105 protein-coding genes and 2 tRNA genes (2 of these 107 running past the window's edge) are annotated in these 112,078 nt (G+C 60.0%); 51 read left to right on the top strand and 56 right to left on the bottom strand.

From position 1 onward, the window contains the following. The 3 genes from ACM6J5_RS19460 to rpoS form a co-directional block, all read left to right on the top strand. Positions 1-304, top strand: the 3' end of a protein-coding gene (locus ACM6J5_RS19460) for a protein-L-isoaspartate(D-aspartate) O-methyltransferase (protein ID WP_172435346.1). The gene continues 332 nt to the left of window position 1, outside the view; only the last 304 of its 636 coding nucleotides appear in the window; its start codon lies off the left edge, out of view; the stop codon is at positions 302-304. A 212-nt stretch (positions 305-516) separates the two neighbouring features. Beyond that, complete coding sequence (locus tag ACM6J5_RS19465) at positions 517-1,374, top strand: peptidoglycan DD-metalloendopeptidase family protein (RefSeq protein WP_095943893.1); 858 nt, start codon at positions 517-519, stop codon at positions 1,372-1,374. Positions 1,375-1,479: 105 nt separating this feature from the next. Then, on the top strand, positions 1,480-2,487 hold the full coding sequence (gene rpoS / locus ACM6J5_RS19470) for an RNA polymerase sigma factor RpoS (protein ID WP_007990225.1): 1,008 nt from the start codon (positions 1,480-1,482) through the stop codon (positions 2,485-2,487). Between the two features lie 472 nt (positions 2,488-2,959). Here the strand turns inward: rpoS and fdxA are convergent, their stop codons facing one another. Together fdxA and mutS are read right to left on the bottom strand one after the other, a co-directional pair. Beyond that, complete coding sequence (gene fdxA / locus ACM6J5_RS19475; protein WP_095943894.1) at positions 2,960-3,283, bottom strand: ferredoxin FdxA; 324 nt, start codon at positions 3,281-3,283, stop codon at positions 2,960-2,962. A gap of 142 nt (positions 3,284-3,425) precedes the next feature. After that, entirely contained in the window at positions 3,426-6,005 is a 2,580-nt protein-coding gene (mutS, locus tag ACM6J5_RS19480; protein ID WP_414929175.1) for a DNA mismatch repair protein MutS, read from the bottom strand. A gap of 209 nt (positions 6,006-6,214) precedes the next feature. Between mutS and ACM6J5_RS19485 the strand changes: the two genes are divergently transcribed. The 5 genes from ACM6J5_RS19485 (at position 6,215) to recX (ending at position 9,701) form a co-directional block, all read left to right on the top strand. After that, positions 6,215-6,949: a helix-turn-helix transcriptional regulator gene (locus tag ACM6J5_RS19485; protein ID WP_095943938.1), complete on the top strand. Its 735-nt coding sequence runs from the start codon at positions 6,215-6,217 to the stop codon at positions 6,947-6,949. 173 nt (positions 6,950-7,122) lie between these two features. After that, positions 7,123-7,464: a phage holin family protein gene (locus ACM6J5_RS19490; RefSeq protein WP_095943896.1), complete on the top strand. Its 342-nt coding sequence runs from the start codon at positions 7,123-7,125 to the stop codon at positions 7,462-7,464. A 118-nt stretch (positions 7,465-7,582) separates the two neighbouring features. Beyond that, positions 7,583-8,083 (top strand): CinA family protein, encoded by a 501-nt coding sequence (locus ACM6J5_RS19495; protein WP_095943939.1) that lies wholly within the window; start codon positions 7,583-7,585, stop codon positions 8,081-8,083. Positions 8,084-8,166: 83 nt separating this feature from the next. Continuing rightward, a complete protein-coding gene (gene recA / locus ACM6J5_RS19500) occupies positions 8,167-9,225 on the top strand; it encodes a recombinase RecA (RefSeq protein ID WP_046041172.1) in 1,059 nt (352 codons plus the stop codon). An 8-nt stretch (positions 9,226-9,233) separates the two neighbouring features. After that, positions 9,234-9,701 carry a recombination regulator RecX gene (gene recX, locus ACM6J5_RS19505; RefSeq protein ID WP_414929176.1) on the top strand — a complete coding sequence of 156 codons (468 nt, stop codon included), beginning with the start codon at positions 9,234-9,236 and terminating at the stop codon, positions 9,699-9,701. 44 nt (positions 9,702-9,745) lie between these two features. On the opposite strand, the gene ACM6J5_RS19510 is transcribed toward recX, so the two are convergent. Beyond that, entirely contained in the window at positions 9,746-10,864 is a 1,119-nt protein-coding gene (locus tag ACM6J5_RS19510; protein WP_414929177.1) for a TIGR00730 family Rossman fold protein, read from the bottom strand. 479 nt (positions 10,865-11,343) lie between these two features. Between ACM6J5_RS19510 and ACM6J5_RS19515 the strand changes: the two genes are divergently transcribed. Beyond that, positions 11,344-11,538: a hypothetical protein gene (locus ACM6J5_RS19515; protein ID WP_057716151.1), complete on the top strand. Its 195-nt coding sequence runs from the start codon at positions 11,344-11,346 to the stop codon at positions 11,536-11,538. Here the strand turns inward: ACM6J5_RS19515 and ACM6J5_RS19520 are convergent, their stop codons facing one another. Further along, a complete protein-coding gene (locus tag ACM6J5_RS19520; protein ID WP_414929178.1) occupies positions 11,539-11,961 on the bottom strand; it encodes a PA3611 family quorum-sensing-regulated virulence factor in 423 nt (140 codons plus the stop codon). Between the two features lie 189 nt (positions 11,962-12,150). On the opposite strand from ACM6J5_RS19520, the gene ACM6J5_RS19525 reads away from it, so the two are divergent. The 3 genes from ACM6J5_RS19525 to ACM6J5_RS19535 all read left to right on the top strand — a co-directional run bounded on the left by ACM6J5_RS19525 (position 12,151) and on the right by ACM6J5_RS19535 (position 14,216). Further along, a complete protein-coding gene (locus ACM6J5_RS19525) occupies positions 12,151-12,909 on the top strand; it encodes a tRNA-uridine aminocarboxypropyltransferase (RefSeq protein ID WP_414929179.1) in 759 nt (252 codons plus the stop codon). A gap of 218 nt (positions 12,910-13,127) precedes the next feature. Then, positions 13,128-13,778 carry a response regulator transcription factor ErdR gene (gene erdR, locus ACM6J5_RS19530; RefSeq protein WP_095943901.1) on the top strand — a complete coding sequence of 217 codons (651 nt, stop codon included), beginning with the start codon at positions 13,128-13,130 and terminating at the stop codon, positions 13,776-13,778. 75 nt (positions 13,779-13,853) lie between these two features. After that, positions 13,854-14,216, top strand: a complete 363-nt coding sequence (locus ACM6J5_RS19535) for a diacylglycerol kinase (protein WP_007996906.1) — start codon at positions 13,854-13,856, stop codon at positions 14,214-14,216. Here ACM6J5_RS19535 and ACM6J5_RS19540 read toward each other — a convergent pair. After that, positions 14,213-15,139: a LysR family transcriptional regulator gene (locus ACM6J5_RS19540; RefSeq protein ID WP_046041182.1), complete on the bottom strand. Its 927-nt coding sequence runs from the start codon at positions 15,137-15,139 to the stop codon at positions 14,213-14,215. The two genes, ACM6J5_RS19535 and ACM6J5_RS19540, sit on opposite strands and share 4 nt — an antisense overlap. Before the next feature lie 148 nt (positions 15,140-15,287). Here ACM6J5_RS19540 and fpr point away from each other — a divergent pair, with 148 nt between their 5' ends. Further along, a complete protein-coding gene (gene fpr / locus ACM6J5_RS19545; RefSeq protein ID WP_008054100.1) occupies positions 15,288-16,067 on the top strand; it encodes a ferredoxin-NADP reductase in 780 nt (259 codons plus the stop codon). 183 nt (positions 16,068-16,250) lie between these two features. Here the strand turns inward: fpr and tsaA are convergent, their stop codons facing one another. The 6 genes from tsaA to rimO all read right to left on the bottom strand — a co-directional run bounded on the left by tsaA (position 16,251) and on the right by rimO (position 21,505). Further along, complete coding sequence (gene tsaA / locus ACM6J5_RS19550) at positions 16,251-16,949, bottom strand: tRNA (N6-threonylcarbamoyladenosine(37)-N6)-methyltransferase TrmO (RefSeq protein WP_414929180.1); 699 nt, start codon at positions 16,947-16,949, stop codon at positions 16,251-16,253. 187 nt (positions 16,950-17,136) lie between these two features. Continuing rightward, entirely contained in the window at positions 17,137-17,907 is a 771-nt protein-coding gene (locus tag ACM6J5_RS19555; protein ID WP_057716145.1) for an SDR family oxidoreductase, read from the bottom strand. A gap of 231 nt (positions 17,908-18,138) precedes the next feature. Beyond that, entirely contained in the window at positions 18,139-18,609 is a 471-nt protein-coding gene (locus ACM6J5_RS19560; RefSeq protein ID WP_046816549.1) for a DUF1456 family protein, read from the bottom strand. 75 nt (positions 18,610-18,684) lie between these two features. After that, entirely contained in the window at positions 18,685-19,395 is a 711-nt protein-coding gene (locus ACM6J5_RS19565) for an rRNA pseudouridine synthase (protein ID WP_150673130.1), read from the bottom strand. Positions 19,396-19,581: 186 nt separating this feature from the next. Continuing rightward, positions 19,582-20,055 carry a GNAT family N-acetyltransferase gene (locus tag ACM6J5_RS19570; RefSeq protein ID WP_095943906.1) on the bottom strand — a complete coding sequence of 158 codons (474 nt, stop codon included), beginning with the start codon at positions 20,053-20,055 and terminating at the stop codon, positions 19,582-19,584. 112 nt (positions 20,056-20,167) lie between these two features. Continuing rightward, positions 20,168-21,505, bottom strand: coding sequence for a 30S ribosomal protein S12 methylthiotransferase RimO (gene rimO, locus ACM6J5_RS19575; protein ID WP_008052161.1), 1,338 nt, complete (start codon positions 21,503-21,505; stop codon positions 20,168-20,170). Between the two features lie 293 nt (positions 21,506-21,798). Between rimO and ACM6J5_RS19580 the strand changes: the two genes are divergently transcribed. Continuing rightward, positions 21,799-23,700 carry a potassium transporter Kup gene (locus ACM6J5_RS19580; protein ID WP_095943907.1) on the top strand — a complete coding sequence of 634 codons (1,902 nt, stop codon included), beginning with the start codon at positions 21,799-21,801 and terminating at the stop codon, positions 23,698-23,700. Between the two features lie 176 nt (positions 23,701-23,876). Here ACM6J5_RS19580 and ACM6J5_RS19585 read toward each other — a convergent pair whose 3' ends face one another. From ACM6J5_RS19585 to ACM6J5_RS19600, 4 genes are all read right to left on the bottom strand, one after another. Continuing rightward, on the bottom strand, positions 23,877-25,172 hold the full coding sequence (locus ACM6J5_RS19585; RefSeq protein WP_414929181.1) for an AcvB/VirJ family lysyl-phosphatidylglycerol hydrolase: 1,296 nt from the start codon (positions 25,170-25,172) through the stop codon (positions 23,877-23,879). After that, a complete protein-coding gene (gene mprF / locus ACM6J5_RS19590; protein ID WP_414929182.1) occupies positions 25,172-27,814 on the bottom strand; it encodes a bifunctional lysylphosphatidylglycerol flippase/synthetase MprF in 2,643 nt (880 codons plus the stop codon). The genes ACM6J5_RS19585 and mprF overlap by 1 nt, the downstream gene beginning before the upstream one ends. A 279-nt stretch (positions 27,815-28,093) precedes the next feature. Beyond that, positions 28,094-28,170: transfer RNA gene (locus ACM6J5_RS19595), tRNA-Met, on the bottom strand. 232 nt (positions 28,171-28,402) lie between these two features. Beyond that, positions 28,403-28,479, bottom strand: a tRNA-Met gene (locus tag ACM6J5_RS19600). A gap of 300 nt (positions 28,480-28,779) precedes the next feature. On the opposite strand from ACM6J5_RS19600, the gene dinB reads away from it, so the two are divergent. Next, on the top strand, positions 28,780-29,841 hold the full coding sequence (gene dinB, locus ACM6J5_RS19605; protein ID WP_095943910.1) for a DNA polymerase IV: 1,062 nt from the start codon (positions 28,780-28,782) through the stop codon (positions 29,839-29,841). A 109-nt stretch (positions 29,842-29,950) separates the two neighbouring features. Here the strand turns inward: dinB and ACM6J5_RS19610 are convergent, their stop codons facing one another. The 4 genes from ACM6J5_RS19610 to ACM6J5_RS19625 form a co-directional block, all read right to left on the bottom strand. Beyond that, on the bottom strand, positions 29,951-30,904 hold the full coding sequence (locus ACM6J5_RS19610; RefSeq protein WP_414929183.1) for a hypothetical protein: 954 nt from the start codon (positions 30,902-30,904) through the stop codon (positions 29,951-29,953). 19 nt (positions 30,905-30,923) lie between these two features. Beyond that, on the bottom strand, positions 30,924-32,639 hold the full coding sequence (locus ACM6J5_RS19615) for a proline--tRNA ligase (protein ID WP_095943912.1): 1,716 nt from the start codon (positions 32,637-32,639) through the stop codon (positions 30,924-30,926). A gap of 143 nt (positions 32,640-32,782) precedes the next feature. Further along, positions 32,783-34,342, bottom strand: a complete 1,560-nt coding sequence (locus tag ACM6J5_RS19620; protein ID WP_095943913.1) for an AmpG family muropeptide MFS transporter — start codon at positions 34,340-34,342, stop codon at positions 32,783-32,785. 44 nt (positions 34,343-34,386) lie between these two features. Further along, complete coding sequence (locus ACM6J5_RS19625) at positions 34,387-34,740, bottom strand: MGMT family protein (RefSeq protein WP_095943940.1); 354 nt, start codon at positions 34,738-34,740, stop codon at positions 34,387-34,389. A 163-nt stretch (positions 34,741-34,903) separates the two neighbouring features. On the opposite strand from ACM6J5_RS19625, the gene ACM6J5_RS19630 reads away from it, so the two are divergent. Then, positions 34,904-35,911 (top strand): DUF481 domain-containing protein, encoded by a 1,008-nt coding sequence (locus ACM6J5_RS19630; RefSeq protein ID WP_095943914.1) that lies wholly within the window; start codon positions 34,904-34,906, stop codon positions 35,909-35,911. Between the two features lie 149 nt (positions 35,912-36,060). Here the strand turns inward: ACM6J5_RS19630 and ACM6J5_RS19635 are convergent, their stop codons facing one another. Then, positions 36,061-36,270 carry a cold-shock protein gene (locus tag ACM6J5_RS19635; RefSeq protein WP_002554837.1) on the bottom strand — a complete coding sequence of 70 codons (210 nt, stop codon included), beginning with the start codon at positions 36,268-36,270 and terminating at the stop codon, positions 36,061-36,063. A gap of 353 nt (positions 36,271-36,623) precedes the next feature. Between ACM6J5_RS19635 and dcd the strand changes: the two genes are divergently transcribed. Next, positions 36,624-37,190 (top strand): dCTP deaminase, encoded by a 567-nt coding sequence (gene dcd, locus ACM6J5_RS19640; protein ID WP_007940589.1) that lies wholly within the window; start codon positions 36,624-36,626, stop codon positions 37,188-37,190. Positions 37,191-37,297: 107 nt separating this feature from the next. After that, positions 37,298-37,507, top strand: a complete 210-nt coding sequence (locus ACM6J5_RS19645) for a hypothetical protein (protein WP_033047523.1) — start codon at positions 37,298-37,300, stop codon at positions 37,505-37,507. 128 nt (positions 37,508-37,635) lie between these two features. Here the strand turns inward: ACM6J5_RS19645 and ACM6J5_RS19650 are convergent, their stop codons facing one another. From ACM6J5_RS19650 to ACM6J5_RS19675, 6 genes are all read right to left on the bottom strand, one after another. After that, a complete protein-coding gene (locus tag ACM6J5_RS19650) occupies positions 37,636-38,400 on the bottom strand; it encodes an ABC transporter ATP-binding protein (RefSeq protein WP_095943915.1) in 765 nt (254 codons plus the stop codon). 13 nt (positions 38,401-38,413) lie between these two features. Next, positions 38,414-39,532 carry a succinylglutamate desuccinylase/aspartoacylase family protein gene (locus ACM6J5_RS19655; RefSeq protein ID WP_095943916.1) on the bottom strand — a complete coding sequence of 373 codons (1,119 nt, stop codon included), beginning with the start codon at positions 39,530-39,532 and terminating at the stop codon, positions 38,414-38,416. 27 nt (positions 39,533-39,559) lie between these two features. Further along, entirely contained in the window at positions 39,560-40,270 is a 711-nt protein-coding gene (locus ACM6J5_RS19660; RefSeq protein ID WP_046029299.1) for an ABC transporter permease, read from the bottom strand. Continuing rightward, the gene (locus ACM6J5_RS19665) at positions 40,267-40,995 is read right to left on the bottom strand and encodes an ABC transporter permease (protein WP_095943917.1); all 729 of its coding nucleotides are present in this window, start codon (positions 40,993-40,995) and stop codon (positions 40,267-40,269) included. The genes ACM6J5_RS19660 and ACM6J5_RS19665 overlap by 4 nt, the downstream gene beginning before the upstream one ends. 56 nt (positions 40,996-41,051) lie before the next feature. After that, a complete protein-coding gene (locus ACM6J5_RS19670; protein ID WP_056720873.1) occupies positions 41,052-41,834 on the bottom strand; it encodes a transporter substrate-binding domain-containing protein in 783 nt (260 codons plus the stop codon). Positions 41,835-42,176: 342 nt separating this feature from the next. After that, entirely contained in the window at positions 42,177-44,627 is a 2,451-nt protein-coding gene (locus ACM6J5_RS19675; protein ID WP_095943918.1) for a penicillin acylase family protein, read from the bottom strand. A gap of 194 nt (positions 44,628-44,821) precedes the next feature. Between ACM6J5_RS19675 and ACM6J5_RS19680 the strand changes: the two genes are divergently transcribed. Continuing rightward, on the top strand, positions 44,822-45,379 hold the full coding sequence (locus ACM6J5_RS19680; protein WP_095943919.1) for a cysteine hydrolase family protein: 558 nt from the start codon (positions 44,822-44,824) through the stop codon (positions 45,377-45,379). A gap of 98 nt (positions 45,380-45,477) precedes the next feature. Here the strand turns inward: ACM6J5_RS19680 and ACM6J5_RS19685 are convergent, their stop codons facing one another. The 4 genes from ACM6J5_RS19685 to ACM6J5_RS19700 form a co-directional block, all read right to left on the bottom strand. Beyond that, positions 45,478-45,684, bottom strand: a complete 207-nt coding sequence (locus tag ACM6J5_RS19685; protein WP_007955014.1) for an SEC-C metal-binding domain-containing protein — start codon at positions 45,682-45,684, stop codon at positions 45,478-45,480. Next, the gene (locus tag ACM6J5_RS19690) at positions 45,681-46,175 is read right to left on the bottom strand and encodes an LEA type 2 family protein (RefSeq protein ID WP_150673129.1); all 495 of its coding nucleotides are present in this window, start codon (positions 46,173-46,175) and stop codon (positions 45,681-45,683) included. Before ACM6J5_RS19690 ends, ACM6J5_RS19685 begins: the two co-directional genes overlap by 4 nt. Positions 46,176-46,262: 87 nt before the next feature. Continuing rightward, positions 46,263-46,739: a YchJ family protein gene (locus ACM6J5_RS19695; RefSeq protein ID WP_095943921.1), complete on the bottom strand. Its 477-nt coding sequence runs from the start codon at positions 46,737-46,739 to the stop codon at positions 46,263-46,265. A 4-nt stretch (positions 46,740-46,743) separates the two neighbouring features. Further along, the gene (locus ACM6J5_RS19700; protein WP_414929184.1) at positions 46,744-47,241 is read right to left on the bottom strand and encodes a DUF6231 family protein; all 498 of its coding nucleotides are present in this window, start codon (positions 47,239-47,241) and stop codon (positions 46,744-46,746) included. A gap of 189 nt (positions 47,242-47,430) precedes the next feature. Between ACM6J5_RS19700 and ACM6J5_RS19705 the strand changes: the two genes are divergently transcribed. The 4 genes from ACM6J5_RS19705 to ACM6J5_RS19720 all read left to right on the top strand — a co-directional run bounded on the left by ACM6J5_RS19705 (position 47,431) and on the right by ACM6J5_RS19720 (position 50,096). Beyond that, a complete protein-coding gene (locus ACM6J5_RS19705; protein ID WP_008052136.1) occupies positions 47,431-48,120 on the top strand; it encodes an OmpA family protein in 690 nt (229 codons plus the stop codon). A 90-nt stretch (positions 48,121-48,210) separates the two neighbouring features. After that, the gene (locus ACM6J5_RS19710) at positions 48,211-48,918 is read left to right on the top strand and encodes an OmpA family protein (protein ID WP_095943923.1); all 708 of its coding nucleotides are present in this window, start codon (positions 48,211-48,213) and stop codon (positions 48,916-48,918) included. Between the two features lie 148 nt (positions 48,919-49,066). Continuing rightward, entirely contained in the window at positions 49,067-49,345 is a 279-nt protein-coding gene (locus tag ACM6J5_RS19715) for a DUF1145 domain-containing protein (protein ID WP_414929185.1), read from the top strand. Then, positions 49,338-50,096 carry a collagen-like protein gene (locus tag ACM6J5_RS19720; RefSeq protein ID WP_414929186.1) on the top strand — a complete coding sequence of 253 codons (759 nt, stop codon included), beginning with the start codon at positions 49,338-49,340 and terminating at the stop codon, positions 50,094-50,096. Before ACM6J5_RS19715 ends, ACM6J5_RS19720 begins: the two co-directional genes overlap by 8 nt. Before the next feature lie 116 nt (positions 50,097-50,212). Here ACM6J5_RS19720 and ACM6J5_RS19725 read toward each other — a convergent pair whose 3' ends face one another. Then, positions 50,213-50,677 carry a CopD family protein gene (locus ACM6J5_RS19725; RefSeq protein WP_095943926.1) on the bottom strand — a complete coding sequence of 155 codons (465 nt, stop codon included), beginning with the start codon at positions 50,675-50,677 and terminating at the stop codon, positions 50,213-50,215. A 99-nt stretch (positions 50,678-50,776) separates the two neighbouring features. Here ACM6J5_RS19725 and dinG point away from each other — a divergent pair, with 99 nt between their 5' ends. The 5 genes from dinG to pdxH all read left to right on the top strand — a co-directional run bounded on the left by dinG (position 50,777) and on the right by pdxH (position 58,563). After that, positions 50,777-52,921 (top strand): ATP-dependent DNA helicase DinG, encoded by a 2,145-nt coding sequence (gene dinG, locus ACM6J5_RS19730; protein ID WP_095943927.1) that lies wholly within the window; start codon positions 50,777-50,779, stop codon positions 52,919-52,921. A gap of 96 nt (positions 52,922-53,017) precedes the next feature. Further along, positions 53,018-55,405 carry a beta-galactosidase gene (locus tag ACM6J5_RS19735; protein WP_414929187.1) on the top strand — a complete coding sequence of 796 codons (2,388 nt, stop codon included), beginning with the start codon at positions 53,018-53,020 and terminating at the stop codon, positions 55,403-55,405. Positions 55,406-55,624: 219 nt separating this feature from the next. Then, positions 55,625-56,770: a serine hydrolase domain-containing protein gene (locus ACM6J5_RS19740; RefSeq protein WP_095943929.1), complete on the top strand. Its 1,146-nt coding sequence runs from the start codon at positions 55,625-55,627 to the stop codon at positions 56,768-56,770. 113 nt (positions 56,771-56,883) lie between these two features. Further along, positions 56,884-57,891 (top strand): OmpA family protein, encoded by a 1,008-nt coding sequence (locus ACM6J5_RS19745; protein WP_095943930.1) that lies wholly within the window; start codon positions 56,884-56,886, stop codon positions 57,889-57,891. A 24-nt stretch (positions 57,892-57,915) separates the two neighbouring features. Next, complete coding sequence (gene pdxH / locus ACM6J5_RS19750; protein ID WP_095943931.1) at positions 57,916-58,563, top strand: pyridoxamine 5'-phosphate oxidase; 648 nt, start codon at positions 57,916-57,918, stop codon at positions 58,561-58,563. 5 nt (positions 58,564-58,568) lie between these two features. On the opposite strand, the gene ACM6J5_RS19755 is transcribed toward pdxH, so the two are convergent. Next, positions 58,569-58,805, bottom strand: a complete 237-nt coding sequence (locus tag ACM6J5_RS19755; RefSeq protein ID WP_056720840.1) for a hypothetical protein — start codon at positions 58,803-58,805, stop codon at positions 58,569-58,571. Positions 58,806-58,970: 165 nt separating this feature from the next. Between ACM6J5_RS19755 and ACM6J5_RS19760 the strand changes: the two genes are divergently transcribed. After that, complete coding sequence (locus ACM6J5_RS19760; RefSeq protein ID WP_007992400.1) at positions 58,971-59,435, top strand: glycine zipper 2TM domain-containing protein; 465 nt, start codon at positions 58,971-58,973, stop codon at positions 59,433-59,435. A gap of 101 nt (positions 59,436-59,536) precedes the next feature. On the opposite strand, the gene nhaA is transcribed toward ACM6J5_RS19760, so the two are convergent. Continuing rightward, the gene (nhaA, locus tag ACM6J5_RS19765; protein ID WP_095943932.1) at positions 59,537-60,724 is read right to left on the bottom strand and encodes a Na+/H+ antiporter NhaA; all 1,188 of its coding nucleotides are present in this window, start codon (positions 60,722-60,724) and stop codon (positions 59,537-59,539) included. A 247-nt stretch (positions 60,725-60,971) separates the two neighbouring features. On the opposite strand from nhaA, the gene ACM6J5_RS19770 reads away from it, so the two are divergent. After that, positions 60,972-62,069 carry a PLP-dependent cysteine synthase family protein gene (locus tag ACM6J5_RS19770; RefSeq protein WP_172435347.1) on the top strand — a complete coding sequence of 366 codons (1,098 nt, stop codon included), beginning with the start codon at positions 60,972-60,974 and terminating at the stop codon, positions 62,067-62,069. Positions 62,070-62,194: 125 nt separating this feature from the next. On the opposite strand, the gene ACM6J5_RS19775 is transcribed toward ACM6J5_RS19770, so the two are convergent. The 3 genes from ACM6J5_RS19775 to ACM6J5_RS19785 form a co-directional block, all read right to left on the bottom strand. Then, the gene (locus tag ACM6J5_RS19775; protein WP_095943934.1) at positions 62,195-63,808 is read right to left on the bottom strand and encodes an NAD(P)/FAD-dependent oxidoreductase; all 1,614 of its coding nucleotides are present in this window, start codon (positions 63,806-63,808) and stop codon (positions 62,195-62,197) included. A 95-nt stretch (positions 63,809-63,903) separates the two neighbouring features. Further along, positions 63,904-64,572: a COG3650 family protein gene (locus ACM6J5_RS19780; RefSeq protein ID WP_414929188.1), complete on the bottom strand. Its 669-nt coding sequence runs from the start codon at positions 64,570-64,572 to the stop codon at positions 63,904-63,906. Positions 64,573-64,682: 110 nt separating this feature from the next. Next, entirely contained in the window at positions 64,683-65,279 is a 597-nt protein-coding gene (locus tag ACM6J5_RS19785; RefSeq protein WP_095943936.1) for a short chain dehydrogenase, read from the bottom strand. A 106-nt stretch (positions 65,280-65,385) separates the two neighbouring features. On the opposite strand from ACM6J5_RS19785, the gene ACM6J5_RS19790 reads away from it, so the two are divergent. Further along, entirely contained in the window at positions 65,386-66,294 is a 909-nt protein-coding gene (locus tag ACM6J5_RS19790; protein ID WP_095943937.1) for a LysR family transcriptional regulator, read from the top strand. Between the two features lie 173 nt (positions 66,295-66,467). Here ACM6J5_RS19790 and ACM6J5_RS19795 read toward each other — a convergent pair whose 3' ends face one another. From ACM6J5_RS19795 to ACM6J5_RS19815, 5 genes are all read right to left on the bottom strand, one after another. After that, entirely contained in the window at positions 66,468-67,169 is a 702-nt protein-coding gene (locus tag ACM6J5_RS19795) for an ABC transporter ATP-binding protein (RefSeq protein WP_095945384.1), read from the bottom strand. Then, a complete protein-coding gene (gene livG / locus ACM6J5_RS19800; RefSeq protein WP_095945385.1) occupies positions 67,170-67,937 on the bottom strand; it encodes a high-affinity branched-chain amino acid ABC transporter ATP-binding protein LivG in 768 nt (255 codons plus the stop codon). Continuing rightward, on the bottom strand, positions 67,934-69,190 hold the full coding sequence (locus ACM6J5_RS19805; RefSeq protein ID WP_008052917.1) for a high-affinity branched-chain amino acid ABC transporter permease LivM: 1,257 nt from the start codon (positions 69,188-69,190) through the stop codon (positions 67,934-67,936). Before ACM6J5_RS19805 ends, livG begins: the two co-directional genes overlap by 4 nt. After that, entirely contained in the window at positions 69,187-70,110 is a 924-nt protein-coding gene (gene livH, locus ACM6J5_RS19810; RefSeq protein WP_008052916.1) for a high-affinity branched-chain amino acid ABC transporter permease LivH, read from the bottom strand. The genes ACM6J5_RS19805 and livH overlap by 4 nt, the downstream gene beginning before the upstream one ends. A 233-nt stretch (positions 70,111-70,343) precedes the next feature. Then, a complete protein-coding gene (locus tag ACM6J5_RS19815; RefSeq protein ID WP_095945386.1) occupies positions 70,344-71,471 on the bottom strand; it encodes a branched-chain amino acid ABC transporter substrate-binding protein in 1,128 nt (375 codons plus the stop codon). A 350-nt stretch (positions 71,472-71,821) separates the two neighbouring features. On the opposite strand from ACM6J5_RS19815, the gene ACM6J5_RS19820 reads away from it, so the two are divergent. Then, on the top strand, positions 71,822-72,127 hold the full coding sequence (locus ACM6J5_RS19820) for a DUF2288 domain-containing protein (protein WP_095945387.1): 306 nt from the start codon (positions 71,822-71,824) through the stop codon (positions 72,125-72,127). A gap of 275 nt (positions 72,128-72,402) precedes the next feature. On the opposite strand, the gene ACM6J5_RS19825 is transcribed toward ACM6J5_RS19820, so the two are convergent. After that, positions 72,403-74,601, bottom strand: a complete 2,199-nt coding sequence (locus tag ACM6J5_RS19825; protein ID WP_154861793.1) for a hypothetical protein — start codon at positions 74,599-74,601, stop codon at positions 72,403-72,405. Positions 74,602-74,797: 196 nt separating this feature from the next. Here ACM6J5_RS19825 and ACM6J5_RS19830 point away from each other — a divergent pair, with 196 nt between their 5' ends. Beyond that, on the top strand, positions 74,798-75,694 hold the full coding sequence (locus ACM6J5_RS19830; RefSeq protein ID WP_095945388.1) for an NAD(P)-dependent oxidoreductase: 897 nt from the start codon (positions 74,798-74,800) through the stop codon (positions 75,692-75,694). Here ACM6J5_RS19830 and ACM6J5_RS19835 read toward each other — a convergent pair. Further along, positions 75,651-77,867 (bottom strand): putative bifunctional diguanylate cyclase/phosphodiesterase, encoded by a 2,217-nt coding sequence (locus ACM6J5_RS19835; RefSeq protein ID WP_305887007.1) that lies wholly within the window; start codon positions 77,865-77,867, stop codon positions 75,651-75,653. The two genes, ACM6J5_RS19830 and ACM6J5_RS19835, sit on opposite strands and share 44 nt — an antisense overlap. Positions 77,868-78,014: 147 nt before the next feature. Beyond that, the gene (locus ACM6J5_RS19840; RefSeq protein WP_046043993.1) at positions 78,015-78,380 is read right to left on the bottom strand and encodes a YkgJ family cysteine cluster protein; all 366 of its coding nucleotides are present in this window, start codon (positions 78,378-78,380) and stop codon (positions 78,015-78,017) included. A gap of 268 nt (positions 78,381-78,648) precedes the next feature. On the opposite strand from ACM6J5_RS19840, the gene ACM6J5_RS19845 reads away from it, so the two are divergent. Continuing rightward, positions 78,649-79,998, top strand: a complete 1,350-nt coding sequence (locus tag ACM6J5_RS19845) for a spinster family MFS transporter (protein ID WP_095945391.1) — start codon at positions 78,649-78,651, stop codon at positions 79,996-79,998. A 168-nt stretch (positions 79,999-80,166) separates the two neighbouring features. On the opposite strand, the gene rapA is transcribed toward ACM6J5_RS19845, so the two are convergent. Beyond that, positions 80,167-83,013, bottom strand: a complete 2,847-nt coding sequence (gene rapA, locus ACM6J5_RS19850; RefSeq protein ID WP_095945392.1) for an RNA polymerase-associated protein RapA — start codon at positions 83,011-83,013, stop codon at positions 80,167-80,169. 216 nt (positions 83,014-83,229) lie between these two features. Here rapA and ACM6J5_RS19855 point away from each other — a divergent pair, with 216 nt between their 5' ends. The 3 genes from ACM6J5_RS19855 to ccoM all read left to right on the top strand — a co-directional run bounded on the left by ACM6J5_RS19855 (position 83,230) and on the right by ccoM (position 84,086). Beyond that, positions 83,230-83,571: an aspartate-semialdehyde dehydrogenase gene (locus ACM6J5_RS19855; RefSeq protein ID WP_095945393.1), complete on the top strand. Its 342-nt coding sequence runs from the start codon at positions 83,230-83,232 to the stop codon at positions 83,569-83,571. A gap of 99 nt (positions 83,572-83,670) precedes the next feature. Further along, positions 83,671-83,832: a hypothetical protein gene (locus ACM6J5_RS19860; protein WP_095945394.1), complete on the top strand. Its 162-nt coding sequence runs from the start codon at positions 83,671-83,673 to the stop codon at positions 83,830-83,832. Between the two features lie 143 nt (positions 83,833-83,975). Beyond that, positions 83,976-84,086, top strand: a complete 111-nt coding sequence (gene ccoM / locus ACM6J5_RS19865) for a cytochrome c oxidase subunit CcoM (RefSeq protein ID WP_007976669.1) — start codon at positions 83,976-83,978, stop codon at positions 84,084-84,086. 277 nt (positions 84,087-84,363) lie between these two features. Here ccoM and ACM6J5_RS19870 read toward each other — a convergent pair whose 3' ends face one another. Together ACM6J5_RS19870 and ACM6J5_RS19875 are read right to left on the bottom strand one after the other, a co-directional pair. Beyond that, on the bottom strand, positions 84,364-85,839 hold the full coding sequence (locus ACM6J5_RS19870; protein ID WP_095945395.1) for an inorganic phosphate transporter: 1,476 nt from the start codon (positions 85,837-85,839) through the stop codon (positions 84,364-84,366). 376 nt (positions 85,840-86,215) lie between these two features. Beyond that, a complete protein-coding gene (locus ACM6J5_RS19875) occupies positions 86,216-86,416 on the bottom strand; it encodes a hypothetical protein (protein WP_007986337.1) in 201 nt (66 codons plus the stop codon). Between the two features lie 692 nt (positions 86,417-87,108). Between ACM6J5_RS19875 and pcaR the strand changes: the two genes are divergently transcribed. The 11 genes from pcaR (at position 87,109) to pcaC (ending at position 97,952) form a co-directional block, all read left to right on the top strand. Continuing rightward, positions 87,109-87,951, top strand: coding sequence for a pca regulon transcriptional regulator PcaR (gene pcaR / locus ACM6J5_RS19880; protein ID WP_095945396.1), 843 nt, complete (start codon positions 87,109-87,111; stop codon positions 87,949-87,951). A gap of 123 nt (positions 87,952-88,074) precedes the next feature. Then, positions 88,075-89,421 carry an MFS transporter gene (locus ACM6J5_RS19885; RefSeq protein WP_095945397.1) on the top strand — a complete coding sequence of 449 codons (1,347 nt, stop codon included), beginning with the start codon at positions 88,075-88,077 and terminating at the stop codon, positions 89,419-89,421. 267 nt (positions 89,422-89,688) lie between these two features. After that, positions 89,689-90,546, top strand: a complete 858-nt coding sequence (locus ACM6J5_RS19890) for a CoA transferase subunit A (protein ID WP_008054173.1) — start codon at positions 89,689-89,691, stop codon at positions 90,544-90,546. Further along, on the top strand, positions 90,546-91,325 hold the full coding sequence (locus ACM6J5_RS19895) for a CoA-transferase subunit beta (protein ID WP_414929189.1): 780 nt from the start codon (positions 90,546-90,548) through the stop codon (positions 91,323-91,325). The genes ACM6J5_RS19890 and ACM6J5_RS19895 overlap by 1 nt, the downstream gene beginning before the upstream one ends. Beyond that, positions 91,322-92,527 (top strand): 3-oxoadipyl-CoA thiolase, encoded by a 1,206-nt coding sequence (gene pcaF / locus ACM6J5_RS19900; RefSeq protein ID WP_414929190.1) that lies wholly within the window; start codon positions 91,322-91,324, stop codon positions 92,525-92,527. Before ACM6J5_RS19895 ends, pcaF begins: the two co-directional genes overlap by 4 nt. Positions 92,528-92,564: 37 nt before the next feature. Next, a complete protein-coding gene (pcaH, locus tag ACM6J5_RS19905; RefSeq protein WP_414929191.1) occupies positions 92,565-93,269 on the top strand; it encodes a protocatechuate 3,4-dioxygenase subunit beta in 705 nt (234 codons plus the stop codon). A 1-nt stretch (position 93,270) separates the two neighbouring features. After that, positions 93,271-93,837 (top strand): protocatechuate 3,4-dioxygenase subunit alpha, encoded by a 567-nt coding sequence (gene pcaG / locus ACM6J5_RS19910; RefSeq protein ID WP_095945401.1) that lies wholly within the window; start codon positions 93,271-93,273, stop codon positions 93,835-93,837. A 193-nt stretch (positions 93,838-94,030) separates the two neighbouring features. Further along, positions 94,031-95,335 (top strand): MFS family transporter, encoded by a 1,305-nt coding sequence (locus ACM6J5_RS19915; protein WP_095945402.1) that lies wholly within the window; start codon positions 94,031-94,033, stop codon positions 95,333-95,335. Between the two features lie 45 nt (positions 95,336-95,380). Continuing rightward, positions 95,381-96,745 (top strand): 3-carboxy-cis,cis-muconate cycloisomerase, encoded by a 1,365-nt coding sequence (locus ACM6J5_RS19920; RefSeq protein ID WP_414929192.1) that lies wholly within the window; start codon positions 95,381-95,383, stop codon positions 96,743-96,745. A gap of 12 nt (positions 96,746-96,757) precedes the next feature. Then, positions 96,758-97,549 (top strand): 3-oxoadipate enol-lactonase, encoded by a 792-nt coding sequence (pcaD, locus tag ACM6J5_RS19925; RefSeq protein WP_414929193.1) that lies wholly within the window; start codon positions 96,758-96,760, stop codon positions 97,547-97,549. Positions 97,550-97,559: 10 nt separating this feature from the next. After that, entirely contained in the window at positions 97,560-97,952 is a 393-nt protein-coding gene (gene pcaC, locus ACM6J5_RS19930) for a 4-carboxymuconolactone decarboxylase (RefSeq protein ID WP_150673117.1), read from the top strand. Between the two features lie 120 nt (positions 97,953-98,072). On the opposite strand, the gene ACM6J5_RS19935 is transcribed toward pcaC, so the two are convergent. Next, positions 98,073-99,332, bottom strand: a complete 1,260-nt coding sequence (locus ACM6J5_RS19935; RefSeq protein WP_414929194.1) for an OprD family porin — start codon at positions 99,330-99,332, stop codon at positions 98,073-98,075. A gap of 416 nt (positions 99,333-99,748) precedes the next feature. Here ACM6J5_RS19935 and ACM6J5_RS19940 point away from each other — a divergent pair, with 416 nt between their 5' ends. Next, positions 99,749-100,240, top strand: a complete 492-nt coding sequence (locus ACM6J5_RS19940) for a hypothetical protein (protein WP_150673115.1) — start codon at positions 99,749-99,751, stop codon at positions 100,238-100,240. A gap of 122 nt (positions 100,241-100,362) precedes the next feature. On the opposite strand, the gene emhC is transcribed toward ACM6J5_RS19940, so the two are convergent. Genes emhC through ACM6J5_RS19955 form a run of 3 tightly spaced genes read right to left on the bottom strand, consistent with a single transcriptional unit; the run spans position 100,363 to position 106,145 of the window. Further along, the gene (emhC, locus tag ACM6J5_RS19945; RefSeq protein ID WP_095945407.1) at positions 100,363-101,823 is read right to left on the bottom strand and encodes an efflux RND transporter outer membrane subunit EmhC; all 1,461 of its coding nucleotides are present in this window, start codon (positions 101,821-101,823) and stop codon (positions 100,363-100,365) included. After that, positions 101,823-104,984, bottom strand: coding sequence for an efflux RND transporter permease subunit EmhB (gene emhB, locus ACM6J5_RS19950; protein ID WP_150673113.1), 3,162 nt, complete (start codon positions 104,982-104,984; stop codon positions 101,823-101,825). Before emhB ends, emhC begins: the two co-directional genes overlap by 1 nt. Positions 104,985-104,987: 3 nt before the next feature. Further along, a complete protein-coding gene (locus tag ACM6J5_RS19955) occupies positions 104,988-106,145 on the bottom strand; it encodes an efflux RND transporter periplasmic adaptor subunit (RefSeq protein WP_095945409.1) in 1,158 nt (385 codons plus the stop codon). Positions 106,146-106,410: 265 nt separating this feature from the next. Between ACM6J5_RS19955 and emhR the strand changes: the two genes are divergently transcribed. After that, positions 106,411-107,043 carry an efflux system transcriptional repressor EmhR gene (gene emhR / locus ACM6J5_RS19960; protein ID WP_095945410.1) on the top strand — a complete coding sequence of 211 codons (633 nt, stop codon included), beginning with the start codon at positions 106,411-106,413 and terminating at the stop codon, positions 107,041-107,043. Between the two features lie 349 nt (positions 107,044-107,392). On the opposite strand, the gene ACM6J5_RS19965 is transcribed toward emhR, so the two are convergent. Genes ACM6J5_RS19965 through ACM6J5_RS19975 form a run of 3 tightly spaced genes read right to left on the bottom strand, consistent with a single transcriptional unit; the run spans position 107,393 to position 109,971 of the window. Continuing rightward, a complete protein-coding gene (locus tag ACM6J5_RS19965) occupies positions 107,393-108,442 on the bottom strand; it encodes an alkene reductase (protein WP_414929195.1) in 1,050 nt (349 codons plus the stop codon). Between the two features lie 21 nt (positions 108,443-108,463). Continuing rightward, positions 108,464-109,633: an MFS transporter gene (locus ACM6J5_RS19970; RefSeq protein WP_414929196.1), complete on the bottom strand. Its 1,170-nt coding sequence runs from the start codon at positions 109,631-109,633 to the stop codon at positions 108,464-108,466. Between the two features lie 35 nt (positions 109,634-109,668). After that, positions 109,669-109,971, bottom strand: coding sequence for an ArsR/SmtB family transcription factor (locus tag ACM6J5_RS19975; RefSeq protein WP_095945413.1), 303 nt, complete (start codon positions 109,969-109,971; stop codon positions 109,669-109,671). Positions 109,972-110,141: 170 nt separating this feature from the next. Here ACM6J5_RS19975 and ACM6J5_RS19980 point away from each other — a divergent pair, with 170 nt between their 5' ends. Continuing rightward, a complete protein-coding gene (locus tag ACM6J5_RS19980; protein ID WP_150673109.1) occupies positions 110,142-110,720 on the top strand; it encodes an ACP phosphodiesterase in 579 nt (192 codons plus the stop codon). Between the two features lie 108 nt (positions 110,721-110,828). On the opposite strand, the gene ACM6J5_RS19985 is transcribed toward ACM6J5_RS19980, so the two are convergent. Together ACM6J5_RS19985 and olsB are read right to left on the bottom strand one after the other, a co-directional pair. Further along, positions 110,829-111,620, bottom strand: a complete 792-nt coding sequence (locus ACM6J5_RS19985; protein ID WP_150673108.1) for a lysophospholipid acyltransferase family protein — start codon at positions 111,618-111,620, stop codon at positions 110,829-110,831. After that, a protein-coding gene (gene olsB, locus ACM6J5_RS19990; protein WP_150673107.1) for an L-ornithine N(alpha)-acyltransferase crosses the window boundary here: on the bottom strand, positions 111,620-112,078 show its 3' portion. It continues 297 nt past the right edge of the window; the window shows 459 of its 756 coding nt (coding positions 298-756); its start codon lies beyond the right edge, outside the window; it ends in the stop codon at positions 111,620-111,622. Before olsB ends, ACM6J5_RS19985 begins: the two co-directional genes overlap by 1 nt.

The raw sequence follows: 112,078 nt of genomic DNA on the forward strand, positions 1-112,078 counted from the left end.
GCAGGATCGGGCAAAGGAGCGTCTGGTCGAACTGAACCTGCGCAACGTGGTGTTCCGCTGGGGCGATGGCTGGGAAGGCTGGCCGGCACTGGCGCCGTATAACGGGATTATCGTCACCGCAGTGGCGACCGACGTACCCCAGGCACTGCTTGACCAGTTGGCACCGGGAGGCCGAATGGTGATTCCGGTCGGGGCCGGCGAAGTCCAGCAATTGATGCTGATCATCCGCGAGGAGCAAGGTTTTTCCAGGCATGTCCTTGGGGCTGTGCGTTTCGTACCGTTGCTCAATGGGCCACTGGCCTGAGCATTTGTTTCGGGACGCTGAATTCTCTTCGATTGCCTTTGTCTTACAGCGGCATCGTTTGGTTGAACGGGATTCATCGTCAGGCAGCAAACGTGTGCGCGACACCGATTCGCCACATTAAAGGTAAAGCGTGCACACCCCGTTATACTTGCGACAGTTCATTGCCGGACTCCGGTATTTCACATTTTCAGCCACCACAGAGGGAGCGGCGGGTGAGTCTCACAGTCATTGCGCAGCGTATGAGTAAAACGAGCTTTCAGCGCCTGGTGACTGGCCTTGTCTTGAGCACCTTGCTGGTCGGTTGTTCCAGCAACAAGTCCAGCGATGTTCGCGTCGTGGACCGCAACAATGCCGCGGCTCAGCGTCCAGCCGTGACCACCGGGCAATACGTCGTTCGACCCAAGGACACCCTGTTCTCCATCGCCTTCCGTTACGGCTGGGACTACAAGGCCCTGGCGGCACGCAACAACATTCCTGCGCCTTACACCATTCGTCCGGGTCAGACGATTCGCTTTGATGGTCGTACCGATTCAACGTCGACGGCGGTGGTCAGTTCGTCCAGTTCAACGCCTTCGTCGTCGAGTAAAACCACGGTCATTCGTCGTTCGGCAAACGGTACGACCACCAGCACAACGACAGTTGTACCGTCCGTCGCGAGCAAGTCTGCACCCGCTCCATTGCCCCCTCCCGGGCCAGCCCCGACCGGCTGGGGATGGCCATCTAATGGCATTCTGATTGGGAAATTCTCTTCAAACGGTAGTTTGAATAAAGGAATTGATATCGCCGGAGATTTGGGACAGCCTGTTTTAGCTGCGTCTGATGGGACGGTGGTATACGCCGGGAGTGGCTTAAGGGGCTACGGCGAATTAGTAATCATCAAACACAGTGAAACCTACGTAAGCGCCTACGGACACAACCGCAGGCTGTTGGTTCGGGAGGGGCAGCAGGTCAAGGTCGGACAGACAATTGCCGAAATGGGGTCAACGGGTACAGACCGGGTGAAACTGCATTTTGAGATTCGCCGCCAGGGTAAACCTGTAGATCCGCTGCAATTCCTGCCGCGTCGTTGATCGCTAACCAGCCTGTTCCGTCGCGTAGAGGGGACAGGCTCCAGCGTTGCCAGGGATAAAGGCGCCGCTTGAGCTTGAGGTCGAACTCACCAAAGGACTATAACAATGGCTCTCAGTAAAGAAGTGCCGGAGTTTGACATCGACGATGAGGTTCTCCTGATGGAGAGCAGCATCGATACGGATTCGATGTCGAATGATGAAGGGGCGGCTCCACCTTCCGTTCGTGCCAAATCCAAACACTCAGCATCCTTGAAACAGCACAAGTACATTGACTACACGCGGGCACTCGATGCCACGCAGCTGTATCTCAATGAAATTGGTTTCTCTCCCCTGCTTTCACCCGAAGAAGAAGTTCATTTTGCGCGCCTGTCGCAAAGTGGCGATCCGGCCGGGCGCAAACGCATGATTGAAAGTAACCTGCGGCTGGTGGTGAAAATCGCCCGGCGTTACGTCAATCGTGGGCTGTCGCTGCTGGACCTGATCGAAGAGGGTAACCTCGGCTTGATCCGGGCGGTGGAGAAGTTCGATCCGGAGCGCGGTTTCCGCTTCTCGACCTACGCGACCTGGTGGATTCGCCAGACCATCGAACGCGCAATCATGAATCAGACCCGGACCATCCGGCTGCCGATCCATGTGGTCAAGGAGCTGAATGTGTACCTGCGGGCCGCGCGGGAGCTGACGCAAAAACTCGACCATGAACCCTCACCCGAAGAAATCGCCAACCTGCTGGAAAAACCGGTGGGAGAGGTCAAGCGCATGCTCGGCCTTAACGAACGGGTTTCGTCGGTCGACGTCTCGCTGGGTCCGGATTCGGATAAAACCCTGCTCGATACTCTGACTGACGACCGTCCAACCGATCCATGCGAACTGTTGCAGGACGATGACCTGTCCCAAAGCATCGATCAATGGCTCTCGGAACTGACCGACAAGCAACGCGAAGTGGTTGTACGCCGCTTCGGCCTGCGCGGCCATGAAAGCAGCACCCTTGAAGACGTAGGCCTGGAAATCGGCCTGACCCGGGAACGGGTCAGACAGATTCAGGTGGAAGGCTTGAAGCGGCTGCGCGAGATCCTGGAAAAAAATGGTCTGTCGAGCGAGTCGCTGTTCCAATAAAGCACTCACTGCGATGGCATGAAAAACCCCGACTGGCTCGGGGTTTTTTATTGCCTGGCCAGCAGACCGAATCCCCTCGGAATTTTGGTTTCGTGCTGTAAGTCCAGGCTTACACTTGCGTAAGTGTTCGTTATTTTTACACCCTGGCAATTGTCCATGCTGAACGCTTCTTGCCTCTATCGTTTTGATTTATATAACTATTTTTTATTATTAATGACGTGTGACAGCTGGGTTTAGCGCCAAGGGGCGATTGATCCCGCAGGGGAACACTCTAGTATTGAGGTTGTGTCGACGGACAGACACGTCCTTCAAGGATGAGGGGATAGGGATATCGCAGGACGCGATTCATCAGGACGATGAAAAGGAACACAGGGAATAGGGAAAAAATGTGGGCGGGTCAAACCGCCCCTTTTTTCGCCTGCAGAAAAGCAAAAAGGCCCTTGTGGGGCCTTTTTCGCGAACGCGGGGGTAATCAGCGTTCGAGTTCTGCGATCTTGCCTGGCTTGCCGTCCCACTCTTCAGCGTCGGGCATCGAATCTTTCTTCTCGGTGATGTTCGGCCAGATATCGGCCAGCTCAGCGTTCAGCGCGATGAAGTTTTCCATGCCGGCCGGAACTTCATCTTCGGAGAAGATAGCCACGGCAGGGCATTCAGGTTCGCACAGCGCGCAATCGATGCACTCATCCGGGTGAATCACCAGGAAATTCGGGCCTTCGTAAAAGCAGTCCACCGGACAGACTTCTACGCAGTCGGTGTACTTGCACTTGATGCAGTTGTCGGTGACGACGAAGGTCATTTCTAATTTTCTCCTCAGGCGCGGCTTGCTGCGCCCCTTCTCGTAGGGGTCGCCAGGTTTGGGAGCGATAGTCTGCTGGCCAGGCTATTAGCCAGCAGCATCCCAAACCGCGCGAGATTCTAACAGCTTGCAAGCCGCTGCGTTAGATCCGTGTCTTTAGTGTATAGAGCATTTCGAGCGCACGACGTGGTGTCATGTTGTCCAGGTCGAGCTTGGCCAGGTCATCCAGCACCGGATGCGGCAGGCTGGCGAACAGGTCGCTTTGCTGTGGTGCGGCCGGTTTGCCTTTGGCCGGTGCCGGTGTTTCATGGGGCAGGGCGGTGTCTTCCAGACGGCTCAAGTGCTCGCGAGCACGGGTGATGACTTCGCTCGGAACGCCTGCCAGCTGCGCAACGGCCAGGCCATAACTCTGGCTGGCCGGCCCGGGCAGCACATGGTGCAGGAACACGATGCGCTCGTTGTGCTCGGTAGCATTGAGGTGCACGTTGGCCACCAGCGGCTGGGCTTCCGGCAGGACGGTCAGTTCAAAGTAGTGGGTGGCGAACAGCGTGTAGGCACGCAAATGCGCCAGGCGTTCTGCCGCCGCCCATGCCAGGGACAGGCCGTCGAAGGTGCTGGTACCGCGCCCGACTTCGTCCATCAGTACCAGGCTGCGCTCGGTGGCGTTGTGCAGGATGTTCGCGGTTTCGCTCATTTCCACCATGAAGGTCGAGCGCCCGCCGGCCAGGTCATCGCTGGAGCCGATCCGGGTGAAGATGCGGTCGACCAGCGACAGTTCGCAACTGGCTGCCGGCACGAAGCTGCCGATGTGCGCCAGGAGGACGATCAAGGCGGTCTGACGCATGTAGGTGGATTTACCGCCCATGTTCGGACCGGTGATCACCAGCATGCGGGTGTTGTCGTCCAGGCTCAGGTCGTTGGCCACGAATGGCGTGGTCAGCACTTGTTCGACCACCGGGTGACGACCCTGGGTGATGCGCATGCACGGCTCGCTGACGAAGCGCGGGCAGTTCAGGTCGAGGTTCAGCGCGCGTTCGGCCAGGTTGCTCAAGACGTCCAGCTCGGCCAGGGCGCCGGCGGTGTCCTGCAGCGGTGGCAGCTGGCTGATCAGGTCTTCGAGCAGCGCTTCGTACAGCATCTTCTCGCGGGCCAGGGCGCGGCTCTTGGCTGACAATGCCTTGTCTTCGAATGCCTTGAGTTCCGGCGTAATGAAACGCTCGGCGCCTTTGAGGGTCTGGCGGCGGATATAGTCGGCCGGTGCCGATTCCGCCTGCTTGCTTGGCAGCTCGATGAAGTAACCGTGAATGCGGTTGTAACCGACCTTCAGGTGCGACAGGCCGGTGCGGGCCTTTTCCCGGGCTTCGAGGTCGATCAGGAATTGCCCGGCGTTTTCGCTCAGCGACTGCAGTTCGTCCAGTTCGCTGTCGTAGCCGGTTTTCAGCACGCCGCCATCACGAATGACGGCGGGCGGGTTGTCGATGATGGCTTTTTCCAGGAGTGCCGCCAGTTCCGGGTAGGTGCTGGTGATGGTGGCGAGTTGCTGGAGGTGCGGGGCTTCGAGCTCCGTCATTGCCACTTGCAGTTCCGGCAGGGCGCCGAGGGCGTCACGCAGGCGGGCGAGGTCGCGGGGGCGGGCATTGCGCAGGCCGATCCGCGCAAGAATCCGCTCGATGTCGCCAATTTCCTTGAGCTGCGGTTGCAGTCTTTCGAATCGGTAGCCGTCGAGCAGGCAAGTGATCGAAGTCTGACGCGCCAACAGCACCGTCAGATCGCGCAACGGGCGATTCAGCCAGCGGGTCAGCAAGCGGCTGCCCATGGCGGTCTGGCAGCGGTCCACCACCGATTGCAGGGTGTTGTCGCGGCCCCCGGCCAGGTTGGTGTCGAGCTCCAGGTTGCGACGGCTGGCGCCATCGAGCACCACGGTGTCGTCCAGGCGTTCATGACGCAGGCTGCGCAAATGGGGTAGGGCGGTGCGCTGGGTTTCCTTGGCGTAGGCCAGCAGGCAACCGGCGGCGCCAATCGCCAGGGTCAGGTTTTCGCAACCAAAGCCCTTCAGATCCTGGGTCGAGAATTGCTGGCACAGGCTTTTGAGCGCCGAATCGCGCTCGAAATCCCACGGCGCACGACGACGCACGCCACGGCGTTTTTCCGCCGGCAAGTCCTTGGGCCAGTCATCCGGAATCAGCAGTTCCACCGGGTTGACCCGCTCCAGTTCCGCGAGCAGGTTTTCCCAACCCTTGATCTCCAGCACACTGAAGTTGCCACTGGTGATGTCCAGCACTGCCAGGCCGAACAGGCGTTCATCACCCAGAACGGCAGCGATCAGATTGTCCCGGCGCTCATCCAGCAGCGCCTCGTCACTCACCGTCCCCGGCGTGATGATGCGCACAACCTGCCGCTCCACCGGCCCTTTGCTGGTGGCCGGGTCGCCGACCTGCTCGCAGATCACCACCGATTCGCCAAGCTTCACCAGCTTTGCCAGGTAACCCTCGGCGGCGTGGTAAGGAATCCCGCACATCGGAATCGCCTGGCCAGCCGACTGCCCTCGGGCCGTCAGGGTGATGTCCAGCAACTTGGCGGCCTTCTTCGCGTCTTCATAGAAGATTTCGTAGAAGTCGCCCATGCGGTAGAACATCAGCTGGTCCGGGTGCTGGTTTTTCAGGCGCCAGTACTGCTGCATCATCGGGGTGTGGGAGGACAGGTCGGAGACGGCTTTATTCATCGGATTGTCAGGAAGCTCATTGAAAGAGGTGGGGCAAAAGCGAGGCAATGGCCGGGCTTTTCCGCGATGGGCGCAAGGTTACCATGGGCGGTCTGCCCGACGCAGGCACCACGGCCGGGTGACATCTTTTACGATGCAAAAATCGTGTTATGCATCGATTATGCAAATCGGCATTGTCTTCTTCGAGAAGAGCAAGCAGTATGTGGGTTATGCATAAACGCAACGTATCTACCGTATTAAGGGCATTGCTCGATCAGCACGGGATCTCCCCCACGGAGCTTCACCGTCGAACCGGCGTGCCTCAATCCACGCTCTCGCGCATTCTCAGCGGGAAGATCGTCGATCCTTCGGATAAACATATTTCGAAGATCGCCGAGTATTTTTCCTTGAGCACCGACCAGTTGCGTGGCCGCACGGACGTCTCGTCTGCCGCTAATGCCGGGCGGGCTCCCGTGCATTCGGAACTCAAGGATATAAGTCTGTGGGATGACGATACCCCTGTCGATGACGACGAGGTGTCGGTCCCCTTTCTTCGCGAGGTTGAATTGGCTGCTGGATCAGGAAGATTCGTCATCGAAGAAAGCGAGCGCTCTAGCCTGCGTTTCGGCAAGCGAAGCCTGCGCCATAACGGTGTGCAGTTCGACCAGGCCAAATGCGTGACAGTACGGGGCAACAGCATGTTGCCGGTGCTGCGCGACGGCGCCACGGTCGGGGTCAATGCCGGCAAATGCGGTATTGGCGATATCGTTGACGGCGACCTTTATGCAATCAATCACAACGGCCAGTTGCGGGTGAAGCAGTTGTATCGGCTGCCGTCCGGGATTCGTTTGCGTAGCTTCAATCGAGACGAGCATCCAGACGAGGATTACACCTTTCAGGAAGTCCAGGAGGAGCCGATCGTTATCCTCGGGCATGTCTTTTGGTGGGGCATGTACGCCCGTTAACACCCCTGCGCTCAGATAAAACCCGCTTTCCGGAGCGGGTTTTTTTCGCGTGCTGAAAACATTGGATCACCTCTTCAATGCGTTAATGCATTGACTGTATATGCATTAATGCATAATCTGATTGCCTGTCCATTCAAGAACGCGGTGTGATCGTTCACTCAAGGAGGCATGAAATGACCGCTGAGCAATATGCGTTGCTGGACATGCCTCTGTGGCTGGTCATCAGCTTGCCGATACTCGGTGGCGTTACCGGTGAAATGTGGCGTGCCGATAAAGAGGGCGTTCGCGGCTGGCCCCTTGTCCGGCGCCTGGGCCTGCGGTCTGGCTCCAGCATGATCTGTGGCGCTTCGGTCATCATGCTGCTGCACGCCGCCAATGTTTCCATCTGGGCTGCCTGTGCGGGTGGTTGCTTGGCGGCGATGGCCGGGACAGACGTCGTTTTAGGGTTGTATGAGCGTTGGGTGGCCAAGCGTATGGGGATCGGTCATGTTCCGTCTGGTGACGTGGACGATTGATTCTCCGACAGTCCCTTTCCAGAGCCTTCGATTCCTTACATTTTGATCGCTCCTGTCGCTTGCAAGTGCGGTCTGCTCGTGTACGTTTAACCTCATCCCGCCCGATCAGGAGATGACCGTGAACGAAATCACCCAGCTCGCCGCCGAACTTGGCAGACGCCTGCAGGTTCTCAATGCCCATGTCACCACGGCGGAGTCCTGCACCGGCGGTGGCATCGCCGAGGCAATCACCCGTATCCCGGGGAGTTCGGCCTGGTTCGAGGCCGGTTATGTCACCTACTCCAACCGGCAGAAAACCCTGCAACTGGATGTCCCGGTGGAGTTGTTCACCACCGTGGGCGCGGTCAGCCGCGAGGTGGTCGAGGCCATGGTCCGGGGGGCACAGAAGAAAAACAGCGCGTATTTCTCCGTGGCGGTCAGTGGTATCGCCGGGCCGGATGGTGGAACGGCGAACAAGCCGGTTGGCACGGTCTGGCTGGCCTGGGGCGTTGGAGACCAAGTGTTCTGTGAGCAGCAGCACTTCCCGGGTAATCGCGACGACGTCCGCCGACAAACGGTGAAGGCCGCGCTAGAGGGGCTGCTGCGGTATGCCGCGGCAGAAATCTCAAATCAGGGGTAGGCGATCCGGAATCGCTGTGGAATAATACTGGCTACTTATACAGGTGTTGGCCGTCAGGCCTTATTGATTACGTGAGGACTTTAATGGACGACAACAAGAAGAAAGCCTTGGCTGCGGCCCTGGGTCAGATCGAACGTCAATTCGGCAAGGGTGCCGTAATGCGTATGGGCGATCAGGATCGTCAGGCGATCCCGGCCATCTCCACTGGCTCTCTGGGTCTGGACATCGCTCTTGGCATCGGCGGCCTGCCAAAAGGCCGTATTGTTGAAATCTACGGTCCTGAATCTTCCGGTAAAACCACGCTGACCTTGTCCGTGATCGCCCAGGCTCAAAAAGCCGGTGCGACCTGCGCATTCGTCGACGCCGAGCACGCCCTCGACCCAGAATACGCCGGCAAGCTGGGCGTCAACGTCGACGACCTGCTGGTTTCCCAGCCGGACACCGGTGAACAGGCTCTGGAAATCACCGACATGCTGGTGCGTTCCAACGCGGTTGACGTGATCATTGTCGACTCCGTGGCCGCCCTGGTACCAAAGGCTGAAATCGAAGGTGAAATGGGTGATATGCACGTGGGCCTGCAAGCCCGTCTGATGTCCCAGGCGCTGCGTAAAATCACCGGTAACATCAAGAACGCCAACTGCCTGGTGATCTTCATCAACCAGATCCGTATGAAAATCGGTGTGATGTTCGGTAGCCCGGAAACCACCACCGGTGGTAACGCACTGAAGTTCTACGCATCGGTTCGTCTGGACATCCGTCGTACCGGCGCGGTGAAAGAAGGTGATGAGGTCGTCGGTAGCGAAACCCGCGTCAAGGTTGTGAAGAACAAGGTGGCTTCGCCGTTCCGTCAGGCCGAGTTCCAGATTCTTTACGGCAAGGGCATCTACCTCAACGGTGAGATGATCGACCTGGGTGTTCTGCACGGTTTCGTCGAGAAGTCCGGTGCCTGGTATGCCTATGAAGGCACCAAGATCGGTCAGGGCAAGGCCAACTCGGCCAAGTTCCTGGCAGACAACCCGGAAGTCGCGGCAAAGCTGGAGAAGCAACTGCGTGACAAGCTGCTGTCCCCTTCGTCGGTAGCCGACGCCAAAGCTTCTGCGGTCAAAGAGACCGAAGACGACCTGGCTGACGCTGATATCTGATCGAAGCAATGACCGCCGTACTAGATACACTCGTCGCGGTGCGGCGAACCGCAATGGACCTGCTCGCACGACGCGAGCACGGTCGTGTCGAGCTGACGCGTAAACTGCGTCAGCGCGGCGCCCTCCCTGACATGATCGAAACAGCCCTCGACCGATTGACGGAAGAGGGGTTGTTGTCCGAAACCCGTTATCTCGAAAGTTTCGTTTCCTACCGCGCCCGTTCCGGTTATGGCCCTTTACGCATTCGTGAAGAGTTGGGCCAGCGTGGTCTGCAGCGTGCCGATATTGAACTCGCCCTTCGTGAGAGTGGCATCGACTGGCAGGAGCAATTGATCGATACCTGGCGGCGCAAGTTCTCTGGGCAATTGCCGGCAGACGCCCGGGAGCGAGCCAAACAAGGCCGGTTCCTGGTGTATCGGGGATACTCCATGGAAATGATCAACCGCCTGTTCAGCGGTCGAGGGATGGACGATTGAACTGAAACGGCCTGCTATTTCGATAACGGGCCGTTTTTTATGCCTCACGTAACCTTTGACGGCTCCCGCGTGCGTTGCTGCACTTGGGGGGTTGAATGTGCCCAGTTTTCCGGCAGGTTGATGTAGTCCACAAGCTCGCGCAGACGGCCATGATTGCGGGCGTTGAAGTTGAAGACCAGCCGCGCCAGATGGCTGAATTCGGCTTCGTCGTGTTCCTCGCCGCTGTAAGTGCACTGATGGAAATGATCACTCAGGCACAGGTCGGCGAAAGCCTCCTGCATGTGTTCGAGTGCGTGGTCGCTGAGTGTGTGATTCATGCGAATCAGGAACTGATGCTTGAGCCAGCGACTGGAGTGGAAGTTGCTGTAGAACTGGTTGATGTGCTCTACCGCTTCTTCGACGTTGTAGACCAGTTTCACCAACTTCATGTCAGTGGGCAGGATGTAGTGGTTTTCCTCCAGTTGCTGGTGAATGAAGTCCAGTGCGCCTTTCCAGAATTTGCCGCCCGGCGCGTCGAGCAGCACCACGGGCACCAATGGACTCTTGCCGGTCTGGATCAACGTCAGCACTTCCAGCGCTTCATCCAGCGTACCGAAACCACCCGGGCACAGCACCAGGGCATCGGCTTCCTTGACGAAGAACAACTTGCGGGTGAAGAAGAAGTGGAAGGGCAGCAGGTTGGTCGTGCCGTCGACAGTGGGATTGGCATGCTGCTCGAAGGGCAGGGTGATGTTGAAGCCCAGGCTATGTGTCAGGCCGGCACCCTCGTGGGCGGCGGCCATGATGCCGCCACCGGCACCGGTAATGACCATCATGTCCGAGCGCACCAGCGCAGCGCCGAGTTCCCGGGCCATGCTGTAGAGCGGATGTTCCACGGGGGTACGGGCCGAGCCGAAAACAGTGACCTTGCGCCGCCCCTTGAATTGTTCGAGCATGCGGAAAGCCTGTTCCAGTTCGCGCAGGGCTTGAAGGGTGATTTTGGCATTCCAGCGGTTGTGGTCTTCCTGGGCCATGCGCAGCACGGTCAGGATCATGTCGCGGTAGATCGGGGTGTTCGGGCTGTTGGGTGAAATCAGCTTGAGTTGTTCTTCAACCCTGCTGATGAGGTCGTGGCCGCTTTCTTCGAAATGACGGCTCAGGAGGTCATTCGGTTGGTAAGGCATTCAGCTTCTCCTTCTGCACAGAACCCTCGGCCCGACAACGTAAGCCGGTGCCACGACACTTCATGTGTCGCCGTCTGCCCAGGCCCATGCCAGGGCGATCTACTTGACCCGAAAGGCATCGGATCATCCAAACAGGCTCTGTTTTCCCTTGGATGAAAAAAGTTCGCACTGCATGACAAGCGACGGCCAGCCCCTTTCCAGCCCTGAAAAAGTGAACATGGATACCCTGAAATCCAGACTCTTACAGTGATTTGCGCTGTCTTGATCATTGCGCCACAAAGTCATTCCTGGCAACCGCTTATTGACGATTTGCAAGGTGCTTTCACCGCTCGTCTGAACGTACGTCGTATGTGCTGCACTCTGATTTACTAAGTTACAGGTGCAACACGACAACTTTGCGTCAACGGCAAGGCGCACGGTACAAGCGATTCAAGGATTTATCACTCAAACATGAGTGAAGTGCAGGGAGGCGGGAAACCATGGCCAGAGTCGTTCTGGAGATCGATACGCAACTGTATCGATTGCTGAAGTCATCAGCCGAGACCCATCATTTGAGTCTCGAAGAGGAGTGCTGCCGACGTTTGCGCGGTGGCGAGCGTCGTTCACATTACTTGCAGGCGCTGCTGGCGGAACTGCGCGCCGAAGATGAACAGCGGCGCGCCAATTCCAGGTGATTACTTTTTCTTCTTGGCCGGTTGCAGGCAATCCGATTCCTGGAAGCTTGCGGAGCCGACCGGGCGGTTGGTCTTCACCTCGGTGAAGTCGTAACGCATGATTGCGCCCTTGGCCATCAGCTTGCGAAACCCTTCGTTTCGGCAGACAGAAGCCCCCAACTGGAAGTACACGGCTTTCGGGTCTGCACGCATTTTGTCTGCATGGCTGCTCTGCACGCTCAGGTGGTTGATCAGCTGTTTGCCGTCAACGGTGTAGCCTTGATCGAGAATGTCTTCGTTGATCGCTCGAGGAGTGCCGACGCTGCTCTGGGTGGCGACGTTTTGCAGCATTTTGTTCAGTTCCGTGTCTTTCAAGGACGCAGCCTGGGCGCTGAAGGACGACGCCAGCAAAATGGCCGCGGTAGGAACGATAAGGCGCAGCATGAAACTCTCCTGGTTCAGTGATGCGGGGTTGGACCCGTCACGTGGCTGTGCGTTCAGTGGCGGCGAATTATAGGGGAGCCGGGCTGGACGGTACAGGCTTGCGCCGGGCGCTCTGGTAAACTGCTGGCACTTTTTACCCTGTCGAGTGTTTTTCGTGTCGATTTCCCTTCTCTGTGGGCGTTGCCCGCTATGAGCCATACCCCCGCGCGATTTGCCTTGAATGCCGTAGCCCGCTTGCGCGATCAGCGTGAGGAGGAGGGCATCAAGCCGATCCAGGCCCGCGGCTGGCGCGCGCCGCGTTGCCGTGACTGTCGGGTGATCGAGAGCCACTGCCTGTGTGCATGGCGACCGCAGGTCGCTACCCGCTCCGGCGTGTGTCTGATCATGACCAACAAGGAAGTGTTCAAACCGAGCAACACCGGTTGGCTGATCGCCGACGTGGTACCTGACAACCATGCCTTTATCTGGTCCCGTACCGAGGTCGATCCGAAGTTGCTGGCGCTGTTGTCCGACCCGCAATGGCAGCCTTACCTGGTGTTTCCGGGTGAGTACGTCGAGCCCGAGCGTGTGACAAACAGCGTGGATGTCGATGGCACGAAGCGTCCATTGTTCATTCTGTTGGATGCCACCTGGACCGAAGCACGGAAGATCTTTCGCAAGAGCCCCTATTTCGACCGACTGCCGATCCTCAGCCTGCTTCCGGAGAAACTCTCCCGCTACAGGTTGCGCCGCTCCACCCGCAGTGAGCATTTGTGCACGGCGGAAGTGGCGGCGCTGTGCCTCGACCTTGCAGGCGATGTCGCCGCGGCGTCGGCGCTGGATGCCTACTTCGATGTGTTCAGCCAGCATTACCTCGACGCCAAACACCAGTTGGAGATGAACGTTTCGACCCCGGCGCACGCCGAGTTGATGCCCTATGTTCAGCCGGCCACCCCATTGATGGACTGATTGTCGCGCATACTGCAATAAAGTGTACCGGCCATGCTGCTTGACCACCCCGGCTTCGCTGGGCATGCTTGGCGCCGATTAGGGTGCGGCCGGAATTTTCGACGCCGTTTTTTGCGTTGAGCGCGCCTTGTCAGTACAGCTCCGTGGCTGTGTCTTGACTTGCTTTGGCGAGGTCCGAATGCATCGGGCGTCCCATGAAAAACAGGATCATTTGAAAAATGGCCACATACGAAATCCTGATTGCCGATGACCACCCACTTTTCCGTAGTGCCTTGCATCAAGCGCTGACCCTGGGCCTTGGCCCGGGCGTCCGTCTGGTGGAAGTGGCGAGCATCGCCGAACTGGAAGTCCGCCTGACCGAAAAGTCCGATTGGGATCTGGTGTTGCTGGACCTGAACATGCCAGGGGCCTACGGTTTTTCCGGGCTGGTTCTGCTGCGCGGCCAGTACCCGCAGATTCCGGTGGTCATGGTCTCGGCCCAGGAAGAGGCGACCATCATGGTCAAGTCTCGTGAGTTCGGCGCCAGTGGCTTCATTCCCAAATCCAGCGACTTGAGTGTGATCCAGAAGGCCGTGCGTGCAGTCCTCGATGGCGACGTGTTCTGGCCGCCGCAGGCGTTCGAAGCGGTCAGCGTCTCGGATGAGGCCAAGGCGGCCAGTGAAGGGCTTGCCAGCCTGACTCCGCAACAATTCCGGGTGCTGACCATGGTCTGTGAAGGCTTGCTGAACAAGCAGATCGCCTACGAACTGAGCGTTTCCGAGGCTACTATCAAGGCGCACGTGACCGCGATTTTCCGTAAACTGAATGTGCGGACCCGAACCCAGGCTGCGCTGCTCCTGCAACAACTTGAGTCAATTTCCAGCCATTAAAGGCTGGCAAATTCACGCTTTTTTGACTTTGGTTGAACTAGCTTTCCCACTTCTTTTTTGCCAGTTGCCCACTCTATGTCACCTTTCAAAGGCCAGACCGGCCTGAAACGTATTCTCAATGCTTCCGGTTATTCGCTGGACGGCCTGCGCGCAGCCTTCACCGGTGAAGCCGCCTTTCGGCAATTGGTATTGCTCAATGTCATCCTGATTCCTTTGTCATTCTTCCTGAATGTCAGCCGGGTCGAACGGGCGTTGTTGATCGCGGTCTGCCTGCTGGCGTTGATCGTCGAGTTGCTCAACTCGGCCGTGGAAGCGGCCATCGACCGCATTTCCCTCGAGCGGCACCCGCTGTCCAAGAATGCCAAGGACATGGGCAGTGCCGCCCAGTTCGTGGCATTGAGCATGATTGCCCTGGTGTGGGCGGTGATCCTGCTTTAAGCGATCGTCGGCAGCACGATCTCGTCGCTGCGCTGAACCCCGGCGGTGAAAGCGCGGCACAGATCGAGGAACTCGCGCATCGCCGAGGTCTGATATTTCTGTTTATGCCAGATGAAATAAAACTGTCGCGCCAGATCCAGATCCGGCGTCTCGACAGGCACCAGGCTGCCGCGGCGGAATGCGTCGCGCAAAGCCAGCCTGGAAATGCAGCCAATCCCCAAGCCTGATTCCACCGCGCGTTTGATCGCTTCGGTGTGCTCAAGCTCGAGGCGGATGTTTAACGAAGTGCGGTGATGGCGCATGGCTTGGTCGAAGGTCAACCGCGTGCCCGAGCCCTGTTCGCGCAAGATCCAGGCTTCGTGGCTCAACTCGTCCATGGTGGCCGTGCCGCGCTTGGCCAACGGATGCTGGGGCGCGCAAAACACCACCAGTTCGTCCTCGACCCAGCTTTGCACTTCGATGTCCGGGTGGCTGCAGTCGCCTTCGATTAGACCCAGATCAATTTCATAGTGGGCCACTTGCTGCACGATATTGGCAGTGTTCTGCACATGCAGCTTCACCTGGCTTTCCGGGTGGCGCTGCATGAAACTGCCGATCAACAATGTGGCCAGGTAATTGCCGATGGTCAGGGTGGCGCCCACGGCCAGCGAGCCGAACCCGGACTTGCCATTGAGCAGGTCTTCGATTTCCTTGGCCTGGTCCAGCAGCGCCACCGCTTGCGGTAACAGCTGTTTACCGAGGGCGTTGAGGCTCAGGCGTTTGCCGGCACGGTCGAACAACTGGCAGCTGCACTGGCGCTCCAGTTCGGTGATCGAGGTGCTCGCCGCCGATTGCGAGAGGTTGAGCAGGCCCGCGGCACGGGACACACTTTCCTGCTGGGCGACGGCGACGAATACTTGAAGTTGACGGAGAGTAAATCGCATATCGATATAACCGATAACCCTTATCTTAATAATCCATTTAACAGATATTGTCTCTGCCTTTAGAATGCGATGCAATTGCGCAGAGCTGGCTTTTTTTGCAGAGCAGGCGCCGAACACGCGCAGACCAATCTCCAGGAGTCCCACGTACATGAGCAACATGAACCACGAGCGTGTCCTCAGTGTTCACCACTGGAACGACACTCTGTTCAGCTTCAAGTGCACCCGTGATCCGGGCCTGCGCTTCGAGAACGGTCAGTTCGTGATGATCGGCCTGCAACAGCCCAACGGCCGCCCGCTTATGCGCGCTTACTCGATTGCCAGCCCGAACTGGGAAGAGCATCTCGAGTTCTTCAGCATCAAGGTGCCTGATGGTCCGCTGACTTCGCAGTTGCAGCATCTGAAGGAAGGCGACGAGATCATCATCAGCAAGAAGCCTACCGGCACGCTGGTACTGGATGACTTGAAGCCTGGCAAACATTTGTACCTGCTCAGCACCGGTACCGGTCTGGCGCCGTTCATGAGCGTTATCCAGGACCCGGAAACCTACGAGCGTTTCGAAAAAGTGATCCTGTGCCACGGCGTGCGTTACGTCAACGAAGTCGCTTACCGCGAGTTCATCACCGAGCACCTGCCGCAGAACGAGTTCTTCGGTGACGCGCTGCGTGACAAGTTGATCTACTACCCGACCGTGACCCGCGAGCCGTTCGAGAACGAAGGTCGCCTGACCGACCTGATGCGCAGCGGCAAGCTGTTCAGCGACATCGGTCTGCCACCGATCAACCCGCAGGACGACCGCGCCATGCTGTGCGGCAGCCCGAGCATGCTCGACGAGACCAGCGAAGTGCTGAACAGCTTCGGCCTGAAGGTTTCGCCGCGGATGCGCGAGCCGGGTGATTACCTGATCGAGCGAGCGTTCGTCGAGAAGTGACCGCAGGTCACTTGTAGGAGCGAGCCTGCTCGCGATGGAGGTCAACGATAACGCGAGAAGCTTGATACCCAGCGGCGTCCTCAGGTTTTTCGCGGGCAGGCTCGCTCCTACAGTAGATTTGCAGCGCAACTGAAAAGCCCGCATGACTTGGGAAGGTCATGCGGGCTTATTCGTTTCCGGCGTTCAGCCTTTTGCGGGAATGACTTCCAGCACGCGTATCAGCTCCGGTGTCGGGTAATGCCAGCGCACATCGACATCCCAGAACTGTGCGCCGTACTCCCGCTCGGGCGCAGGGGTTTGATAGGCCGGGCGCGGATCCTGCGCCAGGCACTGCTCGATCAACTCGACCAAAGGCTCTGCAAGGCGTTGGGCATGCTTGTGAGCCTGTTGCAGCGCTGTGCCCGTCCACTGCACGGGAATCAGTTGCGGCGCGGCGTTGGCGATGCTGTTAGAGGCTGTGTCGATGATGTCGGCGTAGGGCACGTAGGGTTTGATATCGAGAATCGGTGTGCCATCCAGCAGATCGATGCCCGAGATCCACAACCGGCCGGCTTCGACCTTGTCCAGTTTCACCACCGACTGCCCAATGCCATTGGGGCGGTGGGTGGCGCGGGTGGCGAATACACCCATGGACTTATTGCCGCCGAGGCGAGGAGGGCGGACTTTCAGGCGAGGCTTTTCCTCCAGGGCCTGGTGGAACAGGAACAACAGCCACACATGGCTGACTTGCTCCAGACCTTGTACCGCGTCCCCTTGATCGAACGGCGCCACCAGTTCCAGCACCCCACGGGCGGCCGGGGCCAGTTGCGGTTGGCGCGGAATGGCGAACTTTTCCTTGAAGCAGGAGCGCACGAAGCCGATGGGGGAAACGCTGTAGGTCATGGTTTGGGGTCGAGGTGGAATTAAGGCTGGCATGATAACCCACACGGCCTCTGGCCCGGTGGCGCCGGTCAGCCCGTTATCGCGAGCAGGCTCGCTCCCACATTGATTCGGGGGCGCTCTTCCGTTTTCTGTCCACCACAAATCCCCTGTGGGAGCGAGCCTGCTCGCGAAAGCCGCACTGCCGATTTCAGAGGCTGAACCCGCCATCCAGCGGAATGATATTCCCGGTCATATAGGCCCCTGCGGTACTCGCCAGACTGATCGCCAGCGCTGCCATCTCTTCCTCGCGCCCCCAGCGCTTCATTGGAATCAGCGCCGTATCCTGTGCAAGTGCCTGCTCATCATTGCCAATGTGCTGAGTCATCTTGCTCGGAAAACGCCCCGGCGCGATCACGTTGACGTTGATGTGTTGGCTGACCAGCTCCCGCGCCAGAATCCTCGACAGTTGATGCAACGCAGCCTTGCTCGGCCCGTAGGCATACGCCTGCTCGCCGAAGGAGGAAATCCCGGCCACCGATCCGATGTTGATGATCCGCGCCGGATTCGCTTCGGAACCGGCCTTACGCAGCAGGGGCAGGAACTGCTGGATGCAGTTGAACACCGAGGTCACGTTGAGCTGCATGACTTTTTCCCAGCCCTTGATCGGGTAGCTCTCCAACGGTGCGCCCCAAGTGGTGCCGGCATTGTTCACCAGGATGTCCAGATGTGTGATCTGCTCGCCCAGGCGCGTGGCCAGTTGCAGGACGCCCTCTTCGGTGGCCAGGTTCGCCGCGATGGCGCGGCAGCGGCCAAGTGCACCGAGTTCGTCGGCGGTTTGCTGGCAGGCTTCGACGTCGCGGGCGCAGACGTACACGGTGGCGCCCGCCTCGACATAAGCCTTGGCGATCATCTTGCCGATACCACGGGTGCCGCCGGTCACCAGGGCGGTGCGGCCTTGCAGGGAAAAGTAGGGATGCATGGCAAATCCTGAGAGCTGAGGTCTTTACACCCTAGTCGTCAGCCGCCAGAAGCGGAGCCACTATTTTTGTGCGGAATGGGAAGCCATTCGGCCCTGGCAGGAGCGAGCTTGCTCGCGATGGTCGGTAACGATAACGCGTATTTACTGGCTAAACACGGCGCTCTTGAGTCCATCGTCGGAACGCCGCCCGGAGCAAGCTCGCTCCTACAGGGGTAGCAATCAGCCTGAGGTTTATTGCGGCCGAACGCGCAGGGTCAGGCCCTTGAGGAAATTGCGCAGCAACTGGTCGCCGCACGGGCGATAGTTGGTGTGGCCGAACTTGCGGAACAGTGCGCTCAGCTCAGGCTTGGACACCGGGAACTCGGCGGCCTTGAGGATCGCGTGCATGTCGTCTTCTTTGAGCTCGAACGCCACCCGCAGCTTTTTCAGGATGATGTTGTTGGTCACCGGCACTTCGATCGGCTGCGGCGGACGGCTTTCGTCCTTGCCGCGCTTGAAGATCACCAGGCCGTCGAGGAAGTGCGCCATGACTTCGTCCGGGCAGCGTACGAAACCTTCCTCGTCTTCCTCTTTCTTGTCGAGGTAGGTCAGCAGGTCCGGCAGGGTCACGTCCATGCCGCCGAGCTTGATGATCTCGATGACTTTCTTGTCGCTGATGTCGAGCATGTAGCGCACGCTGCGCAGTACGTCGTTATGAATCATGTGTGCAGTCCTGATATTCAGCTGTGGGCGTCGCGGCCAGGCGCGGCGCCGAAATGTGTGGCGGCGAGAAAAGCCTTAGAACTTCTCTTTGCCGGACAGGTAGCGCCATTGCCCCACCGGCACTTTGCCGATGGACACGCCGCCGATGCGGATGCGACGGATGGCGACGACCTTGAGGCCGACCGCCTGGCAAAGCAGGGCGATGATGCCCGGCTGCGGGTTCTTCATGGCAAAGCGCAGGCGGTTCTCGTTCTGCCAGCTGGCCTTGACCGCCGGCAACTCCTTGCCCTTGTAGGTCAGGCCGTGGTTCAGGCGGTTCAGGCCGTGGGCCACCATTTCGCCTTCAACCTCGACCACATACTCTTGCTCGATCTTGCTGGAGTCGGCGGTGAGTTTGCGCAGGATTTTCCAGTCCTGGGTAAACACCAGCAGACCGCTGGCGTTGGCCTGCAGGTCGGTGCTGGCGGTCAGGCGCAGGAAGTGCCCGCGCAACGGTCGCTTGCCGTAGCGGTGCTCTTCGCTCAGCGTCTCGGCGCCGAGGGTGGCCATGGCGGTGTCTGCGTCCATGCCGGCTGGCACGTTCAGCAGCAGAGTCACCGGTTCCGGCGCGGTGGCCTTGGCTTCGGGATCAAGCTCGACTTTCTGGGTCTCGACCTTGAATTGCGGCTCGTCGATGACCACACCGTCGACGGTGACCCAGCCGCCCTCGATGAACAGCTCAGCCTCCCGACGGGAACAGCCGACGAGTTCGATGAGGCGTTTGGAGAGACGAATCGGGTCAGTCATGTCAGGGCCGTAACAAAAAGGGGGTGGGCATTGTACCTGCCTGGCGCCGGTTAATCCCGGTTCCATTTCAATGCGGTTGCATTTCCTGTGGGAGCTGGCCTGCCAGCGATGCAGACGCTACGGTTTGTCAGATACACCAGGATGATGCAATCGCTGGCAGGCCAAGTCCCACAGGTTTCTATGGCGTCAGGCCTGTTGTGAGCGCTGCTGGTTTTGACGCATACGCATGTGCAATAACGGATACGGCTGCCCCATGCCATCGACTTCCGAGCGACCGATGACCTCGAAGCCCTGCTTGAAGTAAAAGCCCAGGGCTTGCGGGTTCTGTTCGTTGACGTCCAGTTCATAGGCGTTCAGGTGTTCCAGGGCATAGCGCAGCAATTTCTTGCCCAGGCCCTGGCCGCGATGGTCAGGGTCGATGAAGAGCATTTCAACCTTGCCGGCCGCGACACCGGCGAACCCGGTGATGCGCTGGTTCGAATCCTTGGTGCAGATCAGCATCACCGAATCGAGGTAGCGGGTCAGCACCAGGTTCTTCAGCAGTTCGATATAGCTGTCGGGCAGAAAATCATGGGTGGCGCGGACCGAGGCCTCCCAGACCCGGGTCAATTCTTCGTAGTCGCCGAGTTTCGGCGTGTGGATGACCGAATGCTGACGCATGCCCGTCTGCCTCTTGTGCAGTGGTTGATAGGAATCCTTTCAACCTAAAACGATAGCCGTAAAAAAGCCCCGCATCTCGTCTAGAGAGCGGGGCTTTGCGTATTTTTTGCGTTTAGATCTGTTCTGCCCACAGATCGTATTCGTCGGCGTCGGTCACTTTGCACCAGACCTTGTCGCCCGGCTTGAGGTTGCTACCGTTGTCGATGAATACGTTGCCGTCGATTTCCGGGGCATCGAAGAAGCAGCGGCCCACCGCGCCTTGCTCGTCGACTTCATCGACCAGCACTTCGATCTCACGGCCGATGCGCATTTGCAGGCGCGCCGAGCTGATGGCCTGCTGGTGCGCCATGAAGCGCTCCCAGCGGTCCTGCTTGACGTCGTCCGGGACGACTTCCAGGTCCAGGTCATTGGCCGGTGCACCTTCTACCGGCGAGTACTGGAAGCAGCCGACGCGGTCGAGCTGGGCTTCGGTCAGCCAGTTCAGCAGGTACTGGAAGTCTTCTTCGGTTTCACCCGGGAAGCCGACGATGAAGGTCGAACGGATGATCAGGTCCGGGCAGATTTCACGCCAGTTCTTGATGCGGGCCAGGGTCTTGTCTTCGAAGGCCGGGCGTTTCATCGACTTCAGCACTTTCGGGCTGGCGTGCTGGAAGGGGATGTCCAGGTACGGCAGGATCTTGCCGGCGGCCATCAGCGGGATCAGCTCGTCAACGTGCGGGTACGGATAAACGTAGTGCAGGCGCACCCAGACGCCGAGGGTGCTCAGGGCTTCGCAGAGTTCGGTCATGCGGGTTTTCACCGGCGCGCCGTTCCAGAAACCGGTGCGGTATTTCACATCCACGCCGTAGGCGCTGGTGTCCTGGGAGATCACCAACAGTTCCTTGACACCGGACTTGACCAGGCGCTGGGCCTCGTCGAGCACGTCGCCGACCGGACGGCTGACCAGCTTGCCGCGCATCGACGGGATGATGCAGAAGCTGCAGCTGTGGTTGCAACCTTCGGAAATCTTCAGGTACGCGTAGTGGCGCGGGGTCAGCTTGATGCCTTGTGGCGGCACCAGGTCGATCAGCGGGTTGTGGTCCTGGCGCGGCGGCACGACTTCGTGCACGGCGTTGACCACTTGCTCGTACTGCTGCGGGCCGGTCACGGCCAGCACGCTCGGGTGTACGTTGCGAATGTTGCCTTCTTCGACGCCCATGCAGCCGGTCACGATGACCTTGCCGTTTTCCTTGATGGCTTCGCCGATCACTTCCAGGGACTCGGCCTTGGCTGAATCGATGAAGCCGCACGTGTTGACTACTACGACGTCGGCGTCCTGGTAGGTGGACACCACGTCATAGCCTTCCATGCGCAGCTGGGTAAGGATGCGCTCGGAGTCGACCAGTGCTTTGGGGCAACCCAGGGATACGAAGCCAACCTTTGGATTGGCCGGCGCAGGAGTGGTGGACATGTCTAACCTCGGTATTTTGTGACGCCGCTTGCCGGGCAGGGCAAAACCGACGGACGGGCGCTTGAACGGCGCCTCTGATCAAAAAGTGCGCAATTCTAGCGATGAGTCGTTCACTTGACCAGCTTTATGCAGGGAAATACGACGAGTGCTGCGTTATGCTTCGCGCCGTTACGCTTTACTGTTTTTTTACAGTCAACAAAACGTCTGTAACGTGAAGTAAAACAGCGCATGCTGCACGACAAAGCATAGTGCTTCTTTGAAAGAAGCCCGGGTCTTAGAATCAGGAGTGGTGGATGGGTCAGGCAAGTAGTCAGGCTGCAGGTGCCGAGCATTCGGCGGTCAAGCCGATCGGCATGCTGGTCGCGGCAGTCGGGGTGGTTTATGGCGATATCGGCACCAGTCCATTGTACACCCTCAAGGAAGTGTTTTCCGGTGGCTATGGCGTACCGGTCAACCATGACGGCGTGCTGGGGATCCTGGCACTCATTTTCTGGTCGCTGATCTGGGTTGTGTCGATCAAGTACATGATGTTCGTACTGCGCGCCGACAACCAGGGCGAAGGCGGGATCATGGCCTTGACCGCGCTGGCCCGGCGGGCGGCGGCGGGGCACGCCAAATTGCGCATGTTGCTGGTGGTCTGCGGACTGATCGGCGCGGCGTTGTTCTATGGCGACAGCATGATCACCCCGGCGATCTCCGTACTGTCGGCGATTGAAGGCCTGGGGCTGGCCTTCGAAGGCATCGACCATTGGGTCGTGCCGCTGTCACTGGTGGTACTTGTCGCGTTGTTTCTGATCCAGCGTCACGGCACGGCGCGCATCGGCATTCTGTTCGGGCCGATCATGGTCACCTGGTTCCTTGTGCTGGGTGCATTGGGCGTCTATGGCATCAGCCAGCATCCGGAAGTCCTGCAAGCGATGAACCCGGTGTGGGGCGTACGTTTCTTCATCGACCACCCGGGCATGGGCGTGACAATTCTCGGCGCTGTAGTACTGGCATTGACCGGTGCCGAAGCGCTGTACGCGGACATGGGCCACTTCGGCCGCAAGCCGATCGCTCGTGCCTGGTTCATCCTCGTGCTGCCGGCGCTGGTGTTGAACTATTTTGGTCAGGGTGCCTTGCTGTTGGGTGACCCGGAAGCTGCCCGTAACCCGTTCTATCTGCTGGCACCGAACTGGGCATTGCTCCCGCTGGTCGGCCTGTCGACCCTGGCCACGGTGATCGCCTCGCAAGCGGTGATTTCCGGTGCGTTTTCCCTGACCCGTCAGGCGATCCAGCTCGGTTACATTCCGCGCATGCACATCCGGCACACCTCCAGTGCCGAACAGGGCCAGATCTACATCGGCGCGGTGAACTGGGCGCTGATGGTCGGCGTGGTGTTGTTGGTGCTGGGTTTCGAATCCTCCGGCGCCCTGGCCTCGGCCTACGGTGTGGCGGTGACCGGGACCATGCTGATGACCACCATCCTGGTGTCGGCCGTGATTTTGCTGTTGTGGAAATGGCCACCGCTTCTCGCCGTTCCGCTGTTGCTCGGTTTCCTGCTGGTGGATGGCCTGTACTTCGCCGCCAACGTGCCGAAAATCGTTCAGGGCGGTGCATTCCCGGTCATCGCCGGTTTCGCGCTGTTTGTGTTGATGACCACCTGGAAACGCGGCAAGCAGTTGCTTGTCGAGCGTATCGATGAGGGTGGCTTGCCGCTGCCGATCTTCATCAGCAGCATTGCCGTACAGCCTCCACATCGTGTTCAGGGCACTGCGGTGTTCCTGACGGCACGGCCGGATGCCGTACCCCACGCGCTGTTGCACAACCTGCTGCATAACCAGGTGCTGCACGAGCGAGTGGTGCTGCTGACGGTGGTGTACGAAGACATCCCGCGGGTGCCGCCAACACGACGGTTCGAGGTCGATGCCTACGGCGAAGGTTTCTATCGGGTAATTCTGCATTTCGGCTTTACCGACGAGCCGGACGTACCGAAGGCGTTGAAACTGTGTCATCTCGAAGAGCTGGACTTCAGCCCGATGCGCACCACCTACTTCCTCAGCCGCGAAACGGTCATCGCCTCCAAGCTCGAAGGCATGTCCCGCTGGCGTGAGGCGTTGTTTGCGTTCATGTTGCAGAACGCCAACGGCAATCTGCGTTTCTTCAATCTGCCGCTGAACCGGGTGATTGAACTGGGGACGCAGGTGGAGATGTAGGAGCGAGCTTGCTCGCGATGAACCTGAGATCACCACTGGGTGTCAGGTGTCAGGTGTTCAGCGTTATCGTTGAAGACCATCGCGAGCAGGCTCGCTCCTACAGGGATTTGTGGCGTTGAATGAAAAAGCCCCCGCTATCGTGAGATGGCGGGGGCTTTTCTTCAGCGAGGCTCAGATCACTCTTGAGCTTCTGCTTCTTTGGCTTGCCGCTTCTCGATCACATCCACCAGACGCTTGGCCAGCGCCGGGTAGTTCTCGTCGAAGTGGTGGCCGCCAGGCAGCTTGATGGCTTCACCCACCGCGGTCTTGTCGGTGCAGCCGCTTTCGTCGGTTTCTTCTTCGCCGTAGATGCACACCACTTTGGCGGCTGGCAGCTTGGCCATTTCCGGGCCGGTGGCGGCTTCCTTGCCGGCATTGCCGAGCCAGCCTTCGACTTCGATCTCGAAGCTGCCGGTACGGGCGAAGGCCAGCAGGATGATCGCATCGACGCGTTGCTGCTCCGACTCGGCCAGACGGTTGTAGATCGCCGGCAGTACGTCGGCGCCGAACGAGTAGCCGGTCAGGATGAAGCGCTTGGTGCCCCATTTCTGCCGGTAGTGTTGCATCAGTTCAGCCAGATCCAGCGCGCTTTGTTCCGGGCTCTTGTGCTGCCAGTAGTAGCGCAGGGTGTCGATGCCGACCACCGGGTAGCCGATCTTGGCCATTTCGCCCGCCACGTCGCGGTCGAGGTCGCGCCAGCCGCCGTCACCGGAAAGGAACAGGGTCACGGTGTCCCTGGCCTGGCCCGCCGGCACTTCGACCACCGGAATCTGCAGGCCGCCCGCAGCTTTGTCGCCGCCGACGAGGATCTTGCGCAGTTCGTTGTTCAGCACTTGCGGCAGGTTGATGTCGTAGTCGCTGATGCTGGTTTCGGCGTTCGGTTGGTCACGCACGAAGCCGGCACTGGTATCGTCCGGATTGTCGTTCCACGCCGCCAGCCAGTGGCCGTGGGCGGCGCTTTTCGGCAACAGGTGCGTGCAGCCGCCCTTTTCCAGGGCCAGGTCGACCGAGACGGCGTAGGCCTTGTCGTCCTTTTGCTCGGACAACCAGCGCCAGGCCAGCACGGCGCCAGGGCCGATGCCGCTGACCAGGGTCGCCGGGCCTTTGAGTTCCCGCAGTCCCGATTGCAGGGCACGGCTTTGCAGCAGGCAGTCCTTGGGCAGGATCACCTGGACAATTTGCGCCGAACCACTGCGGCTCAGGGTGATCAATTGCTTGTCGCTGAGTTTCTGGTCTTCGTTGACCGCCACCAGCACTTGGGCGTGTGGCGTGGTGCCGGGGATGACGCGGGTCATGGCCGCACCATCGGCCGGGGTCAGCAATTGGAGGGTCGGTTCCGGTGCCGGGCGTTTCAGGTACCAGAAACCGCCACCGAGAATCAGGGCCACTATCACCAGCGTGCCCAATACATACCGCAAGGAGCGTTGAATCATCAGCGTTTCACCAATCCGGTCAAGCCGCCCGCGATCAGGGCGGCAGTGTCGGCCAGCGCAACCAGCGGATCGAGTCCGGCGGGCACGGCCATATAACGGGGTTCCCAATCAGGCTGGAACTTGTCTTTGAAGCGGCGCAAGCCCTGGAAGTTGTACAGCTGCTCACCACGGCGGAATACCATCGAGCCCAGGCGCTGGGTCAATGGCGCGCCGCGACGGGGTTGCAACCCCGACAACGGCACCATGCCCAGGCTGAAACGCGCGTATCCATGGTTTTTATAATGCTGAATCAGGCCGACCATCATGAACTCCATGGTCAGCTTCGGGGCGTCCGGGTGCGCGCGCATCAGGTCGAGGCTGGCCAGGTCGTGGCCGTAGGTCTCGAGCAGGTTGGCGAACGCCACCGGGCGTCCTTCAAAGCGAATCACCGCGATGCGGAAATGCTTGAGGTAGTCATCGCTGAAGCGGCCGAGCGAGAAGCCTTTCTCGCGGACGTTCTTGCCGGTCAGCCAGGCATCGGAAATCACCTTGAGCTCATCCATCGGTGCCTGCCCCGGCTCATGGATTTCCAGGGACAGGCCGTCCCGGGTGCCACGGTTCCAGGTGTAGCGCAGGTCCTTCATCTCTTTGCCCTTGGCTTCGAGATCAAAACGCTTGAGGTCGACCCGGGCTTCTTCGCCGAGCTTGATCGCGGTCAGGCCGATGTCCATGTAGTACGGCAGGTTCTCGGCGCGCACTTGATAGAACACGGGACGGGCGTGGTGGATGTCGCACAGGTCGCGGAACTGCCAGATCATTTCCGCCCGTTGCTGGCCCGGGCCGATCGGGTCATACAACGCTACCAGGCTGCGGCCGCGACGGGCATACATCAGGAAGGCTTCGTCATTGGGGTGAAATAGCAGCGCCTTGTCACCGGTCAGGGCCAGGCCGCCATCCGGTTGGGCCGATGCCATGAGGATCTTGCTGGCGCGCTCCAGTTCGTCGGGCGTGGGCAGGTGAATGACCGGACGCGCGGTGCGCAACAACCAGGTCAGGGACACCACCACCAGCAGCACGGCAGCCCCGAGCAGCGAACGCAGGCCGCGAGGGGCGTCGGCGTCCAGAGTGAACTGCCACCAGAGTTGGTGGCTGTAGGGAACGTCCTGATAGGCGAACAGCAGAAGCCACATCGACGCACCGAGTACGCACAGGCTGGACACCAGATACAGCGGCGAGAACGGCAGTTCGGTCAGGCGGCTGGGGCGATAGAACGAGCGGCGAAATACCCCGAGCAGGCTCGCTGTCAGCACCATCAGGCTGGCTTCTTCCCAGTCGAAGCCTTTGAGCAGCGAGAGCAGGGCGCCGACCAGCAACAGAATGGTGGTCAGCATCCACGCGGCCGACAGTCGGCGACGCAGCCCCTGGGCCAGCAACAGGCAAAGCACGCCGACCAGGCTGGCACCGAAGTGCGAAGCATCGACCAGTCGATGGGGAATCAGAAAGCCGATGTGCTCCAGGCGGGTATCGATTTCCGGGGTGGCGCCGGAGAACAGCAGGACAACGCCGGACAGGAATACCAGCACCGCCAGTATCGGAGCCGCCAGGCCTGAGGCTGCGCGTAACGTCTGGCGCGTCTGGAACAGGCGCTGGCCTTCATTGATCAGTAACAACAGGCAGGCCACCAGCAGGGGCAGGACCACGTAGATCAAGCGATAGAGCAGCAGGGCGGCCGCCAGTGGCGCAGCGCCAAGGGTATCGGAAAACGCCGCCAGCAAAATCGCCTCGAACACTCCGACGCCGCCCGGCACATGGCTGAGCACGCCGGCGGCCAGAGCAAGCAGGTAAACCAGGAGGAACGCACCGAAGGGCGGTGTTTCCGGCAGCAGTAGATAGAGCACGGTTGCGGCGGCGGCTACGTCCAGGGCGGTGATGACCAATTGCAGGAACGTGAGTCGACGCCCGGGCAGCCGCAAGGTACGACGCCCGACCCTGACCAGCAGGTTGTCCGGGTAAGGCTGATCCGGCAGCCGACGACGGTAGATACCGATGGCCAACCCGGAAAACAGTACGAGCACGGCGGTCGCCACTACGCCCAACAACGTCTGGGAGAGTCCCAGGGCGGAGGACGCCGCTGGCAGGTCGCTGAGCGTCGCCAGGGCAGCCAGCGGTGGCAGGGCGCAACCCAGCGAGAGGCTGGCGAACAACGTCATGCGGGCGACTTCAGCCGCTCCCAGGCCATGGCGGGCATAGAGGCGATAGCGGACAGAACCGCCCGACAGCATTGAAAGACCGATGGCGTTGCCGATGGCAAAGGCCGTGAACCCACCCAGCGCCAGCTCACGCGGTGCCAGGCTCACCCCGGCATAGCGGCTGGCCGACCATTCGTAGCCGAGCAGAATGATGAAGCCCGCCACGGTCGCGCCCAGTGCGCCCATCAAGGCAGGTTTCGGAATCTCGAGGATCGAGTCGTGCAGCGCGTCAAGGTCGAGTTCGCTCAACAGGTGGCGACAGGCAATCAGCGCGATCGCGAACAGCAGCAGGGTGACCGCCAGACCAATGGGTTGACGGTACTTGCTCAATCGATCAAGCAGGCGCAAACGCTCGGCATTGATCGGTTGTGTCGCTGTGACAGTGTCTTGTGAATCAGACGAGTTGGCGCGCATCAATCACCTCTTGGATTGTGCGCGACAGGATGGAGGTATCCAGCCAAGTTACCAATCCCTGTAGAAAAAAATAATCACAAATATTAACGCCTATCACCCGGCAACAGGGGCGGCGCGTTATCAGTCGTGGAGGCTTCCGGCTGTGATGGAGCATAGTCGGCGCCTCGGCGCATGGGGGACCCCGAATAGCTCGCTACACAGTGACAGGCCATTGTTGCGAAAGGACTTTTTCAACAGATACAAAAAAGGCCACTCTTTCGAGTAGCCTTTTTTGATGTTTGGTTGCGGGAGCCGGATTTGAACCGACGACCTTCGGGTTATGAGCCCGACGAGCTACCAGACTGCTCCATCCCGCGTCTGTGTGGCGGCATTCTATAGAGAAACGCCGGGGTGTCAACCGTTAATCCTGAAGCAGGTCAAATAAATGTTGAATCGCGTCAAACGGTCGCAGGGGTGGCCTAAGTTTCGGAATCAGAACGATTTCCGGTTTCGGTCTGTTTGAGCGTCCAGGGCTTGTTTCGGCGTTCGGTGCAACAAAATGAGTGCGCACAAAAAAGGCCACTCTTTCGAGTAGCCTTTTTTGATGTTTGGTTGCGGGAGCCGGATTTGAACCGACGACCTTCGGGTTATGAGCCCGACGAGCTACCAGACTGCTCCATCCCGCGTCTGTGTGGCTCATTCTATAGAGATGCGCTCGGGTGTCAACCTCCAATTCCGATAAAACCTCTTCCTGTTCAATCGGTTAGCGTTAAAAATGGGAGGTCGACCGGTCTGTAAGGCAAGTAGCGTAAGGCCTGCGCGTCTATTGAAAGTAATTTTTCGATTGAAAAAATAAATTCACAATCGACTCTTCCTACGATTGAAAAAGAACATTCAGACTACTGGTGCTATATACAGGTGTCGGTGAGATACTGTTTATCCGGCAGGCCATGACGCCTTTTCTTTGCCATGAACACGGCTTTGCTATGACTCAACGCAAGATCATCCACGTCGATTGTGACTGCTTCTATGCCGCCATCGAGATGCGCGACGACCCACGTCTCGCCGGTAAACCACTGGCGGTAGGTGGGTCGGCGGACCGGCGCGGGGTGATCGCCACCTGCAATTATGAGGCGCGAGCGTACGGGGTGCGTTCGGCGATGTCCTCCGGGCATGCCTTGAAGTTGTGCCCGGACCTGACCATCGTCAAGCCACGCATGGATGCCTATAGAGAAGCGTCCAGGGAAATTCACACGATCTTTCGCGATTACACCGAGATCATCGAGCCGCTCTCGCTCGATGAGGCGTACCTCGATGTGTCGGACAGCGCGCATTTCGCAGGCAGTGCAACGCGAATCGCCCAGGACATCCGGCGCCGGGTCTCCAACCAGTTGCATATCACCGTGTCGGCGGGTGTGGCACCGAACAAGTTTCTGGCCAAGATCGCCAGTGACTGGAAAAAGCCCAACGGCCTGTTTGTCATCACTCCGGACCAGGTCGAGGACTTTGTCAGTGGCTTGCCGGTGAGCAAGTTGCACGGGGTCGGCAAAGTCACCGCCGACAAGCTCGGCAAGCTGGGGATCACCGATTGCCTGCAATTGCGCGAGTGGGACAAGTTGGCGCTGGTGCGTGAATTCGGCAGCTTTGGCGAGCGACTCTGGAGCCTGGCCCGTGGGATCGATGACCGTGTGGTGCACAACGACAGTCGTCGTCAGTCGATCAGTGTTGAAAATACCTACGACGTTGACCTGCCGGACCTGAAGAGCTGTCTGGACAAGTTACCCGAACTGCTGGAGACCCTGGCCGGTCGCATGGCGCGAATCGACAGCAGCTATCGTCCGGGCAAGCCATTCGTCAAGGTGAAGTTCCACGACTTCACCCAGACTACATTGGAGCAGGCTGGGGCAGGGCGGGATCTGGGCAGTTATCAGTTGATGCTGACCCAGGCCTTCAACCGCGGTGGTAAAGCAGTGCGGTTGCTGGGTGTCGGCGTGCGGCTGGAGGACTTGCGGGGCGGGTTCGAGCAGATGGAGTTGTTTGAACGGTAGTTGGGTGGTGAGTTTGCGGGCCTCTTCGCGAGCAGGCTCGCCCCCACAGGGATTTGAATGTTCACAAATCCAATGTGGGAGCGAGCCTGCTCGCGAAGCTTTTTGGCTCTTAGTTCAGCCCCGGATTCGCCACCAGCCGTTCGCCATTGCGGGCCAGCGACTTCAGGAATTCGGTCTGTAATTCGGGATCGTTGCGCGTCAGTTCGATCAGGCTCTGTTCCAGTTCGCTGGCTTCTTCTTCAAGACCCAGCTCCGACAGGCGCTTGACCCGGTGGACCCACTGATTGACTTCGTCGCCTTCGAGATCGTCATAAATCAGCCCGTGGGCCTCATAGAGCTTGCTGCGCAAGGTGCTGCTGACGGCTAGCGAGGAGTCGGTGTGCACGTCGTCCTGGGCATCCTCGACACGAATCAGCAACCGGCTCAGGTGATTGATGTCATGTTCGGCGAACGGGTTGTCCAACAGATTCAGGCGCAATATGCCGTTTTTGTCGGTGGTCAGTTCGAAGGTTTCCTTGCCGGCCTTGACCTCGACCGGGCGCTCGCTCCAGGGCAGGCTTGAGTATTCCGTACGCTTGTCGCGCTGGACTTCATCAATACCGGCCAGGTTCTGCTGCGCGCGACCGTGGGACTGCACGTTCATGAACGGGTTGAGCCCGGCGAAACCGTAGCTCAGCCAGTCCTTGGTCACGCTGTCCGGCAGATTGCCGAGGGCGAACACATTGACCACGTTGGCACCGACACCCGCCACCACCGCCACCGCACCCAGCGGGACTTCGTAAATCTCCCGCCAGGGTTGGTACGGCGTATAGCGATCGTAGTGACGCGTGACTTCGTACTCAGTGACTTCGAAGGTCTTCTGCTCGTGGATTTTCACCCGCCGTTGCGGCAGCTCAAGCACCTTGGGCTCACCGACATCGATCTGCAGGCTGTGATCGAGCAATTTGCGCTCGACCCGCTCCTCGTGCTCGCTGCGTTGTGACATGTGATTGGCACAGCCGCTGACCAGCAGGGCGCCGCACAAGGCGGCACCACCGAGGCCTAAGGTGTTTCGCTTGACCATGACGTCTCTATATCTGCTTTCAGCGGCGGATGCGGGCCTGAAGGAAGGGCAGCACGTCGGCGACCGGCAGCGCTTGTGCGTCGGCCTCGGTACGGCTCTTGTATTCCAGGTTGCCTTCGGCCAGGCCGCGGTCGCTGACCACGATCCGGTGTGGGATGCCGATCAGTTCCATGTCCGCGAACTTGATGCCCGGGCTGGTTTTCTTGTCGCGGTCGTCCAGCAGCACTTCGAAGCCGGCAGCGGTGAGTTCCGCGTACAGCTTGTCGGTGGCTTCGCGAACCTGCTCGGTCTCGTAGCGCAGCGGTACCAGGGCAATCTGGAACGGCGCGAGGGTATCGCTCCAGATGATCCCGTTTTCGTCGTTGTTCTGTTCGATGGCGGCGGCCACCACGCGGGATACGCCGATACCGTAGCAGCCCATTTCCAGGGTGACCGGCTTGCCGTTCTCGCCCAGCACTTCGCATTTCATCGCTTTGCTGTACTTGTTGCCCAGCTGGAAGATGTGCCCGACTTCGATGCCGCGCTTGATTTCCAGGGTGCCCTTGCCATCCGGGCTAGGGTCGCCGGAAACAACGTTGCGCAGATCGGCAACGGTCGGAACAGGCAGGTCGCGTTCCCAGTTCACGCCGAAGTAGTGTTTGTCGTCGATGTTGGCACCGATGCCGAAGTCGCTCATCAGTTCGACCGAACGGTCGATGATGATCGGCAGCGGCAGGTTCAACGGGCCGAGGGAACCGGCGCCGGCGCCAATGGCCTCGCGCAGCTCGCTTTCGGACGCCATGACCAGCGGGCTGGCAACGCCAGGCTGGTTGGCGGCCTTGATTTCGTTCAGTTCATGGTCGCCACGGACGATCAGGGCAATCAGCTTGCCTTTCTCTTCAGCGTGCACCACCAGGGTCTTGATGGTTTTCTCGATCGGCAGGTTGAAGCCTTCGACCAGTTGCGCAATGGTCTTGGCGTTCGGCGTGTCGACCAGGCGCAGCTCTTCGCTCGGAGCGCCGCGCGAGGTTTCGCGAGGCACGGCTTCGGCTTTCTCGATGTTCGCCGCGTAGTCGGAACCGTTGCTGAACACGATGTCGTCTTCACCGGATTCGGCCAGTACGTGGAACTCGTGGGAGCCGGCACCGCCAATGGAGCCGTTGTCGGCTTCTACAGGGCGGAACTTCAGCCCCAGACGGGTGAACACGTTGCAGTAAGCCTGGTGCATGCGGTCGTAGGTGACCTGCAGCGAAGGCTGATCGGCGTGGAACGAATAGGCGTCCTTCATGATGAATTCGCGGCCGCGCATCAAGCCGAAGCGTGGGCGGATTTCGTCACGGAACTTGGTCTGGATCTGGTACAGGTTGATCGGCAGCTGCTTGTAGCTGCTCAATTCGTTGCGCATCAGATCGGTGATGACTTCTTCATGGGTGGGACCTGCACAGAAGTCGCGGCCATGGCGATCCTTGAAGCGCAGCAATTCAGGGCCGTACTCTTCCCAGCGCCCGGACTCCTGCCACAGCTCCGCCGGTTGCGTGCTCGGCATCAACACTTCGAGAGAGCCGGCGGCGTTCATTTCTTCGCGAACGACGGCTTCGACCTTGCGCATTACCCGCAAGCCCATCGGCAGCCAGGTGTACAGGCCCGAGGCGAGCTTGCGGATCATGCCGGCACGCAGCATCAGCTGGTGGCTGATCACGACCGCGTCGGAAGGCGTTTCTTTTTGTGTGGCGAGCAAAAATTGACTGGTGCGCATGGTTGGCCGTTATCGATTGCTGATGACGAGAAATGACGGAGCATTGTACGGGCGAGATCCGCTGACGTACAGGCGTGCGGTCGGCGGTGAGGCAGGAGGGCGCGATTCACTCGGCCCTCCGCGATTTTTCCGGCGTAAAGATCCTACGATTCTTCGGTGAGCGGGGTCTGCACCGGCTCCGGTGTAGGTGACGGACCTGCACGGTGGTTCTCCTGGAACCAGTGCAAGGCGATCAGCAGCAGGGTCGGGACGCCCAGCAGGGCGGTGATCAGGAAGAAGTCGTGGTAACCGAATTTTTCCACCATGACCCCGGAATAGCCGCCGATCAGGCGCGGCAGCAACAGCATGATCGAGCTGAGCAGGGCGTATTGGGTGGCGGAGAACTTGAGGTTGGTCAGGCTCGACAGGTAGGCGACGAACGCCGAGGTCGCCAGGCCCGAGCTGAAGTTGTCCAGGGAGATGGTCAGCACCAGCATGTTCAGGTTGGGGCCCATGTCGGCGAGCATCAGGAACAGGATGTTGGTTGCCGCGGATGCGACACCGCCGATGAACAGGATCGGCAGGATGCCGAAACGCACGATCAGCAGGCCGCCCATGCCGGCGCCGACCAGGGTCATGATCAGGCCGAAGATTTTACTGACGCTGGCGATCTGGTCCTTGGTGAAACCCTGGTCGATGTAGAACACGTTGGCCATCACGCCCATGACCGTATCGGACATCCGATAAGTGGCGATCAAGCCAAGCAGCAGCAGCGCTTGCCAGCGGTATCGCAGGATGAAGTCGTTGACCGGTGTCAGCACTGGCGCCAGGCCACGACGGCCCATGGCCGAGAGGCACAGGGTGGTGAGCATGATATAGAGGATGGCCCGCAGGAAGGCGCGGTCTTCGAGCAGCAGGTCGAGCGGGCTCACGCCTTCGAACAGTACGCTGGCGAAGTCGGTGTTGTAGAGCTGGGTGAACATGGCTGGCACGGACACCAGCAAAATGATCAGCACGAACACTGAGGCCAGTTGATGCATGAAGCTGTAGCGCCCGGCCTGCAGTTGCGTGCGCAACGGGACCGGCGGTTCGCGCATGAACATGCTGGTCAGCAGTGCCGGGACCATCAGGGCGCCGAACAGGATGTAGGTGCCGGCCCAGGCCGAATGCTTGTAGTTGAAGCCGGTGGAGCCAAAGCCTTCGGCGAAGTAGAGCGCGCCTGCGGTAGCCAGCAGCGCAGCGACCCGGTAACCGGACATGTAGCTGGCGGCCAGTGCGGCCTGGCGGTTGTCTTCGGCGATTTCCAGGCGGTAGGCGTCGACCGCGATGTCCTGCGTCGCTGATGCGAAAGCGACGACGACGGCAATGGCGATCAGCCAGGACAAATGCTTTTGCGGGTCGCAGAAACCCATCCCGATCAGGCCAAGGATGACCAATGCCTGGGACAGCACGAGCCAGGATCGTCGTCGACCGAGTTTACCGAGCAATGGCAGTCGCCATTGGTCGAGCAAGGGCGACCAGACCCATTTGAAGGCATACGCCAGGCCGATCAGGCTTGCATAGCCAATGGTTTCACGCGCCACGCCAGCTTCACGCAGCCAGACTGAAAGTGTCGAAAACACCAGCATGTAGGGCAAGCCGGCGGCGAAACCAAGCAGCAACAGCACGAGTGTCGAGGGGCTGGCATAAGCGGCGAGCGCGGCGCGCCAGGTTTTACGGGGCATGGGCTGGAGTCTGCCTCAAGAAATACGGAAACAAAGCGCGCACTCTAACCGCTGTGCTCTACCGGGCGCCAGCCATGGCGCTGAATATCAACACGATTATTCAGGATACTGATGCCCTCCATGCGTAATCGTGCGCGCTGTTCATCACCCGAAGGGCTGCCCGCCGGCAGGCTGATACGCCCGTTTGCGCCCAGAACACGGTGCCAGGGCAACTTGCTGTCGCCGGGCAGTTGACTGAGGGTGCGCCCGACCCAGCGGGCGGCGCGACCCAGTCCAGCAAGCTCGGCCAGTTGGCCGTAGCTGACGACTTTGCCCTCGGGTACCTGTGCCAGCGTCAAATACAGCGCCGTGCGTCGGATCTGCGCTGCACTATCGGCTTCATCGGTTGGATCGGTCACGTCCGTCAGTCCTGAAGAGGTTTGCTTTACCATCTTAAGAGTAATTCCTTCGCAGGAAGTTGAGAAATGAACTCAACAGAAATAGTCGGGTCAGTCCTTGTCAGGGCCTTGTTCCTACGGATAATGCCGACTGTTCTCGCAAGCCTGAGCCTGTATTTTGTTTATGTTGTCCAGATCCCTGCTGTGTCTCGCCGTCCTTGGCGCATCCTCTCCCTTGCTGGCCGATACCGTGTGGTTGAAGAACGGTGACAAGCTGAGCGGCAAGATCACCCTGTTCGATGGCGGCAAGCTGCTGATCCAGACCGAGTACGCCGGTGCGGTGACGATCGACTGGAAACAGGTCAAGACCCTGGACAGCGATCAGGAGTTGCTGGTCAAGCAGGATGCCTACAGTGGCGAGAAAACCAAATCGCTGAAAGCGGCGGACGCCGGCAAGGTTACGCTGGCCAACGGCGACGCACCGAAGACGGTCGAGCTGGGGAGCATTCAGCAGATCCTCAAGCCAAAACCTGTGGTCGAGGATCTGGTGTGGAAAGGCAACGTCGATGTCGCGCTGGATTACCAGCGGGCGGAAAACGACACCGATGACTACGACATTGATTTCAAGACCAGTGCGCGACACGGGCGCTGGCGGCACACCGCTGAGGGTGAATACAACCGTGAGTTCCAGGACGACGTGGTGACCACGGACAACTGGCGGGCCGAGTACTCCATCGACCGATTCCTGACCGAGCAATGGTTCTGGCAGGGGCGCCTGGTCTACAAGCGCGACAAGGTCGAGGATCTTTCCCGGCAACGAACGGTCGGTACCGGTCCGGGCTATCAGTTCTGGGATAATGAGCTCGGAGCGTTCTCCCTGGGCTCGCTGGTCAACCGCACGGACTATGAATTTTCCGATGGCAGCGATGAAAATTTCTACGCCCTGGCCATGACGTGGGACTACAACCGCTACCTGGTCGGCAAGCGTGTCGAGTTCTTTACTAATGGCGAGGTTGGCAAGCCGCTGTCGGGTGTGGCCGACTACGCGCTCGATGCCGAAATGGGGTTGCGCTACAAGGTGACTGACTGGGCTTCGCTGAACCTGAAGGCGGAGCGCGACATCATCAGTGGCACCGACGATTCGGATCTGGACAAGACGCGCTACACCGCAGGGTTTGGCGTGACCTGGTAAGAGCATCTAAAGGTCGCCGCCTTCGACAGCTCCCGCAGGGTCAACCCGGGAGCTGTCGAAGGCGGCGATCTTTTTTGTGTGAACAAAACACTCGCCCACAAAAAAGCCCCGCTGTTGAGGGCGGGGCTTTTTACTAAAGCAAGTACAAGTTAGATAACTTGAACTTCTTCAGCTTGCATGCCTTTCTGACCGCGGGTAGCGATGAAAGAAACCTGTTGGCCTTCTTTCAGGCTTTTGAAGCCGTCGGACTGGATAGCTTTGAAGTGAACGAACAGGTCGTCACCGGATTGTGGAGTGATGAAGCCGAAGCCTTTTTCATCGTTGAACCACTTAACGGTACCGGTTTGGCGATTAGACATGGTGTAACTCCTTGAACAAAGATAACTGCGACTCAGGAAGAACCCTGGCCGAGACTGAGTGCAAAGAGCAGGAAAAATTCTTGTAGATGGTTGGATCGAAATTCAACATATCGTGTAGAGATTCTCAGTGACACAAGCAGCACAGTGGCGCCACCTTAACCCTTTTTCCGGGACGTGCCAATGCTTCTTGCACAGGTTTCTCTGTTTTAAGGATCGGCGGTGTGACGGTTCGTCGCCAGAGCAGGTAATTCCTGCCTGTTCGGCGAGATTTGCACCGCGGACTTTGAACCCGGCGGCGCGCCCGGTAAGATGCCGGACAGAATTTTTCGACCTCGCTATTCAGGACACCCGCCATGAGCATCAAATCGGACAAGTGGATTCGCCGCATGGCGCAGGAACACGGCATGATCGAGCCTTTCGTCGAGCGCCAGATGCGCGGCAGCGACGATAGCCGTGTGATCTCCTACGGCGTGTCGAGCTACGGCTACGATGTGCGTTGCACCAATCATTTCAAGGTGTTCACCAACATCAATTCGGCCATCGTCGACCCGAAGAACTTCGATGCCGGCAGCTTCGTCGACATCCACAGCGACGTGTGCATCATTCCGCCGAACTCCTTCGCCCTGGCCAGCACCGTCGAATACTTCCGCATTCCGCGTAACGTGTTGACCATTTGCCTGGGTAAAAGCACCTACGCGCGCTGCGGCATCATCGTCAACGTCACGCCGCTCGAGCCTGAGTGGGAAGGCCACGTGACCCTGGAGTTCTCCAACACCACCAATCTGCCGGCGAAAATCTACGCGAACGAAGGCGTGGCACAGATGCTGTTCCTTGAGTCTGACGAAGAGTGTGAAGTGTCCTATAAGGACCGTGGTGGCAAGTATCAGGGTCAGCGTGGCGTGACCCTGCCGCGCACCTGAGTCAACCGTCTGACAAATGTCGGGAATTCCTGAGCGGGCGTACACTCTATGGGGTGTACTGTTCCGATCCGCGCGAGGCGGGTCGGGCCATCGCTCAGGAGTGCCGAATGAAGATCGATCCGCGAATCAGTGCCGAACTGGCAAGGCTTGAACCCAATCAGGTTGGCGTTCTGGCCTGGTCCTTGTTGGCACACCCGCCCGTCAGCATGGCAGGGGGTATTCCCGGCCAGCCTGATCCTGATACCCCGAACGAACAGCCTAATGAACCGGGCGAGCCTACGCTGCCGGATGAGCCACCGCCTGCACCTGTGGCCTGATACCCCAGACACCCTGGATCCTCTGTAGGAGCGAGCCTGCTCGCGATGGCGTCGGTTCAGTCAGCAATGATGTCGACTGAAAAACCGCTATCGCGAGCAGGCTCGCTCCTACAGGGGGGGGCAGGTTGTTATTTCAGGTTGCCGCTCAGGAACTGCTTCAACCGCTCGCTTTTCGGATTGCCCAGCACGTCTTCCGGCGCGCCTTCTTCCTCCACCAGGCCCTGGTGCAGAAACAGCACCTGGCTCGACACTTTGCGGGCGAAGCTCATTTCGTGGGTCACCATGATCATGGTCCGGCCTTCTTCGGCCAGACCCTGGATCACCTTGAGCACTTCACCCACCAGTTCCGGGTCCAGCGCCGAGGTCGGTTCGTCGAACAGCATGACTTCCGGTTCCATGGCCAGTGCGCGGGCAATCGCTACCCGTTGTTGCTGACCGCCGGACAGGAAGGCCGGGTATTGGTCAGCCACGCGGGAAGCCAGCCCCACCTTGTCGAGGTAGCGCCGGGCGCGGTCCTCGGCTTCTTTCCTGTCGCAGCCCAGCACCCGGCGCGGGGCCATGGTGATGTTTTCCAGCACCGTCATGTGGCTCCACAGGTTGAAATGCTGGAACACCATGGCCAGGCGGGTGCGAATCCGCTGCAGCTCATCGGCGTCGGCCACGTGCATGCCGTGGCGATCCTTGATCATGCGGATGTTCTGCCCGTCGAGGCTCATGGCGCCGTCGTTGGGTTGTTCCAGGAAGTTGATACAGCGCAGAAAGGTACTTTTACCCGAGCCGCTGGCGCCGATCAGGCTGATGACGTCGCCGGTCCTGGCCTTGAGCGAAACACCTTTGAGGACTTCATGGTCGCCGTAGCTTTTATGCAGGCCTTCGATGGTCAGTTTGTACATGGGACGTGCATCCTCAAGGCGAAAGTAGATAGCCGCTGCGATAGGCTTCGGTGCCCGCGACATGGGCGATCACCATGCCGGCAGTGGCCATGCGGCGCAGCGAGCGGGCATACATCAGCCCGGCTGTGGCGCAATGAACGGGAGTGACCAGATCGTTGACCGGATCAATGATCTCGGCGATCAGTTGCCCGGCTTCCAGGTATTCACCCGGCAATGCGGTGAACACCAGCAGCCCGCCCACCGGCGTGGCCACCGGCTCAACACCGGCCAGCGGTGTCGCCGGGTAGGGCAGCTCGGGCAGGGGCGCGGGTTCGCCGGCGATCGCGCCAAAATGGATCAGGTAATCGATCAGCGCCTGGCAGTCGAGGCTGGCCAGCGGGTGATTGACGTCGCCCTGACCGCGCAGTTCGACGGTCACCGAAAAACTGCCCGGCGGAATGTCGAAGTGCTCGCCGAAGCGTTCCTTCAACTGCCACCAGAGCAGGGTGAAGCATTCGTCGAACGACTGGCCGCCGGAGTCGGTTGCCAGCAGGCTGGCTTCGGCGCCGATGTAGCGGGCCAGCGGCTCGACCTGCGGCCAGGCTTCAGGTGTGGTGTAGAGGTGGGCGACCGCTTCGAAATCGCAATGCAGGTCGAGCACCATGTCGGCGTCGCAGGCCAATCGTTGCAGGGTCAGGCGCTGGGATTGCAATTGGGTGGCGGCGGTCTGCCGGGCCAATGCATCGCGCAGGTTGCTGCGGATCAATTGCAGGTTGTGCTGTGGATCGCCACTGAGCTTGCCTTCGATCGCGTTGCCGACTTCTTCACTGAGGTCGACGAACCAGCGGTTGAAGTTCTGCCCGCTTTCCAGCTCGTAGCGGCCCAGCGGCACATCCATCAGTACCTGTTCCAGGCCTACCGGGTTGGCGACGGGCACCAGTACGATTTCGCAGCGCAAGCGACCGGCGGCTTCCAGCTCTGCCAGGCGCTGCTTGAGGTGCCAGGCCACCAGCATGCCGGGCATCTCGTCGGCGTGCAGGGAGGCCTGGATGTAGATCTTGCGGTTTGCCGGTTGTGGGCCGAAGTGAAAACTGTGGATCTGTCTCGCGGTCCCCGGCAGCGGGGCCAGCAGGTCATGTTTCTGGTGGCGCATCTGTTGTTTCCTGAAACTGGTTGAGACCTAGTGGGTCGGCCCGAGGAAGGCCAGCCATCGGCGTTCGGCAAGACGGAACAGGCCGACCAGCGCAAAAGTGACGGTCAGGTAGATCAGCGCGGCGATGCCGAACGACTGGAAGGTCAGGAAGGTCGCCGAGTTGGCGTCCCGCGCGACTTTCAGGATGTCCGGGATGGTCGCGGTGAAAGCCACGGTGGTCGAGTGCAGCATCAGAATCACTTCGTTGCTGTAGTAAGGCAGCGAACGGCGCAAGGCCGACGGCATGATCACGTAGGCATACAGTTTCCAGCCAGTCAGCCCGTAAGCCTTGGCCGCTTCGACTTCACCGTGGTTCATGCTGCGAATGGCCCCGGCGAAGATCTCCGTGGTGTAGGCGCAGGTGTTCAGGGCAAAGGCCAGGATCGTGCAGTTCATCGCATCGCGAAAGAATGCGTCCAGTACTGGCTGGGCCCGAATGGCGGCGAGGCTGTAGATCCCGGTGTAGCAGATCAGCAGCTGGATATACAGCGGCGTACCGCGGAACAGGTAGGTATAGAACTGCACCGGCCAACGGATGTAGAAGTGCGGCGATACACGGGCGATGGACAGCGGGATCGACACGATAAAACCGAAGAAGATCGAAGCGCTGAGCAGCCACATGGTCATGGCCAGGCCGGTGATGTTGTTGCCGTCGCTATAGAGGAAGGGTTTCCAGTATTCCTGCAGGAGTTCGATCATCGTACGGCCTCCCGGGTCCCGGCGGAGTAACGACGTTCAAGCCAGCGCAGGATGAAGTTGGATGCACTGGTGATCACCAGGTAGATCAGCGCGGCAAGCACCAGGAAATAAAACAGCTGATAGGTACTTTTACCTGCGTCCTGGGCAGCCTTGACCAGGTCGGCGAGGCCGATGATCGACACCAGGGCCGTGGCCTTGAGCATCACCATCCAGTTGTTGCCGATACCCGGCAGGGCATAACGCATCATCTGCGGGAACACCACGATCCAGAAACGCTGGCCGCGCTTGAGGCCATAGGCGGTGGCCGCTTCGACCTGACCCCGTGGCACCGCGAGAATCGCGCCACGGAAGGTTTCGGTGAAATAGGCACCGTAGATGAAGCCCAGGGTAATGACCCCGGCACTGAACGGGTTGATCTCGATGTATTCCCATTCCATGTAATCGGTAAGCGACGTCAGCCAGGTTTGCAGGCTGTAGAAGATCAGCAGCATCAGGACCAGATCCGGAACGCCGCGAATGAGTGTGGTGTAGAGCTGGGCAGGCACGCGCATCAGTTTGACTTTTGACAGCTTGGCACTGGCACCGAGCAGCCCGAGCAACACGGCTACCAACAGCGACAACGCCGACAACTTGATCGTCATCCAGGTGCCTTGCATCAGCAGCGGACCGAAGCCCTTGAGGCTGAAGGCAGAGAGCCCCAGATTTTCTAATAGGTTTTCGAACATAAATCAGCAACCTGATCGGATGAAAAAAGCGCCCATCGAGAGATGGGCGCCGGGCATTATTTGCCGCTGTACAGATTCAGATCGCCAAAGTGTTTCTTCTGAATGGTGGCGTAGGTGCCATCATCGTGTAACGCTTTGATACCTTTATCCAAAAGTGCTTTCAGCTCGGTGTTACCTTTCTTAATGCCGATGGCTGTTTTGGCTGGCAGCAAAGCGTTGTCGACCGGCTTGCTGACGTCGTAGTCGGCACCCTGTGGCGACTTCAGGAAGCCCAGTTCGGCTTGCAGCATGTCCTGAATACCTGCGTCGAGACGACCGGAGGTCAAGTCGGCATAGACTTGATCCTGGTTGGCGTAGGCCTGGGTTTTCACGCCGGCCTTGTCCAGAACGGCTTTGGCATAGGCTTCCTGAATGGTGCCTTGTTCGTAGCCGACGGTCTTGCCCTTGAGCGAGGCGACGTCTTCAGTCACGCCAGAACCTTTCTTGGACACGTAGGCGGTAGGGCCGGAGAACAGTTCGCTGGAGAAGTCGATGACTTTTTCGCGGGCTTCGGTAACGGTCATCGACGAGATCACACCGTCGAATTTATTGGCTTTCAGGCCCGGAATCATGCCGTCGAAATCGCTTTCGACCCATTTGCACTTGACCTTCAGCTCGGCGCAGATCGCGTTCCCCAGATCGATGTCGAAGCCTACCAGGCTGCCATCGGCCGCTTTCGATTCGAACGGTGCGTAGGAAGGGTCAACGCCGAAACGCAGTTCTTTGTACTCCTTCGCCATGGCGGAGCCAGCAGCCATGCACAACGCCAGTGCGGAAAGGGTCAGCAATGCTTTTTTCATTATTCAATCCCTAAAAACCAATATGAGCGCTCGTGGCGCAGAATTATTGTTACTGGAAAGCGTAAGACCTGTTGAAAGTAGCAATTTCCGAACCAGAGTGCCGAACAAGCGTTTAAAAGGTACTTGGAAATGGCCGGAGACAGATTTATGCACGAAAACGGGCGCAGGGAAATGGGTGCACCAAATCATCTCGCTACAAAAAACGGATTGACTGAGCGGGGTGCCAGTCTCTCCACCTCGTCGACACGACTTGTTCTTGCGTCAGGGCAACGGCGATGGCGGTCCGACATTCAACCTCTATGTTGAATGTCGGACCGCCATCGCGAGCAGGTAAAGGGCGGGTTACTTTCCTGGAGTCAGGGTCAACCGCGCCTTGCCATAGGCGTTATCGAAGTTCTGCGGCTGCATCGGCAGGCTCATGTACTGGCCCTTGAGCCACGGCTCGATGCTGTTGAGGTAGTTCGGGCTGGCCGGGTTGCCGGATTGGCCGGTGCCGTTCTGCGCCATCAGCGGTTCGGACTGGCCGAAGTCGACGATAAAGCGCATGGCTGGCGCCAGCGTGGTGTTGAAGTCCTGACCCCAGGCGAAGGCGGCTGTGTTGAGGGTGGTGTGATCGCCGCCGGCCGGCTGGGGGCCGCGCACGGTCTGGCCGCTGCTGTTTTTCCATTCATGGCGATGCAATTTGCCCCATTGCCAGGCGTTGTGATCACCGCCCAACTGGCTGTCGCCGGCGCTGATTGCGGCGGCGAGGCTGCGAGCGAGGATGGCCGGTTTGTCTTCTTTCTGTGCAGTGCGCACGTCATCCCAGAACGGGCTGTCCTCACGCCCGAGCAAGTGATCGGCCTGGGCCGCGTAGGACAACTTGCCTTCGGCGACAAAAGCTTTCCACGCCGGGCTGCTTTCAGGGCCCAGTTCATCGAGGAAGATCTGCCGCGTGCTTTCCTGCAGGAACAGTTCGTAGATGGCCGCATCGGTGGAGGCTGGGCCGAGCTTGCCATCGAACGCCATCAAGCGGCTATAGGCTTCGTGTGCCTTGGCGCGATCGGCCGCCGGCAAGGTCTCCATGGCGTGTTTGAGCGGCTGGGCCATGCCCGGCGCTTCAAACATTTTCTTCAGTTTGGCAGCGAAGGTAGTGGTCTGGTCGTATTGCATGGCGATCAGGCTGCGGCTGTCGTGCTTGCCTGCGCCGGCCAGTTCCGCCAGGCGCTCGCCGCGCTCCGGAGCCGCCCAGGAATTGGACAACTGCATGCCGTAGCCATGGGGAATGACCCGCTGGTTGGCGGTGCCGAGCCAGCCTTGGGCCGGGTCCTGGTCGTATGGGTGCAGCATCGGGTCGGCGTAACCGTCCCAATCGTAACGACCTTCCCAGCCCGGCGAGGGCAGCAGGCCTTCGCCTTCACGACGGTTCGGGTAACGACCGGTGACTTGCCAGCCGATGTGGCTGGCGTCGGCGAACACCAGGTTCAGCGCAATGGCGCGGATTTCGCGGCTGGCATCCGAGGCTTTCTCGACGCTCTGGGCGCGGGACAGGTCGAAGAACGCGTCCAGGGTTTTGTCGTCGGTGAAGTTCGGCGTCTGCAAGGCCAGGCCGAAACCATTGGCCAGCGTGGTGCCCTGGGCGCTGTTGAGCAGAGGGCCATGGCGGGTTTCGTACACGGCTTCGCGAATCGGCCGTTGGCCTTTGACGAAATAGGTTTCATTGCGCACGATCGCCGGCTGCCACTTCCCGGCGTTTTCGTAGGTAAGCCCGTTGCCCTGGCGCTTGATCTTCTCCAGGAACAGGTCCTGGTTGTCGCCCATCACGGACGTCATGCTCCACGCCACCTTGCCGTTGAAACCGCCAAGCACCATCGGCAGGCCTGCGATGGTCACGCCGGACGCCTGATATTTCGGCGCGCGAATCTGCACGTAACTGAACAACGAAGGCACGCCCAGCGGGCCGTGACTGTCACTGGCCAGCAGGCTCTTGCCGCTGCGGCTGCGTTGCGCAGCGATGGCCCAGTTGTTCGACGAGGTGGCGCCGAGCAGGTTGAGGTCCGACAGTTGCCCGGTGGCCTTGCTGAGTTCCGCCAGCCCCGGTACTTGCCCGTTAAGCTTGAGGCCTTGCAGTTTTTCGCTTTCGGCGACCGGCAGTTTTTCGTCGGGAGCCGACGGCGTCAGCCACGCCAGTTTGTCGGTGGTGACGGTCTGGGCCAGTACCAGCGAGGAAATTTCTTCCGGCAGGTTGGTCGACTGGCTGAAGTTCAGCAGGCAGAAAATCAGCGCCGAATCCTCCGGCTGCCAGTATTCAGGCTTGTAGCCGGTGGCTGCCAGATCTGCCGGCAGCTTGTCGCGGTAGCGGAACAGGTAGGCGTTGACCCCGCGCGCATAGACTTCGAAGAAACGCTTGAGGCGCGGCGAAGAAGCCTTGTACAACTCGCCGGCACTTTTCTTCAGGTTGACCGCCCGCATGTAACGGTCGGCATCCAGCAGGTCGGCACCGTGCATCTCGGCCAAACGGCCCTGGGCCAGCAGGCGCAGGGTGACCATCTGCGTGATGCGGTCGCTGGCATGCACGTAACCGAGGGTGAACAGCGCGTCGTGGAAGCTGTTGCTTTCGATCAGCGGCACGCCCATGGCATTGCGGCGCACCGAAACGCTCTGCGCCAGGCCCTTGAGTGGCTGTACGCCGGAGGTCGGCGGGAGGGTGTCCTGGGCGCTGAAGTTCTGACAACCGGTCAGGCTCAACACACCGGCCACTGCTGCGGCAACGCCGAACCGGGGTAGAAAATGAGTAAGGGCTGGCGAGGCCATGGCAAAGCTCCTGCGGGGGTAGAGGCGGCGGCGCGCAATAAAGGCGCTACGTTAGTGAGCGGGAGGTGGCCGCGCAAGCGGGGTACAAGGTTATTTCAGGATTTGTCTGATAAACCGAAAAGATCGCAGTCTTGCCAGTGGCAATGGGGGATGTTGAAGTGCGACACGCTCAACAATCCAGGAGAACAGTCGGCATGGAGCTCAAGGCAAACGCGGCACTGATCATCATTGATCAACAAAAAGGCATCCTGCATCCCAGGCTCGGCCGCAGGAATAATCCTCTGGCCGAAGAGCGCATGCTGGAATTGCTCGGCCATTGGCGGCGCACCGCCAGGCCGGTGATCCATGTGCAACACCTGTCCCGCTCGGAGGATTCGGTATTCTGGCCGCAGCAGTCGGGAGTGGAGTTTCAGGAACGGTTTCAGCCAATGGCCGGTGAACGCTTGATCCAGAAGCAGGTGCCCGATGCGTTTTGTTCAACGGGGCTGGAGGCGCAGTTGCGCGAGGCGGGGATCGGGCAGTTGATCATCGTGGGTGTCGCGACCCATAATTCGGTGGAATCCACGGCGCGTACAGCGGGCAACCTGGGGTTTGATACGTGGGTGGCCGAGGATGCGTGCTTTACCTTCGACAAGGCTGATTTTTTCGGCCATGCCCATAGCGCCGAAGAGGTGCATGGGATGTCGTTGGGGAATTTGCATGGTGAGTATGCGACGGTGGTCAGCGCTGCGTGTGTATTAAAGGCAGATTAAAAACCTGTAGGAGCGAGCCTGCTCGCGAAGGTGTGTCAGCGACACAGATGTCGACTGACAGTCCATCGCGAGCAGGCTCGCTCCTACAGGGGAATGCATCAAGCGCCGTGGCACTTCTTGAATTTCTTGCCGTTGCCGCACGGGCACGGATCGTTGCGGCCGACATCTTTCAGGGCGTTGCGCACCGGTTCCTGATGAGCGTGGCCGCAGTTCGGACCGTGGACATGGCCGTGGTCGTGATCATGGTGGTGATGGTCATGATCGTGGTTGCAGTCAGGGCCGTGGACGTGGGGTTGCTGGGTCATCGGTGTTGCTCCGGAATTAAATCGGCGGCGATTATCACGCCATTGCGCGCCAGGTGCACGTAGTGGGCGATGAATATACCGGTTTCCAGTTCACCTTCCAGACGATAGGGAATGGGCTGATCGGATTTTTTCAGCAGTTTGGCCATTTCACGGACCTTGGACCACAGGTTGGTGCGGATCGGCACCTTGAAGTAAGCGCTGTGCCTGGGGCTGATGGTGAACCAGTGTTCGTACTCGCCGTCGGCCAGCAGTATGTCACCCAGGTGAACGCGATACTCCAGGCTGCGCACGGTCAGGTCGCTGTCGTTGGGGTTGTCGATGCGAAAATGCAGGAGGAATTTCTGTTCCAGCAGTTTGGCGCTGACCACCTCGATCTTCACCAGATGGACCTCGGGATCCGGCAAGTCGTCGTCGAACCATGACGCACAGCCACCAAGTCCCAGTGTCAGGAACAACGTGAGCAGACAGAGTGCGCCGCGGCGGATGATCATCGTGGTGTTTCTCCCTTGAACACCAGTCTAGACCCAAAGGATCGCAGCCTTCGACAGCGCCTGCGTGGCGGGCCGTCTATGCATGTCCTAACTGCTGAAGTACCCCGCACAACACTTCTTGAACTTCTGCCCACTGGCGCACGGGCAGGCGTCATTGCGCCCGAGTTTGAGTTGTACGGTGGGGTCGATGAAGTACCAGCGCCCGGTGTTCTGTACGAACGATGAGCGCTCTCGATGGCTGTGCTCGCCACTGCTGTCGTGCCAGCGCGCGGTGAAGGTCACGAAAGCGTGTTCAGGCTGGCCGCCCAGCACTTCTGAGCTTTCCACCTCAAGGCCCAGCCATGTACTTTGCGCGCTCCAGTCGCTGATCGATTGACGGTCCAGACCGGCCTGCTGGGCGGGCAGGGTGGTGGCCACCAGATAGTCGACCAGCCCCAGCACGTAGGCGCTGTAGCGCGAGCGCATCAAGGCTTCGGCGCACGGTGCCGGGTGCCCGGCATGGTAGTGGCCGCAGCAGGCGTCGAGCAGGGTGCCGCTACCGCAAGGGCAAATGGATGTACTCATTGCATTACCACCAGTATTTCCCGAAGTTTTCCGGATTGGCCCAGAAGCGCGAATTGAGCCAGTCGGGGACTTGTTTGTATTCAAGCAGATCGTAGGTGAACAGGGTCAGGACCTGTTCGTCCCGTTGAAAGCGTTCGCTGGCTTGCAGTGCCAGGGAGAAAAAGTCCGTTTCCTGCCAGCCACAGGCCGGCAGATCCGCCAGCACTGCGATGCGGCTGGCGTTGAGGTTGCGGATGCCGCCCAGCAGGTTCAGGCCCTCGCGCTTGGGCAAATGCTCCAGGCAGTCGACCACCAGGGCCAGGTCGAAACGGCGGGCCGCCAACTCGTCGGGCAACGGCCCGGGGGACGCGAAAGCGACACTGCTGTCCGGGTGAGCGAATTTGAAAGCTTCCAGTGCCGGGAACTCGCTGGCGCCGATCAACAACAGGCGCGCGGGGGCATATCGGTCGAGTAACGCGGCCAGTGCCTGTTGTGGCGTGCGTGAAGAAATACCTGCAATCATCGAAGATCCTCAATCAGATCTGCCAAGACTAGCCTGCCCTAACGTTCGGGCCTAGAGCGCCTTGGTGACAAAAGCGCCAAGCTGCCGTTAATACGCGAATAAACAGCAGGGTTTATTGCTGGCGGAGTTTAAAACTCGGGTCTTTACTACCTGAATCGGTTCTAAGCCGATCCTTCAGGAGAAAACTAGATGAGCATAGTTCGGACAGCATTACCCTTGGTTCTGCTAACCAGTGTCTTGACTGGTTGCGCAGGTTTGCAGAAAACCGACTGGCCGACCTGTGCGGCAGTGGGGGGTGTCGTGGGTGCGGGCCTCGGTGCGACCGAAAGCTCGGCATGGGCAGGGTATGGTGCTCTGCTCGTCGGCGGTACGGCGGCGGCTTATTGCTGGGTGCACGGTGATGGCGACGAAGACGGCGATGGCGTGCCGGATAGTCGCGACAAGTGCCCAGGCACGCCAAAAGGCGTTCAGGTCGATGCCAACGGTTGCCCACCACCTGCGCCTGTGGTCGAAGAAGCGGTTGTGGTTCAGGAAGAAACCATCGTCATCCGCGATGTTCACTTCCAGTTTGACAAAGCCACGCTTACCTCGTCCGACAAACAGGTACTCGACAAAATTGCTACTCGCCTGAAAGCCGAAGCCCCTACCGCTCAACTGACCGTGACCGGCCATACCGACAGCGTGGGCAGTGATACCTACAACCAGAAACTGTCGGATAAACGCGCCCACTCGGTGGTTGAATACCTCATCGAGCAAGGCGTACCTCGCAGCAACTTCGTCTCGGTTGTCGGTGCCGGTGAAAGCCAGCCGGTTGCGGACAACAAAACCGCTGACGGTCGTGCACAGAACCGTCGTACCGAAATCAAAATCCAGCGTTAAGCTCCCCTCGCATCCGCGCCTTGTGCAGTCGCGGATGCGGGTCTTTACTCCTGTGTAACCGGTATTGGCCGGTACACAGGAGCTTTCAATATGATCGTTCTCACAAGGACCGTCTTGCCGGTTCTGCTACTTGGCAGCCTCTTGACCGGCTGCGCAACCCACAGCGATGGCACTGCCCCCCTCAATCAACGCACCTGGCCAATTTGCAGCCTCATCGGCGGCCTGGTCGGTGGTGGTCTGGGCGCAATCGAGAGTGGTGGTTGGGCCGCGGGTGGGGCGGCGCTGGGTATCTTGTCCGGCGGCTTGATATGCTATGCCCAGGATGGCGACGAAGACGGCGACGGCATTTTCGACCGGCGCGACCGTTGCGCTGATACTCCCGCCAATACCCCGGTCGACCATCGCGGTTGCCCGGTGCCGCAGTACCCGGATAGCGTCCAGGTCGAGCCTGCGCAATCCGAAGTCATTACTCTGAGCGATGTACTGTTTGTCTTCAATCAATCCGAGCTGACCCCGACGGCGAAGAGTCAACTGGACGCGTTGATGAGCAAGTTCGAGGATGCCGATGTGGTCAGCATCAAGGTGGTCGGTCATACCGATAGCGTCGGTTCGGATGCCTATAACCAGGCCTTGTCGGAGCGGCGTGCCAGCAGCGTGGCGGAATACCTGTTGAGCCAGGGTGTGGCGCCGAACAAAGTCACCAGCGAAGGCAGGGGCGAGAGCCAACCGATTGCCGACAACGAAACAGAAGAAGGCCGCGCGAAAAACCGTCGCGTGGAGCTGCATATAAACCGCTGAGCCAAGAGATAGAGCCGTCGGGCGACGTGTGTGATCGCTACGGCGGCCGTTTGGCGGCCTTCATGAAGATTTTTCCGTTGCCCTCTGGCTTATCCCGCGTGGAAGCCGTTACTGTGCGCGCAAACAATAATTCTCATCGGGGGCGCGTATGAAAGTCATATGGGGACTGGGGCGGTTACTGACCTTGCTGTTCTGGGCGGTAGCGCTGGTCAATCTGCTCATACCGTTTGTCTTTCCGCTGCACCCGTTGGTCAATCTGGCCGGCGGCCTGTTGGGGGGCATCCATCTTCTGGAAGCGTTGCTGTGCTATCGCAGCCTCCGGGGTCGTACCCATCCCTGGCTTGACCGCCTGAAGATCGTCATTTTCGGCGTATTCCACCTGCAAACCATTCCAGCCCCCACCGCTTCGAAGGCTTCCCATGCGTAAACTCTGTCTGCTCGCCGTACTCATAAGCCCATTGGCCAGCGCACAGGTGGTGAGTGTCGAAACCAACTCGCTGATGCGCTTGCCCAACACCGCCAGCACCCTGCAACTGGAACGCCTGGAAGTGGCCGATTACGGCACCTTGCTGATTCCTTCGAACGTCACGGAAGTCACCGTGGGTGAATTGCATCTGGGGCGCGAAGCGCGCATAGCCATCGTGCCGGGGGAACAGGCGCTGGCGCTGAAGGTCCGTCGCGCTGACTTGTCCGAAGGCAGCCAGATCACCTCCCGTGGCGCCCCCGGGACTTACCAGAAGGCCGCTCGATCCGGGCGCAACCTTGATTTGCAGATCAAGGCACTGAATGCAGCGCAGTTGATCGTTGATGCCCGCGGTGGTGCGGGCGCACCGGGGTTCGTTGGCCTTGATGGGGCCAACGGCCAGGAGCCGGGCTGCACCTGGGGTCAAGCGGGGCGCGGTGCCGATGGCAGTGATGGCAGCAATGGTCAGCCGGGAGCACCGGGGGCGCTGGTCAAACTGGCGGTGCCGCACGACTTCCCGGCAGACCGGATCAAGGTTCAGGTGGCCGGCGGTGCCGGTGGCCTGGCCGGCCCTGGCGGCAAACCGGGCGCGGGTGGCAAGGCCAAGGGCTGCCTGATTTACAAGACCGATGGCGGCAAGAGCGGTAAGCCAGGGGCTGACGGGCAGCCGGGGCCGGAAGGCGCGGCGGGTTCGGTGACGGTACAGCGGATGTAAGCAATCGCCGAAATGTGAGCTGTCTGTCAGACCGCTATCGCGAGCAAGCTCGCTCCCACAGGATCTGTACAGTCCCTGTGTGCGAGCTTGGTCCGTGCGGCGATCCGACGATGCTTTTAGAGCATCGGCCGAGCGGCGGCAATCGCCACCAAAGCCAACCCCACCAACAGATTGATCCCCACCAACTTGCGAATCCGACCCAGCACCGCTGCACCAGCGGGCCAATCCTGTTCGGCCACCGCGGCGCGCAGTTCGGGCAGCATCAACGCCTGAATGCGGATAAACAGCGCGGTCATCACCACATACAAGCCCATCATCACCTGCACATAACGTGGCGCAGTTTCAAAGCCACCGAAGTGCATGTGCAGCATGCCCACGCCGCTGACTGGCAACAGCACCACCGCCACCCAGACCCAGCGGAAAAAACCTTGAAACACTTCTACCCACAGCTTCAGCCGGGCAGGGCCTTCAAGTGCTTTGATCGCAGCGGGGCGCAGGACCATCCAGGCGAAAAACATGCCGCCGACCCAGACCAGGGCCGCCAGTACATGCAGGCTATAAATGAGGCTAAAAGGTGTCATTGGGTTACTCCGTTCTGCGCGGGATTCATTAGCGGGGTATGATAGCCGCCGAACCGAACCACTGAAAATTTATCCAGCGTTTTTTGCGCCCGACAATCCATGATCAGCACTGAACTCAAAACCACGATCCAGGGCGCCTACTCGCGTTTTCTCGAAGCCAAGAGCCTCAAGCCGCGTTATGGCCAACGCCTGATGATCGCCGAAGTCGCCAAGGTCCTGGGGGACATCGACACCGACGACGAAGGCCGGCGCAGTGGCGACCCCGCGATTGTCGCGGTGGAAGCCGGCACCGGTACCGGCAAGACCGTGGCCTACAGCCTGGCGGCGATTCCCACGGCGAAGGCCGCCGGCAAACGCCTGGTGATCGCCACGGCCACCGTGGCCCTGCAGGAGCAGATCGTCTACAAGGACTTGCCTGACCTGATGCGCAACAGCGGGCTGAATTTCAGCTTCGCCCTGGCCAAGGGGCGCGGGCGCTACATGTGCCTGTCCAAGCTCGACATGTTGCTCCAGGAAGGCCACGCGCAAACCGCCACCGCTCAGTTGTTCGAAGAAGAAGGCTTCAAGATCGAGGTCGACGAGGCCAGCCAGAAGCTGTTCACCAGCATGATCGAAAAACTCGCCGGCAATAAGTGGGACGGCGACCGCGACAGTTGGTCCACCGCCCTGGAAGACGCCGACTGGGCACGGCTGACCACCGACCACAGCCAGTGCACCAATCGTCATTGCCCGAACTTCGGCCAGTGCGCCTTCTACAAGGCCCGCGAAGGCATGGGCAAGGTCGACGTGATCGTCACCAACCACGACATGGTGCTGGCCGACCTGGCCCTGGGCGGCGGCGCCGTGCTGCCCGATCCGCGCGACACCCTCTACGTGTTCGACGAAGGTCATCACCTGCCGGACAAGGCCATCGGCCACTTCGCCCATTACACGCGCCTGCGTTCCACCGCCGACTGGCTGGAAACCACCGCCAAGAACCTCACCAAGCTTCTGGCCCAGCACCCGCTGCCGGGGGACCTGGGCAAGTTGATCGAGCAGGTGCCGGAGCTGGCGCGGGAGATCAAGACCCAGCAGCAGTTCATGTTTACCGCCTGCGAGCAGATTGCCGATTTCAAGCCCGGCGAAGACGTCGAAGGCCGCGAGCGCCCGCGTCACCGATTCGTCGGCGGGGTGATTCCCGAGCACATGCGTGAAATGGGCATCGAACTGAAGAAAGGCTTCGCGCGGCTGACCGATCTGTTCACCCGCCTGACCGAGTTGCTCAAGGAAGGCATGGACGGCGAGGTCAACATCGGCATCGCCAGCAACCAGGCCGAGGAGTGGTATCCGCTGTTCGGCAGCCTGTTGTCGCGTTCTTCCGGCAACTGGGAGTTGTGGACCGCCTTCACCGTCGAAGACCCGGAAGACAACCCGCCCATGGCCCGCTGGCTGACCCTGGCCGAGAGCGGTTCGCTGTTCGACATCGAGGTCAACGCAAGCCCCATCCTCGCGGCGGAGATGCTTCGCCGCAACCTGTGGAACGTGGCCTATGGCTGCCTGGTGACGTCGGCGACCCTGACTGCCCTCGGCACCTTCGACCGCTTCCGTATGCGCGCCGGCCTGCCTAAAAAGGCGGTGACGGCGGTGGTGCCGAGCCCCTTCCATCACGCTGACGCCGGTGTGCTGCGGGTGCCGAACCTGAACGCCGATCCCCGTGATGCAGCGGCGCATACCGCCGCGATAATTCGCGACCTGCCTGAATTGGTCGAAGGCTCGCGGGGCACGCTGGTGCTGTTTTCCTCGCGTAAACAGATGCAGGACGTGTTCGACGGCCTCGACCGCGACTGGCGCAAGCAAGTGTTCATCCAGGGCAACCTGTCGAAACAGGAAACCCTGAACAAGCACAAGGCGCGGGTCGATGGCGGGGATTCCAGCGTGCTGTTCGGCCTGGCGAGCTTCGCCGAAGGGGTCGACTTGCCCGGTGCCTATTGCGAGCACGTGGTGATCGCCAAGATTCCGTTCTCGGTACCCGATGATCCGGTGGAAGCAGCTCTGGCCGAGTGGATCGAAGCCCGGGGCGGCAATCCGTTCATGGAAATCTCCGTGCCGGACGCCTCGCTGAAGCTGGTCCAGGCCTGCGGTCGCTTGCTGCGCACCGAAGAAGACCGCGGCACCATCACCTTGCTCGACCGGCGCCTGGTGACCCAGCGCTATGGCAAAGCCATCCTCAACGCGTTGCCGCCGTTCCGTCGAGAAATTTCCTGAAACACCGGTGGGCAGTTTTGCCCACCGTGTTGTCTATCTCTCTGCCATCGCTTTTCCACTGGCCCATTGAAGGTCGTTAGGGAGAAATTCGTTCTCATGATTTGCCGTTCGTTGCCTGCCGTTTTTGCCCTGATGTTCGCAACACCGCTATTGGCCGCCCCCGCCAGCCAGCAGACGCTGTTCAATTTTGTGCGCCCCGCCGACGTGGTCCAGGTGGCGACTCAGGACGCCAGCCTGCCGCAATCCAACGCCGAGCAAACCCCCGAGGGTGAAGTGCTGCGCCGGGTGACGTTCAACCCGGTCGCTCGGCCGACTTTGCGCCTGACCCCGCAAACCGGCGCCTGGGACTGGTCGCAGTCGGGCGTCATGAGCCTGCGGATCCAGAGCGCGATGGACTGGGCCTTGACCCTGTACGTGACCATCCAGAGCAACGACGGCAAGACCCTGGTCAGCCGCGTCGATCTGCCGGCGGGGCCTGCGCAAACCCTGTTGGTACCGCTGCAAGCGACATCGCCGTTGAGCCAGGGCATGAAGGCTGGCCCGCCGATGCCGATGACCGTCGAGGGCCAGCGTGTGTTGCTGGCCAGCAGCGCCGGTGAACTGGATCGCAGCCAGGTGGTGTCGGTGAGCTTGTCGATGGACCAGCCCAAAGCCGCGCAAAGCATCCTGCTGGAGCGCTTTGGTGTGCAGGACGGCGAGTCGATCACTCAAGCCGTGTATGGCGGGTTAGTGGATGCATACGGCCAGTCGACCCGAGCCAAATGGCCAGAAAAAATCAGCAGCGACGAACAACTGAAAAGCGCCGCCGCCAAAGAGCAGCAGCAACTGAAAACCTGGCTGGCCGAGCGCGAGAAGTCCTCCCTGGACAAGTTCGGTGGTTTAAACAAAGGCCCGACCTTCAAGGCCAGCGGCTTTTTCCGCACGGAAAAGCGTGATGGTCGCTGGTACCTGGTGACGCCCGAGGGGCACCCGTTCTATTCCCTTGGGGTCAATACCGTGGCGCCGGATGTCAACCAGACCTACGTTGCCGGTCGCGAGTGGATGTTCGAATCCTTGCCCAAGGCTGACGAGGCGCTGGCCAGTCATTACGGAGATGGCGACAACCGTGGCGGCAACGGTGCCGATCAAGGGCGCGGCTACAATGCCGGGCGTTGGTACGACTTTTACGCTGCCAACCTGCAGCGCCTGTATGGCGATCCTTGCGCGCAGGGCAAAGAAACCAAGGCCGGCGTCGCCGAAACAGCCAAGTCCGAAGCGACGGCAGCGCCGAATTCCGTAGAACCGTGCAAAACGCTATTCGACGAGCAGCGCTGGGCCCGCCACACCCTCGATCGCTTGCAGGCCTGGGGCTTTAACACCGTCGGCAACTGGAGCGCACCCGTATTGGGCGACGCTGATCGTGTGCCTTACACCTTGCCGTTGTCGATCGTCGGCGACTACGCCAGCATCAGCACCGGCACCGACTGGTGGGGCGGCATGCCGGACCCGTTCGATCCGCGTTTTGCCATGGCCATCGAGCGTGCAGTGGCGATTGCTGCCCGCGACCATCGTGACGATCCGTGGCTGATCGGTTACTACGCCGACAACGAACTGGCCTGGGCCGGTCCAGGCGATGATCCGAAAGCCCGTTATGCCCTGGCCTACGGCACTTTGAAAATGACCACCGACGTGCCGGCCAAGCGCGCGTTCCTCAAGCAACTGCGTGACAAGTACCGCAATCAGGCTGGCCTGTCGAAAGCCTGGGGCATTGATCTGCCAGCCTGGGAGCTGATGGAAGATCCGGGGTTCGTGCCACCGCTTCCGAGCGCCGAGCACCCGGAAATCGAAGCCGACTTCAAATACTTCCAGAAGGTCTTTGCCGACACTTACTTCAAGACTATCTCCGATTCACTCAAGTGGCACGCGCCGAACCAGCTGCTGCTCGGTGGCCGTTTCGCGATCAGCACGCCGCAAGCGGTGGAGTCCTGCGCCCAGTACTGCGACGTGTTGAGCTTCAACATGTACACCCTGCAACCCCAGGATGGTTACGACTTCGCTAAGTTGCGCAGTCTCGACAAACCGGTGCTGATCACCGAGTTCAATTTCGGCTCGGCTGATCGTGGCCCGTTCTGGGGCGGCGTCACCCCGTTGTTGAAGGAAGAGGATCGCGGCCCGGCGTACGCCAACTTCCTCAAGCAGGCATTGAGCGAGCCGTCGATTGTCGGTGTGCATTGGTTCCAATACCTCGATCAACCGGTCACCGGGCGCTTGCTTGACGGTGAAAATGGTCACTTCGGGTTGGTGGGCATTACTGATCTGCCGTTCCAGGGTTTTGTCGACAGCGTGCGCAAGAGCAACCTGGCGACAGTCGAGCAACTGGGCAAAGAGGCCGAGAAGGCTGCCGCCGCCGACAAAGCCAGTCACGACGCCGAGGGCGGCCGCAAGGCCGAGGCCGGCAAGGGGCCGGGGAAGGGTGCTGGTGGGCATTCCGGCAAAGGTCACTAAGACCCGAAACCGCGTCATCGTTCTTCGCGAGCAGGCTCGCTCCCACTTTGGAATGCATTCTCCTGTGGGAGCGAGCCTGCTCGCGAAGACATCATTAGCATCACTGTTGCATTTTGGACCGGTAACACGTTGACCGCCCGGCCCAACCCTGTTCCCAAAACCTTCAAGGGCTGGAACAATGCCGACCACTTTGTAGAGCGTTAATCCGGGGAGTTACGGGTGCAGATTCAGGGTCATTACGAGCTTAAGTTCGAAGCGGTGCGAGAGGCGTTCGCGGCGCTGTTCGACGATCCTCAGGAGCGTGGCGCAGGGTTGTGCATTCAGGTCGGCGGCGAAACCGTTGTCGATCTGTGGGCCGGCACTGCCGACAAGGATGGGGCCGAGGCCTGGCACAGCGACACCATCGCCAACCTGTTCTCCTGTACCAAGACCTTCACCGCGGTCACCGCGTTGCAATTGGTGGCCGAAGGCAAGCTGCAACTGGATGCCCCGGTTGCGCGCTACTGGCCCGAATTTGCTGCAGCGGGCAAAGCGTCCGTCACCCTGCGTCAACTGCTCTGCCATCAGGCCGGCCTTCCGGCATTGCGCGAGTTGCTGGCCCCCGAAGCCCTTTACGACTGGCAAACCATGGTTGACGCCCTGGCCGCCGAAGCGCCGTGGTGGACGCCGGGCGAAGGCCACGGTTACGCGGCGATCACCTATGGCTGGCTGATCGGCGAATTGCTGCGCCGTGCCGACGGTCGTGGACCGGGGGAATCCATCGTCGCGCGGGTCGCCAAACCGTTGGGCCTGGACTTTCATGTGGGTCTGGCCGACGAAGAGTTCCATCGCGTGGCCCACATTGCGCGGGGCAAGGGCAATGTCGGCGATGCCGCTGCCCAGCGCCTGTTGCAAGTGACCATGCGTGAGCCAACGGCCATGACGACCCGGGCGTTCACTAACCCGCCGTCGATCATGACCAGCACCAACAAACCCGAGTGGCGACGCATGCAACAGCCGGCCGCCAATGGTCATGGCAATGCCCGCAGCCTGGCCGGATTCTACGCGGGCCTGCTGGACGGCAGCCTCCTGGAAAGCGAAATGCTCGATGAATTGACTCGCGAGCACAGCCTCGGCGAGGACAAGACTTTACTGACCCAGACCCGTTTCGGCCTGGGCTGCATGCTCGATCAACCGGACGTTGCCAATGCCACCTTCGGCCTTGGCCCGCGGGCGTTTGGTCATCCGGGTGCCGGCGGCTCCATCGGTTTTGCCGACCCGGAGCACGATGTGGCTTTCGGGTTTGTGACAAATACCCTGGGGCCGTACGTCTTGATGGACCCGCGCGCGCAAAAGCTGGTGCGGGTTCTGGCCACTTGTCTGTAAAAACGACTATCGGGTTCCAGGGCTGGAACCCGTTAGCCTTTCCAGTTTCAAAGCGTCTGCTTCTACCGGCCAATGTGGCCTGATTTTTTTGACTTCATTTTTGTGGATATCCAATGTCATCCAATAAAACCCTCGCTTTGGCCCTGTGCTTCGCTATTACCGGTTGCGCACAGACTCCACAGAAAGACGCGACGGCACCTGTCGCCAAGACTGAAAGCGGTAGCCACTGGTACTGGCCGTTCGGTTCCGACGACAGCGCCGGCAAGCCCGTGACCAAGCCGGAGGTAAAACCTGAAGTCAAACCCGTTGCGGTGACCAAGGCCGAAACCGATAGCGGCAGCAAGTGGTGGTGGCCGTTCGGCGGTAGCGAGCAGAGCACTGCCAAGGTTGTACCGATGCCAGACCCGAAAGTCACCCAGGCCTGGCTTGACGACTACGAACCGCGACTGCGCGAGGCGGTCAAGGGCAGCAACATGCAACTCGAGCGCCGTGAAAACGTACTGGTGGTGACTGCGCCGGTCGAAGGCTCGTTCAACCCTGATCGTCCGGCCATGCTGCTGCCAGTCACGCTCGGTCCGTTCACCCGCGTTGCCAAGATCCTTGAAGCCGATCCTAAGACCGCTGTGTTGATCCTCGGCCACAGCGATACGTCCGGCGCTGCGCCTGCCAACGTCAAACTCAGCCAGGAGCGTGCCCAGTCCGTTGCGGCGATTTTCCGTCTCAGTGGTTTGCAGCGTGATCGCTTGATGCTGCGTGGTCTGGGCGGTGATGCACCGCGTGCCGCCAACGACAGCGTGCAGGGTCGTGCGTTGAACCGTCGCGTGGAACTGCTGGTGACCCCGCAAAACACCATGGTCGCACTGCTGAGCAAGTACAACATGCCGGCTCCAGCACCTGTGACCATGGTTGCCGCCGCGGACGCCAAGCCGGTCGCCAAGCCTGTGACACCGGCCCCTGCGACTAAAAAGGCTTCGGTTCCGGCAACGAAAAAAGCCCCCGCGAAAAAAGCATCGGCGAAGAAAGCGCCTGCGAAAACCGCAACGCCGGCAAAAAAGACCACGCCAGCCAAAGCCTCGACGGCTGACAAGAAAGTCGTCGCCACCGATACTGCAAAGCAGTGATTCGTTAACCAAAAGGAATGCGCCATGACCCAGGGCCTGGCTGATATGCGTCGTGACTACACCCGTGATGGCCTGACCGAGGCTCAAGCCCCGGCCGAGCCGTTCGCTCTGTTTCACCAGTGGTTCGCCGACGCGGTGAAAACCGAGCAGGCACCGGTGGAAGCCAACGCCATGACCCTGGCCACCGTCGACCAGGATGGTCGACCGCACTGTCGCATTCTGTTGCTCAAGGGCCTGGACGAGCAGGGCTTCACCTTTTTCACCAACTACGAAAGCGCCAAGGGCCAGCATCTGGCTGCGAATCCGTTCGCGGCCATGACGTTTTTCTGGCCGGCGCTGGAGCGCCAGGTGCGCATCGAAGGGCGGGTGGTGAAGGTGACGCCTGAGGAGTCCGACGCCTATTATCAGGTCCGTCCACTGGGCAGTCGCCTGGGGGCCTGGGCGTCACCGCAGAGCCGGGTGATCGCCGATCGTAGCGAGCTCGAAGCGCTGCTCAAGGACACGGAGCAACGTTTCAGCGACACCCAACCCCATTGCCCGGAACACTGGGGCGGTTATCGCCTGCTGCCGGAGCGCATCGAGTTCTGGCAGGGCCGCCCAAGTCGCCTGCACGACCGCCTCAACTACCGCCAGCAGGGCGCCGACTGGATTCTTGAACGTCTGGCACCCTGAGCAGTCTACCGATCGGGATAGCCTGCCGCAGCGGCTTCCAGCCACTTCGGCAGGTCTCGACGCTTGATCTTTTGCGCCCGGGCACTCGCCAATCGTTCGAGCATGAAGGCTTTTTTCTGCTCGTCCTTGCCCGCCAGCGCTAGCGCCAGGTCGCGGTCCATCCAGCGTTTGATCCGCACGTACAGCCACCAATGGAAGTACAAACCGGCAACAGTCGTGACGACGATGATAAAATAGTCCATTGAAATCCTTGGCCAGTGGGGCAGTTTTGCGAATTTGCCGCTACTGTGTGAGTTCGTGGAGGCGCCTTAACGGAGCCTGAATCAAACCAATTTTACCCGGGCGATGCCGTGACAGGCGTCAAGCGGCGGAGTTTAATGAACAACTGTTTCTTTGGAGTTGATGCTATGCGTAAGTCTGTTCTACTGGTTGCTTCCTTTTCCACGATGGCGATGTTGCTCACTGGTTGCCAATCGAGCCTGACCGGTGACTCCTATTCCCGTGACGAGGCGCGTCGTGTGCAGACCGTTCGCATGGGTACCATCGAAGCATTGCGCCCGGTGAAAATCGAAGGCACCAAAACCCCGATCGGCGGCGCTGCTGGCGCAGTGGTCGGGGGCGTTGGCGGCAGCTCCATCGGTGGCGGCAAAGGCAGCGTCGTTGCTGCAGTCATCGGTGCCGTGGCCGGCGGCCTGCTCGGTTCAGCCGCTGAAGAAGGCCTGACCCGCACCCAGGGCGTGGAAATTACCGTGCGCGAAGACGATGGCAGCATGCGCGCCTACGTTCAGGAAGTTCAGCCGAACGAAGTGTTCCGTGTTGGCGAGCGTGTGCGCATCGCCAGTGTGAATGGCACCAGTCGCGTTTCGCACTAAGCGCAAACACCGGATAAAAAAACCCGATCAGGTGACTGATCGGGTTTTTTGTTTTTCAGCTCAGGAGGGGCTTGATCGGCGCCAGGCGTTATTGCGGTTTATCAGGAGGTCAGCGCAGTGTTCTTGCGGCTGGCCATCGCCGTCACCACATAACCGATCAGCGCCGCCAGAATCGAACCGGTCAAGATCCCCATGCGGTCCATCCCGGCGAAATCACTCACGCCCGGCTCGAAGGCCAGCGAGCCCACAAACAGGCTCATCGTGAAACCAATGCCGCAGAGTATTGCTACGCCCAGTATCTGGCCCCAGTTGGCGCCTTGGGGCAAGGCGGCGATACCGGTTTTCACGGCCAGCCAGGTCAGGCCGAAGACCCCGACGGTCTTGCCCAGCAGCAGCCCGATGGCGATGCCCATCGGAACATGGTGAGTGAAGCTTTCGACGGTGACTCCGCTCAGGGACAGGCCGGCATTGGCAAAGGCGAACAGCGGCAGGATGCCGTAGGCGACCCATGGATGCAGGGCGTGTTCCAGGGTCAGCAAAGGCGAAGGTTCGGCATTTTTCGTGCGCAGCGGAATGCAGAAAGCCAGGGTCACGCCGGCCAGGGTGGCGTGGACACCGCTCTTGAGTACGCAGACCCAGAGGATCAGGCCGACGATCATGTACGGCCCAAGCTTGACCACACCGAGCCGGTTCATCCCGATCAGCGCCGCAATACAGGTCGCGGCCAGCGCCAGGGACAGGGTCGACAACGCGCCGGAATAGAAGATCGCAATGATGATGATCGCGCCGAGGTCGTCGATGATCGCCAGGGTCATCAGGAACAGTTTCAGCGATACCGGAACCCGTTTGCCCAGCAACGCCAGCACGCCAAGGGCGAAGGCAATGTCGGTGGCGGTCGGGATTGCCCAGCCGTTGAGGGCCGGTGGCGTGTCGCGATTGAGGTACCAGTAGATCAGCGCCGGCACCACCATGCCCCCAATGGCGGCGGCACCGGGCAGGACGATTTGCGACGGTCTGGACAACTGGCCGTCGAGGACTTCGCGCTTCACTTCCAGGCCGATCAGCAGGAAGAACAGCGCCATCAGGCCGTCGTTGATCCACAGCAGCAAGGGCTTGGCGATTTTCAGCGCGCCGATCTGGGCCACCACGGGGGTGTCCAGCAGGCCGTTGTACAGCCACGACAGCGGCGAGTTGTTGATAATCAGAGCCAGAACGGCAGCGGCGATCAGTAACAGACCGCTGGCAGCTTCCAACTGAAAGAAACGCGTGAAAGTGCTACGCAGAGGCAAGGTCGCTCTCCATCTGTGAATTCAAAAGGTGTTACACCCTAACAAGTACTGTTAGTTGTTAAAACAAAAGTTATATTCTTTTTTGTTATATGTCGTTACAGACTGATCCCTCGGCACCGACCTGAGCCTAGCAGTTGCCGGGCGTATTGGATTTCAGCTGTACCTGTGCTGGACGCAGGATTTTTCCTAAGCTTGTTGGATGAGCCTTGTCATAAGGCCGACTCCTGCCCGATACAACGAGAAAACCATCATGAGCGACAACCGACAGTGGTCCCGCGAAGCGATCCGGATCATCGAAGCCGATTTCCAGCGCAGCGCCGACACCCACTTGATCCCCTTGCCGCTGCCGGGTTTTCCGGACATCGAGTTGTATTTCAAGGATGAGTCCAGCCACCCCACGGGCAGCCTCAAGCACCGCCTGGCCCGTTCGCTGTTCCTGTATGCGTTGTGTAACGGCTGGCTCAAACCCGGCGCGCCGGTCATTGAGGCTTCCAGCGGTTCGACGGCGATTTCCGAAGCGTACTTCGCGCGCATGCTGGGCTTGCCGTTCATTGCTGTGATGCCAGCGACCACGTCCAAGGAAAAGATTGCGCAGATCGCCTTTTACGGTGGCCAAAGCCATCTGGTGGACGATCCGACCCAGATCTACGCTGAGTCCGAGCGCCTGGCTCGTGAACACGACGGGCACTTCATCGACCAGTTCACCTACGCCGAGCGCGCCACTGACTGGCGAGCGAACAACAACATTGCCGAGTCGATCTTTCAGCAGATGCGCTTCGAACAGCATCCCGAGCCGAGCTGGCTGATTTCCAGCCCCGGTACCGGCGGCACCACAGCCACTTTGGGCCGGTACGTGCGTTATCGCCAGCACGGCACTCGCGTGCTGTGTGCCGATGCCGAGCGTTCGGTGTTCTTCGATTACTACCAGACCGGCGATGCCAGCCTGCGACTGGACCACGGCTCGCGCATCGAAGGCATCGGCCGGCCGCGGGTGGAGGCGTCGTTTCTGCCCAAGGTGATCGACGCGATGGTCAAAGTGCCGGATGCCCTGTCGCTGGCGGCCATGCACTACCTGGCGGAGCGTCTGGGACGCCATGTGGGCGGGTCGAGCGGGACCAACCTGATCGGCGCACTGATGGCCGCCCAGCACATGAAAGCGGCGGGGGAGACGGGGTCGATGGTGGCGATTCTGTGTGACAGCGGCGAGCGCTATGCCACGACCTATTACGATCAGGACTGGCTCAAGGCTCAGGGGTATGAACTGAGTGGTTTGATGGCGACGGTGGCGGCGACGGTGGAGCGGGGTGAGCCGTTGCCGGCGTCGGTGTTGCGCGCCAATATCTGAGATCTTTCAGACACTGAGTACCAATGTGGGAGTGAGCCTGCTCGCGATGGCGGATCAGCATTCAACAGTGATGTTGACTGATCTACCGCTATCGCGAGCAGGCTCGCTCCTACAGGGGATTTGCGTCAGGCTTCCAGGCCGAGGATGTCCCGAGCCACAGCCTCGGCAATGCGAATCCCATCAACACCCGCCGACAGAATCCCGCCCGCATAGCCGGCACCTTCACCGGCCGGGAACAAGCCCTTCACGTTCAGGCTCTGCAACAACTCGTTCCGGGTAATGCGCAGCGGCGAGGAGGTGCGGGTCTCGATGCCGGTCAACACCGCGTCGTGCAGCGAGTAACCACGAATCTGCTTCTCGAACGCCGGCAAAGCTTCGCGAATCGCTTCGATGGCGAATGCCGGCAGTGCCAGCGCCAGATCACCCAGGGCTACGCCCGGCTTGTAGGACGGCTCGACGCTGCCCAGTTCGGTGGACGGTTTGCCTGCGATAAAATCGCCGACCAATTGCGCCGGCGCTTCGTAGTTGCTGCCGCCCAGCACGAATGCATGGGATTCCAGACGTTCCTGCAGCTCGATACCGGCCAGCGGGCCGCCCGGATAATCGACTTCCGGCGTGATGCCGACGACGATACCGGAGTTGGCATTGCGCTCGTTACGCGAGTACTGGCTCATGCCGTTGGTGACCACGCGGTTCGGCTCGGAGGTCGCCGCCACCACGGTGCCGCCCGGGCACATGCAGAAGCTGTAGACCGAACGGCCATTCTTGGCATGGTGCACCAGTTTGTAGTCGGCGGCGCCCAGTTTCGGGTGGCCGGCGTATTTGCCCAGGCGCGCACGGTCGATCAGCGACTGCGGGTGCTCGATGCGGAAACCCACCGAGAACGGCTTGGCTTCCATGAACACGCCACGGCCGTGGAGCATGCGGAAGGTGTCGCGTGCGCTGTGGCCGAGGGCCAGGATCACGTGTTTCGAGTGGATCTGCTCGCCGCCGTTGAGCTCGACGCCGACCAGTTGGCCGTCTTCGATCAACACATCGGTGACACGCTGCTGGAAGCGCACTTCACCGCCCAGGGCGCGAATCTGTTCACGCATGTTTTCCACAACGCCAGTCAAACGGAACGTACCGATGTGCGGTTTGCTGACGTAGAGGATCTCTTCCGGGGCACCGGCCTTGACGAATTCGTGCAAGACTTTACGGCCGAGGAACTTCGGGTCCTTGATCTGGCTGTAGAGCTTGCCGTCGGAGAATGTCCCCGCGCCGCCTTCACCGAACTGCACGTTGGATTCCGGGTTGAGCACGCTTTTGCGCCACAGGCCCCAGGTGTCCTTGGTGCGCTGGCGTACTTCGGTGCCGCGTTCGAGAATGATCGGCTTGAAGCCCATTTGCGCCAGCAGCAGCCCGGCGAAAATCCCGCACGGACCGAAACCGACGACGATCGGACGCGCGCTCAGGTCGGCCGGTGCCTGGCCGACCGCTTTGTAGCTGACATCCGGCGCCACGCTGACGTTACGGTCATCGGCGAACTTTTGCAGTACCGACGCCTCGTCCCGAACTTCAAGGTCGATGGTGTAGATGAAGCACAGCTCGGAGGACTTTTTACGCGCATCGTAGCTGCGCTTGAACAAGGTGAAATCGAGCAGGTCATCGCTGGCAAGCCCTAAGCGCTGCACGATGGCAGGGCGCAGGTCTTCTTCGGGATGGTCGATCGGCAACTTGAGTTCGGTGATTCGTAACATGGCGGGATCCGGTTCGCGGGGCGCACAACTGCGCCAGGGCGTTTGAAGCCCGCGATTATAAGCCGCAAAGGCGCAGGCCCGTGAGGCTTATACGATCAGTCGTCGCGCGATCCGCCGAAATACCCGCAGCCGCGCTGTACCTGACCGTCGATGCGCAACTCGGCGCTCATGTGCTGGATGCTGCCGGTGCTGCTGTCGACGCAACGTTGCGGTGCAACCCACAGTTCGATGTGCTGGTTGTTGGCTTCGGTGCTGAGGTTGAAACGGCCATCGCCCAATTGCTCCTCGACGTAAGGCACGGCCAACGGCGGCTGCCCGGCCCGGTCGAGGACCATGCCTTTGCCGCTGACTTTCACGCTCCACTCCGGGGTGTGGCCGGCGGCGCGCAGGATCAGCAGCTTGAAGTTCGGATCGTCGCACGCGTTGCCCGAGCGCTCGACGCGGTACAACTGCTCCAGATCGAGCTGGCCGTCACCACCGCTGCCGGCCACAACCCGTCCGCGCACGTCGGCAAACAGCTTGCCCTGCTTGTCCGCCAGGTTTGCGGCCTGCTGCAGGACGCTGGTACCGCCCGTGTCGTTGACCACGTAGCGGTTTGTCTGGTTGCACGGCTGGAACAGCAGTCTGCCCTCCGCCACGGTCAACTGGCCTTGCATGCGTGTCTGGCCGACATGGGAGGCGCTCTGCCGTTCACCGTCGAACAACTGGCAAGCGGCAAACAGCGGAAGCAGGGCAACGAGGACTAAGGAACGGGCAACACGCATCTTGGGGTCTCCTGACAAGTGTCGCCACGTTACTCAGCCTGACCGTTCATCACAACCCGTTATCGTCTCCACGTTGTATTGGCGCTGATGCAGGTTGCGATTTTTTATCTTCAGATGTGAAAGGTCTGACCTGTTTGCAGGCCTTCCACGCTTTTGGCGTAGGCCAAAGCCACATCCGCCGCAGGAACCGGCTTGAAGCCACGGAAGTACGGCGCGTATTTGCCCATGGCTTCGACGAGGACGTTCGGGCTGATCGAGTTCACGCGCAAGCCGCGCGGCAGTTCGATGGCGGCGGCCCGGACGAAGCTGTCCAGTGCACCGTTGACCAGTGCTGCCGAGGCACCGCTGTAGATCGGATCGTGACTGAGCACGCCGGTGGTGAAGGTGAACGATGCGCGGTCATTGGCGAACTCGCGGCCGATCAGCAGCAGGTTGACCTGGCCCATGAGCTTGTCTTTCAGGCCCAGGGCAAAGCTCTCTTCGGTCATCTCATTGAGCGGTGCGAAGGTCACGTTGCCGGCTGCACATACCAGTGCGTCGAATTTTCCGGTCTGCTCGAACAGTTTGCGAATCGAGGCGCTGTCACTGATGTCCACCTGAAAGTCGCCGCTGGTGCGACCGATGCGGATGATTTCGTGGCGTTGCGACAGTTCCTTGTCGACGGCCGAGCCGATGGTGCCGCCTGCGCCGATCAAAAGAATTTTCATGGGGCTGATCCTCGTTGTGGGTTGAACGAGGCTTCAGTTTAGGGTGGTTTTTTCTCCAGATAAGCGCACTAATAGGCAACCTTTGGTTTTCAAATGGAAACAATCCATGAGCGAGATGGATGATCTTGCCGCGTTCGCGGTGTTGATCGAAGCGGGGAGTTTCACCCTGGCGGCGCAGCAGCTCGGTTGCAGCAAAGGCCAGTTGTCCAAGCGTATCAGCCAGCTGGAAGCGCAGTTTTCCGTGGTGCTGTTGCAGCGCACCACCCGCCGCTTGAGCCTGACCGCGGCCGGCGCTGCGTTGTTGCCCCAGGCCCAGGCGCTGGTGGTGCAAGTCGAGCGGGCGCGCCAGGCCCTGGCGCGTCTGAAAGACGACATGGCCGGCCCGGTGCGGATGACGGTGCCAGTGTCGCTCGGGGAAACCTTCTTCGATGGCCTGTTGCTGGAGTTCTCCGCCAAGTATCCCCAAGTGCAGATCGAACTGGAGCTCAACAACAGCTACCGTGAACTGTCTCGCGACGGTTTCGATCTGGCGATTCGTTCCGACGTGGCCATTGACCAGCGACTGGTGGCGCGCCCGTTGCTGGCGTGGCAAGAGCTCACCTGTGCCAGCCCGGCTTACCTGGAGCAATACGGTGAACCGCAAACGCCCCAGGCGCTGGCCGAACATCGTTGCCTGCTCAACAGCCATTACAGCGGTCGCGAAGAATGGCTGTATCACCAGCAGCATGAGTTGTTGCGGGTGCGGGTATCGGGACCGTTCGCCAGCAACCATTACAACCTGTTGAAGAAAGCCGCGCTGGTCGGTGCCGGTATTGCACGCCTGCCGTCCTACTGTCTGCCAACAGAACTGGCCGACGGGCGTTTGCGATGGCTCCTGCGCGATTATCAGACCCGCAGCATGCCGATGTACCTGGTGCATCCTTATCAGGGTGGATTGCCCAAGCGCACGCAGGTACTGGCGGATTATTTGATGGGGTGGTTCAAGCGCAGTGGGGAAGTGTTGGATCGGTTGTAACGACCCCCTGTAGGAGCGAGCTTGCTCGCGAAGAACGTATAGACACCACGTTCATCCAGCCAGCCCCCGTCATCGTTAACGTCCATCGCGAGCGAGCTCGCTCCTACAAGGGATCTCATGGCGGGCATAAAAAAAACGGCCTGTGAAGGCCGTTTTTTGTTTACCGCAAAGGCTTAGCCGCCGAGGTACGCTTCGCGCACTTTCGGGTCGGTCAACAGGGCTTCACCGGTGCCTTGCATCACCACCCGGCCGTTCTCCAGAACGTAGGCACGGTCAGCGATTTTCAGCGCCTGGTTGGCGTTCTGCTCGACCAGGAACACCGTCACACCGTCCTTGCGCAGTTGTTCGATGATGTCGAAGATCTGCTGGATGATGATCGGTGCCAGGCCCAGGGAAGGCTCGTCGAGCAGCAACAGTTTAGGCTTGCTCATCAGCGCACGGCCGATGGCGAGCATTTGCTGTTCGCCGCCGGACATGGTGCCGCCACGCTGGGCGAAGCGTTCTTTCAGGCGTGGGAAAAGTCCGAGAACCTTGTCCATCTGTTCCTGATAGTCGCCCTTGGCGGTGAAAAAACCGCCCATGGACAGGTTTTCTTCCACGGTCAGGCGGGAAAACACCCGACGACCTTCCGGCACCACGGCAATGCTCTTGCGCATGATCTGCGAGGATTCCTGGCCGACCAGTTCCTCACCCATATAGCGGATGCTGCCGCTGTGGGCTCGCGGCGAACCGCAAAGCGTCATCAGCAGCGTGGACTTGCCGGCACCGTTGGCACCGATCAGGGTCACGATCTCGCCCTGGCGGACTTCGACGTTGACGCTGTGCAGGGCCTGGATCTTGCCGTAGAAGGTGGAAACGTTTTCGAACTGCAGCATTTACGCTTCCCCCAGGTAGGCTTTGATCACTTCAGGATTGTCGCGGATCTGTTCCGGCGTGCCGTTGGCCAAGGGGGTGCCCTGGTTGATCACGACGATGTGGTCGGAAATGCTCATGACCAGTTTCATGTCGTGTTCGATCAGCAGCACGGTGACGTTGTGCTCTTCACGCAGCATGCTGATCAGCGCCTTGAGGTCTTCGGTTTCCTTCGGGTTCAGGCCCGCGGCCGGTTCGTCGAGCATGAGGATCCGTGGACGGGTCATCATGCAGCGGGCGATTTCCAGGCGACGTTGCTGACCGTAGGCCAGGGTGCCGGCCGGACGGTTGGCGAATGCCGTGAGGTTGACCTTGTCCAGCCAGTACTCGGCGAATTCCATGGCCTCGCGCTCGCTTTTGCGGAACGACGGCGTTTTGAACAGACCGGACAGGAAGTTGGTGTTCAGGTGACGGTGCTGGGCGATCAAGAGGTTCTCGACCGCGGTCATGTCCTTGAACAACCGCACGTTCTGGAAGGTGCGCACCACGCCCTTGAGGGCGATCTTGTGGCCGGGCAGGCCTTCGATGGCCTCGCCGTCGAGCAGGATGCTGCCGCCGCTCGGCTTGTAGAAGCCGGTCAGGCAGTTGAACACGGTGGTCTTGCCGGCGCCGTTGGGGCCGATCAGCGCAACCACTTGTTTCTCTTTCACGCTCAAGGCCACGCCGTTGACCGCCAGCAAGCCGCCGAAGCGCATGCTCAGGTTTTCTACTTTCAGGATCTCGCGGCTCATTTGCGCAGCTCCATGTGAGGACGTTGCATGGGCAGCAGACCCTGAGGGCGCCAGATCATCATCAGCACCATCAAGGCGCCGAACATCAACATGCGGTACTCACTGAACTCACGCATCATTTCCGGCAACAGGATCATCACCGTGGCGGCGAGCACGACACCCAGTTGCGAGCCCATGCCGCCCAGCACCACGATGGCGAGGATGGTCGCCGACTCGATGAAGGTGAAGGACTCCGGTGTCACCAGGCCCTGACGCGCAGCGAAGAAGCTGCCGGCGAAACCGGCGAAGCAGGCACCGAGGGTGAAGGCTGACAGTTTGATGATCGTCGGGTTCAGACCCAGTGCACGGCAAGCGATTTCGTCTTCACGCAGGGCTTCCCAGGCACGGCCCAGAGGCATGCGCAGCAAGCGGTTGATGACGAACAGAGCGAACAGCGCGAGGAACAACGCAACCAGGTAGAGGAAGATCACCTTGTTGATCGAGTTGTATTCCAGGCCGAAGTACTCGTGGAACGTCTGCAGGCCTTCAGCCGCTTTACGTTCGAAGGTCAGGCCGAAGAACGACGGTTTCTCGATGTTGCTGATGCCGTTCGGGCCACCGGTGATGTCGGTCAGGTTACGCAGGAACAGCCGGATGATTTCACCGAAGCCCAAGGTCACGATGGCCAGGTAGTCGCCACGCAAGCGCAGTACCGGGAAACCGAGCAGGAAGCCGAACGTGGCTGCCATCAGGCCGGCAATCGGCAGGCAGATCCAGAAGCTCAGGCCATAGTAATGCGACAGCAGCGCATAACTGTAGGCGCCAACGGCATAGAAACCGACGTAACCCAGGTCGAGCAGGCCGGCCAGGCCAACCACGATGTTCAGGCCGAGGCCGAGCATCACGTAGATCAGCACCAGCGTGGCGATATCCACCGCACCGCGAGAGCCGAAAAACGGCCAGACCAGGGCACCGGCGATCAACGCGATGATGATCCAGCGTTGAGTGGTCGGCAGGGTCAGGAAGTTGCTGGCCTTGGCCGGGATCAGCGGCATGCTTGGCGAAGAGCGCCAGGCCGAGCTGATCTGCTGGTCGAACAGCACACGCAGGAACATCAGCACCGAGCACACCGCGATGGTGATCAGGGTGGCGTCGCTGGTGCCATGAACTTCGAGGTTGATGCCGACGATGGTCAGCTTCAGACCGAGCACCGGGTAGGCCACGGCCCACACCAGCAAAGCGCTGAACAGCGCCTGTTTAAGATTCCTAGTCATACTTTCTCAACCTCCGGACGGCCCAACAGGCCGGTTGGCCGGAACAACAGCACCAGAACCAATAGACCGAAAGCCACGACGTCCTTGTACTGGTCGCCGAAAATGTCGGCACCAAAGGCTTCCGCTACCCCAAGCACGATCCCGCCGAGCATGGCGCCGGGGATGCTGCCGATTCCGCCCAGTACTGCTGCGGTGAAGGCCTTGAGGCCGACGAGGAAACCGGCGTTCGGGTTGATCACACCGTACTGCATGCTCAGGAGCACGGCGGCGATGGCCGCCAGTGCAGCACCGATGACGAAGGTCAGGGCGATGATGTTGTTGGTGTTGATACCCAGCAGGTTGGCCATCTTGATGTCTTCGGCGCAGGCGCGACAGGCGCGACCCAGGCGAGAGCGGGAGATGAACAGGGTCAGGCCGAGCATGGCGACCAGGGTCACCACGAACACCACGATTTGCATGTAGGAAATCAGCACTTCATGTGCGCCACCTGGCCCAAAGGCAAAGTTGCCCGGAATCAGGTTGGGGATGGATTTGTCCTTGGAGTCTTGCGCCAGCAGAACGGTGTTCTGCAGGAAGATCGACATGCCGATGGCGGAGATCAGCGGGATCAGACGGTTGCTGCCGCGCAAGGGGCGGTAGGCGATCCGTTCGATGCTGTAGCCGTAGGCACTGGTTACAACGATGGTGGCGAGAAAAGCGGCGGTCATCAACAGCGGCACGCTGTCGAGTCCCAGCATGGCCAGCCCGGCGATGGCGATGAACGCCACGTAGGAGCCAATCATGTACACCTCGCCGTGGGCGAAGTTGATCATTCCAATGATGCCGTAAACCATCGTATAGCCGATGGCGATCAGGGCATACGTGCTGCCAATGGTCAGGCCATTAACCAGCTGTTGGAAGAAGTGATAGATGTCAGGCATTACAGCGCTCCTAAAAACCTGATACGCATTTCACTGGTGGAGTCATTTTCCCGCCCGGGCCCCGTGGATCTGCATCCACTTCGAATCCGGGGTTTGCCAGCGAACCGCTGATGACGGTTTTGAGATTTTCAGGTGGGGAGACTGGCGGATCACGCCAGCGCGGCCCAGATACGTTCGTAAAACAAAGCCCACGGCACGCCGTGGGCTTTGTTGGCAGTCAGTCAGGCAACGCCTTACTGAGGCTTGGCTTCAGTTTTTGGTTTGCCGAAGTGCCACTCGTAAACCACGAACTTGAAGTCTTTCAGGTCGCCTTTCTCGTCGAAGCTCAGATCGCCGGTAGGCGTCTTGAAGGTGCCGGCGTGGATGGCTTCAGCCACTTTGGCGGAGTCTTCGGACTTGGCAGCCTTGATACCGTCGGCGATCACGGTCACAGCCGAGTAGGCCGGGAACACGAACGGACCGCTCGGGTCTTCTTTCTTGGCTTTGAACGCATCAGCCAGGGCAACGTTGGCCGGATCCTGGTCGAAGGATTTCGGCAGGGTCACCAGCAGGCCTTCGGAAGCGTCCTTGGCGATCTGCGAAATGGAGTCGTTACCCACGCCTTCCGGACCCATGAACTTGGCTTTCAGGCCTTTTTCCTGGGATTGACGCAGGATCAGACCCAGTTCCGGGTGGTAGCCGCCGTAGTAGACGAAGTCGACATTGGCTTGCTTGAGCTTGGCGATCATCGAGGAGAAGTCTTTGTCGCCGGCGTTGACGCCTTCGAACACGGCGACTTTCACGCCTTTGCCTTCCAGGGTTTTCTTCACGGCGGTGGCGATGCCTTCACCGTATTGCTGTTTGTCGTGCAGAACAGCAACGATCTTCGGTTTTACGAAATCGGCAATATAGTTACCGGCGGCAGGGCCCTGGGCGCTGTCCAGACCGATGGTGCGGAACACCATTTTGTAACCACGGGCGGTGATGTCCGGGCTGGTGGCAGCCGGGGTGATCATGATCACGCCCTCGTCTTCGTAGATGTCCGAAGCCGGTTGAGTGGAGCTGGAGCACAGGTGACCTACCACGAACTTGACGCCGTCGTTGACGACCTTGTTCGCGACGGCCACAGCTTGTTTCGGATCACAGGCGTCATCGTATTCAACGGCTACGAGTTGCTTGCCGTCTACGCCGCCCTTGGCGTTGATTTGCTCGATGGCCATTTTGGCGCCACTGAACTGCATGTCGCCGTATTGGGCTACAGGGCCGGTTTTAGGGCCGGCGATGCCGATCTTGATGGTGTCAGCTGCGAACGAATGGCTGGCAACCCCGGCCAGAACCATAGCGGCAAACAGTTTGGAAATCTGCTTAGTAGCCTTAGTCATAGTGCTCCACTCTTACTGTTGTAGTTTTTATAGTCCTGGCGCCGAAAGCAGCAGAACCGGGTCAGATATCTGCGACATTCCCCGGAAAAGTCCCTCGGCAACTGTACCGGTACAGTGTAGAGCGCCGATTGTCAGCCTGGGAAGGCGGCGCCGGGGGACAAAACCTGCAAGTGTCGCTTTATTGAAAGTAAAAGACAGAATTGCGGCGGGGTGTTGAGGGGCTTATAGCCATATTCAGTGCATTCCCTGGCTTTCCTGCGCTTTTCATTTCGGTCACTCAATTGCATCCGGGTTTTTCTGCCAGACCACCGACGTTATCATCTACGTCGATTTCTTTTCCGGACAGTCCCATGAATCAAGAACCTAGCACCCTCTATGCCAAGCTGCTTGGTGAAACCGCATCTATTACCTGGAAAGAGCTGGAGCCGTTCTTCGCCAAGGGCGCCCTATTGTGGGTCGATCCTGGCATGGATCTGATCGCCGCCGCCGAGGCCGTGGCCCAGGATGAAGGGGAGAAAGTGGCTGCCTGGCTGGCCGCTGACAAGCTCGGCAAGCTGTCTGAAACACGGGCGCTGGATCTTTTTGAGCGTGATCCGCAGCTGTGGGCCGTGGTTGTTTCGCCGTGGATTCTGATCCAGGAAAGGTCGCAGGCTTAAAGGTTGCACCTCAATGGTGCGCTTCTTTCGGAGGGAAAAGTGTGTAGCCGAGTAGCGTGATGGCATGTTGCCGTAGAGAAAGGCCACAGCTTCACGGTGACGTAAACGTAACGGGAACAGTTGAGAGGGCAACTGAACGTCTGCTCAATTGTTTCTGGATGTTGATTTGCGTTGATTGTGGGGCCGCCTTCGCGAGCAGGCTCGCTCCCACAGGGATCTCATATGCTCTGAAGATCCAATGTGGGAGCGAGCCTGCTCGCGAATGGGGGCGACACTTAGTGAGCGGTCTTGCCCGTATGGTTATTCAACGAAATAACCTTGGTCTTGCCAATGCGGTGACGGTAGATCTCGCGCAGGTACTTGATCGATTTCTTCACGCAATCCCGGGACAGGCGGATGTCGTTGATCGAGACGAACTTGTCCTTGTCGTTGATCAGCTCGCGGTACTTCTTCTCGTACATCGGCTTGATTGCGTACCAGTTGGTATCGAGGATCTTCGCCGGGTTCTCGAATTCGTTGAGCAACTCGTCGATCCGGTCTTCATCGAACTGTTCATTGATGATGAAGTCCAGGATCGAGTTGTCCAGGGTCTCGTCGAAACGGTACGGGTTTTTCGCGAAGCAGCGCTTGATGAAGGCCACGATCAGCGTCAGGAAATCGTCCGACAGGCACGGGCTCTTGGCGATCAGGGTGGTCAGCGACAGGTTGGCCGAAGCACCGATCACCAGCGCGTAGCGCTTGAGCGTGGTGTTGGGGAACAGGCTGTTGAGGTGAGTCTTCAACCGGTTCAAATCCATGTAGGACAGCTTGTAGTCCTTGGGCAAGGAAACGATCGACACCACCGACGAGCAATTCTTGAAGAAGTGCAGGTCATGCAGGGCTGCCGCGTCGTAACCCGAGTTCTTGTACTGCTCCAGCGACGCGCGATAGCGCTTGGACTCAATCGGCAACAGGCTGATGCCTTCGATGGCCTGGGTGACCTTGTTGAAGTGCGGCAGGTCGATCGAACGGAAGAACAGGTCGTCGATGTTCAGGCGCTGTGGCTCTTTCTCGAACACCTTGAATTTGTCGCTGCTCGGCGCCGGGGTTTCCGGCACCACGGACTCGGCGTAGGCAATCGCCACCGGACCGGCCAGGCTCATGAACAGGTCGTTGGCGTCCAGGCGGATGGTTTCGCCGATGTCGATGCCGGCACGACGGAAATAGTTCTGGTCGTAGTCGGTGGTCACCGCCTGGGCCGTCAGGATGTTGAAGATCTGCTGCGAGATGTATTGGTTGGCATGCTTTTCCATGGCATTGACATCAATGTTCTGGATATTGCCGTCATCGTTCTCTTCGGCGTAACGCATGATGTCGTTGGAGATCAGCATCATCGCGTTCCATGGGCGGATGCGGCCCATGACGCTGGCTTCGCTGCTGTCTTCGTTGGCGAAGTTGTAGGAGAAGTCCCACTCTTCCGACAGGTATTTGCACAGCAGGCGGCCGGCGTTGATGTGCAGGGCCTCGGACATTTCACTGCGGTGATCGGAAATGTTCGGCAGCACACAGATGCCGCTGGTGAAGATCGGTTCGAAGACGAAGGAGTGGCCGCTCTTGCTGTCATGCTCGTCCATCGGCTTGGTGTCGAACGTCTTGTTCATGTACGAATGCTGCTGGGCCAGGCCGAATTCCGAGGCCATGCCCGAACCGGTGCCGCCGCCGGCACTGAAGATCGAGAAATACAGACGCGACTGGTTGGCCTTGATGCCGCAGCTGTCGATCAGGTACGAGTGAATCATTTTCCAGTCAGGGCTGGAGAAACGCTGGGTGTCCTTGTTCAGGATAATCTTGGCCAGGTACTGGCCAAGGATCGGCGCGTTACCGGCGCCACCGGCGTGGACTTCCGACAGGTCCATGATTTTCATCTTGCTGTAGTCGCGCAGGAAGCCGCTTTTTTCGCCCTTGCGCGAGAAGCGGATGCGTCCGGCGATGTCCTTGTCCAGGTCGCCGAGCATCACCAGTGGTTCGACCAGAAACACCGGCTTGGTGTTTTTGTTCTGGCCAAGGCGCAGGTTGTTGCGGATCCACTGGGCCGGGCTGTAGCCCTTTTCGGCAAAACGCTTGTCCGGCGACAGGCGATCTTCGTTGTTGAATTCGTTGAGGTAGAACTTACGGGCGTTGTACACCAGTTCCGCCACGTCCAGCGCAATGTTCGAGCCGCAGCGGCCCAGGCCGATCAGGCACACCGACGGGAACTCTTGATCGCTGTGCTGTTCGCTGTCGCCTTCCAGGTGCGGTGCGCGCGGGAACACCATGTCGCGCAAGCCGTCGAGGTTGTCGAGGATGCGGTCGGTGTTGGTTTCGGTGAAATAGAGGTATTGCTGTGTCGCCAACGGGCGCGATTGAATCAATGGCTTCGGTGATGACGGGCTGTTGGCCGCGGGGCTCAACGTCAGATCGGTTACCGCAGTGGCCGGGTTGTTTTTAGAAGTCATTGTTCGCCATCTACCTGGGCTGATTGGTTGGCCGACTCACTGTCGTCGAACCGTCACGGAATACAATCGCGTCTTTTTTCAGCGCGTACTTGGACCATGCCTTGGTCTTTAGCCTGAGCATTGCTCGGAGTGAATCCTTTCCTGAGTCATGTTGAATCGGCCAATATTCGGTGATCTTTAATCAAAAGGAGGCAAAATGATGTCAACGCTACCTTCGCTAGGGTTTGCCGGGATCGGCCTGATGGGGCTGCCGATGTGCCGACGCCTGCTGGCCGCGGGTTATCAGCTGGCGGTATGGAATCGCAATCCGGACAAGTGCAAGGCGCTGGTGGAGGCCGGCGCACGCCAGGTCGCCAGCCCGGCCGAACTGTGCCAGCACGCAGACGTGGTCATGCTGTGCCTGGCGGATACGTCGGTCGTACGCGAGGTTGTGTTTGGTCCGGCAGGCATTGCGGAAGGAGCAAAAAAGGGTCAGTTGCTGGTGGACTTCTCCAGCCTGGAGCCCAACGCCACGCGGGAAATGGCCGCGAATCTCGCCGCTGAAACCGGCATGGGCTGGCTCGACACACCGGTGTCCGGTGGCGTGGTCGGTGCCGAGGCTGGAAGCCTGGCAATCATGGTCGGCGGTGAAGTACAGGATCTGGAGCGGGTCCGGCCTGTGCTGTTGAACCTGGGGCAGCGTGTGACGCACATGGGCGGCGTCGGGGCAGGCCAGGTGACCAAGGCGTGCAATCAGATGATCGTTGCCTGCAATGCATTGGTGATTGCCGAAGTGGTCGCGCTGGCGGAACGTTCCGGGGTTGATGCCAGCCTGATCGCCGAAGCGCTGGCCGGCGGCTTTGCCGATTCGAAACCGTTGCAGTTCCTGGCCCCGCAGATGGCTGAAAACCGTTTCGAACCGGTCAAGTGGCACGTACGCACGTTGCTCAAGGATCTGGATGCAGCGGTGAAGTTTTCCCGTGAGCAAGGCTCGGCGACACCGATCAGCGGTCTGGCCGCGCAGTTGATGCGCCTGCATGGGAGTCAGGGTTTCCTTGAAAAGGACCCGTCTACATTAGTGCAGATGTACCGTGAGCCAGACTCAGCGTCGTGACGGTGCAGGCGTGCTTGCGCTGGTTGATTTCGTTCAGCACCGGAAGCAATTCGGCCAGCGGCACCGGCCGGCTGAGCAGATAGCCCTGAACGAAGTCACAGCCGTGGTTTTCCAGAAATTGGTATTGCTCGAAGGTTTCGACTCCTTCGGTGACCACTTGAAGGTGCAGGGTATGGGCCATGACGATGATCGCTTGGACGATTTCCATGTCCTGGGTCGCCTTGGGTATGTCCTGGATGAACGAACGGTCGATTTTCAGCGTGTTGAGCGGCAAGCGCTTGAGGTAGGCCAGGGATGAATAGCCGGTGCCGAAGTCATCGATCGACAGCGAAACGCCGAGGGCGCGGATCTGCCGCATCAGCACCAGGGTGTTGGCGATATTGCCCATCAAGGCGTTTTCGGTGACCTCCAGTTCCAGACGGTGGGGCTCCACACCGGAGGCCCGCAATGCGTACTCGATTTCATCGGCCAGTTCTTCGCGCGCCAGGTTCAGGGGCGAGCAGTTCACGGCGATCTTCAGGTCTTCACAGCCTTGGCGCGACAACTCGCCCAAGTCCTCGCAGGCCTTGCGCAACACCCAGTTGTCCAGCTCGGCGATCAGGCCGTTGGCCTCGGCGATGGCGATAAAACGATCCGGCACGAGGAAACCGTGGACCGGGTGTTGCCAGCGGATCAAGGCTTCGAGCTTGCTGACCTGACCGGTCTTGAGGTCATAGATCGGCTGGTAATAGAGTATCAGGCCAGTGTCTTCACGCAGGGCGTGGCGCAACTCTTCTTCCAGTTGCAGCTCGAGTGTGGCGCGGGTTTTCAGGTTGGCGCTGAAAAAGTTCAGCCCGTTGCGACCGCCGCCCTTGGACTGATACAGCGCCAGGTCGGCGTTCTTCAACAGCTCCTCACAGGTCTTGCCGTCTTCCGGGAACAGGCTGATGCCGATGCTGGTGGTCATGACCATGCGCCTGCCGCCCAACTCGATGGGCTCCTTCATTTTCAGCATGATGCGTTGGGCCATATTGCGCGCCTCTTCACGATCACGCAGGTCAATGAGCAGGCAGAACTCGTCGCCACCGAAGCGCGCGACCACATCCTCGTGACTGCGAACCGAGCTCTTGATGTGCCCGGCCAGCACTTTGAGCAGTTCGTCACCGGCATCGTGGCCAAGGCTGTCGTTGATCCGCTTGAAATGGTCGATGTCCAGGAACATGACCGCGAGCATCCCGCCTTTGTTGGATTTCTCGATGAGTTTTTCGGCGAAGATCTGGTTGAACCCCCGGCGGTTGAGCAGGTTGGTCAGCGCGTCGTAGTGCGCCACCTGTTGCAGCGACATGCGCGCCTGGTCCAGTTGGCTGAGCAGGGAGTTGACCCGTTGCAGGTCGTGGTCCTTGCGTTGCAGTTTCTTGTCCGCCAACGCCGCGCTGATGCTGCTACCGATGATCAGCAGGGTCATGACCGCCACGGTCAGTGCCAGTTGCAGTTGGCTGTTTTCGCCGGTTTGCGCTGGCAGGCTGTCGCTGGGCAGCACCAGGTTGAAGGCGGCCATGGCCGTGAGGTGCATACTGAGGATGCCAGTCCCGAGTAACAGGCTGGCGCTGTATTTGAAGAGCTGATGCAGCATGCCGGCGCCATCGCGCAGATACCATGCCAGCAGCAAGGCGGCCAGCGCGGCCCCGATCGCGATCGCGATGGAAAGGGCGAACAGGCCCGGATGGTAGTAGACCGTGGCATTGGAGTGCATGGCCGTCATGCCCACGTAATGCATGGTCGCGATACCCAGGCCGATCCCGATCGATGCCTTGAGACACCGCTGCAAACTCAAATCAGGGAGGCTGAGGGTATGCATTGCCAGCCACGCGGCGAGCAGCGCGATGATCAGCGAGAACAGCGTGACAGGCAGTTGGTAGTGAAGATCGACAGGCGCCTGGAAGGCCAGCATCCCGACGAAGTGCATGGCCCAGATACCGCCGGCCAGGCATCCGCTGCCCACCCAGCGCCAGAGTGTCTTGGACGCGGATTTTTCAGCGTGAGCAACCCGTTCGGCCATGTCCAGTGTCGCGAAACTGCCGACACAGGCAACCAGATAAGCCAGCAGCACCAGAAAAGGGTCATGTGTGCAATTGAGTATGACCTGCCCGCTCTCTGGTAGCTCGGTAATGAAATGCAAACCAAGCCACTCCATAGCATGCCCCATCGTTATCCCTCAGGCCGTTGCAATGAGCGCCGGCGAATGCCTTGGAGTATAGAGGGCATGGATGGAGCGCAAGCCGTAGTGGCACATTGGTGCCAAACATTTTGACATTAGCCTGATAGCGATTAGTGCTAATGCTCAGGCGATTTGCTTCTGAGGCGTCTCGAACGCGGGTTGCAGGGCCGGCAAGCCAAAAGCGGCACGGGCCGCGTCGCAATCGGGATTGGCCAGGCCATCGACCCAGGAAGCGTCGAATTCCCGGCAGGTACTGGAGCGCTTTTCGTAAATCGAGCATTGCACCGTACTGCCTACGTCTCCGACCAGGCTGGTGCAGCGCACGGGTTTACAGCCGGTGCCGAGCATCGCGACCCGACTGGGGCTGATCTGCTCGACAAGCTCATCGGGTACCGTCCCCCCGGACGAGGCGCATTCACCCCAGAAAAATGACACGCGAAAATGAGAACAGCAGGCACCGCAATTCAGACACGGACTGGCTTCGGACATGGGCGATTATCTAAGGAGGAGTGGAGACACAGGGGGGGAAACAAGGCCGCTATTCTAGGCTTCGCCAACGGCTTGGGAAGGGGGGCTCAAAGGTATTTTTCATCGGTCGGACGGACTGCGAAATACCGGCCCTGTGAAAGCTCCTACAGGTTGCGTCCCATGGGTTGGTATCAGCCTGGCGAATAATGAAAGACAGGTGCGGTCGGCCTGTCTAGATTGCAAAGTCCGGGGGCAGTGACGCCCCAAAAACAATAAAAGAGACGGACCCATGCAGAACTCGACCCAAGCGGCCAATGCCTGGCGCATTCTGTTCCTGTTGTTCCTGGCCAACCTGTTCAATTTTTTCGACCGCACCATCCCGGCCATCATCATCGAGCCTATTCGCATGGAATGGCACCTCAGTGATTTCCAGTTGGGGATCATCGGGACGGCATTCACCATCGTCTACGCCATTGCCGGCTTGCCGCTGGGGCGCATGGCCGATACCGGTTCGAGGAGCAAACTGATGGGCTGGGGGCTGGCGGTGTGGAGCGGGTTGACCGCCGTCAACGGCATGGTGGGCAGTTTCTGGAGCTTCCTGATCGTGCGCATGGGCATCGGCATTGGCGAGGCCAGCTACGCGCCAGCCGCCAACTCGCTGATCGGCGACTTGTTTCCGGCTCACCGCCGGGCGCGGGCCATGGGGATCTTCATGTTGGGGCTGCCATTGGGGTTGTTGTTGGCGTTCTTCACCATTGGCGCGATGGTCAAGGCCTTCGATAGCTGGCGCGCGCCGTTCTTTATCGCGGCGGTGCCCGGGCTGATCCTGGCGATCTTCATGTTTTTCATCAAGGAACCCAAGCGCGGCGCCGCCGAGAGCGTTCAGGTCTCGCAGGAAAAGATCGATCGGCCGATCCGGCGGGTACTGGCTGTGCCAACCTTCCTGTGGCTGGTGATGGCCGGCCTGTGTTTCAACTTCGCCACCTATGCCTGCAACTCGTTTCTGGTGCCGATGCTGCAACGCTACTTCCTCATGCCGTTGCAGGATGCCGCGGTCGCCACCGGGGTTATTGTCGGTGTGACCGGGTTGGTCGGCCTGACCCTCGGAGGCTGGATTGCGGACAAGATTCACCAGCGGGTCGCCAACGGGAGGCTGTTGTTTGCCGCCTTCAGCCTGGTCATTTCGACGGTTTGTACCGCTTGGGCGCTGCATTCCGGGCGAATCGAGATCGGTGTTTTCGTCGCCGTGTTCGGTCTCGGTTGGCTGTTCGCCTACAACTTCTATACCTGCGTTTATACGGCGATTCAGGATGTAGTCGAGCCGCGTCTGCGGGCGACTGCCATGGCGTTGTTCTTCGCCGGGTTGTATCTGTTGGGCGGTGGTCTTGGGCCGGTAGTGGTCGGCGCGTTGTCCGATCACTTCGCCCACACGGCGATGCTCGCGGCGGGTGCCGAACAGATGACTGAAGCGTTCAAGGCCGTCGGTCTGCACGATGCGATGTACCTGATTCCGGTGGCACTGTTGTTCACCGTGGTGTTTCTGTTCCTGGCTTCGCGGTGTTTCGTGCGCGATACCAAGCGGATGAAGGCAGGGTTGGTTGGCGTGGTCGAGCCAGAGGTTGCAGCGGCGACTGCATGATTGCTATCGCCAGCAGGCTGGCTCCCACATTGGATCTCCAGTGTGAACACAACCCCTGTGGGAGCTAGCCTGCTAGCGATGAGGCCATCGGCATCACCACAAAAGTCAGATAAAAAGAAGGCCCGCATCACTGCGGGCCTTCTTTTTAAGCAGGGTGGAGCAGGGGACTTAACCCGCCACCAACACCCGAATCGCTTCCAGTCGCAGCGCAGCCTTGTCGAGCATGGCCAGACCTTGCTCGCGTTGTTTGCGCAGGGCCACCAGTTCGCTGTCGCGCACGGTCGGGTTGACCGCTTGCAAGGCGGTCAGGCGCGCCAGTTCTTCGTCGGTATCGGCGGCCAGGCGACGCTGCGCCTCGGCGACGCGTTCTGTGTGGCGCGGCAGGATCTTCGCTTCTCCGGCGTTGATCCGTGGCGTCAGTTGGTCACGCTGGGCCTGGATGAACTTGTTGGCGCTGGCACGCGGTACGCTTTCGAGCTGGTCGTTCAAGGTCTCGAACGACACGCGGGCCGACAGGTCGTTGCCGTTGGTGTCCAGCAGGCAGCGCAGGGCGGCCGGCGGCAGGTAGCGGCCCAGTTGCAGCGAGCGCGGAGCAACCACTTCGCTGACATACAGCAGTTCCAGCAACACGGTGCCAGGTTTCAGCGCCTTGTTCTTGATCAACGCCACGGCGGTGTTGCCCATGGAACCGGACAGCACCAGGTCCATGCCGCCCTGAACCATCGGGTGTTCCCAAGTGATGAACTGCATGTCTTCGCGAGACAGCGCCTGGTTACGGTCGTAAGTGATGGTCACGCCTTCGTCGTCGCCCAGCGGGAAGCTGGCGTCGAGCATTTTTTCGCTCGGCTTGAGGATCAGCGCGTTTTCCGAATGGTCTTCGCTATCGATGCCGAAGGCGTCGAACAGGGTTTCCATGTAGATCGGCAAGGCGAACTGATCGTCTTGTTCAAGGATTTCTTCAACCAACGCGTCGCCTTCACCCGCGCCACCGGAGTTCAGCTCCAGCAAACGGTCACGGCCGGTGTGTAACTCAGCCTCAAGACGCTCACGCTCGGTGCGGGCTTCGTCGATCAGCGCTTGCCACTCGCCATCGTCGGCTTCTTCGAGCAGCGGCAGCAGGCGCGGGCCGAACTGGTGCTGCAAGGCGTTGCCGGTCGGGCAGGTATTGAGGAATGCGTTCAGCGCTTCGTGGTACCACTGGAACAGGCGCTCTTGCGGGCTGGTTTCCAGGTACGGCACGTGCAGCTCGATGATGTGCTTCTGGCCGATCCGGTCCAGACGACCGATGCGTTGTTCCAGCAGGTCCGGGTGGGACGGCAGGTCGAACAGCACCAGGTGATGGGAGAACTGGAAATTGCGGCCTTCACTGCCGATTTCCGAGCAGATCAGCACTTGCGCGCCAAACTCTTCGTCGGCGAAGTAGGCGGCGGCGCGGTCACGCTCGAGGATGTTCATGCCTTCGTGGAACACCGTGGCCGGGATGCCGGAACGCACGCGCAGGGCGTCTTCCAGGTCCATGGCGGTTTCGGCGTGGGCGCAGATCACCAGTACTTTGGTGCGCTTGAGCATCTTCAGCTGGTCGATCAGCCACTCGACGCGCGGGTCGAACTTCCACCAGCGTTCTTCTTCGCTGGCGTCCGGTTGGGCCTGGAAGCTGACTTCCGGGTACAACTCGGCGTGATCGCCCAATGGCAGTTCGAGGTATTCGTCCGGGCACGGCAGCGGGTACGGGTGCAGCTTGCGCTCCGGGAACCCCTGCACGGCGGCGCGGGTGTTACGGAACAGCACGCGGCCGGTGCCGTGGCGGTCCAGCAGCTCGCGCACCAGGCGCGCGCTGGCTTCGGTGTCGCCATCGTTGACGGCGGCCAGCAGGGCTTCGCCTTCGTTGCCGAGGAAGCCGTGAATGGTCTTGTGGGCTTGCGGCGACAGGCGCCCCTTGTCCAGTAATTCCTGAACGGCTTCAGCCACGGGGCGATAGTTTTCGCTCTCGGCGCGGAAGGCTTGCAGGTCGTGGAAGCGGTTCGGGTCGAGCAGGCGCAGACGGGCGAAGTGGCTGTCCTGGCCCAGTTGTTCCGGGGTGGCGGTCAACAGCAACACGCCGGGAATGGTTTCGGCGAGTTGCTCGACCAGGGAATACTCGGGGCTGACCTGATCTTCGTGCCACACCAGGTGGTGAGCTTCGTCGACCACCATCAAGTCCCAGCCCGCCGCGAACAGCGCGTCCTGGGCTTTTTCGTCGTCCACCAGCCACTCAAGCGCGACCAGCGCGAGCTGGGTGTCTTCGAAGGGGTTGCTGGCATCGCTTTCGATGAAGCGCTCTTCGTCGAACAGCGCGACCTGCAGGTTGAAGCGGCGGCGCATCTCTACCAGCCACTGGTGCTGCAGGTTCTCCGGAACCAGGATCAGCACGCGGTTGGCGCGGCCCGAGAGCAACTGGCGATGGATCACCAAACCGGCTTCGATGGTTTTGCCCAGGCCCACTTCGTCCGCCAGCAGAACCCGCGGTGCAATGCGGTCGGCGACTTCGCGGGCGATGTGCAACTGGTGCGCGATCGGTTGCGCACGCACGCCGCCCAGGCCCCAGAGTGCGGATTGCAACTGGCGACTGGTGTGTTCGAGCGTGTTGTAACGCAGGGAGAACCAGGCCAGCGGGTCGATCTGCCCGGCGAACAAGCGGTCGCTGGCCAGACGGAACTGGATGAAGTTCGACAGCTGGGTTTCCGGCAGGGTGACCACTTCGTTCTGCCCGTTGAGGCCGTGGTAAACCAGCAGGCCATCGACATCGTCGACTTCGCGAACGGTCAGCTTCCAGCCTTCGAAGTGAGTGATGGAGTCACCGGGCGAAAACCGCACGCGGGTGAGGGGCGCATTCCTTAGCGCGTACTGGCGAGTCTCGCCAGTGGCCGGATAGAGCACGGTCAACAAGCGGCCGTCCTGTGCCAGAACGGTGCCTAAACCCAGCTCGGCTTCGCTGTCACTGATCCAGCGTTGCCCCGGTTGATACTGCTGCGCCATGCTGCCTGACTCCCACCTGAAAAAGCGGGCTATCTTAACGGAATGAGGGCTTCAGGGCCAAAGGACTCTCAGAAAAACTCACAGTCATACGTTAGCCCACCTGTGAATGACGCGCCGCCCGGTGCACTAATGAGTGCCAAATGAGTCACAGTTTGCGACCGATGGCTCAAGTCGCCATCCCCGCAGCCGACAGCCTGCTGACAGGAGACTGAAAACATGCTGCCACCGATGCTCCCCTTGAGTGCCGTGCCGATCACTTCACAGACCGACCCGATCCGCCAGCGTCCGGATATTCCTCCGGTGGTGCCGGTGCAGGAAAGCTCCAGTGAAAGCACCATCGACCTGCAAAAGCGCAATCCCGAAGAGGACGGGTTGGTGCTGCGCGAGGAGCAGCGCCGCAAGCAGGAGCAGGAACGACGTCGCCGCGAGGCTGATGATGACGCCGAGTCTCACCTGGCGATTCCCGGGGATGAGCTCAATGCCGACAACACCGTGCCGGTGGCGCCACTGATGACAGATCAGCCACGGCAGGGGCTGTGGGTCGATATCGAGATTTGAGCGCAGGCTGGTCAGCACGGCCGTCAGGCCGCATTATTGGCGCAGGGTTGCCGAACGCTACGGCGGCTGACACTCATTTCAAGCGATGCACTGACCGCCATGAGCCAAGACGACAAACTGATTGACCTCAATGCTGAACGCGCCAAGCGTGTTCATGACCTCAATGACAAGCGGCTCAATGAAGTTCGCCAGGCGTTCGAGCAGGCCATGCCGTTGGGCAAAGCCAAAAAAAAGCCGAAGAGCAAACCGAAAAAGCGCTGAAATCCCCCGCATTCATTGATGCGGGTCAAACTTCTCCCTTCCTCTTGCCCAGTCTCGGGCGACATTGATCCCGGTCAATATTCTCTCCTGTCCGTTTGGTTAACTTAGCCCTATCGCAACAGGGCAGGTACAGGAGACGCGTCATGTTTTTCGACAACGTGGTGATCGCCGGGGTGCTGACTGTCAGCCTCATGTTTGTATTTTTTGCAGGGTTCGGACTTTTTATCTGGAAGGATTCGCACAAGCGGAAATAACCGTAGTTCTTTCTGGATGTAATGAGCACGCAAGGCATTTTGGGCAACTTCGGTTGCCCTTTTTTTTGCCTGCGAAAAACTATCGGTAAACACGTAACCCTGTAGGAGCGAGCTCTGCTCGCGATGGACGCCAACGATGACGCGGGCTGCCTGAATGTACGCGTTGTCCTTGCGGTCATCGCGAGCAGAGCTCGCTCCTACAGTGATTTTTTGCGATTGGCAGCAATAAAAAAGGCGCGTTCCTTGCGGAGCGCGCCTTTTTGGGTTTGGCTGCTTATCAGCTGCCAAGGGCCTTCGAGGCCAGCCAGAACAACCCGGCCGACAGGGCCACGGTGGCTGGCAGGGTCAATACCCAGGCCAGCAGGATGGTTCTGACGGTGCCGCTTTGCAGGCCGCTTTTGTTGGCGACCATGGTGCCCGCCACGCCGGAGGACAGCACGTGGGTGGTGGAAACCGGCAGGCTGAAGATGTTGGCCATGCCGATCAGGGTGGCGGTGGTGATCTGCGCCGACATGCCCTGGGAGTAGGTCATGCCTTGCTTGCCGATCTTCTCGCCAATGGTCAGTACCACGCGTTTCCAGCCGACCATGGTGCCCAGGCCCAAGGCCAGTGCAACCGCCAGGATCACCCAGAAAGGAGCGTATTCGGTGGTGGTGGTCAGGTCCTTGCGCAACTTGTCCAGGTCAGCCTTTTCACGGGCCCCGAGCGTTGGCAACTTGCTGACTTTCTTCGCCGTGTCGTCCAGGCAGAGCAGGTAGCGACGTACTTCGATGCGGCTTTCCGACGGCAGCGAGTGGTAGTCGGCTACACCCTTGAGGGTGCCGAGCAGGGCAGTGATGGTCGGTTCGGTCTGTTGCGGGTTGCAACGGAATTTCTCCGGCAGATCGCCTTCCACGCTCTTGCCCAGGGCCAGGAACTCACCCAGGGTTTCAGAGTTACGCTGGTAGAACTGGCTCAGGTGCAGCGTGGCGTCGCGAGTCCGCTCGATCTGATAGGTCGTACTGTTCAGGTCGAGGACGAACTGCGCTGGCACGATACCGATCAGGACCAGCATGATCAGGCCGATACCTTTCTGGCCATCGTTGGAGCCGTGCACGAAACTCACGGCCATGGCCGAGATCACCAGTACCAGGCGATTCCAGAATGGCGGGTGTTTCTTGTCGTCGATCTTGCGGCGCTGTTCCGGCGTCTTGTGCATCTTCGACAGCGGACGCCACCATTTAAGGCCGATCAGGATCAACGCGGCGATCAGGAAGCCGGCCATTGGCGAGAACACCAGCGAGGCGCCGATATCGATCGCTTTCTGCCAGTTCACACCGTCAGCCAGCGGAATATCGTTGATCAGGGCGTTGGCCAGGCCGACACCGAGGATCGAACCGATCAGCGTGTGGGAGCTGGACGCGGGGATACCGAAGTACCAGGTGCCCAGGTTCCAGGTAATGGCGGCGGCGAGCAACGAGAACACCATGGCCAGCCCGTGACCGGTGTTCACATTGATCAGCAGTTCCACCGGCAGCAGGTGGACGATGGCATATGCCACGCCGACCCCGCCCAGCAGTACGCCGAGGAAGTTGAACACACCGGAGAAGAACACCGCCAGATGAGGCGGCATGGCTTTGGTGTAGATAACGGTCGCCACCGCGTTAGCGGTGTCATGAAAGCCGTTGATGAACTCGAAGGCGAGGACAAAGGCCAGGGCGAGCAAGAGGCTCACAAGCACCCAAGCATCCAGTCCGCTGAATAAATCGATCATGAAGGTTTTCTGACCCGGTCATAAGGGGGCGCGATTATGCCAGAAAAGACTGCTAATCAATGCACTAGCTGCTCATCGGTAACATTCTTCAACGAATTTTTTTGCCGCAGCACCTGAAAACCCACGGTTTTGCTGTGTTTTTTAAGTCATTGATTTAATTAAAAAAAGAGGCTGTCACAAAACCTTCGCGGCCCGGTAAGAGGGGCTTGAATGGCTGTGAGAAAAATCTGAGAAATAGGTCAGATACCGGAAATCTGTCGGATTCGGCGACGGTGATGGCCGCTGCCCGCTCGTAGCGGGCGCGAAAGGCAGCATCAATACATCCCGCTTTTAACGGGTGCAGAGGCAGGCCTTTGTAAGGATCAGGCCGAAGCAGTCACGGCTCTTCGGCTTTGAGTTCCTTTTCCATTTTTTGAAGTTCCTGCTGGAAAACCTGATCCTGAACGGTGGCGCGTTTACGCCAGGGTTTGCGTTCCGGTTCGGGTTGAGCGGCGTAAGTGGTGACTTCTCCGCCGTAAACTTCCTTGTAACGTTGTTCCTGGCGCTCTAGTTCCGCGCGCAGTTCGTCTTTCGTCACAGTGCTACCTGATTGAGTGGGGATAAATTCTGGTGAAAACGCGCTGCATCAAATCGGTTGATCACATTCGTCGAATGGGCAATGCCCGTCAAGGCATCGTTTTTGGCAACAACGTGATCAATACTTCCATGTCACAGGCGGCCACGGCACCAGAGATAAACAGCTGACGTAGCTTCAGTTTCCTGTTTCGGCAAGCGCATCGGCAAGGCTGTGCAATGCGGATCTGGCGCTTGCAGCGGGCAACGGTGATGGAACATCGCATTGCCGGGCAGCGGGTTCGGCAAGTAAAAAACCGAAGCGCTACTGAATTGTATTATAGCGGCCGATTTGAAGAACACTATCTCCAAAGAGTTAAAAGTTGTTCTTGGTGTGTGACCGTTTTGTTGCTCGATACTTTGCGATTAACTAGAACGTCGACTGATACCAGATCGCCGCGATGCCTTTCTGACGCCATTAAGTCAGGCAAGTTACGGCAATTGGATTGCCCCTTAAGTCCTGTGTCGAGTCGGCGTAAACATGAGGGGCGCAAATCAGCGAAAACCGGACATCAGCGCACCGGAGGGGATTTACACGACAGATTGCGATTATCGGTCGAGCGTTCGATAATCGCACGGAGTTGACGGGGCGGGCTTGAGCGTCAGGCGCCAGCCCTTTGTAATAGTCGCCGATCCGAATGGGTAAAAGGACCTTGTATGAACGATCAATTGCGCAATTCCTTCGCTTCAGTGGCTCCTCCCATCGTGGCCTCGCCAGCCAAACGGATCCAGGCACTGACCGGCGACCCGGATTTCATGACGTCCCTGGCTCGTGGCCTGGCCGTGGTGCAAGCGTTCCAGGAGCGCAAACGGCACCTGACCATCGCTCAGATCAGCCACCGCACGGAAATTCCCCGCGCCGCCGTGCGCCGTTGCCTGCACACCCTGATCAAGCTCGGCTACGCCACCACCGACGGCCGCACCTATTCGTTGCTGCCCAAAGTGCTGACCCTCGGCCATGCCTATGTGTCCTCGACGCCGCTGGCGGTTTCCGCCCAGCCGTACCTGGACCGTATGAGCGAGCAACTGCACGAGGCCTGCAATATGGCCACGCTGGAGGGTGATGACATTCTGTACATCGCCCGCTCCGCAACCACCCAGCGCCTGATTTCGGTGGACCTGTCGGTGGGCGGGCGCTTGCCGGCCTATTGCACGTCGATGGGGCGGATTCTGCTGGCCGCGCTGGATGACACGTCGCTGGGCGAATACCTCGATCACGCCGAATTGCAGGCCAAGACCAGCCGTACGATCCACACCCCCGAGGCATTGCTCGAATGCCTGCAAGAGGTGCGACAGCAAGGCTGGTGCATAGTCGATCAGGAACTCGAGCAAGGGCTGCGTTCGATTGCTGTCCCGGTGTACGACGCTTCCGGCCAGGTGGTTGCGGCCCTCAATGTCAGCACCCACGCCGGGCGAGTCAGCCGCAATGAGCTGGAACAGCGTTTTCTGCCCGGCCTGCTGAGTGCCAGTCGCGACCTGAGCACCCAGCTGTTCACTTAAGGTGTTCGATAAACGCACAGAGTCGCGCTGGGTGAATTGACGCTGTTTCCTCCGGATCATTACTGTCGCGGCTTCGTCAGCATCTGCTGACACCGTTCGACTGCGATCCGTGGAATAAAAATAATGAACCAGCCTCAGTCTGCTGTAGGAAACTGCCTCGACGTGCAGTCCTTCATCAATGCCCAACCCATTTCGCGCTATCAGTGGCGCGTGGTGATCCTGTGTTTCCTGATTGTCTTCCTCGATGGCCTCGACACTGCGGCCATGGGCTTCATCGCCCCGGCCCTGTCCCAGGACTGGGGTATCGACCGCGCCAGTCTCGGTCCGGTAATGAGTGCGGCATTGATCGGCATGGTCTTCGGCGCACTGGGCTCCGGTCCTCTGGCTGACCGCTTCGGGCGAAAAGTCGTACTGGTCGGTGCGGTGCTGTTGTTCGGCGCCTTCAGCCTGGCCTCGGCCTACAGCAGCAATGTCGATCAGTTGCTGGTGTTGCGCTTCCTGACCGGCCTGGGTCTGGGTGCCGGCATGCCGAACGCCACGACCTTGCTGTCGGAGTACACCCCGGAGCGCAAGAAGTCCCTGCTGGTGACCAGCATGTTCTGCGGCTTCAACCTCGGCATGGCCGGCGGTGGATTTATCTCGGCCAAGCTCATTCCGGCCTTTGGCTGGCATAGCCTGCTGCTGATCGGTGGGATTCTGCCGTTGATCCTCGCCGTCGTTTTGCTGCTCTGGCTACCGGAGTCGGCGCGTTACCTTGTGGTGCGCAACCGCGGTACGGACAAAGTGCGCAAGGCACTGGCGCCGATTGACCCGACGGTGGTGGCCCAGGCGTCGAGCTTCAGCGTCCCGGAACAGAAAACCGTGAAGGCGCGCAATGTGTTCGCGGTGATTTTCTCCGGCACCTACAGCACCGGCACCTTGCTGCTGTGGCTGACCTACTTCATGGGCCTGGTGATCGTCTACCTGCTGACCAGCTGGCTGCCGACCCTGATGCGTGACAGTGGCGCGAGCATGGAGCAGGCGGCCTTCATCGGCGCGCTGTTCCAGTTGGGTGGCGTGCTGAGTGCGGTGGGCGTGGGCTGGGCAATGGACCGGTTCAATCCGCACAAGGTCATCGGTACTTTCTACCTGCTGGCCGGGGTGTTTGCCTACGCGGTAGGGCAGAGCCTGGGCAACATCACAATCCTGGCGACCCTGGTACTGGTGGCCGGGATGTGTGTCAACGGTGCTCAATCGGCGATGCCGTCACTGGCGGCGCGGTTCTATCCGACTCAAGGGCGGGCCACCGGGGTGTCGTGGATGCTCGGCATCGGCCGCTTCGGCGCCATCCTTGGTGCCTGGATGGGCGCGACGCTGCTGGGGCTGGGCTGGAACTTCGAGCAAGTGCTGACGGCGCTGGTGATTCCGGCGGCACTGGCGACGACAGCGGTGGTGATCAAGGGCATGGTCAGTCATGCGGATGCGACCTGAGGCCACCAGCCAGATTCCTTAGTGAATGTGCGGGTCTCTTCGCGAGCAGGCTCGCTCCCACCGGTGATCGCATTCCTCTGTGGGAGCGAGCCTGCTCGCGAAGCTTTTGGGGATCGGTAGCCAAGTAACAATATGTTCGATAATCGAACGCTTAGTCGATTATCGGATTGTTTGGCGTTTTGCACGGGCTTAATCTTCAGTCATTCCGGCGCTGCGCATCGGCGCCTTCTTCCACTGTCGGTTAACAATAAACGGGAGCCTGCCCTAATGGCTGAAATCCTTTCGCTGCACGACGCGGTGAAGCAATTCGTAAACGACGGCGATACGGTCGCGCTCGAAGGCTTTACTCACCTGATCCCGACGGCGGCGGGTCACGAAATCATTCGCCAGGGCAAGAAAGACCTGACCCTGGTGCGGATGACCCCTGACTTGATCTACGACCAGTTGATCGGTGCCGGTTGTGCCCGCAAGCTGATTTTCTCCTGGGGTGGTAACCCTGGCGTAGGTTCTCTGCACCGTCTGCGTGACGCCGTCGAGAAACAGTGGCCCCACGCGCTGGAGATCGAAGAACACAGCCACGCCGACCTGGCCAACGCCTACGTTGCCGGTGCTTCCGGCCTGCCGTTCGCGGTACTGCGTGCTTACGCCGGTTCCGACCTGCCGAAGGTCAACCCGCTGATCAAATCGGTTACCTGCCCGTTCACAGGCGAAGTGTTGGCCGCCGTGCCTTCAGTGCGCCCGGACATTACCGTGATTCACGCGCAGAAAGCCGACCGCAAGGGCAACGTGCTGCTCTGGGGCATCCTCGGCGTGCAGAAAGAAGCCGCACTGGCCGCCAAGCGTTGCATCGTCACCGTTGAGGAAATCGTCGACGACCTCAATGCACCGATGAACTCCTGTGTATTGCCAACCTGGGCCCTGAGCGCGGTTTGCCACGTACCTGGCGGCGCGCATCCGTCCTACGCCCATGGTTACAACGAGCGCGACAACCGCTTCTACCAGGCCTGGGACCCGATTGCCCGCGACCGTGAAACCTTCACCGCGTGGATCAACGAATACATCCACGGCAGCGCTGACTTCAGCGAGTTCCAGGCCAAACTGGCCGCCGCTTCGGAGGCGAAGTAATGACTTACACCACCAATGAAATGATGACCGTCGCTGCCGCTCGCCGTCTGAAGAACGGTTCGGTGTGCTTCGTCGGTATCGGCCTGCCGTCGAAAGCGGCCAACCTGGCGCGCCTGACTTCTTCGCCTGATGTCGTCCTGATCTACGAATCGGGTCCGATCGGTGCCAAGCCAAGTGTATTGCCACTGTCGATCGGTGACGGTGAGTTGGCGGAAACCGCCGACACCGTGGTCCCGACCGGCGAGATTTTCCGCTACTGGCTGCAGGGCGGACGCATTGACGTCGGTTTCCTCGGCGCGGCGCAGGTCGACCGTTTCGGCAACATCAACACCACCGTGGTGGGTGATTACCACGCGCCGAAAGTCCGTCTGCCGGGTGCCGGTGGCGCGCCGGAGATTGCCGGTTCCGCCAAGAGCGTATTAATTATCCTCAAGCAGTCGTCGCGCTCCTTTGTCGACAAACTCGACTTCATTACCTCGGTCGGTCACGGTGAGGGTGGCGATTCGCGCAAGCGTCTTGGCCTGCCAGGCGCCGGTCCGGTAGGGATCATCACCGACCTGTGCATCATGGAACCGGAGGAGGGCACCCACGAATTCGTGGTCACCGCACTGCACCCGGGCGTGACCCGCGAGCAAGTGGTCGCCGCCACCGGTTGGGCGATTCGTTTTGCCGACAACGTTGAGCAAACCGTTGAGCCAACAGAAGTCGAACTGACCGCATTGCGTGATCTCGAAGCCCGCACTGCTGCCGCCCACGGCCAAGCCCCCGGAGAAGCGTGATGCGTGACGTTTATATCTGCGACGCGATTCGTACCCCCATCGGCCGTTTCGGCGGTGGCCTGTCGACGGTTCGCGCCGACGACCTGGCCGCCGTGCCGATCAAGGCCTTGATGGAGCGTAACCCCTCGATGGACTGGAACGCGGTGGACGAGGTGTTCCTCGGCTGCGCCAACCAGGCCGGTGAAGACAACCGCAACGTTGCACGTATGGCGCTGTTGCTGGCCGGTCTGCCGGAAACCATTCCTGGCGTGACCCTCAACCGCCTCTGCGCGTCGGGCATGGATGCCATCGGCACCGCGTTCCGCGCCATCGCCAGCGGCGAAATGGAGCTGACGATCGCCGGCGGCGTCGAGTCGATGTCCCGCGCACCGTTCGTGATGGGCAAGGCTGACGCGGCGTTTTCGCGCAACATGAAGCTCGAAGACACCACCATCGGCTGGCGCTTCATCAACCCGTTGATGAAAGCCCAGTACGGCGTGGATGCGATGCCGCAGACCGCTGACAACGTGGCCGACGATTACAAGGTGTCCCGCGCCGATCAGGACGCGTTCGCCCTGCGCAGTCAACAACGCACGGCCGCCGCGCAAGCTGCCGGGTACTTCGCCGAAGAAATCGTTGAAGTGCGCATTGCCCACAAGAAGGGTGAAATCGTGGTCAGCCAGGACGAGCATCCTCGCGCCGACACCACCCTGGAAGCCCTGATCAAACTCAAACCGGTCAACGGTCCCGACAAAACCGTCACCGCCGGCAATGCCTCCGGTGTGAACGACGGTGCTGCCGCGTTGATCCTGGCTTCGGCCGAAGCGGTGAAGAAACACGGTCTGACTGCCCGCGCCAAAGTGCTCGGCATGGCCAGCGCCGGTGTTGCTCCGCGTGTAATGGGCATCGGCCCGGTGCCGGCGGTGCGTAAACTGATCGAACGCCTCGGTGTGGCGGTCAGCGATTTCGACGTGATCGAACTCAACGAAGCCTTCGCAAGCCAGGGCCTGGCGGTGCTGCGTGAACTGGGGATCGCCGACGACGCGGTCCAGGTCAACCCGAACGGTGGCGCCATTGCCTTGGGCCATCCATTGGGCATGAGCGGCGCACGACTGGTGTTGACCGCATTGCATCAGCTGGAAAAAACCGGCGGCAAGAAAGGTCTGGCGACCATGTGCGTTGGTGTTGGCCAAGGTCTGGCTTTGGCGATCGAACGGGTCTGACCCACCCTGTCGGCTAATAAGAACTGAGGAAAGTGTAATGACTGACAAGCCTGGTTACCGTCGCCCGCAGGCGGGCACTCAGCCGGAATACCTGCACCCGACCTATCAATCCACCAACCTGCGCTCGCCGTCGAAACCGTTGGTATTGCTGCCCCATTCGTTGTCGGAAATTACCGGTCCGACCATCGGCGCCGAGCGTGTCAACGAGAAGGACAGCGACCTGACCGCCCAGCACGAGGGGCAGCCACAGGGTGAGCGCATCATCATCCACGGCCGCGTGCTGGATGAAAACGGTCTGCCGGTGCCGGGGATTCTGGTGGAGATCTGGCAGGCCAACGCCGCTGGTCGCTACGCTCATGCCCGCGACCTGCACGATGCACCGCTGGACCCGAATTTCACCGGCACTGGCCGCACCGTGACCGACGCCGATGGCTGGTATCAGTTCCAGACCATCAAACCCGGTGCGTACCCGTGGGGTAACCACCACAACGCTTGGCGCCCGGCGCACATTCACTTCTCGTTGTTCGGGCCGAGCATCCTCACGCGCCTTGTGACGCAGATGTATTTCCCGGGCGACCCGCTGCTGGCGTACGACCCGATCTACAACTGCGTGCCCGATACCAGCGCCAAGGAGCGCTTGATCGCCAGCTTCGACCTGGAAAAAACCATCCCTTCCTATGCCCTCGGTTATCGTTGGGACATCGTTTTGCGCGGCCGCGACGCCACGCCGATGGAGAAATAAGATGACGCTGACTGCGACCACGTCCCACACCGTCGGGCCGTACTACCACATCGGCCTGACCTGGCTGAACCGCGAAAACCTGACCGTCGAGCAAACCCTGGGCGAACGCGTGGCGATCACCGGGCAAGTGGTCGACGGCAATGGCGACATCGTCAACGACGCGATGCTGGAAGTCTGGCAGGCCAACGCCGCCGGCAAGTATGACCACCCGGAAGACGACCAGGACAAACCCCTGGACCCGAATTTCGAAGGCTTTGGCCGGGTGCCGGTGGATGCCGAAGGGCGTTTCCGTTTCACCACCATCAAGCCCGGTACGGTCGAGGGGCTCAAAGGCACGACCCAGGCACCGCACCTGGTGGTGCTGGTGTTTGCCCGTGGCCTGGTCAAGCACTTGCTGACGCGGATTTACTTTGATGGCGAAGTCGCCAACGTCAACGATCCGTTGCTGGAGTGCGTGCCGGCCGAGCGCCGCAGTACGCTGCTGGCCAGGCAGGATGCGTCGGGTGTGTACCAGTGGAATGTGATTCTGCAGGGTACCGATGCCGAGACGGTGTTCTTCGATTATTGAGTGAACACTGTTCACCTGTAGGCGCGAGCCTGCTCGCGATGGCGTCGGTACATTCACCGTCGATGTCGTCTGACACACTGCTATCGCGAGCAGGCTCGCTCCTACAGGGGGTACGAATCGCGGATGTATCTGTGGAACGGGAGTGTTGCAAAGTGTGTCTAGACTATCTCTGTCCCCATTGAGTGAAAAAACAATGACAACACCCACAGCACCTATAGCTCTTTATACCGGCGAAGAACGCAACAAGCGGATCTTCGCCATTGTCGGTGCCTCGTCCGGCAACCTGGTCGAATGGTTCGACTTCTACGTCTACGCCTTCTGTGCGATCTATTTCGCACCGGCCTTTTTCCCGTCCGATAACCCTACGGTACAGTTGGTCAACACCGCTGGCGTATTCGCCGCCGGGTTCCTGATGCGACCGATTGGTGGCTGGATTTTCGGACGGCTGGCGGACAAGCACGGACGCAAGAATTCGATGTTGATCTCGATTCTGATGATGTGCTTCGGCTCGCTGCTGATCGCCTGCCTGCCGACCTACAACAGCATCGGGGTCTGGGCGCCGATCCTGCTGCTGTTCGCCCGTTTGCTGCAAGGCTTGTCGGTGGGCGGTGAGTACGGCACGACCGCGACCTACATGAGCGAAGTGGCGCTCAAGGGCCAGCGCGGATTCTTCGCCTCGTTCCAGTACGTGACCCTGATCGGCGGCCAGTTGCTCGCGGTGTCGCTGGTGGTGATCCTGCAACAGTTCCTCACCGAAGATGACCTGCGTGCCTACGGCTGGCGGATACCCTTCGTGGTGGGTGCCATGGCGGCGCTGGTTTCGCTGTATCTGCGCCGTTCGCTGAAAGAAACCACCAGCAAGGAAATGCGCGAAAACAAGGATGCCGGCAGCATCAGCGCCCTGTTTCGCGACCATAAAGCCGCGTTCATCACTGTACTCGGTTACACCGCCGGCGGTTCGCTGATTTTCTACACCTTCACCACGTACATGCAGAAGTACCTGGTGAACACCGCCGGCATGCCGGCCAAGACCGCCAGCTACATCATGACCGGCGCGCTGTTCCTCTATATGTGCATGCAGCCGGTTTTCGGCATGCTCGCCGACAAGATCGGCCGGCGTAACTCGATGCTCTGGTTCGGCGCCCTCGGCACGCTGTGCACCGTGCCGATCCTGTTGAGCCTGAAAAGCGTGACCAGTCCGTTTCTGGCCTTCGTGCTGATTACCCTGGCGCTGTCGATCGTCAGTTTCTACACCTCGATCAGCGGTCTGGTGAAAGCCGAGATGTTCCCGCCTGAGGTGCGTGCACTGGGTGTCGGCCTGGCATACGCGGTGGCGAATGCGATCTTCGGGGGTTCGGCGGAGTATGTGGCCTTGAGCCTCAAGGCCGTGGGCATGGAAAACTCCTTTTACTGGTACGTGACGGTGATGATGGCGATCGCGTTCCTGTTCAGCCTGCGTCTGCCGAAACAGGCGAAGTATCTGCATCACGATCTTTGATCTTCACACGCGGGCCGCAAAGGCCCGCGTCTTCAGGAACTGTTTATGAACCAGCGACCGGGCAATCAATTGTTCGATGCCTATTTCACGGCCCGCGATATGCGTGAGGTGTTCTGCGATCAGGGCCGGGTCCAGGCCATGCTCGATTTCGAAGCGGCACTGGCCCGGGCCGAAGCGCAGGCAGGGTTGATTCCGTCGAGTGTTGTCGCGCCGATTGAAGCGGCTTGCCGCGCCGGACTTTATGACTTTGCAGCGTTGGGCGAGGCGATTGCCACGGCGGGTAATTCGGCCATTCCGTTGGTCAAGGCGCTGGGCAAACAGATCGCGGCCACCGATGCCGAAGCCGAGCGCTATGTGCATCTGGGCGCGACCAGCCAGGACGTGATGGACAGCGGCCTGGTGCTGCAACTACGCCGCGCTCTGGAACTGATCGAAGGCGACCTGGCACAACTGGGACAGACCCTCGCGTCCCAGGCCCGGCGCTACGCGATCACGCCATTGGCCGGACGTACCTGGCTGCAGCATGCGACACCGGTCACCCTCGGCATGAAGATCGCCGGTTGGCTGGGGGCGGTGACCCGCAGTCGCCAACGCTTGGCCGAACTCAAGCCACGCCTGTTGGTGCTGCAATTCGGCGGTGCTTCCGGAACCCTTGCGGCCCTTGGCGAACAGGCCATGCCGATTGCCCAGGCGCTGGCCGGAGAGCTGCAACTGACCTTGCCCGATCAGCCGTGGCACACCCAGCGCGATCGCGTGGTGGAGTTCGGTGCCGTGCTCGGCCTGATCGCCGGCAGTCTCGGCAAACTCGGTCGCGATATCAGCCTGTTGATGCAGACCGAGGCCGCGGAAGTGTTCGAACCCTCGGCGCCGGGCAAGGGCGGTTCCTCGACCATGCCGCACAAACGCAATCCGGTGGGCGCGGCGGTGTTGATCGGCGCGGCGACGCGTGTACCTGGTTTGCTCTCGACGCTGTTCAGCGCCATGCCCCAGGAACACGAGCGCAGTCTCGGTCTATGGCATGCCGAGTGGGAAACCCTGCCGGAGATTTGCTGCCTGGTGTCCGGCAGCCTGCAGCAAGTATTGTTGATCGCCAAAGGGCTGGAGGTGGATGCCGAGCGCATGGCTCGCAACCTCGATTTGACCCAGGGCCTGGTGCTCGCCGAAGCGGTGAGCATCGTTCTCGCGCAACGGGTCGGACGCGATGCCGCGCACCATCTGTTGGAACAATGCTGCAAACGTGCCGTGGCCGAACAGCGTCACCTGCGCGCGGTCCTCGGCGACGAACCGCAAGTGACCGCCGAGCTTTCGGCGGCTGAACTCGATCATCTGCTGGACCCCGCTCACTATCTCGGTCAGGCCAAAACCTGGGTCGAGCGCGCGGTGGCTGAACATTCTGCATTGATTGCCTGAAGGAGACTTGCTGTGGCATTTGTACAACTCGCCGAGGGCGAACTGCATTACCAACTCGATGGGCCGGTCGACGCGCCGGTGCTGGTGCTGTCCAACTCCCTGGGCACTGACCTGCACATGTGGGACGCGCAGATTCCGGCGTTCACCAAGCATTTTCGCGTTCTGCGTTTCGACACCCGTGGTCACGGCCAATCGCTGGTGACGACTGGCCCGTACAGCATCGAGCAACTGGGCCGCGACGTGCTGGCGCTGCTGGATGCGTTGCACATCGAGCGCGCGCATTTCTGCGGATTGTCCATGGGCGGGTTGATCGGCCAGTGGCTGGGCATCAATGCCGGCGATCGCCTGAACAAGCTGATCGTGTGCAACACCGCAGCGAAAATCGGCGATCCGTCGGTGTGGAACCCGCGCATTGAAATGGTGCTGCGCGATGGTCAGGCGGCCATGGTTGCCCTGCGCGATGCGTCGATTGCCCGCTGGTTCACCCCGGACTTCTCCGAAGCCAACCCGGCGGCGGCCAAGCAGATTACCGACATGCTCGCGGCCACTTCTCCAGAAGGCTATGCGGCCAACTGCGCGGCGGTGCGTGACGCCGATTTCCGCGATCAGTTGTCTGCGATCAAGGTGCCGTTGCTGGTCATCGCTGGCACCGAAGACGCCGTGACGCCACCGTCCGGCGGGCATTTCATTCAGGAACATGTTCCGGGCGCCGAGTACGCCGAGTTCTATGCCGCGCATTTGTCCAACGTCCAGGCCGGTAATGCGTTCAGCGAGCGCGTGCTGGCGTTTCTGTCGGCTGATTGAGGGTATTCCCGTGGATGAGAAACAACGTTACGACGAGGGGATGGAAGTCCGTCGCGCGGTCCTCGGCGACGCCCACGTCGACCGCAGCCTGACTACCCTGACCGAGTTCAACTCGGAGTTCCAGGAGATGATCACCCGCCACGCCTGGGGTGACATCTGGACCCGCCCGGGCCTGCCGCGCCACACCCGCAGCCTGATCACCATCGCCATGCTGATCGGCATGAACCGCGAGGGCGAACTCAGACTGCACCTGCGCGCCGCCGCCAACAACGGCGTCAGCCGTGGCGAGATCAAGGAAGTGATCATGCAGAGTGCAATCTACTGCGGGATTCCGGCGGCCAATGCGACATTCCATCTGGCGGAGTCGGTGTGGGATGAGTTGGGGGTTGAGTCGCGGGAGTAAGCGGTAACGCCGTACAACCTGTGGGAGCGAGCTTGCTCGCGATGAGGGCGTGTCAGTCAACATATGTGTCGTCTGACAGTCCGCCATCGCGAGCAAGCTCGCTCCCACATTTTTTTGTGTTTACAGCAGGCTGATCGGATAGCTGATGATCACGCGGTTCTCATCGAACTCATTGTTGCTGTAGTCGCGGCGCATGGTCGAATTGCGCCATTTCAGGTTCAGGTCTTTCAGCGCACCGCTCTGCACGGTGTAGCCCAGTTCACTTTCGCGCCCCCATTCCTTGCCATCGGTGATGCTGCCGGTGTGCACATTGTCACCGCTGATGTAGCGGTTCATCAGGGTCAGGCCCGGTACACCCAGGGCGGCGAAGTTGTAGTCGTGGCGTACTTGCCAGGATTTCTCCCGGGCATTGTCATAGCTGGAGTTGTAGCTGTCGTTGGCCAGGGTACCGCCGCTGGTGCCGTTGACCCGCATCCAGGCATTGTCACCAGTGAGTTTTTGCAGGCCGACGTAGAAGGTGTTGCCGCCGTATTTGGCCGAGAACAAACCGTACATTGTCTTGTTGTCCAACTCGCCTGCCCGGGCGCTGCCGTCATCCTTGCCGTAGAAGAAACCCAGGTTGGCGCCCAGGGTCCAGTCGCCAAGCGGCTGGCTGTGGATCAGGTTGATGAATTGCTGGCTGTAGATGTCCTTGAGCTCGGCGTTCCACAGACCGATCTGGGTGCGCTTGTCATTGAACACGTACTCGCCGCCCTGAAAGTTGAAACGATCGGAGGTGAATGCGGCTTTGCCGGTCATCGACATGTCGTCCATGCTGCTGTCGTCGCGCGGGCTGTTCTGGCGGAACTGGCCGCCGTAGAGCGTCAGGCCTGCGATTTCCTTCGAGGTGATCTGGCCGCCTCGGAAGGTTTGCGGCAACGAGCGACCATCGTCGGAACGCAGGATTGGCAGCACCGGCATCCATTCGCCGACTTTGACTTCGGTCTGCGACAGCTTGGCCTTGAACGCCACGTTGGTACGGCCAAAATTGTCTGCCGGGCGACCGTCATGATCCAGCGGCAGCAGTTGTGTACCACCGGTGCCTTTGCCGCCGTCGAGCTTCACCGAATACAAACCGAGCACATCCATGCCGAACCCGACGGTGCCCTGGGTGAACCCGGACTTGGCGTCGAGGATAAAACTCTGCGTCCACTCTTCAGCCTTGCCCTGGGCCTTGGTCGGGTTGGTGAAGTTGCGGTTGATGTAGAAATTGCGCAGGTTCAGGTTGACCTTGGCCCCTTCGACAAAACCCGACTCCTCGGCGCTGGCGGGCAGGGCCGCGCTGGCCAGGGCGGCGGCGATCAGGCTGGGAACGAAATACTGCGCGGTGGAAGACGTCATGAGCTCGGGTCTCTCTAATTCTTGGGGATGAAGCGGGGTGATGCCGCAACCCGGGGTTGCAGACGAATATTCGAAATCAGCACAAAACAAAGCGGGTCAGCCGGAGAGGGCAGGGCGCGGGGGCATGGTGTCGAACCTGTTGTTATTGGTTTTGTGGTTCGGATGGTGCGTGGAATGTACTGGATGGTTCAATCGTAAAAAGCGGGATTTGGGCGATTATCGAACAGAACTAAGTGTGTTGGCTCATTGATAATGAAAGAACGAGCAGCAAAATTCTCCAAGCTAGTAAAAAAGTCTATTGATGTCTAGCTGTCAGTTATGACAGTTGTTTGGATGAGTTGTCGAGTGTAGCGTCTTGTTTGAACGAGGAATAACTTGCAGTTCGTTTCATTGATAAATTCGAAGGAGTAATGATCATGAGCAAGGGTGGCGAAAACCAGGTTTCTTTTTCAGATACGAAAAAAGAGGCAATAAAAGTAGTTGAGGGCGCAGAGGGGCATATCACTCTGGAAGTTCATAGGGATGGAGAGGTGCAAAAGCTCGAGACCACGTGGTTCAACTTTTATATTGAGAGTTGGCGCACAGTAATCGAAGCATTTTTCGGTGAGGATACTGGTGTGCGTGTGCCTGCGGTCATGTTGCTCGCTGAAAAGGCATTGAAAGTTGGTACGTATGAAATCAAGAACCCCTTTGATAACCCTCCAGCAGTCGTGGCTATCTACGGTAAAGGGCGGCCTGGAGCTGTTTCAGGTGATGGCTGGGGTAAAGGGAAACTAATCATTTCTGAAGTTTCTTCGGCACCGTCGGGGCAATCTATTAAAGGCTCATTCGAGTTTCTCTACCACGATGCCGAGGGGGTGCTAGTTAAGGTTGTGACTAAAGAGTTTTGGGCAAAAAACAACGGTTAATCGTTTTTAAATATGCGAGAAAAAATCGCTCGTTCGCAGGTGTCTATGAGCGCGTTTAAGTTTTATCTTGTCTGAAAACAAAAAGCCCACCAATCGGTGGGCTTCGTGTTTTCACAACGCTATCAGAACAACTTCATCTTCGGCGCTTCTTCTTTCAACGGCTCGTTCTTCGCCGTCTGTTCGTTCCAGCCACCACCCAGGGCCTTGTACAGGTTGACCTGGCTGACCAGCTGCGCCAGACGGTCGGTGATCAGCACCTGTTGCGCACTGAACAGCTGACGCTGGGCATCGAGGAATGTCAGGTTGCTGTCGACACCGATGCGGTAGCGACGCTCGGCCAGGCGGTAGTAGTCCTGGTTGGCACTGACGAAGTCTTTCTGTGCCTGCAACTGCTGGACGTAGGTCTGGCGCGCGGCCAGGCCGTCGGCGACTTCCTGGAAGGCCGTTTGAATGGACTTCTCGTAGTTCGCCACGCCGATGTCTTTCTGGATTTTCGAGTAATCCAGGCTGGCACGCAGGCTACCGGCGTTGAAGATCGGCAGGTTGATCTGCGGCTGGAACAACCAGGTGCCCGAACCACCCTTGAACAAACCGGACAGGTCCGGGCTCAGGGTGCCGGCATTGGCCGTGAGGCTGATGCTCGGGAAGAACGCAGCCCGCGCCGCGCCGATGTTGGCGTTGGCGGCCTTCAGGTTGTACTCGGCCTGAAGGATGTCCGGACGACGATGCAGCAAATCCGACGGCAGGCCGGGCGGAACGTCGCTGAGCAGGTCGTCGTCAAGCGGTTTGGCCGTTTGCAGGTTGGCCGGGATACCGGTGCCGAGCAGCAGCACCAGGCTGTTCTCGTCCTGGGCGACCTGACGGGTGTACTTGGCCAGTTGCGCACGGGCGTTTTCCACCGAGGTGCGCGACTGCGCCAGGTCCAGGGCCGAGGCGACGCCGACTTCGTTGCTGCGGGCGGTGAGCTTGTAGCTCTCCTCGAAGGCGGCCAGGGTGTCCTGGGTCAGCTTGTACAGTTCCTTGTCGGCCTGCCAGGTCAGGTAGGCATTGGCCACACTGGCCACCAGGCTGATTTGCGTGCTGCGGCGGCCTTCTTCGGTGGCGAAGTACTTCTGCAACGCTTCTTCGTTCAGGCTGCGAACCCGACCGAACAGGTCGAGTTCATACGCACTGACGCCAAGAGTGGCCGAGTAGGAACTGGTGATGCCGGCTTCGCCGGTCTGCGAGGCGTCAGCCGGAAGCCGCTGACGGCTGCCGCTGCCGTTGGCCGAGACGGCCGGGAACAGATCGGCACGGGAGATGCGGTATTGAGCCGCGAACGCGTCGATGTTCAGGGCCGCGACACGCAGGTCACGGTTGTTTTCCAGGGCTACCTGGATCAGCTGTTGCAGCGCCGGGTCATGGAAAAACTGCTTCCAGCCCTGCTCGGCAGCCGCTTGCGCCGGAGCCTGGGCCGGTGAATACGCCAGGCCCTGCGGGTACTGGCCCGCCACCGGCGCTTCGGGCTGCTGATAATCAGGTATCAGCGAACAGCCACCGAGCACGAAGGCGGCGACTGCCAGGGAGAGTAGCGACTTGCTCATTAGCCAGCCTCTTTAGGAGTTTCAGTAGCGTCATCCTGGTCGGCGATTTTGCGCTGGCCTATGGACGACACGGTGACGAAGAACAGCGGGACCCAGAAGATCGCCAGCACAGTGGCCGTGATCATACCGCCGATCACGCCGGTACCGATTGCATGCTGGCTACCGGAACCTGCGCCGGTGGATATCGCCAGTGGTACCACACCGAGGACGAAGGCGAGCGAGGTCATGATGATCGGTCGCAGACGCATGCGGCAAGCCTCGATCGCCGCATCGCGCAGGCTACGCCCTTGTTCATGCAGTTCCTTGGCAAATTCGACAATCAGAATGGCGTTTTTCGCCGCCAGACCGATAGTCGTCAACAAGCCTACCTGGAAGTACACGTCGTTGGACAAACCACGCAGGCTGGTGGCCATCAGTGCACCAATGATCCCCAACGGTACCACCAACATCACCGCGATCGGAATCGACCAGCTTTCATACAACGCCGCCAGGCACAGGAACACCATCAGCAGCGACAGGGCGTACAGCGCCGGCGCTTGCGAGCCGGACAGACGCTCTTCGTACGACAGGCCGGTCCAGGAAATACCGACGCCCGCCGGCAGTTTCTTGGCGATGGCTTCGACTTCGAGCATGGCTTCACCGGTGGAATAGCCGGGCGCCGGGGCGCCGAGGATTTCCATCGCTTCCACGCCGTTGTAACGGGCCAGTTTCGGCGAACCGTAAATCCACTCGCCCTTGGCGAACGCCGAGAACGGAACCATGGTGCCGACGCTATTGCGCACGTACCACTTCTGCAGGTCTTCAGGGCCCATTCGAGCGCCTGGCTGGCCTTGCACGTACACCTTCTTCACGCGACCACGGTCGATGAAGTCGTTGACGTAGCTACTGCCCAGGGCAATCGACAGGGTGTTGTTGATGTCGGCGATGGTAATGCCCAGGGCACTGGCCTTCTCGTCATCGATTTCCAGCTGGTATTGCGGTTCGTCGTTCAGGCCGTTCGGACGCACCTGAGACAGAATTTTGCTTTGTGCGGCCATGCCGAGGAACTGGTTGCGCGCTTGCATCAGTTTTTCGTGGCCGATACCGGCACGGTCCTGCAGGAACACGTCGAAACCGGTGGCGTTACCCAGTTCCAGTACCGCCGGTGGCGCGAAGGCGAACACCATGGCATCGCGGAAGGTGAAGAAGTGTTGCTGGGCACGGGCCGCCACCTTGAACACGTTGTTGTCGGCGTTACGTTCGTCCCACGGGCGCAGCATGATGAACGCCATGCCCGAGCTCTGGCCACGGCCGGCGAAGTTGAAGCCGGTCACGGTAAACACGGAGTTCACCGCATCGCCTTCACCGCCATCCTTGCCAGGGCGAAGCAGGAATTCACGCATTTCGTCCACGACCACCTGGGTGCGTTGCGACGTCGAACCGGCCGGGGTCTGCACCTGGGCGAACAGTACACCCTGGTCTTCTTCCGGCAGGAACGCCGTTGGAATGCGGGTGAACAGCCAGATCATGCCCACCACGATCAGCAGGTACGCCAACAGGTACGGGATCTTGCGCTGCAGAATATTGCCGACACCGCGTTCGTAGCTGCGAACGCCGCGGTCGAAATTGCGGTTGAACCAGCCAAAGAAACCGCGTTTCGGGGTGCCGTGCTCGCCTTTCGGAATCGGCTTGAGCATGGTGGCGCAGAGCGCCGGGGTGAAGATCAGCGCGACCAGTACCGACAGGGCCATGGCCGAGACGATGGTGATCGAGAACTGCTTGTAAATCACACCGGTGGAGCCGCTGAAGAACGCCATGGGCAGCAGAACCGCCGACAGCACCAGGGCGATACCAACCAGCGCGCCCTGGATCTGGCCCATGGACTTCTTGGTGGCTTCCTTGGGTGACAGGCCTTCTTCGCTCATCACCCGTTCGACGTTTTCCACCACGACGATGGCGTCGTCCACCAGCAAGCCGATGGCCAGCACCATGCCGAACATGGTCAGGGTGTTGATGCTGAAACCCGCTGCCGCGAGGATGCCGAACGTACCGAGCAATACCACCGGCACGGTCATCGTGGTGATGATGGTGGCGCGGAAGTTTTGCAGGAACAGGAACATCACCAGGAACACCAGCGCGACCGCTTCGACCAGGGTGTGAACCACGCCCCTGATCGATTCGGTCACCACCGGGGTGGTGTCGTACGGGAACACCACTTCCATCCCTTCAGGGAAGAACGGCTTGAGGCTGTCGATGGTCGTGCGCAGGGCCTTGGCGGTATCCAGAGCGTTGGCACCGGTGGCCAGCTTCACCGCCAGACCGGAAGCCGGCGCGCCGTTGAACTGGGCGTTGATGCTGTAGTTCTCGCCACCCAGACCGACTTCGGCGACATCTTTGAGGCGAACCTGGGAACCGTCCTTGTTGACCTTGAGCAGGATCTTGTCGAATTGCTCGGCGGTCTGCAGGCGGGTCTTGCCGATGATCGTCGCGTTCAGCTGGGTGTCGGGCAGGGCAGGCAGGCCGCCGAGCTGGCCGGATGACACCTGGACGTTTTGCGCGGCGATAGCGGTTTTGACGTCGACCGGGGTCAGGTTGTAGTTGTTCAACTTGGCCGGGTCGAGCCAGATGCGCATGGCGTACTGGGAACCGAACACCTGGAAGTCGCCGACACCGGCGGTCCGCGAGATCGGGTCCTGCATGTTCGACACGATGTAGTTGGACAGGTCGTCCTTGGTCATGCTGCCGTCACGCGACACCACGCCGATCACCAACAGGAAGTTCTTCACCGCCTTGGTCACACGGATACCCTGTTGCTGCACTTCTTGCGGCAGCAGCGGGGTGGCCAGGTTCAGCTTGTTCTGGACCTGAACCTGCGCGGTGTCGGAGTTGGTGCCTTGCTCGAAGGTCGCGGTAATGGTCATGGTGCCGTCGGAGTTACTTTCCGACGAGACATAACGCAGGTTGTCGATACCGTTGAGCTGTTGCTCGATCACCTGAACCACGGTGTCCTGAACCGTTTGTGCCGAAGCACCCGGGTAGGTCACGGAGATGGCGATCGCTGGAGGTGCAATGCTCGGGTACTGGTTGATCGGCAACCTGAGGATCGATAGTGCCCCGACCAACATGATCACCAGGGCAATTACCCAGGCGAAAATCGGACGGTCGATAAAAAATTTCGACATGGTTTACTCCCCTTCGCCGCCGGAGGCTTTATTAGCTGCCTGGGCGGGGGCCGGGTTCTTTGCGGCTACGTTGGTCGCTTCACTGGCCTTGACTTCGATGCCGGGTTTGACGAATTGCAGACCTTCGGTGATCAGGCGATCGCCGGCCTTCAGGCCGTCTTCGATCAGCCATTGATTGCCGACAGTGCGGTTGGCCTTGAGTTGACGCAGTTCAACCTTGTTGTCCGGGCCGACAACCAGTGCGGTTGGCGTCCCCTTGAGGTCGCGGGTCACGCCTTGCTGCGGGGCCAGGATCGCCGCGCTGTTCACACCGGCCAGCAACTTGGCGTGCACGAACATGCCAGGCAGAAGAGTGTGATCAGGGTTCGGGAAAATGGCGCGCAGGGTGACGGAACCGGTGGTCTGGTCAACCGAGATTTCGGAGAACTCCAGCTTGCCGTCCAGCTTGTACTCGCTGCCGTCTTCGAGGGTCAGCTTGACCGAGGCCGCGTTGTCGCCGGCCTTTTGCAGGCGACCGCTTTCCAGCTCACGGCGCAGTTGCAGCAGCTCGACCGAGGACTGCGTCACGTCGACGTAGATCGGGTCGATTTGCTGGATCACCGCCATCGCGTCGACCTGGGCATTGCTCACCAGCGCGCCTTCGGTCACCGAGGAGCGGCCGATGCGGCCGGTCAGCGGGGCATAGACCTTGGTGTAGCGCACGTTGATCTGTGCGGTCTGCAGCGCCGCTTCCGATTGCAGGCGGTTGGCCACGGCGGTGTCGTATTCCTGACGGCTTACGGCCTGCTCGTCGACCAGTTGCTTGTAGCGGTCGGAAATCGACTTGGTCGAACGCAGATTGGCTTCGGCGCTGGCGAGCGTTGCTTCATAGATCGACGGGTCGATCTGATAGAGCTGCTGGCCGGCCTTGACGTCGCTGCCTTCCTTGAACAGGCGCTTGAGAATGATGCCGTTGACCTGCGGGCGGACTTCGGCAATGCGGAACGCGCTGGTGCGGCCGGGCAGATCGGAAGTCAGGGTGAAAGCTTGCGGTTGCAGAGTCACGACGCCGACCTGAGGCGGTGGGGCGGCCGGTGCTGCCTCTTCCTTTTTGCATCCGCTGAGCAGCGATGCCAGGGCGACGGCGGCGACCAGAGCGGTAACAGCTGGCTTGAATTGCATGAAAATCCTCGGGTCAGGCGCGCAAGGTGCGCACTAGAAAGGTGGAAGGTTGAAAAATGTTTGCCGAGTGGATAAGTAGCTTGCTAAGGAATATACTTACGTACATGGCTGTTTGTAAATACCCAGGCTATGTACCCACGCCGTTACACAAGCCTTTGAAAGGTTGGAATTGTAGGCCGGGGACGCACCCCCAGAACGTTCGCCCCACTTTTATTCAGCCGATGTTCAGGCATCGCTGAAGTACCCTGATTGAGGTTGTACTGCCATGGTCCGTCGTACCAAAGAGGAAGCTCAGGAAACCCGCGCGCAAATTCTCGTGGCGGCCGAAAAGGCCTTTTACGAGCGGGGCGTGGCGCGCACGACCCTGGCGGACATCGCGACCCTGGCCGGCGTCACTCGAGGGGCCATCTACTGGCATTTCAGCAACAAGGCGGATCTGGTGCAGGCCATGCTCGACACCTTGCATGAGCCACTGGAAGAAATGGCCAAGGCCAGCGAAAGCGAAGACGAACTCGATCCCCTGGGCTGCATGCGCAAACTGTTGATTCATTTGTTTCATCAAATTGCGCTGGACCCGAAAACCCGACGCATCAATGAGATTCTTTTTCATAAGTGCGAATTCACCGATGAAATGTGCGACCTGCGCCAACAACGGGTGTCCGCCAGCCTTGAATGCAATGTGCGGATCGGCCTGGCCCTGAGTAATGCCGTGAATCGTGGCCAGTTGCCGGAAAACCTCGACACCGCCCGCGCCGCAGTCAGCTTGCATGCTTACATTGATGGCATCCTGTACCAGTGGTTGCTGGCCCCCGACAGTTTTGAATTGCACACCGAAGCCGAGCGTTGGGTCGATACCGGGCTGGATCTGTTGCGCTTCAGCCCCAGCTTGCGCAAGTAAAGCAAAATGCGTAATCGGTGCCTTGTGTGTCAACCGTTGACGCCGAAGATGAACAGTTCTTCACGCGCCCTTCGACAATGGGGTGCTTTTATATACTTACACTCGGCAGGTTGACAGGTAGCAAGCTCAGTAATTTGTAGGGAATTTGTGTCGAGTCCGTGAGAGCCCACCTATTGCCCCTGTAGGAGCGAGCCTGCTCGCGATGGCGGTCTGTCATTCAGCATCATCGTTGAATGTTAATCCGCTATCGCGAGCAGGCTCGCTCCTACAGTGGATTGTGTTAACCGTCCAGATACTAAAAAGCCCCAGCTCTTTCGAGTCGGGGCTTTTGCGTTTCAACGGTTGCTGATTACAGCGATGGGTAGTCGATGTAACCAACCGGGCCCTTGGCGTAGAACAGTTCCGGGCGCGCTTCGTTCAGCGGCGCGTCGGCCTGCAAGCGTGCCGGCAGGTCAGGGTTGGCAATGAAAGGTACGCCGAAGGCGACTGCATCGGCCTGGCCGCTGGCGAGCAACGCGTTGGCGCTGTCCTTGGTGAAACGCTCGTTGGCAATGTAAGGGCCGCCGAAGGCTTCCTTGAGCTGTGGGCCGAGGCTGTCGGCACCCTCTTTCTCCCGCGAGCAGATGAAGGCAATGCCACGCTGGCCCAGTTCGCGAGCGACGTAGGTGAAGGTCTCTGCCAGGTTGTCGTCGCCCATGTCATGCAAGTCGGCGCGTGGCGACAGGTGCACGCCCACACGGCCGGCGCCCCAGATTTCGATGGCGGCATCGGTCACTTCCAGCAGCAGGCGGGCACGGTTCTCCAGGGCGCCGCCGTAGTTGTCGGTGCGCTGGTTGGTGCTGCTTTGCAGGAACTGGTCGAGCAGGTAACCGTTGGCGGCATGGATCTCCACACCGTCGAAGCCGGCAGCCTTGGCGTTCTCGGCACCGACGCGGTAAGCGTCGACGATGTCAGCGATTTCAGCGGTTTCCAGGGCGCGCGGCACCGGGAAGTCGGCCAGCGGACGCACCAGGCTGACATGGCCCTTTGGCTGGATGGCGCTCGGGGCGACCGGGGCTTCATCGTTCAGGTACAAACCGTGGGAAATGCGCCCCACGTGCCACAGTTGCAGGAAGATCTTGCCGCCCGCGCCGTGGATCGCCTTGGTCACGTTGGACCAGCCACGCACCTGATCGTTGGACCAGATACCCGGGGTGTCCGGGTAGCCGACACCCATCGGCGTCACCGAAGTGGCTTCGCTGAGGATCAGGCCGGCGGAGGCACGTTGCACGTAGTACTCGGCCATCAGCGCGTTGGGCACGCGACCTTCGTCGGCGCGGCAGCGGGTCAGTGGCGCCATGATGATGCGGTTGGCCAACTCGAGGTCGCCCAGTTTGATCGGATCGAAAATAGTCGTCATTTAAAGGCTCTCTTTTGGCGATCAGTTAGAAGTGGCAGGGGCCAGATCGGGATTGCCGCTCTGACGGAAGGTAATCAGGGTCGCCAGCAAGGCGAGTACCGCCAGTACGGCTGCCGCGAGGGGCACGCTGGTCAGGCCGAAGCCGTGGGCTATCACGCTGCCGCCGACCCAAGCACCCAAGGCGTTGCCGATGTTGAAAGCGCCGATGTTCAGGGTCGACACCAGGTTCGGTGCGGCCTTGCCGAAGGTCACCACGTTCACTTGCAGCGCCGGTACGGCGGCGAAGCACGCGGTGGCCCAGAGGAACAAGGTGATTTCGGTGGGGATCAGCGCAACGCTGGTCCAGGTCAGCAAGGTGGACACCACGGCCATGGTGATGAACACACCGATCAGCGTCGCGGCCATGCCTTTGTCGGCCAACTTGCCGCCGATAATGTTGCCGACCGTCAGGCCCAGGCCGATGAGCATCAGGGTCCAGGTCACGCCACGGGGCGAGACACCGGTGACTTCGCCCAGCAGCGGCGCAACGTAGGTGAACAGGGTGAACACCGAGGCGGCGAACAGCGCGGTCATGCTCAGGGACAGCCAGATGCCGCCGCCCTTGAGTGCGGCCAGTTCGGCGCGCATGTCGAGTTTTTCTTCATCACGCTTGGCCGGAAGGAAGCGGATCAAACCGATCAATGCGATTACACCGATCACGGTCACGGCCCAGAAGGTCGAACGCCAGCCGGCTTCCTGACCGAGGGCGGTGCCCAGCGGTACGCCGAGGACGTTGGCCAGGGTCAGGCCGGTGAACATCAGGGCCACGGCCGAAGCGCGTTTGTTCGCAGGCACCAGGCCGGCGGCTACCACTGAACCGATACCGAAGAAGGCGCCATGGCACAGGGCGGTAACCACACGGGCGAACATCAGCACGTTGTAGTCGCCGGCGACTGCGCAAAGCAGGTTGCCGACAATGAAGATGCCCATCAACGCCACCAGGGCTGCCTTGCGCGGCAGTTTGGCGGTGGCCAGCGCCATGAACGGCGCGCCGATGGCCACGCCCAGGGCGTAACCGGTCACCAGCCAGCCGGCACCGGGAATCGACACACCGAGGTCAGCCGCCACGTTGGGCAGCAGGCCCATGATGACGAACTCCGTGGTGCCGATGGCGAAGGCGCTCAAGGCCAGGATGAGTAGCGAGAGGGGCATTGTTTCATTCCTTTTCGGCTGGCTGACGTAAAGGGTCAGAGCTCTTGGCTGAAGGTTTTGAGGAATTCCTGGATGGTTTCCTCGTTGCGTTTGAAGAAGTGCCACTGGCCGACTTTGCGGCTGCTGATCAGGCCGGCGCGTTGCAGGGTCGCCAGGTGTGCGGACACCGTGGACTGCGACAGGCCGCAACGTTGATCGATCTGCCCGGCACAAACGCCGTGCTCGTTACTGTGGGACTGGTCGGGAAATTCGACGGTCGGGTCCTTGAGCCAGTGCAGGATGTCTCGCCGTACTGGGTGTGCCAGGGCTTTTATTATTTCGTCGAGATTGATGGTCATGATGTGGGCTCGTGATGTTTAAAACGCTATATCGCGATGAGGCGAACTTTAAATCGGTATTTCGCGATATACAAATATGATTTGGCTCTGACCAGCTCACATTTCGGTATATCGAGTTATAACGATATGATGAGTGTAACAAGACAAGGGGGCAGTGCTAAGCTGCGCCCATGAACTATCTCGCACATCTTCACCTCGGTGGCCAGCGTCCCGGCCAGTTGCTCGGCAGTCTGTATGGCGATTTCGTCAAGGGACGGCTGCAAGGGCAATTCGCTCCGGAAATCGAGGGGGCTATCCAGTTGCACCGAAGCATCGACGTGTACACCGATCGCCATCCGCTGGTGGACGTCGCACTGTCGCGTTTCTCCCTGACCCGTCGTCGCTACGCGGGGATCGTGCTCGACGTGTTTTTCGACCATTGTCTGGCCCGGGACTGGGCGCTGTATGCCGACCGGCCGTTGGAGCTGTTCACTTCAGACGTGTATCGCGTGCTGTCCAGCGAACGGCAGTTACCGGAGCGGCTGGCGAAGATTGCGCCGCACATGGTGGCCAATGACTGGTTGGGTTCGTATCAGGAATTCGAAGTGCTGGAGCAGGTATTGCGCGGGATCTCGCGGCGCCTGACCCGGCCGGAAGAGCTGGCGGCGGCGATGCAGGAGTTGCGGCGGTTGTATGAGCCGTTGAGCGAAGACTTTCGGTTGTTCTATCCGCAACTGCAGGATTTTGCCCGGAACTATCCAACACCCTGAAACCACTGTAGGAGCGAGCCTGCTCGCGATTGCGATCTGTCATTCAGCATCATCGTTGAATGTTAATCCGCTATCGCGAGCAGGCTCGCTCCTACAGGAGGCATGTGTTTACGCTGCAATGGCAGGGCGCATCGGGGCTCGTTGCGGTTCGACAATTTCGCCGAACAACACCTTCTGCACCGCCTGTTGCGCCTCGAACGCCAGGGCCGCGCGTTCCCGGCCTTCGCAAGCGATTGGCTTGAGCAGATGAATCTCGACACCGCCACGGTCATTGGCAAACAACCGCATCAGATGCGACAGCAAATCATCGTCGCCAATAAATGGAGCCAGCGCGCAAGGCTCGCCGTTACGCACATAACGAATCGCCACCGGCTGCATGGCCACTTCGGAGTCGATGGCGGCGGACAGCAGGCGGCCGTGGAAAGTACGCAGCGAACGGCCATCGGTAGTGGTGCCTTCCGGGAACATCAGCAGGGGGTGTGCCTGTTCCAGATGACGGGTCATCTGCTTGCGGATCAACTGGCTGTCACCCGAGCCACGGCGGATAAACAGGCTGCCGGCCTTGGTCGCCAACCAGCCGGCCACCGGCCAGGTGCGCACTTCGGCCTTGGACAGGAACGACAGCGGCGTGAGCATCCCCAGCAGCGGGATGTCGGTCCAGGATACGTGGTTGCTGACCCAGAGCATCGGTGTCTTCGGCAACTCGCCGTGCACGGTCACGTCAAAGGGCAGGGCGTTGCTCAGGCGGGCCATGAAAAACCGCGACCAGCGCTGACGACGCGCCATCGAATGGGCCATGCCCAGGCGCTCGAACACCCCGAACACGCTGGCCATGCCCAGGCCCAGCGTCACCACCAACAGCACTCGCGCGATTCGCGCGTACACCCGCAACCGGCTCATTACACAGCCGCCTTGAAGTGTTTGGCGTAACGCGGGCAGAGCTCGTCGCGCTTGAGCAGGATGAACACGTCGGCGACCTGGAAGTCTTCGTCCCAGCATGGCTCGCCGCAGATCTTCGCACCCAGGCGCATGTAGGCCTTGAGCAGCGGCGGCATTTCGGCGATCACGTTCGAAGGGATATCCAGGGTCGGCAGCGGCTTTTTCGGCTCGGCCCGCAGGTGTTCGGTGCACAGGTAACGTTCACGCAGGCGCTGCATGATGGCGTGGGCCTGGATGCCGCCGTCCTGCATCGGAATGCTCGCGCAACCCATCAAGTAGCTGTAGCCGCCCTGGTTCAGCACTTCGGCCAGTTCGCCCCACAGCACGGCGATAGTGCCGCCGTTGCGGTAGGCCGGGTCGACACAGGTGCGACCGATTTCCAGGATCGGGCCTTGCAGGTGCACCAGACCGTGCAGGCT

The organism is Pseudomonas sp. IT-P74, from assembly GCF_949768175.1.
Classification (GTDB): Bacteria; Pseudomonadota; Gammaproteobacteria; order Pseudomonadales; family Pseudomonadaceae; genus Aquipseudomonas.

What these genes read in the sequence shown, in the direction of transcription:
- ACM6J5_RS19890 (WP_008054173.1), top strand. Translation starts at nt 89,689, where the DNA reads ATGGCTGAAATCCTTTCGCTGCACGACGCGGTGAAGCAATTCGTAAAC.
- ACM6J5_RS19920 (WP_414929192.1), top strand. Translation starts at nt 95,381, where the DNA reads ATGAACCAGCGACCGGGCAATCAATTGTTCGATGCCTATTTCACGGCC.
- pdxH (WP_095943931.1), top strand. Translation starts at nt 57,916, where the DNA reads ATGACCCAGGGCCTGGCTGATATGCGTCGTGACTACACCCGTGATGGC.
- ACM6J5_RS19785 (WP_095943936.1), bottom strand. Translation starts at nt 65,279, where the DNA reads ATGAAAATTCTTTTGATCGGCGCAGGCGGCACCATCGGCTCGGCCGTC.
- ACM6J5_RS19985 (WP_150673108.1), bottom strand. Translation starts at nt 111,620, where the DNA reads ATGAGCCGGTTGCGGGTGTACGCGCGAATCGCGCGAGTGCTGTTGGTG.
- ACM6J5_RS19970 (WP_414929196.1), bottom strand. Translation starts at nt 109,633, where the DNA reads ATGCCCCTCTCGCTACTCATCCTGGCCTTGAGCGCCTTCGCCATCGGC.
- ACM6J5_RS19720 (WP_414929186.1), top strand. Translation starts at nt 49,338, where the DNA reads ATGCGTAAACTCTGTCTGCTCGCCGTACTCATAAGCCCATTGGCCAGC.
- ACM6J5_RS19675 (WP_095943918.1), bottom strand. Translation starts at nt 44,627, where the DNA reads ATGGCCTCGCCAGCCCTTACTCATTTTCTACCCCGGTTCGGCGTTGCC.
- livG (WP_095945385.1), bottom strand. Translation starts at nt 67,937, where the DNA reads ATGAGCCGCGAGATCCTGAAAGTAGAAAACCTGAGCATGCGCTTCGGC.
- ACM6J5_RS19680 (WP_095943919.1), top strand. Translation starts at nt 44,822, where the DNA reads ATGGAGCTCAAGGCAAACGCGGCACTGATCATCATTGATCAACAAAAA.
- rapA (WP_095945392.1), bottom strand. Translation starts at nt 83,013, where the DNA reads ATGGCGCAGCAGTATCAACCGGGGCAACGCTGGATCAGTGACAGCGAA.
- ACM6J5_RS19845 (WP_095945391.1), top strand. Translation starts at nt 78,649, where the DNA reads ATGCAGAACTCGACCCAAGCGGCCAATGCCTGGCGCATTCTGTTCCTG.
- ccoM (WP_007976669.1), top strand. Translation starts at nt 83,976, where the DNA reads ATGTTTTTCGACAACGTGGTGATCGCCGGGGTGCTGACTGTCAGCCTC.
- pcaR (WP_095945396.1), top strand. Translation starts at nt 87,109, where the DNA reads ATGAACGATCAATTGCGCAATTCCTTCGCTTCAGTGGCTCCTCCCATC.
- ACM6J5_RS19485 (WP_095943938.1), top strand. Translation starts at nt 6,215, where the DNA reads ATGCATAAACGCAACGTATCTACCGTATTAAGGGCATTGCTCGATCAG.
- ACM6J5_RS19570 (WP_095943906.1), bottom strand. Translation starts at nt 20,055, where the DNA reads ATGCGTCAGCATTCGGTCATCCACACGCCGAAACTCGGCGACTACGAA.
- ACM6J5_RS19585 (WP_414929181.1), bottom strand. Translation starts at nt 25,172, where the DNA reads ATGATTCAACGCTCCTTGCGGTATGTATTGGGCACGCTGGTGATAGTG.
- mprF (WP_414929182.1), bottom strand. Translation starts at nt 27,814, where the DNA reads ATGCGCGCCAACTCGTCTGATTCACAAGACACTGTCACAGCGACACAA.
- ACM6J5_RS19805 (WP_008052917.1), bottom strand. Translation starts at nt 69,190, where the DNA reads ATGACTAGGAATCTTAAACAGGCGCTGTTCAGCGCTTTGCTGGTGTGG.
- ACM6J5_RS19695 (WP_095943921.1), bottom strand. Translation starts at nt 46,739, where the DNA reads ATGAGTACATCCATTTGCCCTTGCGGTAGCGGCACCCTGCTCGACGCC.
- rimO (WP_008052161.1), bottom strand. Translation starts at nt 21,505, where the DNA reads ATGTCCACCACTCCTGCGCCGGCCAATCCAAAGGTTGGCTTCGTATCC.
- ACM6J5_RS19690 (WP_150673129.1), bottom strand. Translation starts at nt 46,175, where the DNA reads ATGATCATCCGCCGCGGCGCACTCTGTCTGCTCACGTTGTTCCTGACA.
- ACM6J5_RS19780 (WP_414929188.1), bottom strand. Translation starts at nt 64,572, where the DNA reads ATGCGTGTTGCCCGTTCCTTAGTCCTCGTTGCCCTGCTTCCGCTGTTT.
- ACM6J5_RS19520 (WP_414929178.1), bottom strand. Translation starts at nt 11,961, where the DNA reads ATGCTGCGCCTTATCGTTCCTACCGCGGCCATTTTGCTGGCGTCGTCC.
- ACM6J5_RS19715 (WP_414929185.1), top strand. Translation starts at nt 49,067, where the DNA reads ATGAAAGTCATATGGGGACTGGGGCGGTTACTGACCTTGCTGTTCTGG.
- ACM6J5_RS19610 (WP_414929183.1), bottom strand. Translation starts at nt 30,904, where the DNA reads ATGGTCAAGCGAAACACCTTAGGCCTCGGTGGTGCCGCCTTGTGCGGC.
- ACM6J5_RS19835 (WP_305887007.1), bottom strand. Translation starts at nt 77,867, where the DNA reads ATGGAGTGGCTTGGTTTGCATTTCATTACCGAGCTACCAGAGAGCGGG.
- ACM6J5_RS19975 (WP_095945413.1), bottom strand. Translation starts at nt 109,971, where the DNA reads ATGACCATCAATCTCGACGAAATAATAAAAGCCCTGGCACACCCAGTA.
- livH (WP_008052916.1), bottom strand. Translation starts at nt 70,110, where the DNA reads ATGCCTGACATCTATCACTTCTTCCAACAGCTGGTTAATGGCCTGACC.
- emhC (WP_095945407.1), bottom strand. Translation starts at nt 101,823, where the DNA reads ATGAGCAAGTCGCTACTCTCCCTGGCAGTCGCCGCCTTCGTGCTCGGT.
- pcaG (WP_095945401.1), top strand. Translation starts at nt 93,271, where the DNA reads ATGACGCTGACTGCGACCACGTCCCACACCGTCGGGCCGTACTACCAC.
- ACM6J5_RS19870 (WP_095945395.1), bottom strand. Translation starts at nt 85,839, where the DNA reads ATGATCGATTTATTCAGCGGACTGGATGCTTGGGTGCTTGTGAGCCTC.
- ACM6J5_RS19855 (WP_095945393.1), top strand. Translation starts at nt 83,230, where the DNA reads ATGCTGCCACCGATGCTCCCCTTGAGTGCCGTGCCGATCACTTCACAG.
- ACM6J5_RS19760 (WP_007992400.1), top strand. Translation starts at nt 58,971, where the DNA reads ATGCGTAAGTCTGTTCTACTGGTTGCTTCCTTTTCCACGATGGCGATG.
- ACM6J5_RS19580 (WP_095943907.1), top strand. Translation starts at nt 21,799, where the DNA reads ATGGGTCAGGCAAGTAGTCAGGCTGCAGGTGCCGAGCATTCGGCGGTC.
- mutS (WP_414929175.1), bottom strand. Translation starts at nt 6,005, where the DNA reads ATGAATAAAGCCGTCTCCGACCTGTCCTCCCACACCCCGATGATGCAG.
- ACM6J5_RS19710 (WP_095943923.1), top strand. Translation starts at nt 48,211, where the DNA reads ATGATCGTTCTCACAAGGACCGTCTTGCCGGTTCTGCTACTTGGCAGC.
- recX (WP_414929176.1), top strand. Translation starts at nt 9,234, where the DNA reads ATGACCGCCGTACTAGATACACTCGTCGCGGTGCGGCGAACCGCAATG.
- ACM6J5_RS19700 (WP_414929184.1), bottom strand. Translation starts at nt 47,241, where the DNA reads ATGATTGCAGGTATTTCTTCACGCACGCCACAACAGGCACTGGCCGCG.
- ACM6J5_RS19665 (WP_095943917.1), bottom strand. Translation starts at nt 40,995, where the DNA reads ATGTTCGAAAACCTATTAGAAAATCTGGGGCTCTCTGCCTTCAGCCTC.
- ACM6J5_RS19615 (WP_095943912.1), bottom strand. Translation starts at nt 32,639, where the DNA reads ATGCGCACCAGTCAATTTTTGCTCGCCACACAAAAAGAAACGCCTTCC.
- erdR (WP_095943901.1), top strand. Translation starts at nt 13,128, where the DNA reads ATGGCCACATACGAAATCCTGATTGCCGATGACCACCCACTTTTCCGT.
- ACM6J5_RS19935 (WP_414929194.1), bottom strand. Translation starts at nt 99,332, where the DNA reads ATGACGTCTTCCACCGCGCAGTATTTCGTTCCCAGCCTGATCGCCGCC.
- fdxA (WP_095943894.1), bottom strand. Translation starts at nt 3,283, where the DNA reads ATGACCTTCGTCGTCACCGACAACTGCATCAAGTGCAAGTACACCGAC.
- ACM6J5_RS19655 (WP_095943916.1), bottom strand. Translation starts at nt 39,532, where the DNA reads ATGCGCCACCAGAAACATGACCTGCTGGCCCCGCTGCCGGGGACCGCG.
- rpoS (WP_007990225.1), top strand. Translation starts at nt 1,480, where the DNA reads ATGGCTCTCAGTAAAGAAGTGCCGGAGTTTGACATCGACGATGAGGTT.
- ACM6J5_RS19560 (WP_046816549.1), bottom strand. Translation starts at nt 18,609, where the DNA reads ATGATTCATAACGACGTACTGCGCAGCGTGCGCTACATGCTCGACATC.
- ACM6J5_RS19745 (WP_095943930.1), top strand. Translation starts at nt 56,884, where the DNA reads ATGTCATCCAATAAAACCCTCGCTTTGGCCCTGTGCTTCGCTATTACC.
- ACM6J5_RS19510 (WP_414929177.1), bottom strand. Translation starts at nt 10,864, where the DNA reads ATGCCTTACCAACCGAATGACCTCCTGAGCCGTCATTTCGAAGAAAGC.
- dinB (WP_095943910.1), top strand. Translation starts at nt 28,780, where the DNA reads ATGACTCAACGCAAGATCATCCACGTCGATTGTGACTGCTTCTATGCC.
- ACM6J5_RS19535 (WP_007996906.1), top strand. Translation starts at nt 13,854, where the DNA reads ATGTCACCTTTCAAAGGCCAGACCGGCCTGAAACGTATTCTCAATGCT.
- ACM6J5_RS19755 (WP_056720840.1), bottom strand. Translation starts at nt 58,805, where the DNA reads ATGGACTATTTTATCATCGTCGTCACGACTGTTGCCGGTTTGTACTTC.
- ACM6J5_RS19565 (WP_150673130.1), bottom strand. Translation starts at nt 19,395, where the DNA reads ATGACTGACCCGATTCGTCTCTCCAAACGCCTCATCGAACTCGTCGGC.
- ACM6J5_RS19540 (WP_046041182.1), bottom strand. Translation starts at nt 15,139, where the DNA reads ATGCGATTTACTCTCCGTCAACTTCAAGTATTCGTCGCCGTCGCCCAG.
- tsaA (WP_414929180.1), bottom strand. Translation starts at nt 16,949, where the DNA reads ATGACCTACAGCGTTTCCCCCATCGGCTTCGTGCGCTCCTGCTTCAAG.
- ACM6J5_RS19705 (WP_008052136.1), top strand. Translation starts at nt 47,431, where the DNA reads ATGAGCATAGTTCGGACAGCATTACCCTTGGTTCTGCTAACCAGTGTC.
- ACM6J5_RS19735 (WP_414929187.1), top strand. Translation starts at nt 53,018, where the DNA reads ATGATTTGCCGTTCGTTGCCTGCCGTTTTTGCCCTGATGTTCGCAACA.
- ACM6J5_RS19790 (WP_095943937.1), top strand. Translation starts at nt 65,386, where the DNA reads ATGAGCGAGATGGATGATCTTGCCGCGTTCGCGGTGTTGATCGAAGCG.
- ACM6J5_RS19635 (WP_002554837.1), bottom strand. Translation starts at nt 36,270, where the DNA reads ATGTCTAATCGCCAAACCGGTACCGTTAAGTGGTTCAACGATGAAAAA.
- ACM6J5_RS19795 (WP_095945384.1), bottom strand. Translation starts at nt 67,169, where the DNA reads ATGCTGCAGTTCGAAAACGTTTCCACCTTCTACGGCAAGATCCAGGCC.
- ACM6J5_RS19650 (WP_095943915.1), bottom strand. Translation starts at nt 38,400, where the DNA reads ATGTACAAACTGACCATCGAAGGCCTGCATAAAAGCTACGGCGACCAT.
- ACM6J5_RS19815 (WP_095945386.1), bottom strand. Translation starts at nt 71,471, where the DNA reads ATGACTAAGGCTACTAAGCAGATTTCCAAACTGTTTGCCGCTATGGTT.
- ACM6J5_RS19820 (WP_095945387.1), top strand. Translation starts at nt 71,822, where the DNA reads ATGAATCAAGAACCTAGCACCCTCTATGCCAAGCTGCTTGGTGAAACC.
- ACM6J5_RS19860 (WP_095945394.1), top strand. Translation starts at nt 83,671, where the DNA reads ATGAGCCAAGACGACAAACTGATTGACCTCAATGCTGAACGCGCCAAG.
- ACM6J5_RS19490 (WP_095943896.1), top strand. Translation starts at nt 7,123, where the DNA reads ATGACCGCTGAGCAATATGCGTTGCTGGACATGCCTCTGTGGCTGGTC.
- ACM6J5_RS19670 (WP_056720873.1), bottom strand. Translation starts at nt 41,834, where the DNA reads ATGAAAAAAGCATTGCTGACCCTTTCCGCACTGGCGTTGTGCATGGCT.
- ACM6J5_RS19825 (WP_154861793.1), bottom strand. Translation starts at nt 74,601, where the DNA reads ATGACTTCTAAAAACAACCCGGCCACTGCGGTAACCGATCTGACGTTG.
- ACM6J5_RS19660 (WP_046029299.1), bottom strand. Translation starts at nt 40,270, where the DNA reads ATGATCGAACTCCTGCAGGAATACTGGAAACCCTTCCTCTATAGCGAC.
- ACM6J5_RS19725 (WP_095943926.1), bottom strand. Translation starts at nt 50,677, where the DNA reads ATGACACCTTTTAGCCTCATTTATAGCCTGCATGTACTGGCGGCCCTG.
- ACM6J5_RS19955 (WP_095945409.1), bottom strand. Translation starts at nt 106,145, where the DNA reads ATGCAATTCAAGCCAGCTGTTACCGCTCTGGTCGCCGCCGTCGCCCTG.
- ACM6J5_RS19965 (WP_414929195.1), bottom strand. Translation starts at nt 108,442, where the DNA reads ATGACGACTATTTTCGATCCGATCAAACTGGGCGACCTCGAGTTGGCC.
- ACM6J5_RS19980 (WP_150673109.1), top strand. Translation starts at nt 110,142, where the DNA reads ATGAACTATCTCGCACATCTTCACCTCGGTGGCCAGCGTCCCGGCCAG.
- emhR (WP_095945410.1), top strand. Translation starts at nt 106,411, where the DNA reads ATGGTCCGTCGTACCAAAGAGGAAGCTCAGGAAACCCGCGCGCAAATT.
- ACM6J5_RS19940 (WP_150673115.1), top strand. Translation starts at nt 99,749, where the DNA reads ATGAGCAAGGGTGGCGAAAACCAGGTTTCTTTTTCAGATACGAAAAAA.
- fpr (WP_008054100.1), top strand. Translation starts at nt 15,288, where the DNA reads ATGAGCAACATGAACCACGAGCGTGTCCTCAGTGTTCACCACTGGAAC.
- dinG (WP_095943927.1), top strand. Translation starts at nt 50,777, where the DNA reads ATGATCAGCACTGAACTCAAAACCACGATCCAGGGCGCCTACTCGCGT.
- ACM6J5_RS19630 (WP_095943914.1), top strand. Translation starts at nt 34,904, where the DNA reads ATGTTGTCCAGATCCCTGCTGTGTCTCGCCGTCCTTGGCGCATCCTCT.
- recA (WP_046041172.1), top strand. Translation starts at nt 8,167, where the DNA reads ATGGACGACAACAAGAAGAAAGCCTTGGCTGCGGCCCTGGGTCAGATC.
- ACM6J5_RS19830 (WP_095945388.1), top strand. Translation starts at nt 74,798, where the DNA reads ATGATGTCAACGCTACCTTCGCTAGGGTTTGCCGGGATCGGCCTGATG.
- ACM6J5_RS19525 (WP_414929179.1), top strand. Translation starts at nt 12,151, where the DNA reads ATGAGCCATACCCCCGCGCGATTTGCCTTGAATGCCGTAGCCCGCTTG.
- ACM6J5_RS19645 (WP_033047523.1), top strand. Translation starts at nt 37,298, where the DNA reads ATGAAGATCGATCCGCGAATCAGTGCCGAACTGGCAAGGCTTGAACCC.
- ACM6J5_RS19620 (WP_095943913.1), bottom strand. Translation starts at nt 34,342, where the DNA reads ATGCCCCGTAAAACCTGGCGCGCCGCGCTCGCCGCTTATGCCAGCCCC.
- ACM6J5_RS19515 (WP_057716151.1), top strand. Translation starts at nt 11,344, where the DNA reads ATGGCCAGAGTCGTTCTGGAGATCGATACGCAACTGTATCGATTGCTG.
- ACM6J5_RS19840 (WP_046043993.1), bottom strand. Translation starts at nt 78,380, where the DNA reads ATGTCCGAAGCCAGTCCGTGTCTGAATTGCGGTGCCTGCTGTTCTCAT.
- ACM6J5_RS19885 (WP_095945397.1), top strand. Translation starts at nt 88,075, where the DNA reads ATGAACCAGCCTCAGTCTGCTGTAGGAAACTGCCTCGACGTGCAGTCC.
- ACM6J5_RS19685 (WP_007955014.1), bottom strand. Translation starts at nt 45,684, where the DNA reads ATGACCCAGCAACCCCACGTCCACGGCCCTGACTGCAACCACGATCAT.
- ACM6J5_RS19915 (WP_095945402.1), top strand. Translation starts at nt 94,031, where the DNA reads ATGACAACACCCACAGCACCTATAGCTCTTTATACCGGCGAAGAACGC.
- ACM6J5_RS19555 (WP_057716145.1), bottom strand. Translation starts at nt 17,907, where the DNA reads ATGCATCCCTACTTTTCCCTGCAAGGCCGCACCGCCCTGGTGACCGGC.
- pcaH (WP_414929191.1), top strand. Translation starts at nt 92,565, where the DNA reads ATGACTGACAAGCCTGGTTACCGTCGCCCGCAGGCGGGCACTCAGCCG.
- ACM6J5_RS19775 (WP_095943934.1), bottom strand. Translation starts at nt 63,808, where the DNA reads ATGTTACGAATCACCGAACTCAAGTTGCCGATCGACCATCCCGAAGAA.
- emhB (WP_150673113.1), bottom strand. Translation starts at nt 104,984, where the DNA reads ATGTCGAAATTTTTTATCGACCGTCCGATTTTCGCCTGGGTAATTGCC.
- ACM6J5_RS19895 (WP_414929189.1), top strand. Translation starts at nt 90,546, where the DNA reads ATGACTTACACCACCAATGAAATGATGACCGTCGCTGCCGCTCGCCGT.
- dcd (WP_007940589.1), top strand. Translation starts at nt 36,624, where the DNA reads ATGAGCATCAAATCGGACAAGTGGATTCGCCGCATGGCGCAGGAACAC.